This is a genomic window from Saccharothrix sp. AJ9571 (assembly GCF_021725495.1).
GTDB classification, from domain to species: domain Bacteria; phylum Actinomycetota; class Actinomycetes; order Mycobacteriales; family Pseudonocardiaceae; genus Amycolatopsis; species Amycolatopsis magusensis.
Window position 1 is genome coordinate 283356 of sequence record NZ_CP091382.1, and the last position, 115343, is coordinate 398698.

Sequence of the window (115343 nt, forward strand, 5' to 3'; positions counted from 1 at the left end):
GCGGCGGTCGGGGCCGCGCCCGTGTCGATCAGGGCGGTGAGCACCAGGCGCGAGAGCGAGCGCACGGCTCGTTCGGCAGAGCGTGTCCGCGCGGCGACGTCGACGCTGTCGGCGGTGGCCAGCACCACCACCGTGCCCGGCGGCAACGGTGCCGCGCACGCCGTGGCCGGCCCCTGACGTGCCCGTGCGCTCGCCTCGACACCGGCCGGTGCGGCGGTGGCCGGTGGCCGGTCCTCGGCCAGGCAGGCGTCCTCGCCCTCCGGGCGTGCCCCGCGGTCGTCGTGGGCGAGGCCGCTGCGGCCAGGACCGCCGGGTGGATGGACGAGGTCGATCGTGGTCATGCATCCTGCTCGTGTCGTGTCGTGTCGTGTCGTGTCGTGTCGTGCCGGACCGGAGCGCGGTGGTCGCGCTGCCGGGCCGAGGCGAATCGGTCGATCAGTGCAAAGCTCCCTGCCGTGGCCGTGCGGGTGCCCCGGGCGAGGAGCGAGCCGGTTTACGGGTGCGGCTGTCGAGAATCCGCGGTGGCCGCACGCGTGGCTGAGGGGTCGCCGATTGTCGTGGCGATCCAGTCCCGGTACCGCGTCACGTCGGTGCAGACACCTGGCTGTCCATTGGCCTCGGGACGGCGAATGTGCCCGCCGCGGCTGACCAGGCCGACCAGGCGCGCCTCACCATCGAGCGGGATGACGGGGCCGCCGGTGAAACCGATACCGAAAGCTGTGCCCTTCGGACCTCCGGCGATACACAGCTCGCGCCCCCTCGGCCTGCAGGCGACTGCCATCCGCTGGGAGATGATGACGGTGTCGACGCCGACGAAGCTCGGCGCATACGGGCCGTATGCGCCGAAAACCCGCACCGGTGTTCCCTCGGCGACGTCGCCCTTCCCCATCGCGAGCGGGGTCACGTCGAGGGGACCGTCCAGTTCCAGGATGGCGATGTCGTTGATGTCGCCGAGACTGCCCATGTCGAACTCCGGGTGCTGATGGACCGCCTTCACCGTCACCGTGTGACCGGAGTCCGCCAGCCTGCCTCCAGCGCGGACGAAGTACTTCTTGGCGTCCTCGGGCGGGTCACCGGGCAGGTTCGTGTCGTGGAAGACGTGGCCCGCGGTCAGGACATGCCGGTCACTGATCAGCGTTCCGACCGCTGTCGCGTGATCAGGTCGGCCGTGGTCCTCAGCCCGATAGTTCACCGACACCACCCACGGTGGTGTGTCCACGTCCGCCACGAGCGGCTGGACCGGTAGCTGCGCCAGTCGCTTGCGGTAATCCCGCGTCGCCACTCTCGTGTAAAGGGCTTTGACAATTTTCTGCATAATGGGCAAGACGGTCTCCTTCGTTGGGCGGTGCTTGCTGTTCGATATCGCGGCGGCCACGAAAACTCTCGAGGTGGCGCGAAAAAGTGGGGTACCGCTACCGCGCGGGCGGATAGCGATGCGTGCTGCGTAGCGGGTGATCAGGGTGCGGCCGCCGGGTGCAGGTGCACCGGCAGGGTGGTGGGAGCGTTGGAGAACAGCGACGGGACTGGGGTCAGGCGACGGAGATCGGTGGCCGGGGCCAGGTCCAGGAAGCGGGTGAACAGTGCCTGCAGCGTGACTTCCGCTTCGAGCCGTGCCAGTTGTGCGCCCAGGCAGTGGTGTGTGCCGGCGCCGAAGGCCAGGTGTGGTTTCGGGGGCTTGCGGTCGATGATGAACTGGTCGGCGTCGGGACCGAAGACGTCGGGGTCGCGGTTGACCAGGCTGTAGGGGGCGAGGATCGCTTCACCAGCCGGGATGGTGACGCCGCCGAGCATCATGTTTGTCAGCGGGTAGCGGGCCAGGAAGTTGCCGATCGGTGAATCCCAGCGCAGCGTCTCTTTCACCACCTGGGCCCAGATCTCGTCGTCGCCGGCCTGGGCGATTTGCCGCTGCTCGGGGTGGGTGAGCAGCGCGCGGACGGCGTTGGTGATCAGGCTCAGGGTGGTTTCATGCCCGGCGGTGAGCAGCAGCCACAGCGTGCCCTGCAGTTCCTCCTCGCTCATCGCCTCGGGTTTCGCGCTCTGGTGTGCGATCAACGTCGAGGTGAGATCGTCGCCCGGTGTCGTGCGGCGCAACGTGACCAGCTCGGCCAGCAGCTCGTCCCGCTTACGCTGGGTCGCAGCGGTCTCCGCGGGGGTCGTGTTGGTGCGGAAGGTGCTGTCGACCAGGCGGCGCAGGTCGGCGTACCAGTGCTCGGGGACACCGAGCAGGTCGCAGATGATGCGCATGGGCACCGGGTAGGCCAGGTGCTGGCGCAGGTCGACCCCTGTGTCCGGGTGGGCGTGGGCGGGCAGCTCGTCGAGCAGTTCCTCCACGAGCGCGGTGATTCGCGGTTTCCAGGTCGCGATGTGGCGGCCGCTGAAGACCGTTTCCAGCGGCGCACGCAGCCGCTTGTGGTCCAGGCCGTCGCTGGTGACCATGTTGTTCACCTTCACCATGCCGCTCAGCGGCCAGTCCGCAGGAACACGTCCCTCACGGATGGCGTTCCAGTTCCGCCAGTCCTTGCTGACCCGCGGGCTTCTGACCAGTTTGGCCAGATGGGAGTACCTGGTCACCGCCCAGGCGCGGATGCCGCCGGGCAGCAGCACTTGCACCACGGGGCCGGCTTCGCGCAGGCGGGCGGCTTCGCCGTGATGGTCCTGCCCGGTGGGGTCAAGCTCGATGCATGGGACAGCGGGATGGGCCGTGGGTGAGGGCGGGGAAGGCATCGTGGGTCTCCTCCTGCGAGTGGGGGGTGGAATCGACGGTGAACCGCACGGGCAGCGCGGCGGGTCCGCGGGTCCAGGGTGAGGGATGCAGCGGGATGTGCGCGGCCGGTACAGCCAGGTGCAGGCCGGGCAGGCGCCGCAGCGCGGTCTCCACAGCGGTGCGGGCGACGCGGTGGGCCAGGCGGCGCGCGGGGCAGGCGTGCGGTCCGGCGCTGAACGCGAGGTGGGAGTGGTTGTCCCAGTCGAGCCAGGTGTGGCCGGTGCGGAGCCGCGGGTCCGCGTTGGCGGCGGCCAGGCCCAGGATCACCGCGTCTCCGCGCTGGATACGCCGCCCGCCCAGGAGGGCATGGTCGCGGGCGTAGCGGGCGGGCATGTTGGCCATCGGCGGGTCACGCCAGAGCACCTCGGCCAGCGCTTGGTCGATACCGAGCCTCCCGCCTCGCCATTGGGTGGCGAAGCGGACGTCGGTGAGCACCAACCACAGTGCCCGCGCGATCCACACCTGCACGGTTTCCCAGCCCGCGGAGAGCATCAGCACCATCGACTGCTGGATCTCCGCGTCGCCACGCAGGTCCTGATGCTGGACCAGCACGGTGGTCATATCGGGCGCCGGTGCGGCCCGGTGGCCGCTGATCACGCCGGTCAGGATGTGCTCGAGGTCCTCGTTGCCCGCCTGGGAGTCCGCGCCGGAGCCGAACAGCGCGAGCAGGCAGCGCTGCAGCCGTTCCCGCAGTGTCGTGTCGAGCCCGAACAGCGCCGCGATGGTCAGCATCGGCACCTGCGCGGCGTAGCCGGCGATCAGGTCCGCGCGGCCGGTCGCCAGCACGGGAGCGAGCAGCCGGTCACAGATGTCGCGCACCACCGCGTCCACGCCGTACTCATCCACCTGGGCCAGCGCGTCGACCAGGGGGCAGCGCAGCCGTCGATGTTCGGCCCCGTCGAGGAAATACGCGTTCGGGCGCGGGAACATCATCGGCGCCAGCCCGGAATCCGGCCGTACCCGGCCCTCGGCGAACAGGCGCCAGTGCCGCGGATTTCGTGAGTACAGCTGCTCGTTGGTCACCAGCTCGAGGACCAGTTCATAGTCCAGGGCCAGCCACGCCGGCACCCCGGGTTCGAGCAGCACCGGCACCACCGGCCCGCCCCAGCGCTCGCGCAACCGCGCGTAGGCGGCTTGCGGGTCCGCGCAGCCGGTGGTCTCGCCGAGCATGCTCAACCGGGCCAGGTCCTCCAGACCGGCGACGCCGATCTCCGTCTCGGTCCGGGAGGTGGAGCTCGGGCGGGGGTGGGGGTAGGTCATGGTGTGTCTCCGGCGAGGTGTCGGTGCTCCAGGGCGATGGCGTGGCGGGCCAGGGTGATCAGCGCGGCCAGCGACGACGTGCGGTCACGAGCGTCGAACTCCACCACCGGGGTGTTAGGCGGAACCGCCAGCGCGTCGGTGATCTGCTCCTCGCTGTACTGCGGGGACCCGGGAAACCGGTTGACCGCGACGGCGAACGGCATGGCCGCCGGGTGGGTCTGCAGGTGATCGAGCACCGGGAACGTCTCGGCGAACCGGCGCACATCGATGAGCACCAGCACACCCAGCGCGCCGTAGGCCAGATCCAGCAGGCTCTGCCAGAACCAGGGTTGTCCCGGCGCGCCGAACAGATACAGCACCAGCGATGGGTCCACGGTGATGCGCCCGAAGTCCATCGCGACCGTGGTCGTGGTCTTGGTGGCCACCCCATTCAGCGCGTCCACTCCCACGCTGGCCGCGGTCATCGGGGCCTCGGTGTTCAGCGGGGTGATCTCGCTGACCACGCCGACCAGGGTGGTCTTGCCGACCGCGAGCGGGCCCGCGATCAGGATCTTCGCCGACCGCATCGCCGGTGGGCCCGGCGCGGGCGAGCGGGTGAGGTCAGAGTCGTTGGAGTCCATCAAGCACTCTCTGCATCGTGTCCAGGTCAGGGCGGTCCGCTCGCGGTGGAGGCTCTGCGGTGATCCAGTCGTGGGTGATCGCCTGAGCGGCCAGCGCCGCGGCCACGGTCAGCGGAACCTCGACGTAGGAGGCCACCTCGGCCAGCGACAGCCACGGTCGGCACAAGGCCACCAGCCGCCGCTGCTCCGGCGGCACGTGCGCACCCAGCTCGGTCTCGGGCACGCGGGCCCGCAGCAGGGTCTCCGGCCGCAGCCGGTGACGGCCGGCGTCGGTGGTCCCGCCGGTCAGGACGTACCAGGGCACCGCACGCGGCGGGCGATCACGACGCTCCACGATCAGTCAGCACGGTCGGGAACCGCCAGGTGCCGCTCGCCGATGATGCGGACCTGCCTGTCCATCGCCCGCCCGAGCAACTGCAGATCAGCGTCGACGTCGGTGACCACCGCCAGCAGCGACCCCTCCGCCGCCGCGCGGATCAGCACCGTCCGATCGGGGAAGCGATACGCGGTCTGCTCCACGGCACCGGCACTGCCGGTCAGCTCCCCCAGGTTCCGGCCCAGGGCGTAGGTCCCCACGCACGCTGCGGCGAACTTCTCCGCGTCATCACGCTCGACCACGCCGCGCGACGTGGTCAGCAGCCCGTCCTGGCTCGCCACCACCAGGAAACGGACTTTCGGCAGCATCACCTCGGCGAAATCCCAGGCGAACTCGGTTCCTGTGCCCATCTACTGCTCCCCCCTCGACTCATCAGCGGCGGTACCCGGCTCGGATGCCCCGGGGCTCGGGTCCGTGCGACCGAGCGCGTCAGCGAAGAAATCGACCCCCGACGCGGTGGCGGAGCTGGCTGCGGCCTCCGCTCGCGGGGACGTGAAACGGTTTTCGAACTGGCGCGGCACTCGACGGGGCAGCTCCGGCTTCTGCGGCAGGGCCTCATCGGCAGTGCCGCTGCGACGCGCCGGCGCCGCGGCGCACGCGGGCGGTGACTGCGCCAGATGAGCGGCGGGAATCTCCACGCTCGCCCGCACCCCGCGCGTGACCGGCTGCAGCAGGACCCGATAGTGATGCCGCTGTACGAACGCTCCCACGACCGCCAGCCCCAGATGCGGAGCATTGCCCAGCTCGGCCAGCGTCGGGATCCCCACACCCGACACCAGAGCCCGGGCGCGCGCGAGGTCCTCCTCGTGCAGCCCCGTGCCCCGATCTTCGATCAAGACCACCCAGCTCGCCCCCACACGGTCAAACTCCACCCGCACCGGTTCCCGCGGCGGCGACGCCTGCACGGCGTTGGCCAGCAACTCGGCCACCAGATGAATCAGCGCTTCCACGTGCAGCTCCACCTGCACCTCGGGATAGCTGGCGATCCGCACACGCTCGAACGCCGCAATACGTCCCGTGGCCGCGCGCACCACATCACCCAACGCGACCGGCTTCGACCACTCCTGGCCAGGCCACTCACCGCACACCACCGTCAGCGACTGCGCCCGCCGCGCCTGCTGAGCCACCACGTGCGACAAGCGCTCGCACGCCTCCAACTGCGCATCGGCATCCCCGAACCCAGCCTCGACCAGACTCTCGATCTCCGCCTGCATGCCATGTGCGGTGCTCTGCCAACGCTGAGCCAAATCCACAATCGCAGCACGACTCGCCGCAACTGCACGGCCAGCCTCGTCAACCGGGCACGCGGCCGCCGGATGCAACACGGGTGGGCTCACGACGTGCGTGGTTTGCCGGCCACCGGGCCCATCGACAACCGCTTTCCGCAGCGCGGAAAGCCAGGACCTCGCTACCTCAGAGCGAGCGCGAACAACTCGAAACCAAATGAATAGCAACGCTGACGAACCACCAGCGACGCTCAACCATGGCCACAGACTGTGACCGTTGGAGTTGTCAGACGAGGACGGCATTGTCACTTTCGGGTCAGGGACGCCACCGTCTGGGACGGCGCCCGCGCTTCACTTTCCTTCGTGGTACCTGCGGAAGTAGCCACCGAATGCTGGGCTCAGTAGCCGACGGCCAGGCCTATCCAACGGATCTACGCCACCGGGCACCAGTGCCGCGATGAGGCGTTATGTGGCGTTATGTGGCGTCGCGCCACATGACCAGTACAGTGATCGCTGCGCTCGGCCCCACGTAACTCCTGAACGAGTTGCCGCAGTCGGACGGTCAGTGTGATCAGCCGCGCCACTGCTTGCCCAAGAAGTCAGGCCAGCGCCAACGGTGCGCCTCACAACCCGCGAGTACAGTGTCGATCAAGAAACCAGAGAGGTAGACGCGATGGCGGAGCCACCCAGTCCTCTGGCCGAAGCGCGGTTGGCAACCGGCCACACACAAGTAAGTCTTGCCCGCGCAGTGGGGGTCGAACGTACAACCGTCATTCGATGGGAGAAGGGCACGCAGTTCCCTGCAGCTTGGCATCTGCAAGGCCTTGCAGGGGCTCTGAGAATTTCTGTCGACAAGCTGCGCAACCTGCTCGACGCAACCGAGGAAAGTGCAAGGACACCCACCGGCTCCGCAGTGGTCACCGCCCCGACGTCGGTGGTTCTCGAGGTCGCCAGGCAAGGAACGGGAACCAGTGATGTGCGTGCGCACGAACCCGCTCCTGTTGACGTAATACATGCTGCCATCCCCCGTCTGCGTCGTGCGCTTGACCGACTCTCCCTGCCAGACGACGGACCTCCCCGCGATCTCGCCGAATTGAGCGGCGAAGTCACCCGCGCCAATGACAACCGGCTGCAGTCCCGCTACGGCAATCTTGCGCGCGGACTACCCGATCTCATCACCGACCTCGCACGTGCCGGCCACGATGGCGACGCAGGACGCCGCCGCCATGTTGCTGCGTTATTCACCCTCGCACTACGCGCTGCGGATGGGCTGGCCTTCAAATTCGGCTACCTAGATCTATCCGCGCGACTAATCGACCTTATGCGCTCCGCTGCCCGGCTTGCTGAAGACCCGTTGCTCCTGGCCGTCGTGGCATACGTGCATACCGAAACGTTCTTCGCGACTGGGGATCTCGACACTGCGGCCCGAGCCCTCGAACACGCAGCTGATCAGGTACCCGCTCTCGGCACGACGTCGTCCTTGGCTGCGCTCGGCGCTCTGCACATGCGCGCCGCAGTTGTCGCCGGTCGGGCAAATAAGCCCGATCGTGCTGCTGACCATCTACGTGAAGCGCGCCGCGCAGCGACCGCAGTCCCGGAGGGTGTCTACCAAGGCACAGCGTTCGGCCCGGCATCGTTGCGAATCCACGAACTTGCCGTCGCCGTGGAACTCCGAGATCCCTTGGGTATCGAGCGGGCATCCGACTGGCATCCGCCTGACCAATTGCCCGCCGAACGTCGATCTCACTACTACATCGACCTAGCCCGCGCTCATCTTACGCTCGGCCGCCACGAACATGCCTACCAATCTCTGCAAGCCGCCCGCATCGCTGCGCCCGAACACGCCCGAAATCACCCCCAAGTTCGTGACTCTCTCTCAGCGCTTCTGCGTACCCATCCGAGTCCCGAAGCCGGTCTGCTGGACCTCGCTGCTTGGGCTCGAGCCTGCTAAGGCATCCTTGTCCGTGTCGCACCGTCGCGGTAGGTCATGCTAGTCCGCCAGATATGGAGGGTAGGCATTCTGTTGCATCGCGGCACAGACAGCTATAACGACGGTTACCGAACGCCTTCTGAAGTGGTTCTCAAGCTGAGAGTCGGCACACTCTGTTGCCTCGGCGATGGGACGCCTCGCCGAGGCCAGTGGCGATGTAAGGAGTGCTGCTTAGGTAACGAGCAAGTCGGGCAAGTCACCCAAAGAATCGATAATCCAGTCCGCGTCACGGCGCACTAGTGGGTCCGCCGCCCACAAGTGGCCCCACGGACCGCGCCGAATAAGCGCAGTCTTAAACCCCGCTGCCTTGGCCGCCACCACGTCGTTGTCCCGATGATCGCCGACGTACACCGTCTGTTCTGGGCCGTCGGGAACCATGTCGGCTACCCGCTCAAAGAACTCGAGCGACGGCTTGGCAACTCCCCATTCGTCAGACGTTGCAAGCCCATCCACGGGGAGCTGCAGCTGTCGTAGCAGCGTAGCGGCACGAGCCGTCTGGTTGCCGGCCACGCCGACCCACAAGCCGCGCTGGCGCAAGGCGGCCAGACCAGCTCGAACATCTGGGTACAAGTCCCGCTCTTCAATCTGCTCGCCCCGCCCAGCCTCTTCGCGTAGCCGACGCTCGCGAGCGAGGTCGAAGCCGGGCCTGAAGTACTGGAACGTCTCGGCGTTGTCCCGTCCGGCGGCTGTGACGGCCCCTAGGACTGTGGAGAAGGTGTGACGAGTTACGCCGATCCAGTCTGCCCACGCGCCCCACTCTCGTGAGTCGTCCAGCAAGGTCTCACCCACGTCGAACACTACTGCGCTCACCATGCACTAGTCCTACGTCATGGACCGAGGCGGCTCTACTCGGGGGTTGTCTGCGTTACGCATCGCTCGCTAGTGACGGCAAGGCAGGAGCGACGTACTGCCGAAAGCGAGTACCTGCCTAGCTGTTCGGTACCTGGCTGGTACCTCCCTGCGACGCCCACGCACCGTGACTCGGATCGATCGGCTTGCGGCCCGCAATATTCCATCGACTGCGCGATTCAATGCAAGCGGATGATCACGTTCCACTGACAATCGCGGCACGGGCAGACGCCACACCGATGCAACATCCCGCCACACCCCGACACATTTCTTCTCTGGTGCGACTCCGCATGTTGACGATCTAATCGAAGGGCACTAAACAGCGGCCCCGACGGGGTAGGCCATTGGTCAGTAGTCGCGCGGTAGACAGATGGGTGCGTCAGCGCTTTTCCATCATTGCCACCCACGGCCAAGGCCAACTCGTCGATGCCAAATTGGTTGGCCGGGTCTTCGCCCGGCCGCTACGTACATGCTGGGTCCCTGCGTGACCTGGCGGAATTGAGGATAAATGGGGAGACGATGGATCGTGGCTGCGGCCGCGACCATGGTCGCGGTATCCGCAGCTGCGCCTGCAGCGGCGGTCGTGGGTGGTGTGCCGGCCCAGGGCGACTATTCGGCAGCGGGCTCGTTGCAGCTGCTGACGCCGGACGGGCCGAAACATGGCTGCGGCGTCATGCTGATTGACGACGAGTGGGCCGTGACGGGAGCGCACTGCGTGACTGCGCAGCCCCCGTCGACCGCGGAGAATCCCGCGAGGTCAGCACAGTGGTGGGGAGCGCCGGCGAGTTCGCTGGCGGACCCCGAGGATCCGTCGAACTACCAGGTGCGCATCGGGTCGCTACACCGAGAGCACGACGGTGAGGTTCGCGGCGTGCGCGCGTTCGTGGTGCCCGAAGGATGGAACTGGGGTATTCCCGACCCCCGCCCCGAATACAAGGGCATGGTCTGGGATGCCGCGCTGGTGCAGCTCGACAAGCCGATCACCACCCTGAAGCCGATCGATATCCGGCTCCCGCATGCCGGAGTGGCGCATGAGGTCATCGGCTGGGGGATGACGGATCCGGACCCGGAGAACTGGATCTCGCCGGCGGAATGGCTGCATACCGCGCCGATGGCGACGGTGGCGGCCGCGGCCTGCGCGGGCGCCGGTATCGGCGCAGGCGAGGTGTGCCTGGACGGCGGGCCTGGCATCGGGCCGTGCGCCGGTGATTCGGGCAGCGGTTCCTTGCAAAAGGTGCACGGGCGTCACGTGCTGGGTGGCTCGGTGTCCCGCGGCATGGTCTGCGGCGGCCCCAATGTGTTCACCCACCTCGCCCACCCGGTGCTCCAGGCCTGGATCAGGACGTCCATCTCCGAGAACAAGGTCCTGCCCGGGAGCAAGTTCATGGCGAGTCCGGTGACGCAAGCCTGGGCGCGCCAGGTCGTCATGGGCAGCCGCAAGCAGGCTCCGGCTGCGGCCACCGCGCTGCCGAGCGCAACCGGCTAACCCACGAGCTGCGGTGGCGGGCCATCCTCCCCTTCCCCCCAGGGACAAAGGGCCCGCCACCGCACCCACCAGCTGTGCCAACACCTGAAAGACCAACCCACGATGAGATCAAACTCCCTCTCCGCAGTTCTTCCCAGCGGTCCGCTGCGGGGGCAAGCCGGGACGCTGCGGCCGCTCCGGGCGGCTCGTACGTCGTGGCGCAACGGCCGAGCGCGTGTGCGTGCAGCGGTCCGCTGGTCGGCGCACCTTGGCTGTCCCGCAGACCACTCCCTGCCAAAGTCGGCGACCGCTCCGCTTGCGGCACGCTCGCCGATCGAGCCAGAGCCGTTAGGCAGGCTCAGACTGGTCCGGGAGGGCCGCCGGTGAGGCCCTTGCAGGTCACCGGAATCGGGCTGCTGTGTGTGGCGCCGGTGGCTGCCCTCGCCGGCCTGATCGACCTCGGCGGTGAATCGGCAGCCGTGGGCAGGCCCGCGAGCCGGCCGCTTGAGGAGTTGTTCAGGGATCCGTGCAGCACGCTGAGCGAGGGTGAGCGCACCGGGCTCGGCGTGGGGGTGGGACAGCCCGAGACGGGCGTTGCTGCATCAGAGTGCCTGTGGCGGGCGGTTTCCGGCGAAGGTCCCTTGCTGACCGTCTCCCTCGGTCAGGGCGGCCGCGCCGACATTGACCGCGCGGCCGCGGCGCAGAGCGCACCGGGCACGGTTCCTGAGCCGGTTCCGCTGCGGCCATATCGGGCCCTGCAGGCCCAGTCGTCCTCGGGCGACTGCGTGGTGCACGTGGAACTGCAACCCGAGGTTTGGGCGGGGAGCAGCCGGGTCACGGGCGCAGTGGCGCCGGATACCTGTGCGCTGGCGGCCCAACTTGCGGCCACGGTGCTCACACGCGTTGTACCGCCGGGCTGAACAGCGCCCGCACCGCAAATCCGTGCCCAACAATCCAGCACTCATCGACGCACTGACCACGGAGGACGTCCAATGAGGAACCGAGGCTTCACTATCGTGGCCGCCCGGGTTCTCCGGCGCGGGGCCACCGCAACGCCTCGCCCTTCGCTGGCGAAGACCGCTCCACGGTGGGCGGGCGTCGTGGCCGGGCTTGCCGCGTTGCTGGCAATGACCGGGGCCTGTGCCGGGACGGACTCCTCGTCGCCGGATGCCACCGGCTCGGCCGCGTCCTCCACGCTGGTGAGCGCCGAACCAGACCCGGGCGCCGGCACGATGGTGACCCGCAAACCGTGGGAGATCAGTGCGTTCATCGCCGAACCGTGCCGCAGTCTGCCTCCAGCGCAGAAGATAGCTATCGTCGCGTCCACCGGCGAAACGCTCAGCGAAACCGAAATCTCCAGGTGCATCTGGGCTTTCGGCGCTGACCAGAACGCGAAGCTCAACAGCGCACTGTCCCACGGCACTGTGGGGAACATCGACATCCTGGCCCAGCAGGACCCGGCACCGGAGTGGGACACCGGACGACCCGATGAGCGGAACATCGGCACGCTGCGAGCGCTGTTTCCGGACTTGAAAAGCAACGCAAGCTCACCAAACTGCAATGCCCACGTCCAACTCACCCCGAACGTGGCCGTTTCTGTTGCTGTAACTGACTTTCGTGCCTCGAACAGCTGTCAGATGGTGGACACCCTCGCCGCGGCGGTCATCGCCTACATCAATCCTCCCCGCTGACTGGTTCGCCGCCGCCTGCCTCGACAGACGCACGGAGGCAGGAGCCGCCGGTTGCGCTGTATCGACGTGTTTTACCGCGCGGTCGGCCGTTCGCTCAATGTGCCACGCCGATGAGAAAGGTTTATCCGGATGAGATTTCGCCGTGCGACGCGGGCCGTGTCCGCAGTCGCCTTGGTGGCCATCGTAGTTGTTCCGGCGCTCGCCGGGTGCGAGAGCCAGACGCCCGCGATGGGCTGGACACAGAGCACTGACCAGACCCGGACTTTGCTCGATCGGGCTCCGGTCGCGACCGAGGAGGACATCGCCGGGTCGCCCACCGCGCAGCGGATTCGTGCGCAGGGCCTCATTGCGGGGGTGTCGGACAAGACGCCGCTGTTGTCCGAGCGCAATACCATCAGCAATGACTTCCAGGGTTATGACGCCACGCTGGCGAAGGTGCTCGCGAAGTACATCACCGGTGACCCCACCGCGATCAGGTTCCATCCGATCGAGTCGGCCACCCGGGAACCGCTGATCGGTAACCGCACCGTCGACGTCGTCATCCAGACCTACAGCATCACCCCGAAACGCGCGGAGAAGGTCTCCTTCGCCGGGCCCTACTTGACCTCCGGTCAGGGCTACGCCGTGCGCAAAGGCACCACTCTCACCTTCGCCGACCCGGCGAACCCGGTGGAACTCAACGGCAAGAAAGTCATCGTCACCGGCAAAACGACCGGCGCGGCCATGGTGCGGGAGAAGGTCCCCGGCGCGGAGATACTGGAGTTCCCGGACGTCTCCGCCAGTATTCAGGCCCTGGAAGCCGGACGCGGCGTGGTGCACGTCAATGACAAGGCACTGCTGGCGTCGCAGGCATCCCTGCGGTCCGAGTCCATCGAAGTGCTGAAGGACTACCGCGTCGGCGACGATCACTACGGTATCGGTTTCGGCCTGTGCGACCTCGCCTTCCAGAAGTTCGTCAACAACTTCCTGCGCAAACTGGACGAGTCCGGTATCTCGCGCGAGGTGTGGGAGGCGACTCTCGGCACGGTGCTCGGTGACCCTCCGCCCTTCCCCGAGCTCGAAACGGTCGAGGGTGCGCGGCCCCAGGACGTGCCGCCGTGCCCGGCCGGAACCCCGAACCCGTAACTGGCCGATGCTCGACTACCTCGACAACGTCGCCGCGGCGCTGCTGGACACCCTGGCACTGACAGCCGTGGCGTTCAGCGGCGCCGCGGTGCTCGGCGTCATGCTGGCAGGCTGCCGGATCTCCCCTGTGCCCGCACTGCGCCACGGTGCCGCCGCGCTGATCGGCCTGGCCCGCGGGGTGCCCCTGCTGTGCTGGCTGATGGCCATCACGTTCGGGCTGCCCGCGCTCGGGCTCACCCTGCCGCTGTGGCACGGGGCTGTGCTGGTCCTGGCGGGCTACACCGCCGCCTACTACGCCGGCGCCCTGCACAGCGGTGTGCTCGCCGTGAGCGGTGGTGAGGCCGAGGCCGCGCGCGCTCTCGGCCTCACCACCAGGCAGGTGCTGGCCTGCCTGATCGTGCCCCAAGCGCTGCGGCTGACCTTGCCGGTGCTGGGCAACATCACCGTCGGCCTGCTGCTCAACACCGCGCTGGCCGGCGCGGTGGGCGTCACCGAGCTGACCACCGTCGCCGAGGCCGCCGCCTTCGAGACCGCGGACCCGGTCAGCGCGTTCTGCACCGTCGGCGCCGTCTACGCCGCGCTCGCCGCCACGATCACCTGGCTGACGCGCCGCGCGCACAAACGGTTCGCGTTCGACCCCGGCCCGGCCACCCGGGGGGCCCTGTTCGATGCGCCGGGCCGTGACGCGCGCCGTCGCCACCGGTTCGTCACCGCGGCAGTGCTCTCGGGGACCGTGGCGCTCGGCGCTCACGCCATGGTCGGCATGCACGCCTCCGGCGAACTCGACCCGGCCGCGTGGGCGCCGTTCACCTACTGGCCGGTGTGGCGTTTCCTGCTCGAGGGCGTCACCGGCACCGCGGTGGCGGCGGTACTGGCGCTGGCGCTCAGCCTGCCGCTCGGCCTGCTGCTCGCGCTCGTCCTCGCCCGCGATACGCGGCCAGCCCGCTGGGCGCGCTGGCCCGCCCGCGCCTACGTCGAGATCGTCCCGCTGGTCCCCAGCCTGCTGTGGCTCTACGCCGCGATGCTGATCTTGCCTGCCTTCGAGGTGCGCTTCTCACCGCTCGGGCAGCTCTTGGTCGCGCTCACCCTGCCCGGCACCGCGGCGGTCGCCCTGATCCTGCTCGACGCGCTCAACGCACTCCCACGCGGCCAAGCCGAGGCCGCCGCCAGCCTCGGACTGCGCACGCACACCGTGATCCGCTCGGTGCTGCTGCCCCAAGCCGTGACTGTGGCGGTCCCCTCGTTGATCGGGCAAGCCACCCGCACGGTCAAAGACACCGCGCTCGGGGTGCTCGTGGGCTTCGCGGAACTGCTCGGCCACGCCCAAGTCATCTCCGGCACCGCACTGATCGTCCTGCAGCCCTACCTCGTCGCCGGCGCGCTCTACCTCGTGCTCACCCTCGCCCTGGGCGCCCTCACGCACGCGCGCCGCACCCGCCGACGCTCCCGCGCCACACCACCTTCCCGCGACGCGCTCGTGCCCGTCACCTGACCACCCTTTCCCGGCCCGCCGGGGTACCCCCCGCTGAAGGAACCGCCGCATGACCGCACTACTCGCCGCCCCCGCCGACCGCGACTGCGACCGGTATCGCACCCAGCTGCGCGACCGCCTGGCCCGCGACGGCATCCACCCCGCCGTCCTGGACGCCATCACCGCCGAACCCCGCGGCCCCTACACCCCCTACTGGCTCACCGCCCGTCCCCACGTGATGCGCAGCCCGGACATCGACCGCGGGCGGTGGCTGGCAGGGCAGTACTCCCGCGACCCGATCCTCGTGGCCCCGCCACGCTACGGTTCTCCCGCCCTGGCGATGCTGTCGCCGCACATCATCGCCGCGATGCTCGACCTGCTCGAAGTCCACAAAGGACATTCTGTTCTCGAGGTCGACACCGGATCCGGATACCCCACGGCGTTGCTGACCCGCCTCGCCGGAGCGGGCATGGTCCGGTCCCTCGCGCCGGATCCCGGCTGGGCCGCGCACACGCGAACCGTGCTCGGCACCCGCGCCGACATCCGCGAGTGCCACGACCTCGCCCTGACCAACATCACCCCGGACGCCCGGTTCGACCGGATCATCGCCTGGCGCGAACCCGACCACATCCCCCGCGGCTGGCTGCGCCACCTCGCGCCCGGCGGGCGCCTGGTCACCGTCTACGGCGGCGCCATCACCGTGCTCACCGTGAACCACGACGGCCTCGGCACCGCTGCATTCCACGGCCCCGCCACCGTCGCCGCCCTGCACACCGACCCAGGCACACCGGGCGGCTGGGACACCGCTGCCGGACCACCGCCGCTCGACCCGGGCCAGCCCGGACTCCGGCTGCTGGTGCACTCCCGCATCCCCGGACTGCGATGGTCCTCCACCGACGACGGCCTGCGAACCCGGATGGTGCTGCACGACCGCGACACCGGCTCCCGAGCAACCATCTGCTGGCACGGCAAAACCCCGTCCGCCAAGCAGACCGGACCCGAACCACTCTGGGACCGGCTGCTGCACCTGGCCCACGAATGGTCCCACCTGGGCAAACCTACCCCGCCGCACTGGCGCGCCCACCTCGACGGCCACCACCTCGTCCTCAATCTGCAGTAGAGGCGCGACCCCGCATGAACCGTGACGCCCACCGTGAGCCGCGCCCCGGCCCGGGCTGAGCACGAAACCGCCCAACCCCCAGGAGATCACCTCGTGAACCACCCCCATCGCGGCCCGCGACCTCACACGCTTGGTCGAACAGCCCACCACATCCCTACTCACGTGCTCGGAACTCACCATGGCTTATGACACCGCCGCCGTCCTCGAACTCGGACAGCCGGACGCTGCCCGCATCCACAGCCAGCTGAAGCGGTACCCGGACGGGAAGACCTTCGCCTTCGCCCTCGATCGCGACTGGGTCAATGAGCAGCAGGACTGGTATCCCGACCTCCGCGAGGTGGTCCAGCGGTCGGTCGCCTTCGACATCTCGGTCGTGGGCGCTTCCTGTGACGCTGGATTCCTCCAGTTCCTGCTGCCAGTCGGTAGCCGACTTGCCCTCACCCAGCGCACCGACGACGGCGCCTTCGAGGAGCAAGTCGCCCGGACCGCCGACCTCGCCGCGGCCTATCGTGAGATCGGCGCACCGACCTGGAGCCGCACTCGCTCCGAATTCCTCGAGAGCGCCCGCGTCGTGCCCGGTCCGGTCAGCACGTGGTGTGGCGTCGCCTACCACCCCGACGACACACGTGCGTTCCCGGCCTTTTCCGGGGGCACAGCATGAACGACCGCGCCACGGCCAGGAAGATGTCACCACACCAGTGCCCGGCAGACCGGTCCGCCGGCGATCCCGTCCTCCGCGCGTCGGAGCACCCGCCGGAGCGCTGGCCGAAGGCGTCCATCCAGGCGCTCTGCGGCACCGTCGCGATCCTGCTCGGCTCGCTGACGGCCGTCATCCTCGCCGAGCGCATCGCCACGGTCCCCCGCCTCCCGGTCACCTCGACCGGCATCGTGCTGGAAGCGTTGTACCAGCAGGGAAACGACACCGCCCGGGGCGCCGGCATCGCGGTGGGGCCCGCAGCCCTCGTCAGCGCTGTCAGCCTGCTGCTACGGAGAACGCCCTCGTGACGAATCGCCCCGGAGCCACCAGCCGCACTCGAAACGGGACTCTGCCACTCGGCATCCTGATGCTCGCCGTCACGGTCGCTGCGTGCGGAACGCCGATCCCGGCGCTCGATCCCGCCCCGGCCGCACCTCCGGCCCAGCCGGTTTCCGCGGTGCCCAAGGTCGCGCGGCCGCTGGACGCGTCGAAGTACGTCGCCGACCCGTGCGCGAGCCTGACCGCGGCGCAGCAGGAGGCGTTCAACGTGACGTCCAGCCGGGTGAACAGCGACGGCAGGGGCTCCGGCTGCATCTGGAAGCTGGGCGACGGTTCGACCAGTACCGGCGTGTCCTATCTGACCAGCGTGGACACCGGTCTGGGAAATCTCTACGCGCTGAACGACATCGGCTGGTGGGACCGCGGCTACTTCGAACCTACCGAGGTCGGCGGTTATCCGGCCGTCTTCGTGGACCTCACCGACCTGCGGGCGCAGGGCGACTGCGGCGTCGCCGTGGCGCTCAGCGACCGCCTCTTCTTCGATGTCTCGATGCGCACGGCCAAAGGCAACGACGTGTGTGTCGGGGCGGGGAACGTGGCTGAGGCGATCTTGCACACCATCACAGAGAGGGCTTGACCGCGATGAACGCGCAGAAGCAGCACGAGAACTCCACCAGGGCGCGGGTGGCGATCGGCGGCACCGCGGTGGTGCTCATGGTCCTGGCGGGCGCCGTCACCGCCTGTGGGGCGCCGGTCCTCGACCGCGCGGCACCCACGCCGATCCCGGCACTGGACTCCGCTCCGGCTGAGGCCCCGGCCCAGCCGGTCTCCGCGGCGCCGAAGGTGCAGCAGCCGCTGGATGTGTCGAAGTACCTCGCCGACCCGTGCTCGAGTTTGACCGCGACGCAGCAGGCGGAGTTCAACGTGAGCTCCAGCCGGATCAACGACCACGACTTCGGCGTCGGCTGCATCTGGAACGTCGGCTCCGGCCGGACCAACTCCGGGGTCAGTTACCTGATCAATGTGCCGAACGGCCTGGGCAACGTCTACGGGCTGAACGACGTCGGCTGGTGGGACCACGGTTACTTCGAACCGACCGAGGTCGACGGCTATCCCGCGGTGTACGCCGCGATGGTGGACTTCCGGGCCAAGGGCGACTGCAAGCTGCTGGTGGCGGTCAGTGACCAAATGTTCTTCGAGTCGTCGATGGTGACCCCGGCGACGAACAACGCTTGTGCCGGGGCGAAAAACGTGGCCGAGGCGATCCTGCAGACCATCAAAGAGGGGGCCTGACTGCCATGAACGGCACCAGGCCGCCGAGTCCTTATCGTCGGTCCACATCGGCTCCCAGCCTGCCTTGCAGTACTGCTCGACGGCCGCGACCTCGTCCTCGAGCGGCGGTAACTGGGCCACCCGCGTGAACCGTAACGCCCACCGTGAGCCGCGTCCCCGGCCTGAGCACGACACCGCCCCAATCCCCAGGAGACCACGCCTCGTGCACGACACCGTCACGGCCCGCGACCTCAAGCGCCCGGTCGAACAGCCCACCACCGCCCGCATTCACGACCTCCTCGGCGGAGGCCGGGCCAGCTTCGCCATCGATCGCCGCTGGACCGCCACACACTTCAGGGCCCACCCGACGCTGCGGCAGATGGCGTGGCGATCACGGCACTACGCCGCCACCGTCGTGCAGCGCGCAGCCGAGGCGGGCATCACCCAGTTCCTCGACCTGGGCGCCGGCTTCCGCCGCAGCACTCCGCTCGACGACATCGCCCGCCATGCCACACCCCAAGCTCGCGTCGTCGCCGTCGACCACGACGTCCACGTGACCCTGACGTGGGAGAACGACTTCATCTCGGGCCGGCTTCCCGACGCCGGCCTGCACTATCTCCGCAGCGACCTGCGCGAGGTCGACGACCTGCTCCACACCATCCAGACCCACGGATGGCTCAACCCGGCCGAACCGGTGTGCATCCTGTGCATCGACGTCCTGCACCACCACGACGCCGGCACCGTCGCCACCACCCTCGCCGACTACCACCACCACATGCCGGCAGGAAGTTGGCTGGCGCTCACCCACCTCACCACCGACAAGGCCACCGGTGAGCACCGCACCGCGATCACCGACCTCGCCGCGGCCTACACCCAACTCGGGGAACACACCGAAGCCCGCACTCTCCCCTGGCTCGACGCCGCCCTAAGCCCCTGGACCATCCGCGAACGACACGCACTCACCGCTCTACCACCCGGCCCAGATCGTCACCGCGAACCCCCACCCGACCCACACGCCGGAGCGGTCTCATGGTGCGTGCTCGCCGAGAAAACCCAGCAGCACACGCTCACCCAACGCACCAGCGACGGCGCCTCACCTGACCACGCTGATCGACTCGCCGGTCTGCCCGCGGCCGACCAGCAGCTCAGCGCACCACTCCGGCCGCGCACTCACTCACATACCGCGGACCCGCTCGGTCCCTGGACGCTGCAGCACCCTGGAGCGATCCGCCTGCGTCTCTGGCCTCTCTCGACCCGCACCCCGACATCGCCCGACGGACTCGCCGCGCAGAGCTGGGGCGCGACCGCGCAGGAGCGGTCCTCGTGAGCGAACCCAGAGCAGGCAGCATCGGGCGCACCCTCACCGCCCAGTTCGGCAACGGACACGGCACCACCGCTGGCCGACGGGCAATCACGCGCCTTCACCACCTCGCCATGCCATCACATCCTCGCCTGCCCGGCCCACGCCACGACGTCGGCACGCGTCCCACCCGGATACCGCGCGCACTGCTGACGACGGCGCTCATCCTCGCCGCGGTGTGCCTGGCCGGCTGCGACGCCGTGAAGTCCGCCGCAACCCCGTGGGTACCGCGACACACCGCCGCGCAGCCCGCTGCCACGGCGCTACCACCGATCACGCGCACGCCGCGACCGCCGGACCGTGACCCATCCGCTGTGGACGCCGCCATCGCGGGCCTGGACGCCTGCGCGTTGCTGGAACCCCACCTGCGCGCCTACCCCAAGACTCGTACCGTGCCCGAGGGCGAGCACACCTGCGCTCTCGAGCGGGCCGACTGGACCCCTCTCCAGAACGCAGCCGACGGGGCACGGTTCACCCTCCTCGTTGGGCATTCCTGGGACACACTCAGGCGCTTCGGGATGGAGCCCGTCGTGATCAACGGGGCGCGCGCATACCAACAACAGCAGAACGACGACAAAACGCAAGAATGCGAAGTCTGGATTCCCCTGAGCTTCACCCGCGGCATCAAGGTCCAATACACGCTTGGCCAGACCGGCCCGGGCGTCTGCCCCGTGATGCACGAGACACTGGCCGGCGTAGTAGACGTCGTGCGCTCATCACCACACGGTGCACTGCTCTTTCGTCCCGATGAGAACGACAGCGGCTTGGTCGGCGACTGCGTGCATTTTCCCACCGCGGACATGAAGCTCCCCTGCGAGCCCTATCAACCGGTGGATATTCCCACCGAACCCGATGCGCTTCTCACTACCGGAGATGTCCGCATCCAGTGCGCGGTCGCCAACGAAGCCATACAGCGGCGCTTCGGCGAACACCTCAAGCCCATCATCTGGGGCGAGCACTGCATCTACGTGGAGCCGACGCTCCAACGGCAAATCATCGTCAACCTCATCCCCGATGAGGCTCCCAGTGCATACAGCGACTTGGCCGATCCGGATACCGGATCCAAGACAGTTGACATAGGCGGCCGGCCCGCCACAACCTTTTACACCGGCGAGGGCGAATCCTATGAAATCTACTGGTCTCCGCGCGGCGACCTCGCAGTGTTCGGGGCTGTCCACCTCCAGCTCCAGGTGAGGCCACCGCGCGGCTTCTTCACATTTCCTGGTCCCACCGTCACCGACGAACAAGTATCCGCATGTGTCGATGCCATGTCCGACATCGTGACCGACCATTTCCCGCCTGAGTGACGCGCTAACAATCCCAAGAGAGCACATATGGCAACCGTTCGAGAACGGCTGGTGGGTGCAGGGGGCCCCATTCTCGCGCTCGCGAGTTCCCCCGCTGCGACACCGTGGCGATCCCCTGGCCAGCCCCCAAGCCGCCCCGACATCGCCGACCGGTCTCCTCGCCGCCGCAGTAGCGGGCAGCGCGGGAGTGGGAGCGGGTCCGCGGTTGACGACAAGCGCGCTCGCATGCCGGTCACCCGCCGCGCTCCGTCTCCGAGCGAGGCACCACCTGGTGCTACAAGAACGAGGAAAGCCGTGTTAACGAAAAACCCTGTGGCCCTGACCGGGGCCCACGGCCAGCGTCGTCAGACGCCGGGCAGCCAGGTGGCCGAAGCTGAACTCAGCGCGGATGTAGCGCAGGCCGTCCTTGCCGCACCGTCCGTTTCCATTGCCGAAGTCGCCGAGTACCTCGCCGATGATCCGGCGGCGCACGGCGGCCACCTGTGGTGGCTCGACGAGCTGTTCCCAGTGGAGCGGCTGGCGCTGGAGCAGGATAGCGACGGTTTGGCACCGTCGCTGCTGACGATCGCCTGCACACTGCACTACCTGGACGTCCACGGTGGCCAGTCCGTGCTCGAACTCGCCGGAACGGCAGGGGTCACCACGGCGCTACTCGAGCAACTGACCGGCTTCGGCACCGTGCTCACCGTGGGAGGTGACCCGGCTCGGCACCGCGAGGCTCCCACCACACCGGCGGGGGCCGATGACCGCAGGGCCGTGCCCAACTTCGCCCTCGATCACTACAACGAACCGGCGGTGCACCGGATCGTGTGCTGGCGCGAACCCGAGCGCATTCCCCGAGGCTGGGTCGACCACCTTGAGCCCGGCGGCCGGATCGTCACGGTCTACGGCGGCGTGATCACCGTGCTGACCGCCGACAACGGCCACGGTCACGCCACCTTCCATCGTTCCGCGACCGTCACCCTCCCGCCCGCCCACACCGCAGAGGGCGGCGCCGTCTGGCGTGCAGTCACCCACGCGCCGCTCGAAAAACCAGGCCTGCGGCTGACACAGCGCTGCCTGGTGCCCACCGATGCGACGGCGACGTGGGCGCAGATCCAGGACGCCACCCGCGTGTGGCACAAGCGCGGCAAGCCCACGCCTGAAGACCTGGCCGCCCGGTTCGACCCCGTCGACCTGCTGCTGCGCCTCTACCACGAGGACCGCGAGCTCACCGGCCTGCTGGCGACCAGGGGGCATCGGTGACCACATCACCGCCGCCACAAGGAAACCCGATGCCCAGCACCTCACCGTCCACGGCGCCCGGCCATGGCGATCGTCAAGCCGCGCTGGACGCCCACGCCGCGCCACCCGGAACTGACGTCGTCGCGCGGCCGCCGGAATCGACCAGGAACCACCAGCAGGAGGGCGACATGTCGAGCACGCCAGAGACCACCGACTTGGTGGTGGTGCTGAAGAACTTCAAGCGCGGGGGCCTGCGCGAGGACGGGCGTCACGACTTCACGCCCCTGCTCCACGCGCTCAAACGCTTCCCGGCCGCGCCGGCGGTCATCGGCATGCCCGAGTGCACCCGCTACGACCGCTGGTGGGGCCGCCCACGCCGCCAACTCCAGCGTGAGCTCAACCGGTTGTGGCCCGGTAGTCGCTACCGCGGCTACATCATCACCGAGCGTCCGGGCTCACGGAACTGGCCCGGGGTGTTCATCGACTGCAGCCAGATCACACCCATCCGATGGCACCGCTACGGAACGCTCGCCACTCGGGAATGCCTCTGGGGAGTGCTCGAAGGGTCGTTCGCCGGGCATCACCTGCTGATCAAGCCGCTGCATTTTGGTACAAGTAAGGGCTTCGCCACACTCGACCGCGAGGTGCGCGTTCTCAACGAACTCGCCGACGGCAGGAAGCAAGTGCTGGCCTTGGGCGACTGCAACGCCATCACCGACCAGGACACACCACCCCCTAACTACGTCCAGCGGCTCAAAAAAGCCGGGCTCAGACACAAGATCCTGTACAAATGCGCCAGGGAACCCGACGGCCAGCTCCACCTCATGACAGGACCGCTGAGTGACCTCGAAGACGTCGCCGGGTGGCGCAATGCGGGAACCCAAGCCGAAAACTTCACTCCCACCGTCAACTCCCGCACCGACGGCGGCCTAGGCCTGCGCATCGACCACATCCTGACCAGCCCCGGCTTCACCGGCGACCTGGTCCCCGACACGTACCGGGTGCACATCGACGATCCCGAACCGGACCCGGCGCAGGACGACCACCGGATGCTCTCGTGCACCTACAGGTTCGTCGGCGGGGCGCCCCCACCACGCCCCACGCTGCGCACGCGGATACGCCAGCTGCTTGATCCCGGCGCACCACCCCCGTCGCGCGGTACCGCGCCCAGCCCAGACGACCACGGGCACGGCCGCCATCCCGCCCCCGGGACGTCTGCGGGGCGCCTGCTGGCCACGCACGCCCCGCGGGTAGCCGAACGACTGCGGCGCCACCCCTGGCCAGCCGCCGGTGCCGCCGTGCTGGCCCTGATCCTGCTGATCGTGCGCCGGAGGCGCACATGAAACACGGTGTCGACCCGCTGCTCAGGGCGTGATCAGCGTGGTTGGCGGGCCACTGCATACAACCCATTCCCTCTGAAGGAATCTGAGGTCCAGTCTCCGAAGCCGCTGAACGGTGGGCGGCCACTGCGGCCAAGAGCGCTTCGGCAGCTGCAGTCCCCTTCCCCGCCCTTGCCGCCCATCACCACCCATCAGGCCAGCGAATCGGTCCGACAGCCACCGAGTCCACTCGGAACTGACGCGGTCCGTGGCCGCCGACGACGACCAGACATCGACAGCAGGAAGGCAACATGTCAGACGCTTCCGAAGATCGGGCCAGCGGTGATTCGCCTACACCATCGGAAGGCCGCCCCTGGTCCTGGGGTGGCTTCGCCGCTATTTCGGTGCTATACCTCATTGTCAGTGGCGGCACGATGCTTGTCGCACGCGTGCGTCTCGATGCTGGCAGTACGCATCGCACACCAAAACTCTCCGGCGCGCAGGAGTGGCTGGTCCTGCTAGCGCCGCTGGGGGCGGCGATCGGCGCCATCCTGGCCGGTCTCGCGGTGCGGTGGTGGCAACGCCGCAAGACCAGCAATCTGGTGGACGCGGTCAGCTGGACCACAGTGTTCTTCGTTCTTCTGTTTCTTCTCAGCTGCGCTGCCCAGGATCAAGTGATCAACCCCGGCGCCGATCCCCTGCCCGCTCCGGTGAAGCCGACGATGTCGCAGGCGCCGCGATGAGCATGACGGCTCGTTCGAGGCTGGGTGCCCTGGCCATGGTCACCGCAGCGGTGTGCGGTTGTACATCCCCTGAACGACAACCTCCCACCGCACAGCCAGTACCCGCCACAGCCAGGACCACTGTGGACACCGGGTTCAGTGAGGTGGTGCTCGCGCCGTGCGAGGTCGTGCCACCCTCCATCAGAGCGCCCGGCGCTATCGCCACCAGCGGCCACCTCCCCCGGTGCGCTGCTGAACAAAACGTGGCAACCGAGCTGTGCGCTATGGACTCCGGGTGAGTCTCGTTCCTGAGCCCTGGTGCTGTACCGCGATTACGCCCCGACGCGGGAACTGCAGGCACTGCAGCCGACCGCTCACGCGATCCACCTCGCCGACCTCGGCATGGTCCAGTTCCCGGTGCCCACCGACGATCCCGCCACGGGCACCACCTGCGTGATCGTGGCCGACCTCGGGCCCGGTCACGGCGTCGGTGTCGTGGCCCAAGATGGGGCGCCGTCGCGCGTCGCAGACACGTGCGCCACCGCCCAGAACTACCTCCTCGCAGTGGTCCAGCATCTGCGCGCCTTGAGCCCATGACCGCGCCGACCACGCGCACCGCCGTGCGGCGCGCTCCCGCCTTGCCCACAACCCCGAGGACGTCATGCCAACCACCACACCACCATCCCTAGTGGACGACCATTGCGGACGAGAGCGGCGTGCGCTGCGCGCAGCCCTGGCCGAACGAGACATCGCCCAAGCCGTGCTGGACGCCGTCGGCGCCGAACCCCGCGACTTCTACACCGGCGCCTACAACATCCCCACGCGCACGAAACCCCTTCGCCGCGACCCCGAAGACCACCCCGCGCAGTGGCTGCGGGATCTCTACCATCCGGACACCGCCCTGGAACTCATCCACTGCCGGCGCACGACGGCGCCGGTCGCCGCGCCTTCGCTGACGACGATGGCGACCGTGCTCACCCTGGCAAACATTCACCCCGGGCAGGCAGTGCTGGAGATCGGGACCGGCTCCGGCTACACCGCGGCCCTCATCCGGCGCCTCACCGAAACCGGCCCGGTGCGCTCCCTCGAACCACATCCCGACTGGCACGCACAGGCGGCTGCCGCACTCGCCGGCCGCGCTGAGACCGTGCACACCACCGACCTCACGCTCAGCCACTACGACGGGCCGTGCGTGGACCGGATCATCGCCTGGCGCGAGCCGGACCACATCCCGGTCGGCTGGCTCGACCGGCTCAGCCCCGACGGGCGGATCGTCACCGTCTACGGCGGGGCCATCACGGTGCTGACGGTCGACGAGCACGGTCACGGGCGGGCCACGTTCCACCAGCCCGCTTCCGTGACCGCGCTGAACGCCCACCCGGGGCTGCACCCCCGCCCCACCTGGGATGAGCTGGCCATGCTGCCCGAGCGGGTCCGCCCCGATCACCCCGGACGGCGCCTGATGCTGCGCTGCCTGCTGCCAGGCGTGCAGTGGAGACTCGACCGCGCTCCCCGGCGGGGTACGCACGTCACCCTCAACGACGCGGCGACACAGTCACAGGCGATCATCTGCTGCAGCGACCCGGACGGACAACACGAGCAGAGCGGACCCCTCAAGCTCTGGTTCCGTATGCAGCGCATCACCGAGTACTGGCAGATCAGCGGTCGTCCGGAGCCCGCCGCCTTCACCGCGACGTTCGACCCCGCCCGGCCCACCATGACCCTGACCCTGCGCCGCGACGGCCAACCCGTGGCCCTGCCCGAGCCCGCCACCCACATCGACCAGCGACGGAGTCCGAGGACATGACCAGCAAGACTACGACCGCCCCTTGGCTCGTACGTGCACTACGCGCGGGTGTGGCTCTGCCGACGGCGGTTCTCCTGCTGCTCTCCGGTTGCGGCTGGGGCGGCTTCCCGGTGACGGAGGACGCGGAGCTGGCGCGGCGCTTGGAACAGGTGATCGCGGAGCGCCGCACGGTGCCGTTGGTCGAAATCACTGGTGCGGGCTGGGATCGCGTTTTCATATTCCCCGGGGAGCAGACCCGCAGGTATGTCGAGAAGCGCGTCGGCGAGCCGTTGGACATGTACGAGATCGACGGCGGCGAGCACGGCGGCATCGTGGTGTTCAAGCGCGGGATCGAGGTGGTGCGCGCCGTACGGTTCAAGTCGTTTCCGTTCGCTGCGGATGGCGCGGAGTACGGCCCGACAGTGGTGGTCGGGCCGCCGCCGTGCGGGATCGGCGGGTTCCTCGAGTTGACCGAGAGGTAAGTGGCCCTGCCAACTCGCAGCCATAGAACGTCGGCGCGAACAGCCAGGCGCTGCATGGCACCCTCACCGCTCCCGAGCTTCGCGATCTGCCGCTCACCGGCGCCGCCGACCAGTTCGCGGACAACACCGGGCTGCTGAACGATCGCGCCGCGACTCGCGCCGTGACAACGGCACTGACCGATCCAACGTCCACGCCGGACACTTTCGGCTCAGCGCCTCCGCCACCTCCGGAACGACCTCGGTGATGTCGCACAGTTGCACGTGGCCGGCGTGCCTGCTCACGAAGTCCCGCAGGGTGATGGCCGCGGTTCCGTAGCGGTGCGCGAACCGCCGCTGCAGGTGCGGCGAGGACCGGGCCAGCAACTCGCCGACGGGACTGGCGCTGGTGCGCAGGAAGTACGCCGGTTCCTCGCCCACGGCCCACAGTTCCGGGCGACGGCGCGGTTGTTCATCGCCAGGTGCACCAGATCGCCGACCAGGCCCTGTTCTCGCATCATGTCGCCCCCCAGGCCCAGCCAGAGACCACTACGACCGGCGCCGCGCCCGCGGTGACCGCCACGCCGCCCTACGGAACCTGTTCGACCGCATGCCCGGCCAGCTCCACCACTGCCTGCACACCGGCCAAACCTACGACCCGATCAAGGCATTCGGCGAACTCACGAACCACGCCGAACCCGTCGCGGTTCGACTGTCCTGTTCGGAGCTATATCGCGGTGTTCGGGCCCACCTGGTGGACCACGGAAGTGACGCTCCGCCCCGGCCGATACCAGGAGGAGCCGGGGGTCCTCAGCCCTGGACGGTCGGGCGGATGGTGATGTCGCCGATCTCGACGTCGTCGGGCTGTTCCACGGCGAAGGCGATGGCCCGGGCGACGGCTTCCGGCGGGATGGCGAACTCCGCCATGTTCTCGCGGATGCCCTGGCGCACCACGGGATCATCGATGGAGTCGGCGAGTTCGGTGCTGACGTAGCCGGGCGAGATCGAGGTCGTGCGCAGCATGCCGTCGGTCGACTCCTGCCGCAGGCCTTCCAGGATGGTGCGCACGGCGTTCTTGGTCCCGGCGTAAACCGCCATGATGGGCGTGATCTTCAGCCCGGCCGTGGACACCGTCGTCACGAGGTGGCCGCGGCCCTGGCGGCGGAACACCGGCAGGGCAGCCGCGATGCCGTGGAGCACGCCGCGCACGTTGACGTCGATCATCGCCGACCAGCCGTCGACGTCCAGATCCGCCACCGGCCCGATCTTGCTGATGCCGGCGTTGCTCACCAGCACGTCGAGCCGACCGAACTCGGTCACAGCCCGGTCGACGAGCCGCTCCAGATCCTTGCGATGGGTGACGTCGATGGCGCATGCGATGGCGCGACCTCCCTGGTCGCGGATGTCCTTCGCGAGTTCGTCGAGACGGTCCTTCCGGCGCGCACCGAGGACGACGGCGGCGCCGCGTTCGGCCATGAGCCGCGCGGTCGCCTCCCCGATGCCGCTGCTGGCTCCGGTGACGGCGATGACCTTGCCGGTGATGGCTGACATTCGTGGCCTCTTTCCGATTAGTGTGGACACGTGTCCGCTTATCGACGCTAGCGGACACGTGTCCGGTTGTCCACGTCGTACTGCGGAGGGCAGATGAACACACCACGGTTGCGGGCAGACGCCGCCGAGAACCGCGCGCGGATCGTCGAGGTCGCGCGGGCTGTCATCGCGAGTTCGGACGAGCTGAAGCTCAACACGATCGCCAAGCAGGCCGGGGTCGGCCAGGGCACCCTCTACCGCCACTTCCCGACGCGGGAGGACCTGCTCGCCGAGGTCTACCGTCACGACGTCGAGGAGCTCGTCGCGGCCGCGCCGGTCCTGCTCGCCCAGCACGACCCGGTCACCGCACTGGCCCGCTGGTTCGATCGCGTGGCCGACTACGCGCGGGTCAAGCGCGGCGTGTTCGCCGCTGTCGAGGTGGGGATGTGGCAGGACCTCTCCGCCCGCAGCCTCGGTCCGATCGGCGACGCGATAACCGCGCTGCTGGACGCAGGCAAGGCCGCCCGGGCCATTCGGCCCGACGTCGACGCCCGCGACGTCATCCTGCTCATCGGCTATCTGACCCGGCTCGACCAGCAGGAATGGGACACCCGTGCCCGGCACCTCCTGCACGTCGTCCTCGACGGCCTGCGCTCCCGCGACTGACAAGCCACTGACGCTCATACGGCTCGGCCCGCACGTCCCCACCGCGAGCCAGCAGGGATGTCGAGCCCTGACTGATCACCAGTTGCACCGACCTGCGTCGCCCGCACCGGCGACCGCAAACTCAAACGCGCGGTCGTCCTCGCCGCCTTCGCCGCACTGCACGACCCCGCCGGCCGCACCTACTAGGACCGCACCAGCCCACGCCGCGACAGCCGCTTGACAAACCCATAGGGACACCCCCCGACAGACCGCGACCTTGACCTGCGCGACCCGCATGTTGGTCTCCAGGTCGAAGGTCCTGGCCGGGTCGTTCCCCGGCCCGAGCGACGGGCGCTGGACCACCCGCTCCCCCTCTTCCAGCACGGCGGGCAGGGCTAGTGCGATGACAGTGGCGTGGATGACGTCGCTGACCCGGCCGACGTCACGCCGCACGATCAAGGCGCTCCGCAGCAGTTCCTCGGTCAACCCAGCGTCGTGCGCGACCTCGCGAGCGCGGTGGGCGTCAGCGCTGACGAGCGCGTGCTCCAGCGCGCCGATCCCGTCGGTCAACGGCGAGCGGCGCAGGAACGCCACCAGCCTCGCGAACGCCGTCCCCGCTTTGTCGGCACCGACCCACGGCGTCCGGGTCCCGCGCCGGGCGGCCGCCGGAGGCCGGAAGGCGGGAGAACTCGTCGGCCTGATGGAACGGCAACGCACGAGCAGCGGCACGAGAGCGCGTTCGCGTCGCGGCCTGGCCGCCAATCAGCAATTTCGGGTTGTGTGGATCTGATTGAGCCGTCCTCTGGCATCGACGCTCGTCGGCGGCGAGGTGTCGTTTTTGCGGCGGCGACAATGTTGGCTCACGGCGTCGGATATGTCTGGGTGGTGTGCATGGTCACGGTCATGACGTAGTGATGGCGGGTCAGCTGATCAGTGATCAGGGCATGCTGGTTCGGCCCGCTGGTGTGGGTGAAAAGGTCCGACGACGGCTCGGGGCGCTCCAGTACCGGCTGTCCCGCTTCGGTCCAGGACTCGCTGAGCACCATGCGGGTGGTGTCAGTCACCTGTCGGAGTAGCCGATGCCAGGAAGGTTGCTCGCGTCGTAGACCCGGTTCGGGCCCTCCGGGCGACCCCGGAACTGGCGGTAGTAATCGATGGGCGGTGCGATTTCGTTTACCTCTCCGAACCACTCGTGCGCCCTGACGATCTCGTCGAAGGCCCGGATCCGGTCGGACAGCTCGCCGTCGAAGCCTGCCTGCCGCACCCAGCTCGAAGCACAGCTCACGGTGTTCGGATCGGCCTGATCGAAGGACGAAGCACGGTCGACCTGGCAGGTTATGAGGGTCCTCACCGGGCCCCATTCCGCCCAGGAGGTGGCTTTTTCCAGTTCGGCGAATCGATCCGCGACCCAGCGATCGTGCAGATCACGGTCAGCCATGGCGCCGGCGCTCGTCGCCGCGGCCTGGTAGTCCTCCCGCGACGGGCCGCCACACGCTGCCAACGCCAGCACGAGCAGCACCACCACGCACACTCGTTTCCCCCACATGCCATGATTATCGCGGCATGTGACGCGTCGGGCAATCACCATCGCTGTCGTCGCGCTGATCGGCAACACCAACGCCCGCCACCCCGAAGCCCTCGCCGCCCAACGTCGTGAACGCGCACGCGTCCGCAGCGAGAAGGGCATCCGCTGGGGCGGGCAACGCCTCACCCCAGCCGCCTGATCAACCCGGCGAACCTATCTGGACAGAGCACTAGACAGCTCCGCCGCGGTGCGAGTTCAGGCGAGCCATGGGCGACCAGGCGACTTCGGGTTAGCCGCCATTCCTGCGCACGCGGGTCGCCTGTGCGCCGCCATTGACCATCGCGGTTCAAGGTGGTCGCAGTCGCCAGTGGCGACGAGCTGATCACAAACGGCCACACACACCGTGCTCGACCAAGTGATCGGCGGCACAAAATATGCGCAACCCTGGGGTCGTGAACAACTCGAATACCCGCGAGAATACGATGGTGGCGTTGCGGAAACGTTTAGCATTGCGATACGGTTGCCCAACCGCTCCGTCGTAAAACAGAAAGAACTTGAGATGGCTCAGAAAGTCCTCGTCGAGATGATCGACGACATCAGCGGCGAGACCGCGACCCAGACCGTACCCTTCGGTTTGGACGGTGTGGAGTACACGATCGACCTGTCCGACGCCAACGCCGAGATTCTGCGTGACGAACTCGCCCGGTACGTCGCCGCCGGCCGCCGCACCGGCGGCCGCAAGGTCCGGGTAGCCACCGGCGAATCGGTCCCCTCGGCGACCAGCAGTGCCGACCGTGAACGCGCCCGAGCGATCCGGGACTGGGCACGGGAAAACGGTTACGCGGTGTCGGACCGTGGCCGCATCTCGGCCGAGATCACGAACGCGTACGACGAGGCTCAGACTCCTAAGCCGGCCAAAACCACGCCTGCGCGCAGCCGTGGCGGCCGCAAGAAAGTGGCGGCGGCCAAGAAGTAACACCGTCGTATGAAGGCCGGGCATGGCAGTTTCCTCTCGTGCCCGGCCTTCGCTATGCCCCGCTCGTGATCGATTGCCCCTGGCAACCGTCTCGTCGACTCCGTGGACGCTGCCAGCACTCCTGCCGTGCCGAGTGCGGTGATAGTGGGCCTGGTGGCGTAACAGCGGCATGAGCCACAACGACTGCGTTCATAAGGCGAACGCTGACAATGAGGGTGGCCATGACCGAGCACGATCCCATTGATCAGTTGCTGGCGATGGCAAGCCGAGATCGACGCAGAGCCCTGGCCGGTACTGGTCACCAGCGAGCAAGCCCTCACGATCGTGACTCGAGCTCGACGTCGCCCGCTGCGCATTCGTTGCCGGTGTGGCCACCGCGGCCGCAGCGTGGTCACCAGGTGGCTTCGGCCGGCCACTCGGGCTCAGCACGGCCAGGGTGCCTGTCTGCGGCAAGAACCTGCGTAAGCCGGAGACAACGGCGACACGACAAGCCTCGGTGGCGGTCCTGAGGTCGGCTCCGGTAGCGGATGTCCTCGCGGCAGTGCTGGATGGTCGCGCGGAACAACTTGCCACTGTGCCGTCCAGCACCCCGCCCCGACCAGTGGTTTCTTATGTGTGGCGATGTTCTGCGGGTCACTCCGCAAAGTCTCATACGAGTGACCGGCGGGGCCACGGCTCAGCTGGAAGCTGAGCCGGTACGGTGAGGTGGATTCCGTTGTCCTCGCGCGAGCGGGGGTGTGCACAGCCCGGCGCCGGGAATCTTTCGCCGGGCAGCTCGTGCACGTCCTCACGACCCGCGCTGGAGGCTGCGAACCATGACCGACCACCACGACACATCCACCGTGCCCTACGCCGTAGGGAAGTGCTGATGTTCTACTGCGGCATTGACTGGTCGGAAACGCTCAATGACGTGGCCGTGGTCGACCAATCGGGCCGGATCGTCGCGCGTGCCCGCGTTCCCGAGTCACCCCAAGGCGTACGCGAGGTGCTCACCCTGCTCTCCGGGCTGAGCACCAGCTCGCGGCACCGCCGGAAGAACGTGCCCGTGGCCATCGAGGCCACCCACGGGCTGATGGTCGAAGCGCTGCGCCGAGCCGGGCAACCGGTGTACGGGCTCAACCCGGCGGTCGTGGCCCGCTACCGCGGCCGGCTCAACCCCACCCGGAAGAAAAGCGATAAGGCCGACGCCGCGCTGCTGGCGCACATCCTGCGGACCGACGGTCACCACCACCGCACCGTGCCCGACTGCACCGACCAGGCCGCCGCAATACGCATGCTCACCCGCGCCCAGCAGGCCGCCGCGCGCAGCCGGCACCGACAGCACCTGCAACTACGTGCCCTGCTGCGCCAGTCCTATCCCGCGATGGCACAGGCCTGGCAGGGCTACCCTGGTGGCCTGCTCCGGCGCGAAGCACTCGCCGTGCTCGCCCGCGTCGCCACCCCTGCCGAAGCCACCACCCTGACCGTCGCGCGCTGGCGCGGCCTTCTCGAGCACGCCGGGCGAACCCGCTGCCTCGACCAGGAGGCCGCCCGGCTGCACGCCCTGGTCCGCGAACCCTGGCTTCGTCAAGGCCGGGCCACCGAAGCCGCCCTGGGCCTGCAGGTTCGTGCCACTGTCGCCGCGCTGCAGCAGCTCTCCCAGACCGTGACCGCATTGACCGAGGCAGCCACCACCGCCTTCGCTGCTCATCCCCACGCCCCGCTCTACCTGTCCTCCCGGGCGTGGGTCCGCTGACCGGCGCCCGGCTGCTAAGCGAGATCGGCGATGACCTCGCCCGGTTCGACACCGCGCGCGTTCTCTCCCGGGTCTGAAACTGTTGATCAGGGGTGTCGGCGTACGCATGAATGTGCCCAGTCGCATACAGGTGTACGTGCCCCCAGCCAGACGCACCGACCGCCGTCTGCCGAGCGGGTCGAACACACGCATATCAAGCATGAGCGGATGTTGCGACGACCGGGACACGATCGGGATACAAAACGTTCGCGTGCCACAGTGATCAGCCCTTGTAACGGATGAGAGGGGACTACGCGACTACACCGTTATCACCATCGACTGCCACGGAGTTGACGCTTGACGACCATCCTGTTCGTGCACGGCACTGGAGTGCGCGGCGCGTCCTACGAAAAATCATTCAAGCACGTCGTCGCGGGCATCGCGAGAATACGCCCGTCATGGCGGGTCGCACGATGCTACTGGGGGGACGAGCTCGGCGCGAAGCTGCTCGCCGGGGGCGCGAGCATCCCTACCGGCGCGTCTAGGGGCGGCCCTGACGACGATCCGGAGGTCGCGCTGTGGTGGGCGTTGGAGCGCGATCCACTGTTCGAGCTGCGCACTCTTGCCGCCGCTGGCGCGGGTGAAGTGCCCGACCTGCCGCCGTCTGCCGAGCCGCCGGGGGAATGGCTAGCCGAAGTCGCGCGAACTCTGCCAACCGGCCCGCTCGCAGAGCTGCTGGCCGAGGCGGGGTTGGCCGATGCGTTTCCGGGCGTGGTAGCGGAAGTGCTCGCGGACGAGACCTGCGCGGATCTCCTGCTGCGCGAACACGAGTTCGGGGACGCACTGCCGGAACTGCTGTCCCGCGCATTCGTCGCTTACGCATTGGCAGACGAGATGGTGGACGGCGATACCCGGGACGATCTGGTCCGCGCGACGGTGGATGCGTTGGGCGCGTCCGGCCGGAGTGTGCTGGGGACAGCGGGCAAAACAACCGCAAACCTGCTGATGCGAATCGGCGGATCCTGGTACGTGGACCGGCGCCGGACGGCCTGGTCGGAGGCGGCTGCGCCGCTGGCTGGCGACGTGCTGATATACCTGACGCGCGGCGAGCGGCTGCGGAATTTCATCGCCAAGCGCGTCGCCGAGTTGGACGGGCCTGTGATCCTCCTCGCGCACAGCCTCGGTGGTATCGCTGCGCTGGAGCTTCTGGCCACCCGCTCGCTGCCACAGGTCCAGCAGCTCGTGACGGTGGGTTCACAGGTGGCCCTGCTCCACGAACTCGATGCGCTGCCGACGCTGCCGTTCGGTGACACTCTGCCCGCGAGCGTGCCGCAGTGGGTCAACGTCTACGACCGGCGCGATCTACTGGCCTACCAGTGTGCCGAGTTGTTCTGCGGTCGAGTGGAAGACCGGGCGGTGGACAACCGGACGCCGTTCCCCACCGCTCACAGCGCATACTTCTTCAGCAAGAACAGGCGGTTTTATGGCTTGCTGGACGAGGTGTTGCGGTGACATTGCGGCCCGAGCAGACGCTCGCCGTCGTCGTCGCGATCGAGGAGTACGACGCGGGTGAGGGGTGGCGGTTGGATGGACCGGTGCCCGACGCGTGCGCCTTCGCCGACTGGCTGGTCTCACGGGGCGTTCCGCCCGCCAACATCACGTTGCTGGCCTCCCCGCTTGACCGAAATCAGTACTTGGTAGACCAGTTGAAGGCCGATGGCGTGCAGGTCGCCGATGCGCGGGCGGAGAACATTCGAGAGAGGTTGGTCACCCGGCTGCCCACGGAGACCAGCGAGCTATTGGTCATCCACTGGGGCGGGCACGGCGTAGTGGACGACGGCGGTGATCGGCGATTACTCTATGCCGACTCGCGGGCCCATGACCGGCGCAACCTCAACTTTAGCCGGCTGGTTAGAGCGCTGCGGACATTGACCTACCGCAGCCATCCGGTCCAGCAGTTGGTGGTCGACTCCTGCCTGACCTTCGCCCACTCGATGGGCTGGAAGACCGGCCTGCCTGACGAACTCTTCCCGCCGGCCGCTCCCGCTCAACGCGACCAGCGCGCGTTGTTCGCGGCTAGCGACGGTGAGCGCGCTCTAAACTCTGATGCCCGCAAGACTGGATTCTTCTCCGAGGCCGTCTTGGAGAGCCTGCGCAGGCAGGCTGACGACGAGTGGCCACCCGATCTCGACCTCGTGTGGGAGGACACGGACGCTGTGTTCGACCACTTGCGGGAGCAGCGTAAGACTCGTCAGACGCCCAGCCACATCTGGTACAAAGCTGGTAGCGACGAGCAGGAGAGGCTGGTTTTCACCACCGACGTGCGCGCCCGACAAGTGTCGGCGGTCGCACTCGGCCTGCCGTTGTTGACCTCCAAGGAGTTCGCGGATCTGCGCAAGATCCTTCGCGCTGCTGCACCAGCGGGTAACCTGCGCGCTCTCTATCGCGAGGCGGCGCGTTCGGTGGATCTGCCGCCCCCGGCCAACCCCGATGATGTGAGATCTGTGGTGGACACTCTACGCAAGCCGGTTAGTGCTTGGCCGCTGTTCGAGTTCTTGGTCCGTCTTGCGGTCGGCACCCAGGACCCAGTGACGCGGGAGAGATTGTGGACGTGGATCCGCGAAGTCGGGCCGCGCTACCCCGTGGATATGGACGAGTTGCACGCGCTGGACGGGCAACTCCGCCGGACGTTCCTGCTGGTGCGGTTGCAACCGGATCTCATCGACCTGGGCCACCAGGTTACGGTCTGGCGCTACATCGGTAACGACGGGCGACAGCTGACTACCTCGTCCGAGCCGTGGAACTTCGAGCAGATCGCCGAGATGCTGACCGGCCAGTTCGTCGACCATGCCCACGACCCGCCTCCGGTGGTCGAGTTCCTGGTGCCGACCGGGCTGGTGGACGAGGCGTTCGAACGGTTACCGGTTCGGTTGGATTCAAGTGAAATCGAACTCGGCGTGGTCTGCCCGGTAGTAGTGCGGCTGGCGGAGCGGCTCGACGACCCGGACTGGCGTGCTGCGCACGCCGTGGCGTGGCGGGGCGTTGCCGAGCATCACTCCTACAATCGGTCCGCGATCTATTGGGTCGATCATGTCCCGAGCGACCTCTCGCGGCTGGGCGGCCATGCATGTGTCGCGCTGGCATACCCGTGCCAGGGGGCGCGCGAGCCTGAGGTGATGCACGAACTGTTCGCCGCCGGGACGCCCATCGCTTTGTGGCACCGCCCCGGCCGTGCGACCGGTCGGGGTTACCTTGATTCCGTGCTCGACGGCCAGGCGATCGCTGAACTACCGGACGTCGTGCACGCACAGCGCGACCACGCCCGCAGCGCCAGTGCGCCGCCCGACCATCCCGGCCACGACCTTGTGCTGCTGTGGGACGACCCGACCCGCGTGCCCGATGACCAGAATTGGCAGCTCCCCGCTGTCGTGGAAGGAGCGGTTCCATGACCGTATGGCCGATCTACCGCGGCGTCGGCGCGCCGCACGACGCAATAGTCGACCTGCCACCACCGCCGAACTGGCGCGCGTTCGACGGCGGCCCGCTTGTGCCGCTACCTGCTGACACGACGGACACGACCGCAGTCCGCAGGCTGGGTGCGCCCGAGTACCGTCGCAGCCCATCCGAACTGGAGTTGCAACTGGTCAACGCGGCGCTGTTCCTCCGCCGGCCATTGCTGATCACTGGGCGGCCGGGCACCGGCAAGTCGACGCTGGCCTACCTGGTCGCGCAGGAACTCAAGCTCGGCCCGGTGCTGCGTTGGCCGGTCACCAGCCGAACGACGCTGCGTGACGGACTCTACCGCTATGACCCGATCGGCCGGCTGCGTGAGGAGAACCTGCGCAAGCTGCGCGGGACGGAAATCGTCGATGACAACAACACCGACATCGGCCGGCACGTGCGGCTCGGCCCGCTGGGCACCGCGCTGCTGCCCTACGAGCGACCGCGCGTGCTGCTGATCGACGAGATCGACAAGAGCGACATCGACCTGCCGAACGACCTACTCAACGTATTCGAGGAGGGCGAGTACGAGATCGACGAGCTGTCCCGGCTACCCGAGGAGGACGAGATCGTGCCGGTGCTGACCGCCGACGGCGGTGCTCCGGTGGACGTCAAGAGCGGGCGTGTGCGCTGCCGGGCGTTCCCGTTCGTGGTGCTGACAAGCAACGGCGAGCGTGACTTCCCTACTGCATTTCTCCGCCGCTGCCTGCGTTTAGACCTCCAGCCGCCCGACGCCGACCAAATCGCCGATATCATCGCCGCCCAGCTGGGCCCAGACGCCGCGAGGGCCGCACAGCGCCACATCACCGCGTTCCTGGCCAAGCGTGAGCGCGCGGAAGTCACCACTGACCAGCTACTTAACGCCGTCTACGTAGCGATGTCCGGCGGTGCCGCCCGCTCGTTGGACGACGTGGTATCCGTACTGCTCAAACCGTTGAGTAGCACGTGATGATTGGAGACCTGCTCGGCGTGCTTGCCGCCGCTGGATTATCGCCCACACCGGACGAGGTACGCGACGCACTCTGGCTGTGCCAACACATAGACGCGGCCGTGCGCCGCGCGCCACCGGTCGTGGACGCCCCGTCAGCTCGCGCGACGGCAGACGGCCTACCGGATGTGCCCGAACGATCAACCGAGGACTTCACCTCGCCGGAACCCGACCTGCCGGATGCGCCTGAACCCGCCAACGACGTCACCTCGCCGGCACCCGACCTGCCGGATGAACCTGAACGACACGCCAACGACGTCACTTCGCCGGAGACCGCGCCTGGTGCCGCCTCTGGGGAGATGTACGCGGCAGCCGCCGACACCGCTGCCGCCCACCGGCTGCGCGGCTTGGCCCTGCGCAGCCCGGCGGTGCCGGCACTGCGCGACCAACTCGACTTGGCGCGCGCCCTGCGATCCTTCGGCCGCCGGGTGCCGGGCCGACGGCCCTCCATCCTAGACGAGGACGCGACCATCGCCCGAATCGCCGACGAAGGACTGTGGCTGCCCGTGCTCCGGCCCGCGCCCGAACGATGGCTGGGGTTGACCTTGGTCATGGACGTAGCTCCGTCCATGGCCGTGTGGCAGCAGACGCTTGCTGAGTTTCGCGCCTTGACTGAGTGGCTGGGTGTATTCCGCGACGTCCGGGTGCACACGTTCGACAGTTCTGTCCACGGTGAGCTACCGGACACGTTGGCGGACACGGAAGTGGGCCGCAGCACGATCGTCGTCGTCACCGACGCCATCGGGGCAGGGTGGTACTCGGGCAGGGTCGACCCGTTACTGCGCACATGGGGACGACGAGCCCCGACGGCGGTAGTCACCGTCCTACCGCAGCGCATGTGGCCGGGGATCGCGGTCCGGACTGCGGCCGACGAGGTGCGTGTGCCAGAACCGGGCGCACGCAACGCTTCCTGGCTCGTGCGAGGCGAGGCTAGTGTGCCGATTCCGGTGTTCGAGCTGTCGGCACGCTGGCTAGCGCTGTGGACCGGGACCGTCACCGGTGCCCCTGGTCTGCACCGTGTGGCGCTGCTGGGCCCGCCGACCGGCGGGCGGGCCGTGGTCGCGCCCACAGCATCGCGAAATCCAAGAGATCTCGTGCGCAGGTTCCGATCCGTGGCGTCGCCGACCGCGTTCAGATTGGCATCCTATTTGTCGGCAGCGTGGCTGACGTTGCCCGTCATGCGGTTGGTGCAGCGAGTAATGCTGCCGGAATCCAGCACCGCACATCTATCGGAGGTGTTCCTGAGCGGATTGCTACGCCAGCGGGAATCTAACGCCGATCCGGAGCACGTGGAGTACGACTTCGAATCGGGCGTTCGCGACGAACTGAACGGCTACCTACTCCGTGACGACGCGCTTACTGTGCTATCCGAAACTAGCCGGTTTGTGTCCGAACGCCTCGGCCAGCCGTTTGACTTCGCGGCGATGCTCGCCGACCCGGAGGGCGTGGAGTTGCCTGCCGTGCACGGCGACTCGGGCCAGCCGATGGCGTACGTCGCCGCCTCGGTGTTGGCCCGCTTGGGCGGTCGCTACCGCGTATTAGCCGAGCGGCTGACCACAGAGCCCGTCCGGGCGCTGGGGGCGGTCGACGGCGCTCGGCCACGCCCGCTGGAAACCCGCCACGGCCCCGGCGAACTGCGGACCAGCCCGGTGGGCGACATATATCGGCGCTACGACGATTCGACAGCAGCCGACTTGGGAAAACGCGCTATCGAATTTCTACGTCGTTACGAGCGTACCAAACAGCTGGGTATACTGGATGAAGCCATCGGTCTCTTTCGTGCCGTCGCCGCCGAACCACTAGCTGACCACTTCCACTACTTTGATTGCCTGTCTAGCCTCGGCAACGCCCTACAGGCTCGATTCGAGCAGACGGGGGATCTGGCCAACCTGGATGAGGCGGTTGAGGTCGGGCGTCGCGCGGTGCGGGTTATTCCCTACGGCCGCCCCCGTTACTTTGATTGCCTGTCTAGCCTCGGCAACGCCCTACAGGCTCGATTCGAGCAGACGGGGGATCTGGCCAACCTGGATGAGGCGGTTGACATCGGGCGTCGCGCGGTGCGGGTTATTCCCTACGGCCACCCCCGTTACTTTGATTGCCTGTCTAGCCTCGGCAACGCCCTACAGGCTCGATTCGAGCAGACGGGGGATCTGGCCAACCTGGATGAGGCGGTTGACATCGGGCGTCACGCGGTACGGGACATTCCCTACGGCCACCCCCGTTACTTTGATTGCCTGTCTAGCCTCGGCAACGCCCTACAGGCTCGATTCGAGCAGACGGGGGATCTGGCCAACCTGGATGAGGCGGTTGACATCGGGCGTCACGCGGTACGGGACATTCCCTACCACCACCCCCGCCACGGCGAATGCCTGTTTAACCTCGGCAACGCCCTACAGGCTCGATTCGAGCGGACCAGAGAAGCGGAGGTGGTTGAGGAGTGTCGGCGACGCTATGCGGACGCCTCGGCGGTGAAGTCCAGCCCGGCGGACGTGCGGGTCATGGCCGCGCATGGTGCGGCTGACATGGACCTAGTCGTTGGTGACGCCGTGCATGCTTTGGCGATGGCCGAACGCGCTGTGCACCTGCTTCCTCTGCTGGCGCCGCGGCGCCAGCAGCGTTCCGACCGTCGACACCGCCGCACACGTCTTGCAAGCCTCGCGTCGACGGTCGCCGCCGCAGCCGTAGCGGCCGGATACCCTGACCGTGCTGTGGAATTGCTCGAACAGACCCGCAGTTTGCTGTTCACCGATCCCTTCGACATCCGCAGCGAACTGACCGCGCTCCGCCAACACGCACCCTCGCTGGCCGACAAGTTAACCGATGTCCGCGACGTCCTCGACACCCTCGACCACTCTAACTCGACCAGACGACCGAAATCCCGGTATCGCGAGCAACTCCTCGCCGAGTGGACGCAGTTGCTAGCAAAGATTCGCGCGATCCCTGCCTTCGCCGATTTCCTACGCCCTCTGCGCATTCATCAACTACAGCAAGCCGCCCGCGATGGCCCAATCGTCTACCTTGTCACCCACGCACACGCCAGCCACGCCCTGATTCTTAACGACAAAGCCGTGCGCGCCGTCCACCTACCGGACCTCACCCCGGACAACGCCGTCGAACACGTCGCCCACATAGGTGCTGCCCACGCCACAAACCGTCCCGGCAGCAGCAAGCAGCACCGCATCACCGCGCGAGAGCGCCTTCGTCACAGCCTGGCCTGGATCTGGGACACCATTACCGAACCCGTCCTGAGCTACCTCGGCCACACCTCCACTCCTAGAGACGACGAGGCAAGGCCACGCATCTGGTGGTGTCCTGTCGGCCTCATCACCTACCTACCCCTGCACGCCGCGGGCCGGCACCCGACCATCTCGGAGGAGATCACCGCGCCTGTCAGCGGCGCCGACACGGTACTCGACCGTGTCATTTCGTCCTACACGCTCACCACTCGCGCCTTGCGTCACACTCACGCCTCAACCACCACCCCGCGCTCCCCACGCATGCTGATCATCACCGTTCCCGGCGCCCCGGGCACCAACGCACTTCCCGGCGTCACCACCGAGGTCGACCATCTCCACAAGCTTGTTCCCGACATTCACGTCCTGCCTGCACCCGGTGACTCCACCCGCGATACCGTCATGACCGCCCTACCACGACACGACATCGCCCACTTCGCCTGCCACCAAACCCACCCCCTCACCGCCAACCACATCACAGCCCTGCACCTCACCGGCGCACAATTGGCCTATCTCTCCTCCTGCAGCACCACCGACACCAACTCCCGACACACCGACGAGGCAACCCACCTCACCGCAGCATTCCAACTTGCCGGATACCGCGCCGTAATCGGCACCCTCTGGCCCGTCAACGACCACGCCGCCGCCAATATCGCCACCGCCTTCTATCGGTACCTCACCCATGGTGGCACCACGCCCCCTGATACCAACATCACTGCTCAAGCCCTTAACCACGCCATTCGCAACCAGCGCAACCACAGACCCCACCTCCCCGAAGACTGGGTTGCCTACGTCCACATCGGTCACTGACACCCACGACCATCGGGTCTATCCCGTGATCGGTGTTTCCGGCGTTGGTGTTCAGTAGGTTTCGGCGGCCGGCCAGCGGTCACCGAAGGTGATGGCGAAGGCGTTGAGCACTGGCTTCCAGCGCATCGTCCATCGGGCGCGGCCTGTCCCGGTCGGGTCCAGGCTGCGGGTTACAAGGTACAGGCACTTCATCGCGGCCTGCTCGGTCGGGAAATGTCCCCGCGCGCGGATCGCCCGCCGGTAGCGGGCATTGAGTGATTCGATCGCGTTCGTGGAACAGATCATGCGCCGGATCTCGACATCGTAATCGAGGAACGGAACGAACTCGTCCCAGGCGTTACGCCAGAGCCGGATCATCGCCGCGTATTTCCTTCCCCAGGTTTCGTCGAGGTCGTTCAGCGCGGCGAGCGCGGCGGCGGGATTAGGTGCGGTGTAGATGGGTTTGATCTCTCGTTTGACCGCGTCCCAGTCTTTGCGGGACACCAGCCGGAACGTGTTTCGGATCAGGTGAACAATGCAGGTTTGCACGACAGCCTGGGGCCACACATTCGCCACCACCTCGGGCAGGCCCTTCAGCCCGTCGCAGACGAGGAAGAACACGTCACCGATGCCACGGTTCTTCAGGTCGACCAGTACACTCATCCAGAACTTCGCGCCCTCACCACCACTGCCCCAGCACGTCCTTGCGCCCGTCCACCGTGACCCCGATGGCCGCGTAGACCGGACGGTTGGCGACCTGGCCGTCACGAACCTTGACGTGGATTGCGTCGATGAACACCGCCGCATACACCGCATCAAGGGGCCGATGAGCCCACTCGTTCATCTCCGCCACGACCTTGTCGGTAATCCGCGACACCGTCTCCTTCGACACCGAGGCACCATAGATCTCCGCGAAATGCGCCGAAATATCCCCCGTGGTCATTCCTTTCGCATACAACGACAGCACAATCTCATCCACATCCGTGTGCCGCCGCTGCCGCTTCTTCACAATCCGTGGCTCGAACGTACTCTCCCGATCTCGGGGAACATCAATCTCGGCCTCGCCCGCAGCATCGGAAATCACCGTCTTCGACCGCGCCCCATTCCGCACGTTCGTCGAGGCCCGGTCCGCCTCGGCGCGATTCTTCTCGTGCCCGAGGTGCTCGGTCATCTCCTCGTTGAGCGCGGTCTCCAGCACGTTCCTGGTGAACAGCTTCAGCAAGCCGTCCGGACCGGTCAGCGCCAGCCCCCGGGCCTTCGCCTCGGCCACCATCGCCGCCGAAGCAGCCTGCTCCGGCGACAGCTCCCGCGCCGCTCTACCCTCACGCTTACGTGGACTCACAACCTCAGATGTCATCACTCACAGTGCCCATCCCGCCAGACCTGCGCCCGGCGTGTCGGGCCGGAACACCGATCTTGGAACAGTCCCGGAACACGCGTTCGATTATGCGCTGGGTGATCCTTGGTGACCGATCTCAGCGGGTTTCTACTCTGCCTCGGTGCTGCGCGCGGCCGCGGGTCGGCGACGCAGGTGGCCGGGTTCGCCGCGGAAAGACGCGAATTGTCCGGCCCGGCGAGGGGCGGGAGGGTCTGCTGGCGGGGCATGGGGGCGCGTAGATACGCGCAGATCACGTCGACCACGGTCTGTGCTGGACAATCCGACGCGCACGTGCGCGGTCCTGGACGGGGCGCCGCGATGATGCCCGACCATCCCGGCCGGAAGTCCATACAGGTCGCCGGTGCTCGTAGGCCGGGATCGGCCGGGCTTCGGGCGCGCGCCCGCCACACCGACCGCGTCCGTGCCCCGTCGGTGTGCTACCCCGAATGCAGGAGGTGGCATGTTTTCGCCAACCCCGCCATCACCAAACCACACCGGTGATCCACAGGAGCGAGACTCGCTCCACTCCGGGCCTGCCGGAATCGGCGCCCTCGTCATCGAACCGAGTGCCTGCGCGGTCCTCCCCGCCGGAGATGGGATGGCGTGCAGGCTCGCCGACCACACTGCCACAGCAGAACGGAACTTCGAGTTCGCTGGCTTGACCTTCCACACTGGATCCGGGCGGCTCAATTTCCCCGCCTGGACGTTGTTGCGCTGGCTCATCATCGATGTCGGTACCGAAACCCATCCGGCGTCATCCCGGGACATTGGAGCCGCGAGGCGAATCTCCGACCATCCGGCCGAGTTGCCCGCCTTGCGAGGCAAGTGCCTATTAACCGGTGCCTGGGACTCTCATGACCAGCCGAGCAGGTTGCCGGTCGAGTTCCTCGCCTGGTGCGCACAGCGAGTACGCGCGTCCAAGCACGCCGGCTCCGCCTTGGAGCAACTTCTGAGCGCCTGCGAGGCCATCTCCGCTCCGCGACAGAACGAAGGAGCCCACGATGCGTGAAACGTACTTCTCGGTCAGTGCCGGTGAAGTTCTGCTGCAGATCTGCGATGAGCAACCACGATTCCCCGGGATCTACTGGACCGCCGACACCCACGGCGTCGACTACATCGCGTTTCGCGCTGAGGTCGCCATTCATATTGCGCGGCTACTGACCCACCGCCACCGGCGCGGTAAGTCCCGCATCGCGGCCGCGGTGATGGGCGACGAGATCTTGTTCGACCTCGATCTCGGGCGCCTGGAGCATAATGAGGCGAACATGCTGGGATATCTCGATTTCACCGTGTTGGCCGCACTGCTCAAGCCGTGCCCACCGCCGGTAGCGCCTCCCCTGCCGACACTTTCTCCGCCCACCCCTGTGCTCGCCGCAGTGGAAGAGATCCTCGGCATGTGGTCACCAGAGTTCAGCATCACCGCCGCCATCTACGCGCGAGCACTGCTTGACGGCGTGCTGGCCCCGCTCGACGACCCCTGCGACTGGCCCCTCGTGCCCATCGCGGTCGGTGCGAACCCGGACCGTCCTTACCGGGTGGGACCAGTCGTGCATGAACTGGGTAACGAGGCGTGGGAGATCGGCGTCTCTGGAGTGCACTCTCTCGCGCTGGGCTGCCTTCACGACATCGACAGTGATATCCGGGTGGGGCCCAAGAGTCCACAATGGCTCTCGGTCGATCTGCAGGCGGACGTGTTCGCACGGCATGGCGTTTCGCTCCACCAGCTAGGCAGAGCCTTCGGTGGCGACGTGTACGCCGTCGCCGCAGTGATCAGCTCACCGTCCACGCCCGGCGAGCCCGGAATCGACCCACGATGACTCGCTCAGTCCCGAGCGTCTGATCCGTTCCAGTCGAGGTGCGCGGGCCACGTCAGCCTGCGCACCTCGCTTCCTACTTCGGGAAGTGCCATGCATCGCGTGATCCAATGGTCCGGCGGCATCGGCTCGTGGGCCGCCACTGAACTCGTTCTCAGCCAGCACCCGGATGACCAGCTCACGCTCCTGTTCGCGGACGTCTTGGTCGAGGACACCGATTTGTACCGGTTCAATGCCGACGCGTCCCTGCGGCTGGGTGTTCCGATCACCCGGGTCTGTGATGGCCGGACTCCGATGGAGCTGTTCTGGCAGAAACGTTTTCTCGGCAACTCCCGGATCGCGCTGTGCTCGCAGGCACTCAAACAGGCCCCGTGCCGACGCTGGCTTTCCGAGCACACCGATCCCGCCGACACAGTGCTGTACGTTGGCCTGGAGTCGGCCGAGGTCAAGCGTGTTCCGGCTATTGTGGCGGGCTGGAGACCATGGCGGGTCGAATTCCCGCTGATGGAATACCGCCCCCTGTCTAAAGCGAATCTTTTGGCCTGGTGCCGGAACAAGGGACTCATACCTCCTCGCCTGTACGCGCACGGCTTCTCGCACAACAACTTTATCTGGACTAACACAGGCAGGCTGCCTCGAGCTCGTCTACTGCGATCGAGTTCGAGACTACACGCTGTAGCGACGCAGATGTACATGCCTGCTGGAGACAGAAAACACTATCTGTGAATTTCCATACCTTCCCGGCAACATCTGCCGACGGCAGCAGAGAGCCGAGTGTCCAGTTCGCCGAGAAACTCAGCGCCGGCGCCACCGCCCTGCGCGTGGGACCCGGCATGGATTCCGCCACCGACCTCGGGCCCCTGGTCTCGGCCGAACACCTCACCAGCGTCTCCGACTACGTCACCGGCGCCCTCGCCCAAGGCGCCGAAGCCCGGCTCGGCGGCAGCAAAGCCACCGGCGACGGTCTCGACGACGGCAACTTCTTCCAGCCCACCGTGCTGACCAACCTCCACGACGACATGACCATCGTCAAAGAAGAAGTATTCGGCCCGGTGATCCCCTTGCTGACCTACTCCGACCCCGACGAACTCACCACACGAGCCAACGCCACCGACTACGGCCTCGCCGCCAGCGTCTGGACCAACGACCTCACCACCGCCCACACCCTCGCCGCCCAGATCAACGCCTCCAACGTCTTCATCAACCACCCGCCCGTACTCGACCCCGCCGCCCCCTGGGGCGGCTTCAAATCCAGCGGCTACGGCCAGGAAATGGGCCGCCACGCCCTCGACTCCTACACCCAGCTCAAAAGCGTCTGGGTCAACCTGGCGACGTAAATCCCCGACAGTCCTCCGCCTGCCCCGGCACACCAGCCACTCCAGGCGCACCGGGGCAGGCGGTGACACGAGAACCGATTGCGCACACCCCCCGACCTGCCAGAGCGCATCCGCTCAGCGGCATAAGGGGACACCAGCGGCGCTGGCTCACGGGGCGTCGCCCGAAGGGTGGCTGTTTCGAGCGAGGATGCTGGGTACGTTCATCCGTACACGACTGAGCAGACAACGCAGTACGCCGACACGCCCCCTGCGGATCCGGGTCCGCCCGGTCCTGCACGGCCAACTCGGCCGGCTGCTGGGTGCCTTCGCGCTGTTCGAGATCGGTAACCTCGCCGCCACCATGCTCATCCTGCGCGCCACCGACCTGCTCACCCCGGCCCACGGCTCCAGACCTCCACACAGATCGCGCTCGGGCTCTACACCGCCTACAACATCGCCGCGACCGTCATGTCCTTCCCCGCAGGGAGAGTCTCCGACCGCCTCGGGCAGCGCGGTCCGCTGCTCGTGGTCGCCGCCGGAGTCGGCAAGTTTCTAGAGTCCTACGGGCTGTTCGCTCTCACCGGTCCAGCCATCGCGCTTCTCGCAGTCGCGTTCATCGCCGCCGGAATCGGCATCGGCTGCGCAGAACCGCCGAACCCGCCGCTGTCGCCGCCCTCGCACCCGAACACCTCTGCGACTCGGCATTCGGGCTGCTGGCTACCGTCCAAGCTGGCGGCAACGTCATCGCCAGCACGATCGCCGGACTGCTCTACACCATCGCCTCACCCGAGGTCGCCTTCGGCTATGTCGCCGCCTGCATGGCACTCGCCCTCGCCGCACTGGCCTGGGCTGCCAAACTACCCCGTCCGCTTCTGCGCAACCCGATTGCTGAGCAAGCTCCTGCGCCAGCAATCAGGACACTCAAGCGAAGTATGATCTACAGCACACAATCGTTGCGGGAAAAGAGACACGTGACCATCCAGTCCCGACTCGACGGCCAAGAATTCCACGCCGTCCGACCGGGACACGGACACACCTAGACACGGCAACTGCGGACAGAATTTGCCCCTTCGCTGGCTCGAAGGCGTCGCTGCCGGAGTTGATGCACCGGATGCGCCAGTATCCGGACAGCGCGGTGGAGGCGCTACTGACCGAGTACCGGGCCCTGTTTTTCAACCCGCGCAGCAAACTCTTCGGCGCACACAGCCTGCACGAGCGGCTGATCGAGCACGGTGTCCTGGAGGCGCTCGATCGGTTCGAGCGATATCTCGACCGTGCACAGTGGACTGTGTACGATGTCCGGCGATTGTTCTTCCCCCGCGAAGGAGACCCCGCCCGCAAAGGACCGGGCTGGCGCTCCACTCGCGCGCTGTTCACCGGCACCCCGGCACAGGCCCACCAGTGGATGCGGATCCACGCAGACACCGAAGTCGACGACGGCGGCCGGATGTGGTTGCGCCGCCAAGACCCCGCTGTGCCCTACCCGAAGGTGGAGCACTTCATCGGCACCTGCCTGGCCGGCACCGCCGACAAAGAGCGCCGCTCTTCGCCGCCCGATGGGCCGCGATCACCGGTGAAGCGCTCTTCGCCCTCACCTAAGCCATAGCCACACCGACCACAGAAGGAATCCACCATGCGCACCGGCCATTCCACCTCGTTTTCCGGCTCCTACAACGGGGACGGCTTCGCCGCCGACTACGCCGAAGATCACCGGAGCGCGGCGTGGGCTATCACCGACGATGTGACCGACTCGCACGTCTCCCACTGCATCGCCTCCGTCACCGCCCGGGTCGCGGCCGACACCGCCCGGGACAACGGAGTCCTCGCCGCAGTGGCCGCCGCCGCTGAGGAGAACGCCGCTCACCAGGCCGGAAACGCGTGCCTGCTGGTCGCGCGCGTGGACACCGACGAATTTGGCTGGGAGCTGGCCTGGGTTGGGCACTGCGCGGCCTACGAGGTCATCGACGGCGCCGTGGTCCGGCTCACCGCCGATCACGCCCTGCCGGTCTCCCAGTGCGATCCCGCGGAATTGGCCAGGACCTTCAGTCCGCAGATGCTGCCGCGACTGCGTCTGGTGCCCACCGCCAGCCTGCTCTCCCACGACCGGCCCTCGGCGCTGCGCACCCCCGGGCCGCGCGGGCGACTGATCTTGGTCACCGACGGCGTCCACACCGCCCTGTCCCAGGTCGAATTCAGCGACATCGTGCTCGCTCACCGAGATGCTGCGCGCAAATCCTCGTGGACGCCGCGGCCGGCGCACGAGAGGTTCCCGACAGCGGCACCGCCGTGGCCATCGATCCCCACCAGCTCTGACAGCCAGCACGCAAACGTCCGCCGACGCCGCCCCCTGCACGGGCCACGGGCGCAGCGTGCCACCCCGGGGTGGGGCGCCCTATCGCGTGCACCCGAGGTTCACGCGCGGCGCCCCACCCCGAGGTGGCGATGTCGACCGCAGCCCGCGCAGCCGCGCGGGCCACGGGGAGATCGGAGGTCCGCAGTGGTGTATCGGGTATTGGTGACCGGGTCGCGGGGCTGGTCCGACCGCAGGGTCATCCGGGACGCGCTGGCGTCGATGTGGCATCCCGACGCGGTCCTGGTGTCCGGCGCGTGCCCCGACGGGGCCGACGCGCTGTGCGAGGCGTGCTGGTCGCACTGGAGCGGCCGGGTCGAGCGGCACCCCGCGCAGTGGCGCCGATTCGGCCGGCGCGCCGGGTGCCTGCGCAACACCGAGATGGTGGCCGCCGGTGCCGACGTGTGCCTGGCATTCATTCTCGATCAGTCCCGGGGCGCCAGTCATACCGCCCAACTCGCCCGCCGTGCCGGGATTCCCACCCGGATTTTCCGGGCCACCCCGCCCGGCTACGTCATTGCCCTGTCTCGTCACCGCCCGGGTGCCCTGCGCCGCGTTGCGTAGTCAGCACTGCCCGCCCACGAGTGATCGCCAGATTCCACTACCGCACAGGAGAACGCTGTGTCGTCAACACCAGATATTCGCCTGGCTCGAGCTTTTTTGCTACGGGCCGCTGAGCCTCCCGCGCCCGCGACCATCGACCTGGTTGCCGAAGAGGGGCCGGTCGAGGCAGCCCGCCTCATCCGCGACGGCCGTGCCACGGACGCCGTCGCTGACGAGTGCCGCACGTCCATGCCGTGGTCCTGCGCCGAACGGGATCTCACCCTCGCAGCCGAGACCGGCATGCGCTTGGTGATCCCCGAGGACGAGGAATGGCCCTGCGAGCCCGGCTCCTCGCCCGCGCTGCTGCACCAGCCCGCCCACGATCCGGAGGTGTCACCGCTGGGGTTGTGGGTGCGCGGGCAGCAGCCGCTGCGCGATCTGCTTCGGCGCTCGATCACGATCACCGGGTCGCGGGCCTCCACCGGGTATGGCAACCACGTGGCCGTCGACCTGAGCTACCAGTTGGCCTCGCGCCAGGTCACCGTGGTCAGTGGCGCCTCCTACGGCATCGACGGCGACGCCCACCGCGGCGCTCTCGCAGCGCACGCGGCAACGGTCGCCGTGCTGGCCTGCGGCGTCGACATCGACGATCCCTCCGGGCACCGGACGTTGCTGGGCTCGATCGCCGAGAGCGGCCTGGTCGTCAGCGAGTATCCGCCCGGCACACCGGCCTCCCGGGCACGATTCCTGGCACGCAATCGTCTGCTCGCCACGCTCCCGACCGCAGGGGTGATCATTGTCGAGGCCGGGCACCGCGGCGGTGCCCGGCACGTCGCCGGGCTCGCCACGCGCACCGGGCGACGGGTGTTCGCTGTGCCCGGCCCGATCACGTCAGCCACCTCGGCGGGGACCCACCAGCTGATCCGCGACGGCGCAACCCTGATCACCGGGCCCGATGACGTCCTGTCCGAAATAGACACACCCGCGAAACTCGGCTCGGCCCCCCGCTGAGAACACCGCTGCAGCAGCACATCCCAGATCCGCACCCCAATTGTTCGGCACAGCGCTCCGAAGCCGGTGAGGGCAGTCACATACGCGTGTTGAGCTGCGCCGCGGCCCGGCCCGTGACTAACCTCGCCAGCACCGGCAACCCTCGGAGCTGGTCCAGAAAGGCAGGCAACCATGGCACAGCATGTGCGTGTGGAAGTGCTCGACGACATCGACGGCAGCGTGGCCGCCGATACCGTCAAGTTCGGGCTGGATGGCGTCGACTACGAGATCGATCTGTCCGACGACAACGCTGCGAACTTGCGCGACGAACTCGAGCGCTACGTCGCGGCCGCGCGCCGCAACGGTGGCCGCAAGGTCCGCGCGGGTCTCGGTGAACGCCGCGCCGCGCGGCCCGGCACCAGCCAGTTCGCTACGGCGCCGATCGACCGGAAACGGAACAAGCGCATCCGCGCCTGGGCCGAAAAGAACGGCTACACAGTCTCCGGGCGTGGTCGCCTGTCCAATGAGGTCGTCGAGGCCTACGAGACGGCGCAGCAGGCACCCGAGCCGGAACCGGCTCCCGAGCCCGCACCGAAGCGCAAGCGCGCCACCCAGAAGAAGACCACCTGACCACGCGCGATGAACGCGCTCGCTGACCGCGGCTTTCCGCCTGAGCGGGCCCGTTCTCGCACCGCTGGTCTGCCTGCGCGGTGATTCACCCGTAACTGAAGCGAGGGGGATCACCGCGCAGGAGGCCAGATCGAACCGCACCACATTTCCTCGATGCCGACGGGCTTTCGCCTGACGTCGAGGCAGCCACCGCGCACGGCACTGCGGATGCGCCTTCCTCTCCCGCTCGCCGGATCGTCGCGATCAGCGGCGGCGCTGCCGCCACCCGGTGTACGGTGGAAGTGACGCACCACACGACATCGCCCTCCCCCATGCATCACCTGCATGTGGACGGAGGTCACGATGACTCTTCTGCGGCAAAACCGCGAACTCAAACGGCTCGGCATCTGGAACTGGTCCCTGCCGGCATTCGCCGGGAAATTGCCGGATGGCCGCAACTACAACACCTGCCCCTCAGCGGGCGTGTGCGCTCAAGCGTGCTACGCCCGCAACGGCACCTACCTGTTTCCCAACGTCAGGGCGCGCCATCAAGAGAACCTGCGCTTCGTGCTCGACGATCTCCCCGGCTGGAAACAAGCGATGCTCGACGAGCTGGCGCACAAGAAGTTCCTCGCCGCCTGGATTCGTGTCCACGACAGCGGGGACTTTTTCTCACGCGAGTATCTGTCGGCCTGGCTTGAGGTCATGCGCGCCCGCCAGCGCACGAATTTCTACGCCTACACCAAAGAAGTCGCGGCATTTCGCGATCTCGTCGAACCGAACCCGCCGAACAATTTCTGGTGGGTCTACTCCTACGGCGGCACGCAGGACCACACCCTCAACCCGGGACAGGACCGGGTCGCCGACGTGTTCCCCGACGAGGAATCCATCGCCGCGGCCGGGTGGCATTCCCAGGAGGAGTCCGATCTGCTCGCGGTGCGCGGCCCAGCCCCGGTCGGGATTCCGGCGAACAACATCGCCTGGGCCAAGGCCCGAGCAGCCGGGCGGCGATGGAGCCAGTGGCAGGCCGGGACCGACGCCGCCCGCGCCGCGAAAAAGGCCCGAGCCGCGAACGCCGCGGCCAGCGGCGTCGGCGAGGACGGCCGGGCGGAGGCGGCCCGCCGCGCACGGTAGCCCACCCCGGCGCACGGCGGAGATACCCGCAGCGCCCGGTGCCGGTCGAGGCGCCGCCGAGCGGCGGGGCGGGCTGGAGCCCCGCGCGCGCCGCCTCGCGCCGGTCCGCCGCGTACGGGCTCGGCGACCAGCCCGGCAGGCAGCGACGGACACTCGTTGAAGGAGCAGCACATGCACTCGCCCAGCCTCCACGACCACTTGCGCAGCATCACCCGCTCGCTCGGTACGCCCTGGCGGATGGCGCCCCCGGCGCGCACTGGCGACGTCGCCAGCCTCGTCGGCTACGAAGGTGGCTGGATCGCCGTCACCGTGCACACCCGCCCGTCCGGGGAACGGCTGGTGTTTCAGGCTCATCTGGCCGACAACCTGACCGAGCACCGCCCGCACGGCCTCGTCCTGCCCCGCGCCACCGTGGCCCGCTCCCGGCCTGCGTGCGAAGCCGGGCGTGACCTGCGCCGCCGCCTGGACCTCCAGGTCCGCGATGCCGTCGACGCCGCCCGCGAACACCGGGCCGCCCACCATCGCCGCCCCGACGGCTCCGACAGCATCGTCCGCGCCGTGGCCGACGCGCTGGGCCGCTCGCCCAAACGTGGCGCGCACAGCCGTAGCGTCAGCCTGGGCACGTTCAACACTCCGCTCTACGCCACCGCGCAGGTCGTCCAGCCGCTGTGGCACCCGGGCGAGCACATCGTGCGCTGGAGCATCGACACCAGCCCCGAGAACGCGCTCGCCCTGGCCGAATGGCTCCGCCAGCGGGCCTCCGCCCCGGCACTCTCCCGCCCCGTCTCCGCCGCCGGCTGACACCCGACGCGCGGTGCGCCACCGTCTGGTCCGGCACCGCTACCGGCCGGCGACCTGCGCAGTTGATCAGGCCCGGCGAGCCCGCAGGGCAGCGCCGGCCCGATACAAATCGGGCCGGAGCGCATGCCGGCCCTGCGGGCTCGCCGCCGCCCGATGTGCCACCCCCAGATCGTCAGCCTTGCGGCGGTGGCCGCTCCCTTGCGCTCGGGGACCGCCGATCGGATGTGAAAGGGGCACACGGTGGCGCAAACACTGGTCGTGCACTGCAAGCGCGCTCGTTACGACATCTACATCGGACGACCCTCGAAGTGGGGCAACCCGTTCCTCATCGGCCGTGACGGCAGCCGCGACGAGGTCATCGACCGCTACGAGACCTGGATCCTCGCCCAGCCGGCACTACTCGCCGCGCTGGGCGAGTTGCGCGGCAAGGTCCTCGGGTGCTGGTGCACGCCGCGGCGCTGCCACGGCCACGTCCTGGCCCGCCTGGCGACACGCACCGACCTGCTACAGCCGTGGACCTCGGTCGTTCTGTCCGGCCCGCTGGGCGACCTGCCGCCGTTCTGACCACCACCCTGCTGCGCTTCCTCCCGCTGCTGCTCACATCGATCTCGGCCCGTCTGCGCCGACGGAAGTCGTTCCCGGGAACGGTTACGACAGTCCTGTTGCCGCAACGGGCTGGTGCTGATAGCTGGCGGGAACATCGATCCCAGCAGGGCACGAGGCAACACGCCGCCACCGTCGGCCGTGCGGGCCATCGAGAGCGCAGCACCCCCGGTCCCGGGGCGCCTGAACCCGGCGTGTGGCCGCATCCGGCGCGGGTGAACCGGCGCCGCGGCGTCGCACGCCCGCGCACGTTCCTTACTGCCGGTTCACACCGGCCGGACGAGCTCGCCGGGCTTCACGCCACGGGCCCGCGGGCGCTCGGAACGTCGTGTCCCGCACACCGACGACCACCTGGAGGGCGGTGGTAACGCTGACACAGCACTAACAGTAACTGTCCACATGCAACGAATTGCGCCGGCCGGACAAGCCTGCTGACTCTTCTCAACTCGGTGTCTTGTCCGGGGCTTCCCTGCCTGGCCGGGGCACCGTCCCCGAGGGCCGGTCGCGCAGTGCGCGCCGAACACCCAACACCGCGCTATCGGCTCTCCCTACGTCCATGCGCCCCGCTGGTTTCCGCCAGGAGGGGCGCTTTTCACGTCTTGAGCGCGAAAGGCCATCATCATGACCACACCTGTCGACGACATCATCCTCTGCGGCGACTGCGGCAGCGCGACCCCGGCGCCGTTCCACCTAAGCCCCACGCTGGCCAGCTGCGACGACTGCGTGCGCACCCTGCACCGGTGCAGCGGATGCGGACAGATCTCCGACGTCACCTCGGTCACCGACGACGACCGCCGGATCTGCGAGTACTGCGAGCGCGCCGGCCGCTACCGCACCTGCGCTCAGTGCGACATCCTGATCACCGACGGATTCCTGTGCCGGAATCACGCTCTCGAGGAAGCGAACTCCTTCACCTGCACCCATTGTTCGGCGTCGTGCCGCTGCGGCTCCACGAACCGCTCCATGCCACCGACGGCCGCCAGCTGTGCCCACCCTGCTCCGAGTTCTTCAACCTCTGCGACTACTGCGACCTCTACGACAACGGCCTGCGCAGCACCGAAGCCGACCGCGACATGTGCCACGAATGCGCACACCGGCTCGACTACTACGAATGCCGGACCTGCTGCACTCTCATCGACGTCGGAAACTACTGCGACGACCACGACATCATCGACGAAGACGACTTCGAGGACCTGCACGGCTACTCGTACAAGCCGAATCCGGTCTTCCACGGCATCGGCCCCCGCTACCTCGGCTTCGAGCTGGAAATCAACGTCCCGCGCGGGTACCTGTCCGACCGCATCGACGACACCGTCGACGCCCTCGATGGCCTCGGCTACCTCAAAGAAGATGGGTCCATCGGCTACGGGTTCGAGCTCGTCACCCACCCGATGGCCTACCGCTGGGCCCTGGACTCCTTCCCCTGGCATCTGCTCGATCAGCTCGACCGCGCCGGCTGTAGCGGCGACGGCAACGGACTCCACGTCCACGTCAGCCGCGCCGCCTTCGCGGGGCCGTGTCACGTGTTCCGGTGGATGAAGTTCGTCTACCGCAACGCCCCCGACGTCCAGACCCTCGCCCGCCGCACCAGCGACTACGCCGCATTCCGCAAATCCGAACGCGACAACATCAAGAATTCGTGCAAGAACAAGTACTTCGGGCCGCGCAGCTGCGCGATCAACACCCAGCCCGAGCAGACCCTCGAGCTGCGGGTCTTCGCCTCCAGCCTCGACGTCCAGCACGTGCAGGCCGCACTCGCCTTCGCCGACGCCTCCGTCGCCTACACCCGCGACCTCACCATCCCCGACATCACCACCCGCGGCGGGTGGACCTGGGCCGCCTTCACCCAGTGGCTGCTGTCCCGCCCGCAGTACGCACCGCTCACCGCCGAACTGGAGGACCTGGCATGTGCATGCTGACCTACCTTCCCGCCGGGATCCAGCCCGACACCACCGCCCTGGCCAACGGCGCCATGCACAACAACGACGGTCACGGCTACGCCATCGTCGAAGGCGACCGCATCATTACCGGCCGCGGCATGGACGCCGCCGCCGTCATCGACGAGTTCGCCGCCCTCCGCGGCCTGCACCCCGACCAGCCCGCGCTGTTCCACAGCCGCTTCGCCACCCACGGCCCAGTCACCGAGGACAACATCCACCCGTTCCCGATCGGCGGAGACCCCCGCACCGTCCTGGCCCACAACGGAATTCTGCCGGAGGAGGCGCGCCCGTCCCGATGGGATCCGCGGTCGGACACCCGCATCGCCGCCGACGACATCCTCTCCGCGAAACGGTTCCTCGCCATCGATCGCCCGGCCACCCGGCGACGCATCGAGTCCTGGCTGGGTACCTTCAACAAGCTGGTCATCCTGACCGTCAGCCCGCGCTACCCCGATCACGGCTACCTGTTCAACGAGCGCGCCGGCCACTGGGACAACCAGATCTGGTACTCCAACCGCGACTACCTCGACCTGCACCCCGGCCAGACCGTGTGGTGGGGACTGGACGAAGGCTGTCTCTACTGCGGCGTGGCCGACGCTCTCGACGTCGACACGGGACTGTGCCTGGCGTGCGGAGCGTGTCCCTTCTGCGCCGCCGACAACCAGTCCTGCCCATCGTGGTGTTTCCGGTTGCTCGCCGACGTCTCCTGTCTCCGCTGCGGCGAGGACCTCGACGACTGCCCCTGCGTCGTCGCACCAGCACTCAACGGCTGACCGCCTCGTTCGACTACTGGCTGGGCGCGGCGACCGCCGTCGCGCCCAGCCGGAAGGGACCGCCATGTCCTCCCGTCCCGACACCGCCGAGTCGGCACCACCGATTCCTGCCGCCCTGGCCGACCTGCCTGTCGTTGGCGGTCTCGTCGTCCCCTGGGTGACGCCCCGTACGGCCGATGGCCGGTTTCTGCTCGGCGCGGTCGACGCCGCCAGGACCCACACGGCCATCCATCGGCGGCTCTGCGGCGTCTGCGGCCGCGGGCTCGCCGATCGCTTGGTCCTGCTTGTGCGCGAGTCCGACCTCGCCCGCTGCGCCAGCACCGAACCTGGGCTGCATCCCGTTATCTCGACAATCTTTGGGCCTCTGGAGGGTCACCAGTTCGTCCGGGCGATCATGGTCGCTCTTCGAGCATGGGAGCCCTTCTTGCGAGCTGAGCGCATCATCGACGAGACCGGTAGCAGCGTGCCGACGAGCGTGCGGATCTGGAGCTTCCGAACCGGTTCCTCCGGCATCTGCGCAACCAGTCGATGTCGCCAAACACCGTCGTGGCCTACGCCAGGGACCTGACCCACTTCTTCCGGTTTCTCACTGATGGGCAGGTGGACGTTCTCGACGTCGGGCCTGCGGTGATCGCTGACTTCCTGGATTACCTGGTGCGCCTTCCCGTTCGAGCAGCGGGCAAGCAGCAGACGCTCGCTGTGGTGACCAGTGACAGCAACGGGCCAGGCCGACGTCGCGCGGCAACCTCGATCAACCGAACTCTCGCTGCGGTATCCAGCTTTTTCGAGTTCGTCATCACCATCGAGGTGTACGAAGCGGACAACCCGGTTCGCAAGGTCGACGACTACGCACTGAGCCGTGTACCCGAACGTCACCAGCCATTCATGGGCAAGGCCAGTCGCCAGCGCCCGGTCCGCCGTGCAATGCGGGTTAAGACCGTCCGGGCGCTCCCACGTCCTTTGGCAGACGCGAACGTCGAAGTGTTGTTGGCTGCGTTGCGGACAAAACGGGATCGTGCGTGTTGCCTGCTGATGCTCGACGGTGGGCTACGCCCTGGCGAGGTCCTGGGAATCCGTGTGCCGGAGGATGTGCAGTACGGGCAACGGCGCGTCCATGTGCGCCACCGTGATGATCATCCCAAAGGGGCACGGCAGAAGTCGCGGTCAGATCGTGTTGTCGACCTGCATGACCCTCGAACGCTCGCTGCGGTCAGCGACTACGTGATGAACGAACGACCACGCGAGAGTGGATCGCCCTACCTGTTCTTGCTGGGCGGCAAGGGTAACCGACGCGACGAGCCCTTGGGCTACCAGGCGCTGTGGCGCGTCTTCAGCCGCTGCTGTGATCGACTCGGCATCCGCACCCCGTGGACCACACCGCATGCGCTGCGCCATACCCACGCCACTCAGATGTGGGAGGGAGGAATGCGCGAGCTGACTCTGCAGAAGCGGCTGGGTCATGTCTCACCGGAGTCCACCCGGCTCTACACGAGGATCAGCGACACCGAGGTGCTGGCTGACTATGTCGCCGCGACGCAGCAGATCCGGGGAGATACGCGATGACCGCGACCGAGACCTCGGCGTCTTCGGTGTGGTTACGGCATTTCACTGACACGGAGTACGACATGCTGCTGGAGCTGGCGCCGATTGGCGGTCAGAGCAAGACGGATAAGCGACGGGGGCGACGTGACTTTCTGAAGCGGTGGCCGGATCTGGCCGCCTGGTGCGAAGCTCCGCTGGTCGAGCGACTGATCCATCCACCTGCCGGACCGAGCGCCTATGCCGAGAGCCTGTTGGCCGGGCAGCGATTCTACCTGTGCGCCTTGGCCATGACCGGACGCTTGCCGGTCGACTATCCGTGGTTGCTGGTCCATCCCATAAGCAACCTCGTCCACACCAGCGGCCTGGCGCTCGGCCTGGGACCACACTGGCTGGACGTCCCGCTGCAAGAGGCCCAACGCATTGGCTACGACATGGCGACTGCCCGCCGATCGCTGCGTCACGCTTGCGTGCGCGTCGCGCTGGCCAAAGGCGATGCCCGGTGGGAGGCCATCACCGCGGCCGACCTGCGCCGCCAGCGCGACGAGATCATCGCCATTTCCCGTCGCACCGACGTTGCCGCGCTGCGGCCCGAGTTCACCGCCGGAACCGACGTCGCGGTCTGGTACAGGTCAATGCGGACCAACCCGCACGTCGCGCACGTCGTCCTGCACAGCCTGGGTGTCATCCCCGAGCCAGCCCGGATCATCTCGCTGTCCACGCAGCGCCATGCGCTGCCCGCTGCCTCCACCCAGATGGAGCAGACCATCACCCGCTACATCGAACGCGTGTCGCCTAACCGGACCCGGCACCGCAACAACCTCCGCGGTCGTCTGCGCACCCTGACCACCTGGCTCGCCGACCGGCATCCCGAGGTCACCAGCTTCGCGCAGCTCACCCGCGACCAAGTGGAGGAGTTCATCACCTGGGTGAACACCGAGTACCGGCACTACCGCACCGGCGCGCCCGTGAGCGTGGAAACCCGGCGCCAGACCATCTCGGTCCTCAATGTCTTCCTGCGTCAGAACCTGGCCTGGGGCTGGGACAACGTGCCCGACCGACCCCTGCTCAGCCACCTCGATCTACCCAGGAGCATTGAGCGGGTTCCCCGCTACCTGCCAGCCGGTCAACTCGCCGCGGTCGAGGACGCGATACGGGCGCTGCCCGACCCCTACCAACGTGCGGCCAACCTCATCGCCCGCTGGGTCGGCCCACGGCGCAGCGAGATCCGCCGCCTGGAACTCGACTGCCTGGACACCTACCCCGATGGACACCCCCGGCTGCGCATTCCCGCAGGCAAGACCTACGCCGAACGCAGCGTCCCGCTCCATCCCGAAGCCGCCGACGCTCTCCATGAGTGTGTCGAAGCCACCCACCACCGCCAGCAGCGCCATCTCGTCGACGAGGTCACCGGCAAGCCGACCCGCTACGTCTTCCAGATCCGGGGACGACTCATGTCGGAATACAGGCTGTTCGACACCGCCCTGCAGGCCGCCTGCGAGCATGCCGGTCTCGTCGACGAGACCGGCGCCAAGCTGGTCACCTCGCACCGATTCCGGCACACCGTCGGCACACAGCTCGCCGAGGAAGGCGCCCGCCTGCAGACGATCATGTCCGTCCTTGGCCACCGCAGCAGCACGATGAGCCTCGTCTACGCGCGCATCACTGACACCACCGTGCTCCAGGACTACAAGAATGCGCTCCAACCCGGCGCCCGCATCGCTGGCCGCGCTGCCCAGGCCCTGCTCAACAACGAGTTACCCCAGCAGTCGCTGGACTGGCTCGCCAGCAATTACTACAAGACCGCACTCGAACTCGGACACTGCCTGCGACTCCCCGAAGAAGGCCCCTGTGAGTGCGACCTCTTTCTGACCTGCTCAAAGTTCCTCACCACCGTCGAGTACACCCCGCGGCTCAAGGAACGGCTCCGCCTGGAACGCACGCTCGGCGAGGACGCCCTCCGACGCGGATGGCCCCGCGAAGCCGAACGACACGGCATTGTAGCCCGCCGCCTATGCGAACTACTCGACGAACTAGACCAAGAAGCTGATGTATGAGGCACTCGACCCGCCAGCAGCTGTCGAGGTCAGCGTAGGTCTTGGTTGTGCAACGTTGGGCTTGGCCTGTCCGAACGGCCAAAATGTCAGGCCCTGCTGACAAGATGCTGCCCGTTCACTCCACTCGCGATCACAAGGACACCAGCCACGCATGCGACCACGCGCACGGATCCGTCGACGACACCTTTTGCTCACCGCTGCGCTGGAAGGCCGCACGCTGCGCCCCCTCCGCAACCTCACCCGCCCCAGTCTGGGGGACCAGGTGACAGCCGGGGCCAGCGACCGATTCCTATGGGAATGCCTGATCTGCCGATACGAGTGGGAAGCCAAAGCAGGCAAGGTTGCCGCAGAAGGCAGCGGATGTCCACGCTGCGCCGGCCGCGTCCATGAGTCGCTGGCATCAGTCATTGTCTCCACCGCATTGGAATTCGTCAAAAATATCACACATCCAGGCCGACCGATCGATCAGATTAGCTGCCGCTCCTTGGATGTATGCCTATGGCGATGCCGATCCTGCGGAAACCAATGGAGGACACGTGTTTCACGGGCCATAGACGATGGATGCTCTTCGTGCGTACGTCGATCAAGCCCACCCGAGGAACCAGTGGCGGCATTGCGTTCGGATCTGATTCCTGAATTCCTTGCCAACCTCACCTCGGGACGCGATCTCCATCACCTTACACGAGGGTCTCACGACCGATGTCAATGGAAGTGTTCCGCCTGCGGTCATCGCTGGGTTGCTACGGTAGCGACGCGAGCAACTGCCGGTTCCGGCTGCCAAAAGTGCGCCCGCGTAAATAACGGACACAAACTCATGACACCGCTCAGCGTTGCATTTCCCAAACTTGCGCTTGAATTTCATCGAAATCTATCCCGGCCCGACCGTTCATCAGACACCACGCCCTCAGCGGGAATCGATCGAGTTGAGTGGAGATGCACGTTCGGACACCTGTGGAATACCACCGTTCGTCAGCGAAGCAAGCAAAAAACAGGATGCCCAACCTGTGGCGCCATGACACGAAGAAGTCGTTTCGAACTGGAAGTCGGCCATCTGCTTACGGCGGCGACCGACCTCACCGTTATTTATGACCTTCCGGTGAAATGCCAGGTAAATGGAAGATCCCAAACCTACCGCGTCGATATATACCTACCAGAAGTTGATATTCTGATTGATCTCGACCCCTTCTCTTGGCATAGCTCAGCCGCGAATATCTTGCGAGATCAGCGCAAGGCCGACCGGCTAACCAGTCGACACTACATCCGTGTGCGACCTCACCTCCTTCCCCCGTTGCAAGCGTCAACGGTAACTGTGAACGACCGAGGGACCAGTCCAACCCTCTGGCTGCAAGGCCTGTGCAACTACCTCATGCAGCACGAAGTTTCCGTACGTCGGTTGAGCGACAATCAAGTCAAGAAATGTTTGGCCACCGCGGCTCGCGAGTGGATAGACTTGATGGGCGCACCCCCTTCTCCGTCACTCGCTTCAGCGCATCCCAACATTGCCCGAGAGTTCTTCGATAACTGCGATCGACCCGGGATTACGCCGGAGTTGATGCATCCAGGGAGCAACGACCGGTGCGAGTGGAAATGTTCAACCTGTGGCCACGGTTGGACCACTACCGTGAACAGTCGTACCGCCGACTCCACCCGCTGCCCCGTCTGCGCTCGCATTACCGCTGGGCGACGACGGGCGCTCGCGATCGCTGGAACCTCGCTCGCCGATCTTCGACCGGACGTGGCGCAGTGCTTTCTGGAGAACCTAAGCAATCCCGGAGCAGGTCCATACCAGATCTATGTCAGCAGCGGCGACCGATGTCTGTGGTCATGCCCAGGTTGCGCCAATACTCGCGTCTGCCGTGTTGCCGATGCGGTCAGGGGGATCGCCTGCGCCAAGTGCGGATACGAAAGAATCGGTGTTGCACGTATTCGCACTTCCTCAGCACAAGGTCGCGTTCTGTCAATAAGCCACCCCGATCTTGCCGCGCAGGTCGATGCCGAAAGAACCGGACGTACACCGGAACAGATCCCGACTGCAGGGCGAGCGGCTATCTGGTGGATGTGCCCGGTCGGTGATGATCATCGCTGGAATGCTCCGCCCTACAGCAGAACTAATCCGTCACGCCCTACGGGGTGCCCGTTCTGTTCCGGTCGCCGACCCTCGTCAACGACCCGGCTTGACGTCACTCATCCCGAGCTTGCCGCTCAACTAGATCTGACCAAAACAACGATCCCTCCCGGGCAACTTACCGCTGGAAGCAACAAAATTGTGCCCTGGGTCTGCCCGGCGGCACCCGATCACCGTTGGACAGGATCACCTGCATCACGAGTAAGCAAAGGTCGAGTCGCACGCTGTCCTTTCTGTGCCGGCAAGAGACTCTCGGTGTCTAATAGATTGGACACTAAGGCACCGAAGGTTGCTTCGTACTTGGACACCAATAGAACAGGAAGGACTGCAGATCAACTTTATTTCCGGTCTCGACTTAAAGCAGTCTGGATCTGCATCTCAAACCCAGAGCACTTCTACACATTACCGGTCCGCGAACGTATTCTCACCACAGGGCGGTGTCCGCAGTGCCGGAAATAACCAAGATCGAAATCACAACTGACAAGTCTATGACACGGTATAGCCCAGTGCAGGCAAGACTCTAGGTCACGCACTGGTCACCGCGTACGGCCGTCAGCGACAAGGCGTCGAGATAAATCCGCATTGCGCTGCCTACACCACCGCGGCCTGCCCGATGGTCGCCGGGCGCCGCAGCCACTACCGCGCCAGCGCCCACAAGATCGACGCGGACGCCGTCCACGGCGCGGACATCGACCAACGCCTCGGCTCCCCCGCCGAGGCATGGCATGCCGTCTGGCTGACCCGCTACGACGTCGTCACCCTCCACCGTCACCCCACAGCCTGTTACTTGCTCACTCCGCCGCTGCGGATCCGCCCGGTCAGCGCGCCGCCGCGTGACCGCTCCTGACGATCTGCCCAATCCTGAAAGGACACTCCCGTGCCCTCTGGTGAAGCGCTGGTGTTCATCGTCAGCAAACACACCACCCCGCCCCGCCGACGCGTCCTGTGGCGCGTCAGTATCGCCGACGCCAGGAAGATCTGCAGCGACCCCCGCACCGCTGGCGCCCACTACATGCTCTGCTTCACCACCGAGAATATCGACCCCGCCGCGTTCGTGTACGTGCCCGACAACGGCCGCCACGCCGATGTCCTTCACGACCACGACATCCGCGTCATCCGCGATCACACCACGCGCCAGCCGGCCAGGAAACGCCAGGTTCACCGGAACCCGAAAACCGAGGCCTCCGCTGGCACCTCGCCGCCCTCGGGCAGTGAGGTGCCGTGACAGGGGCATTGCCGCGCAAGGAGTCCGGGTGCCGGTCGGGCCGTCGCACTCTAGCGGAGCCTGGCGCCGCCGCAAGCCCGCGACTGTGCAGGCCGGCGGCGGATTCGCGGTAGGGCGGGCTTGTGCGGCGTCGCGGGCGGCTCCGCTCTGTCGAGTGCGTCCCGACCGGGACACCCGCACTTTCCTGCTGTGTCAGTACGTGGCAGGCCGAGTGCGGGGTTCGGGGCTGGCCGCCGCTGGTGCGGCGGCCAGCCGCTCCCGTGTGAAGGAGTCACTGTGACCAGCACTATGGATTTTCCCGCTCAGCGCGACGACGAACGGCTCACTGACACCGCCGCGGCACCGGGCGAGGCTGTCGAGGCGCCGCAGGACGCCGACGAGCCCACCGAGCTGCCCGACACCGGCAGCGCCGACGAGACGCTGACCGAGCAGGAGTTGCAGGCGCGGCGGGCGGAGCGGGAAGCCGAGTACGACCGAATCCTGCACCTGGACCCGGACGACGTCGTGATCGATGAGAACGTACGCACCGAGAATATCGACACCGATCCGGACACGGTCCGCGACATGCGCAACCGCGGCGTGGACACCGCCGTGCGCGGCTACCGGGCCGACGACGGCACCGTGATGATCACCTGCGGTCAGCGTCGTGTCCTGCACGCCCGCAAGGCGGGGTGCACCGTGCCGGTGTGGATGCAGGCGCCGCCGTCCGAGGATGAGCGCAAGGCGACCATCGAGCGCGTCGTACGGCAGATCAACGAGAACGATCTGCGTGTGCCGCTCACACGCGGGGACAAGTACCGCGGGGTCAAGCAGCTCGCGGCGTTCGACCTCACCCCGACTGGCATCGCCCGCAAGCTCGGCCGGGGCAAGGGCGGCAAGGAGCACATCGAGAACGTGCTCAAGGTCGGTGAGTCGGAGCTTGCGGCGAGGGCGGCCGACCGGTTCTCCCTCACGCTGGACCAGGCCGCGGTGATCGCCGACTTCGAGGGCTACGGCGACCACGCCACCGCCAAGGAGCTGATCCGGATCGCGAAGGTCGAGCCGAACAACTTCGCCGTCTACGCCGAGCACAAGCGCCGCGAGCACGCCGAGTCCGAGCAGGTGCGGCAGCTGACCGAACAGCTCACCGCGGAGCTGACCGAGGCGGGCCTGGTCATCCTCGACGACACGATCTCAGACTTGTCCGGGCCGGCGCGGTCGCTGGATCGGCTGCGTCCCTCACCAGAGAGCGAGCCGCACACTCCGCTCACCGCGGACGAGCACGCCTCGTGCTCCGGTCGCGCGGCCTGGATCGAGCAGGACCACGACGAGGACGGCAAGCCCACTGTGACGGCCGTCTACGGGTGCAGCGACTTCATCGAGCACGGCCACGCCCTCGCGCACGCCGCCCCCGGGCGCGCCGATTTCAGCACCGACGCCACCTCCGCCGATGGCACCGACAACGCCGCCGCCGAGGCCGAGGAGGACGCTGCCGAGGACGCCGCGGCCAAGCACACGGCCGCGCTCGAGGCCCACATGGCGCAAGAGCGCGAGCGCCTGGCCGCGTCGATCCGGCGCAAGTGGGTGATCGATAACAACAAGCTCTGGGACGCCTCGACCACGCCCCGCCGGGAGTGGCTGGCGGGCTTCGCCCAGCGCAAAAAAGCGCCCACCGGAGCGGCGCAGTTTCTGGCGGTGCAGAAGGCCCAGGGCACGCACGAGCTGCGCAGGGCGATGGAGCGCAACCACCCGCTGGCGCACAAGCTGCTCAAGCTGCCCGAGCCCGGGATGGGTCAGCCCAACCAGCTGCCCGGCCGGATCAGCGCCGCCAGTGCCGCACAGGCGACGCTGTTCGACGTGTTCCTGACGCTGTGCGCGATCGAGGACTCCCTCAGCCGTAACGCGTGGCGCACCCCGTACGGGGTCGAGCGGGACTACATGGCAACGATCATCGGCTGGGGCTACCGCGCCTCCGATGTCGAGCGCAAGGTGATCAACCCCGAGCGCGAGCAGGACGTCGTCGCCGCCAAGCTCGGCGCCGCGGGCGCCGGGACCCCGGACCGGGACGACACGCGCACCAGCGACTCCGAGAACGACCCCGACGCCGACGGCCCCGGGATCGACGACGACAGCGGCGAGGTCGACGAGGAGGACCCTGCCGACCTCGGCACCGAGGACGTCCAGTCCGCCGAGGCCGACACCGAGCACGCCCCGGATGCCCACGGGGGTGGCATCGACGACGCGGAGTTCTCCGCGTCCGAAGGCGGCGACGCCGACCCCTCCGGGAACTCCACAGAGGGAGCTGAGCTGCTCAGCGCCACGGCGTAGCCGCTGGCGACTCCTGTCCGGCGGGGTGCTCGCACGTCAGCGGCGAGCACCCCGCCGGTTCGTCCTGTGCTCACCCACCAGCTTCCCGGCCCGTTCTGGGCCGGGTGGAATGGAGATCGGATGCACCCGCATCTTCCCCCCGCTGCGCAGCAGTTCCACCGCACCACCACGTTTGCGGCGTCGCACCACCCCGTGTGGCCGCATGTCCAGCTCCCGCCCGGTCCGGACTGGGCGCACGCGGTGTGCCGGTGCGGCTGGGCCGAGTGCGCCGAGTCCCGCCACGACGCCCGCGTTCTCGCCCGACACCACCGCCGGTTCGCCCCCCGTCACATGATGTTCCACCCTGGCTGGGCGTGCCGGATCGGCGAGCGCGATCACCAGGCCGACGCCACCGGTGTGCACGTGTCGATCACCGGCCAGCACCACGGCTGGGCCCTCGCCGACGGCATCGGCGACCACGTCAACGCCGCTCACGCCGCCGCACACGCCGCGGCGAAAGCCTCCTACGTCGCCGCCGAACACGGCGCTGTTGCCGGGTTGCTCGCCGCTGCCGAGACCTTGCCCGGCGGCGCCGAGGACACCGTCATGGTCGTCGTCACGCCCCTGCCCAGCCACGAAGGTGGTGGCTGGGACATAGCGTGGGTGGGCAGCTGCCGCGCCTACGAATACCGCGCCGACACCGAGGTGCTCACCCAGCTCACCGAGGACCACACCCGCGGTCAGGAACTGCGCACCGCACTGGCACACAGTTCGTCCTTCAGCCCGGGCGAACTCGAGAAGCTCGCCGCCGCCAACGACCGCATCGTCACCAGTTCGGTAGCCACCGCGACCCCGAGCACCCTCGGGCACACCACCACCCGCGGACGCCGCCACCGCCTGCTCCTCACCAGCGACGGTATCCACAACACGGTCCCCCACCGCTCCCTCGCCCGCGCCGCCGCCACCTTCACCGACCCGGCCACGCGCGCGCGCAAGCTCACGCTCGCCGCCCGCTATTTCGGCGGCACCGACAACGCCACCGCCCTGGTCATCGATCCCACCTCCGACAGCGAGGCGAGGGCATGAACACCTCGCCGCACCTGCCGGTCCTCCCGCCCACCACCTCGTCGGCGTTGCTCGACGCCGCGTTGGAGGCCGCCGACCGCGGGTGGGCGGTGTTCCCGCTCGCGCCTCGCACGAAGCGGCCGGCGATCGCGCGCTGGGAACGCCAGGCCACCCGCGACCCGGCACGGATCCGCCGGTGGTGGCGCCGTCACCCCGAGGACAACATCGGCGTGGCGTGCGGTCCATCGAGGTTGCTGGTGCTCGATCTCGACGCAGCGCATGGCCGCGTCCCCCCGCGCTGGGCTGCCCGGGGAGTCAGCCACGGCCGCGACGTCATCGCCCTGCTCGCCGCCCGCGCCCACCAGCCTGACCCGGTCGACACCCTCATCGTCGCGACACCGCGCGACGGCGAGCACCGGTTCTTCCGGCTCCGGCCGGGCACGGAGGTGCGCAGCACGGTCGGCGAACGCGGACGCGGACTCGGCTGGCACGCCGACACCCGCGGGCCGGGCTCGCTCATCGCCGCGCCGGGCTCCGTCGGGCTCGTACACGGCCAGCCGGTGCCCTACCGCATCGTCCGCGACGCCCCGATCGCGATCCTGCCGGACTGGCTGATCACCAGACTCACCCCTCCACCACCGCCACCGCGCCCGGCCCCCGGCCCGGAGCTGCCCGCCACCAGCCGGCGGGTCACCGCCTACGTCCGCGCCGCGCTCGACGCGGAGACCCTCAAAGTCGCGGTGGCCGAGGAAGGCCAGCGGCACATCACCCTGTACGCGGCCGCCGCCGCGCTCGGTGAACTGCTGGCTAACGACTGGATCAGCCACTCCGCCATCACCTCCCACCTCACCGAAGCCGCCCGCCACCACGTCGGCGTCGCCGAGTTCACCTGGCAGGAACTGACCACCACCATCCGCGACGGCATCGCCGCCGGGCGCCGCACCCGCCGCATCCTCCCCGACCGTCCACAGGAGGCCCACCGTGCCCGCTGACCCCGTCACCGCCGCCGCCCGGACCTGGCTGTGGCAGCGCAAACCGCTCAGCACCGACCTCGAAAAGGTCCTCATTCCTTTGCATGAGCCGCTGCCCGTAGACCTCCAGATCTCCTTGCAGCGCCGCTACCACGCCGGCGACCGCGTCCACTTCACCTACGACAGTGGCCCCCACGACGCCTCCGAGCGCACCGGCACCGTGGTGCAGGACCAGGGACAGTGGCTCGCCATCGACGGCGACCCCGCGGGTGGCTACACCATCCACAAAGTCCATGTACACCCCGAACACCCCGCCGCCACCGAGACCTCCCCCGGCATCGACGCCGCGAAACTGGACCTGCCGCACCACCGACCGGGTGTGTACTACGACCGGCACACCGCCACCGCTCGGTGGAGCGTCGGCGCCCCACACACCAGTGGATGGCAACGGCAAGCGCGCCTGCGCATCGCATTCCAGCCCGACACCGGGTTCGTCGCGACCCTTTGCAGCGTCGAAGAACTGTTCCGCGACGGCGTCCGCCATGAACGTCTCCTCCCGCCCGACTCGCTCGTCGTGCACCACCACCGCACCACCCGGCTCAGCCACCGTGCCGTCGAGGAATGCCTCCGTACCGCGATCGACATCGTGGTCCATGCCGCACAGCGACTCGAACCCGTGGTGTGCACCCACTTCGTCTCCGAGCACACCGCCGCCACCACGGCCTGACTTCAACCGAGGTACCGTGATGACGGACGTGTATCTGGGTGTCCATCGTGGACGCTGGCTCGAACAACTCCGCGTGCCGATGTGCGTGTCGCTGAACATCCTGCACACCTACGCCAGCGACTGGGAACGCCACCCGAAGGCATTCACGCCCTGGGTACTCGACAGTGGCGCGTACAACGAGATCTCCCGCTTCGGCCGGTGGCGCGTTGACCCCGATCTGTTCGGATCGCGCGTGACCCGCGTCCTGCATAACGTCGGCACACCTCCGATTTTCTGCTCACCGCAGGACATGCCTTGCGAACCCTGGTCTCTCAAGGCCTCCAGGCTGACCGTTGGGATGCACCAGTACTACACCACCGAGAACCTGCTGTACCTGCGTGACAATTTCCCATTCATACCCTGGATTCCTGTCCTACAAGGCTGGGAGCTGGCGCACTACATCGAACACGTTGTTCAGTACCGCAAAGCCGGAATCGATCTGACACGGGAGCCGCTGGTCGGGGTTGGCAGCCTGTGCCGACGCCAGCGCGGTGATACCGCGACAGTCGTCCGAATCATCCGCCAGCTTCGCGACATCGGTATCTCCATCCATGGGTTCGGCGTCTCGTTGGACGTCCTCGCGCGCCGCCCGACGGATATGTCCAGTATGGACTCGATGGCATGGTCGCGCACAGGGAGATGGAGTAACCGACCTCTGCCTGGGTGCACTCACTCCGGGCCGTGTAACAACTGTCGAGACGCGGCCTTCCGCTGGTATCGCAGGGCTGTGGAACTGACCGGTGAGCCCGCTCTGAGGCGGTAGTCCAGCACTCGGGCGGTGTGCGCGTGCCCCGCGCGGCACCCTAGCGCACCGCGAGCCCGGCCATCCGCCGTAGCGCCACGTCACTTCCACGATCCATGGCCGGGCTTGCGGCGCGCTCGTCAGGTGCGCACGGCACGCACCTCTCCGCCCGACTACGGGAGCGACTGCGTGTCTATCCGTCTCCGATGTTGATATCGAAAGGATTCGCCGTCATGACCAGTGTTGATGATCGTGAGACGACCACGCTCCGGTACTCCGAAGTGGAGCGGGCGCGGCAGGAATACGAGGACTTTCGGACCCGGGTACGCGACCGCGCCATCCGAGGTTACCGAGAGGCCGAGATGGACCTGGACAGGCTCAACTGCGCCTTGGAACGGCTGGGGCTGACGCCGTACGTCACCCGCTACAGCCAAACCCGCGTCATCCTCACCTTCGATGTCCGTACGCCGCACGATGACGCCGACGAGGCGTTCCCCTACGTCGATCGGCTCAGGGTCAACCACGCCTCCGTGCAGGAGACGATCGCCCAGATGCTCAGCGACGCGGTCGGGACCGATGCCGCGCTCATCGACACCGTCAGCGTCGGCGTGGGATGGCCGCGTATCCATGACGAGGAGGCCGAGCGTGGCTAAGTCCGCTGCGGAGCTGCGTACGCTGGCGCACAACGGTCTTCGTGCCGTCCACGGCGCCGGGCCGCGACTCGCGGCCCAGAAACGTGCCGCCGCCCGATCCTTGCTGGATCAGGCACGTCGCCGTGACCTTTTTGAGCACGCACAGCAGGTTGGTAACGCCAACGTCACGCTTAGCACGTTCCGCGACTATCTCCGTCGGCAGCGGTGCGAACAGTGAATCGACGCAGCGCCCGCACAGCTACCGTCACCGAAAGGATTCGTGTCATGCCCGACGCCGACACCGCTTCGTCAGAACTGCCCCTTGGCCTCACCGTGACCGAGATCCGCGACCGCCATCACGCATTCTCCTATCGAGTTCGCGAGGAGATACTTCGACAGCGACGCCTCGGATGGTGCACGCCCGGAACCAACCAGGTCCTCGAAGACCTTGGCCTCGACCCGATACCCACCGAGTACAGCCAAACCCTGCGCTTGACGGTAGAAGTCAAGGTCGACAACCTCGACGACATCGACAAGCTCGACGACGTTGTCAACGCCGCCCTGACGGTCAACTCCGGCGACAGCGACGTCAGCATCACCGACTGGTTTGTCCACTCCCGAGACACCGCACGCGGGATCACACCCGCGTAGCCCCACCGGTCCCTTCTCCCAGCGCCGGGTCGCTCTCCACTGGCGGCCCGGCGCTCGCTATCGCGCGACCGCTCGAACACGCATCCGGACAAGTCCTTTCCCTCGCCAAGGAGGTCACCGTGTCCATTCCAGCCACGACCGACGACCCCGCTTTCGAGCTGGCCTGCCATCTCGTGGAGACCCAGCTCAACGGACGGCGCCTGCCCGACGCGCCCGGCAGCGTCACCGGCCCTCTTCAGCAGCTGCGCCAGCGCAAAGCGCGGCTCATCCGTGCGGTCAACCAGTCACCGCACGTGCGGTTCCTCACCGAGGCTTTCCGTGTCGTCGACGCCGCCTTCCCGCACCTCACCGCGGCCGGCGCGTGCACCGAGGCCGCCGTCACCGCCGCGTGCGGCCCCCTCTACGGCGACCTCGACCACTACCGCACCTCCACCCAGCGCGCCCTGCGGTCCAAGGCCCGAAGCATCCTCACCCGCGCCATCACCGTCGCGAACCAGGCGGTATGACCATGTCCCCTTACCGCTGGCTCACGCCTCACGACTGGAATCGGTCCTACCTGCTGCCCGACACCGTCGACAGCAACATCCCCCGCCGCGGCGGCCTCGGCGAACCCGGCGCCTGGAACGTCGCCCGCGGATTGCTCGTCGAACTCTGCCGTGCCCTCGCCGCCACGCCGATCTCCCTGCGCTATCAGGAATTGGAAACCCGCCGTAGTCGCGCGCCGATCGGCATCCGTGTCACCGCCGCGGCTCTGCGCGATCACCGTCGCGTCACTGCAATCTACCGACGCGAGAACGCGCCCTACAGCACCCGCGGTGACTACTGGCTGCTCACCGTCAACGGCCTCCTCGACCCCGACGGGGAAGGCGTCCACCCGCCATCGCTGCCCCGGATCGCCACCATCGCCCGCCGCACCCTCGACCGCGAACTCCCCGCCTGATCACCGCCCGCGCCCGCCTCCGTCCCTGGAAGGGGTCCACAATGGCTATCCCGAACTCCGGTGTGAGCACGCTGATCGCCTCCGTGCCCGCCCTGCTGCTCCTGACCCCTTCGGACTCGGTAATCGTCCTCGCCCTGACAGACAGCGGCGATCACCTGAGCCTTCGAGGGCCTGTCATCCGCTACGACATCCCGCCAGCCCACCACTTCTCCCGCGAGAGCGCCGAGACGATCGCGAGGGTCTTCGCTGACTCGCCCGTGGACCAGCTTCTCGTCGTCATCACCACCCCGGACGGCACCGATCAGCAGTCCCCGCGCGACCTCCCCCTGCGGACACAAGTCTCCGAGCTGGCCATGCTGCTGCAAGCACAGGGAATCGACTCCATGCTGGCTGTGTGGACACCGGAGTTCACTGAGGGCGCTCCGTGGCGCGCGTACACGGCCGACGGTGCCTCCGGTGTGCTGCCCGACCCGGCCACCACGGCCGCGGCCGCAGCCGTCACCGTCGCCGGTGAAACCATCGCCGCAGACCGTGACCAGCTCGCTGCGCGCTTCACCCCTGCCAAGTCCGCCGAGCGCGACCGCCTCGCCCCGCTGATCCAGTCGGCCTCGCGCCGGGCCCTCGCCGATCGACTCACCCCCGTCCGAGCCACCGAGCGACTGACGCGCGCCACCTCCGCCGCTCGTGCCGCAGCCCAAGGTCAGCTGCCCGTCGGTGACGACGACCACGCCGACCTCATCGCCACCTTCGCCGTACCCGAATTCCGCGATCTGCTGCTCATCGCCGACTCGGACCAAGACCACCTCGGCCTGGAGGACCTGGCGATGCACCTGTGGCCGCTCGCGCCCGAGCCGCACGCCAGCCACCTCGCCCTCGTGGTGGCCGCGCACACCTACCAGCGCGGCAACGGCATCTGGGCACGTACCGCTGCCGACGCCGTGACCGAGCCTCTGCAACTGCGCTGGATCCTCACCAAGTTCCTCGATGCGGGCGTGCCCCCGCGCAAGTTCGCCGACCTCGCCCGCCAGGCGGGCGCACAGACAAGCGCCCAACTCGGCATCCGTCCCCATCCGGTCACCCGACGCCCTCCGCAGCGAGTCAGGACACAACGCCCCGGCACTGACCGTGGCTGAACTTCTCGCTCGAGATCTGCCCGAAGGGAGCTGCACCGCTCATGTCGTCGCATACCGCCACACCTGGCGAGCACTACATCGCGCTCGCCGACCCCACCGGCCAACTGCCCCCCAGCCGCGCTCTGCCCGCCCGCATCGACCACGCCCGTCACACCGGTCACGGCGGCCAGCGCTGGATCCGGCCGCGGCTGCGCCCCGACGTCGTCGCCGAAGCCCTCGCCCTGCCGCGCCCCACCCTCTCCCAAGACCTGCTTCCTGCGCCGCCGGACACTCCCGCCGCCGTATCCGGGCCCGTCATCGCCCGCCTGCCCGCCGGACTCACCGCCGCCGGTGCTGCGCGCTTGGACGTACGCCGTATCGAGCCCGACGCCGACGGGCTCTACCCGCTCTCCGGCCACCCCGCCTGGACCTGGGAGCTCACCGTGCCCGATGCCGACGCCGACGACGTCCTCACGCGCGGTCGCGAACTGCTCACCCCGGACGCCCTCCGGCCACAGCGCGGGGAAAGGGCCATCACGTTCGCCGCTCTGCCCACCAGCCACAGCAACCCGTCGTTTCCCGCCCGCCTGGCCGATTCCGCGGGGCGCGCGATCCTGCCCCAGTTCCGCCGCTCCATCGCCGACGCGCTCGCCGTGTGGCTCAACCAGCAGCACCTCGCCCAGCGCGGCACCATCCGCGCGTACTGGGAACGCGATGAGCTGGTCCTGCTCGACGACAGCTACAGCAGGCAGGACGGCTACCTCCCCGACCGCGTCTCACCCGATCCCCGCGGCCTCTACCGCATCGGCTGGCACGACTGGCTGTGGTCTGCCGCCCAGAGCTGAGCAGACCGGCGGGACGGTCCCGACCGGAGTGCCGAGGCCCACCCACGGTGTTCTCAGGCTCGCCGATGTGTGGACCGCTCGAAGCAAAGCACACCCCGCCCCGGGGCTCACCGGCCCTCAAGCCCGGCCACGATCCGCCCGGGTGAACCGGCCCGTCACCACTGCCGGTGCGCGCTGCCCCTGTAGCGGCCGGTCCACACCGGACCGATGAGGCGGGCCAGGACCACGCCCCGGACGGGGCGCGCTCGGGCTACGCCGTTCCACACCCCAACCGAGCCCAGGAGGACACCATGGCCGGAGACACCGTCATCACCTTCATCGGCAACACCACCGCCGACCCGGAGGGCCACTTCTTCCCCAGCGGCGCCTTCGTCGCCAACTTCACCGTGGCGAACACCCCGCGGACCTTCGACAAGAACACCGGTGAGTGGAAGGACGGCGACGCGACCTTCCTGCGCTGCAACGCCTGGGGCCAGCGCGGCGAGCACGTCGTCGACAGCATCAGCCGCGGCGACCGGGTCATCGTGCAGGGACGGCTCAAGCAGCGCAGCTTCACCGACAAGGAAGGCGAGAAGCGCACCGTCTTCGAACTCGACATCGACGCGATCGGCCCGGAGCTGAGCTACGCCACCGCCGAGATCACCAAGGCGCCGAAGAAGACCAAGCGCACCCAGCCCGCCAAGGTCGATGAGGCGCCTCCCGCAACCGAACCGCCCGCCGAGTTCGACGACCCGTGGGGCACGGCGCCGGAACCGCAGCTTGCCGGCGCGGGCAGCGGTGGCAGCGGTTTCGACTTCTAGGTCTCCCTGCTGGTGTCCGGCCGGTACTTCCCCGCCGACCGGGCACCTCCCCTGAAGGGGCGGTGGGCCAGCTGCAGCCGCTGGCCCACCGCCCCTTCCCTTGTTGCTGCCCGAGCGCTCAGCTCCCCGGAGGGTTCTATGGCTGAGGCTGATCTCGTCCACCCCCACCTGCTCGCCTATGACCAGGAGCTCGGCGGCGTCGACGACCGCACCACCGACGCGCTCGCACGAGTCCTCGTCACCCCCTACCACTCCAGCGCCGACGACAACGGCTACACCTACCTCGCCCCGGGCCCGATCCCCACCAATCCCCGCCACCTCTGGGCCCCTACAGCACCGGCCGACCCCGACACCGCGCCGCACGAGCGGCGCCCACTGGACTACCTCACTGGCTACCTGCTGCGACGCGCCGGACGCGGCCCAGTCCCCCGTTGGCCCACCCTCTGGCTCCACCTCAGCCCTGGGAGGATCATGCCCGGCTACACACTGACCGCCGTCATGACCCGGGCCGGGATCCGGTATGGCTAGTCGCCCGTCCGGTCCGTCGATACACAACCGGCCGAGGAGACCGCCGGACGGAAAATCACCCTTTAGCGTTGCCTTCGTCCTTTACGCTCGAACGATGACCCGCTACGGCATCACGTTCCCCGGCCTCTGCCTGGCCAGCGGCGCTGGCGTGTACCTGGGCGCGGTGCCTATCGGCTACCTCGCCCTGGCGTTTACCGCCGTCATCGAGCCCGTAATGCTCGGCGCGTTGCCCGGTGCGCTGATCATCGGATCGCTGATCGGGCTCATCGTCTCCTACAGCACGCGGCGTCGCATCCGGCCGCGTCTGTCTCGCCGCCACCAGCGATTCATCCTTGCTGGAGCCGCCACGATGCCCGGCGCACTCTTCGTCGGCCAGTTCCCCCACGTCACCACCGGCCAGACCACCACGCACTGGGCCTTCGGCTTCATCCTCGGCTGCGGCGTCGCGGGCATGGTCCTCTACTACCGCTGGCGCAAGCGCCTGGCGATGCAGCGCTACACCCCCCGCGCTGCCGGGCAGCAGCAAGCAGCCACCACCTGAACCCCGACACACGGTGGGGGCGGCACCCTGGATGCCGCCCCCACCGTGTGTCGGGTTCGTCTACTCCTGGCTCGGCGACGCCGACCAAGCTTCGTCGGTCTTCACGACCTGATTCGCAGATTCGCCGTGCACAGGCCCTGCCCTGTCCGTTGCGCTGTCCGGCACAGCCGCGGCTGACTTCTCGTCACCAGTTTGCCGCGTCTCCGGCTCGAACAGCGCACTCGCCTTCGTCGAGTCCGACGCCGCCGTGCCGCCGCGCGCTCCTGCCGCCTCGTCGTCGGCGACTTCGCGCGCCAGCGCGCTCACCGCCTTCGCCGGGATACCGAGCATCCCCGCGGCGTCAGTGACGCTCACGTCAGCCGCGCGGATCTGCCGCACCGACACACCCATCACCCGGCGCAACTCCGCAATCTCCATCTCCGCGTCAACGCGCAACTGCTCAACCAGCCGCTCATGCTCGGCCACCTTCGCCGCTCGCTGCCGTTCCAGCGCCGCCAGCTTGCGCTCCAGCTGCGCCGTCAACGCCGCCAGCCGGTCGTCGCGCCTGCGCTCCACGCCCTCAATCGCCGTGGCCGCCTCCGCGAACGGTGTCAACGCTTCATCCACGCGCTGCTCGTTCTCCCGCTCCCGCTCCAACTGCTCCGCCCGCCGACGCCGCGCGGCCTCCAGCCGCTCCAGCGCCGCCGTCGACCGGCGCCGCCTCCGCCGCGGTGCGCTGCCTGACTTCCCGGTCACGCCAAACCTCCCCGTGGGGAGGGCTACGGTCTGCCCCAGACTACGTGCCACCCGCCGCTCACGCTGCGACTCGCGGATAGTACCGAGCCGGCGAGCGTCGGGGTAAGGGCGCGGAACCGCCGCAACAGCCCGCAAGGGGCTGCCCCTGCCAAGCAGGGAACTGGCGAAAGTCGCGGCGGTCCGCTGACGCCTCGCTCGCCGGGACCGTTGACCCCACGAGGCGCTGCCTCCAGGATAGCCGCGCCCTGCTGCACCCCATGCTCGGCCAGTGCTTCCCCAGCTCACAGCGCTCGGTCTCCTTCATCGAGTTGTTGGTGGGCACGTTGTCGATTCGCCTCACGTCCGCGGGTGGTGGGTGGCCCCGAAATTGTGCGGTCGCTGCCCCAAATACAAGGATCTTCGACCGCTTCGCGGCGCCTACGGCGTCCTTGCATTCGGGTCCCCTCGCTCCCTAGGGCCAGCCATAAGGGCAGGCCGGGGGCCTGCCCCAGGTGCTTCGGGGCCACCCACCACCCACTCAGCACCTGGTCACCCTCCCCAAGCAGACCAGCACTCACCACCCGCGCGCACAACCACCCAGCAGCCCCACAGGAACCACCAATTCCAAGACGACACAATTTCAGGATTCGCGCCAATTCAGATGGTGCAAATGACCTTAAATTGGCGTAAATAATACCCGCAAGGTGCTTGTGACCTGCAGAAACAGCTACTAACCTTGACGTTGCAAGGCGTTCGGGAGGCGAAACCCGGACACATCGCAAATACCGTTAAGGATCAATCATGGTTTCGACCATTCACGAAAAGCACCGTAAGCGCGTGGCAAAGGTTGTCCAGGCATTGCAGGCGCAGCCGCCGCGCGTCCGCTCGACACTGACCGAGTTACGCCGCGTGTTCGAGAGCAGCGGCGAACAGCCGCCCGCGATCCTGGCCGCGTGCGCGACCCTGCTTACCACCGAACAGGCGATCACGCCCGATGTGCTCAATGCCGTGCGTACCGCATCGGCCGAGTGGGACAGCTTCGGCGAGCTAGAGCGCGAACTCTACAGCCGCTGCGTCTACGTCACCGAATCCCGCCGCGCGATCACCGCGTCCGAGCCCAACGAGGTCACCGTCTTGCTGCGCGAGGCACCGCCGCGCATCGCCGACGCGCTCAACCGTCTTCGGTGGCTCAACGCCGCCACCAGCGGCGAGCACCGCGACACCTACGCCGCGTGCGCCGCCCTCCTGAAGAACCCGAGCGCCGATCACCCCACAGTGGTGCACGCCATTCAAACCGGCTACCAGCTCTGGCCGGAACTCGACCAGGGCCACCGCACGCTGTTGACCGCGTGCATCTACGCCAGCAAAGAGCGCGCAACCCATGCGCGCGCCCGAGCGGAGCGGCGCGCCCAGCAGCGCCAGGCCCAGGCCGCCGAGACTCGGCGTTGCGGCAACTGTGACGGCAACCTGTCCGACACACCCGAACTCGCCTACTGCTCGGACGCGTGCCGCCGCGAAGCCGAAGCGGCACGGCGGCCCGAGCCGAGTGACCCCGCTCCCGCACCAGCCGCGCCGGAAGCGCCCGCACGCGAGACGGCCGAGCGGCGCGCCCGAACTCCCTACGTCAACACCGAGGCCGACGAGGAATATGACCAGGACTACCGGCGGATCATCGCCGCGATCCCCAGTGCGGGAACGGTCCGTAAGGACGAGCGGGCAGCGGACGCCTACGAAGGCGAACGCGAACGGCACCGCGACACCGACGACACCCGAGACCTGGACTCCGAGCTGACCGGCTACGCCCTGTCCGATGAGGACTACGAGCGTGCCGCGCTGCGCCACATCGCCCCGGGCGCGCTGTGCACCGCGTGCAACCTGGAGCGCACGCCGACCGAGCAGCGCAGCCCCAGCGCCGATCACCGGTGCGAGATCTGCCAGGAACGCAACGCGCCGCCGCTACGTGACGCCGAGCCCGCGCGCGAACTCGCCGCCGTCGCCTAACGCCCTCTCGCACGGCGGGGCGCCCCGCGCCGGGGTGCCCCGCCCCAATTCCCGACAGGAGCAGCCAAGATGAGCAGCTTGGACGAACTGATCACCGAGATTGACCAGCACCTCACCGCCGCCGAGGCGATCCCGACCGACGCGCCCGCACAGGTCGCCGCCTACCTGCGCGAGTTGCTGACCCGACACACCCAGTGGGCCACCAGCACGCAGGGCTCCGTGTCCGAGGTGGTCCCCGCCGACGCCATCCGTCGCGAGCTGGACCAGCTCACCACGCACTAGCCCAGCACCACCCCAGGGCGGGCCGCCGGTCACCGACCGGCGGCCCGCTTTGTCATGCCCGCCCCCCGAACGCGGGCCGCGCGCGCACGCGACCGGCCGCCGCGCGCCGTGCGGCGAACCCCGCGAGACTGCCCCGCCACACCTACCCGCCCACTCCCTACCCGCACGCCACCCCCCACCACACCACCACCCAGCCGCGCCCCACCACGCCCACTACGCCACCGCCCCCGCCTCACCGCTACCGCGACCTACCCCGCACACAGCACGTCTTGCAGACGTTCTGAACCGGGTGGGCGATTTCGATTTTTGGGCGTACGGTGTGAAGTAGTGATGGGCTTACGCAAGCTGAGCCCTGGTGGTCATGAGTACCTCACGAACACGGTCGCGTGCGCCGATCGCGACCGACGGCTCGAGCCTGGCGAGCTGTTGAGTGATTACTACCTCTCCCGTGGTTACCCGGCAGGCCAATGGTTTGGCGCCGGAGCAGAAGCATTAGGGCTCTCCGGCGAAGTTACTCCTGCGCAGATGAATGCGCTGTTCGGAGAGGGCCGGCACCCGCACGCCGACGCGATCGAAGCCGAGATGATCGCCGACGGCGCCACCGCGGAACAAGCCCTGCGCGCCACCAGATTAGGTCGGCGATTCCCGCAGTACTCCGCTTTGGATCACCTGCGCTCGCAGGTGTCGCAGGCGTACAAGGATCACAACCGCCTGCACGGGCGTCCGGTCGGCGCGCCGATCTCCGCGGCCACACGCGCCGAGCTGCGCCGCGGTGTTCAGCTGCAGGCCTACCGCAAAGCCCACGACGGCGACGGCCCCGCCAGCGACACGGAACTGAAACAGTGGCTGGCAGAACAGAAACGCAACCTCAAGTCCGCGGTGTCCGGGTTCGAGGCCGTGTTCGCACCGGACAAGACCGTCTCTATCGCGTGGGCGATGGCGTCACCAGCCGAGCGGAAGCGCATTGTCGGCATGGCCCGCCAAGCAGCCCTCGACACCGTGTCCTATATGGAACGCAACATCGCGTACACCCGCCGTGGGAACATGGGTGAGGCTCAGGTCGACGTGAACGGGATCGTCGCCGCCCTCTTCGAGCACTGGGATTCCCGCGCGTCCGACCCACACTTGCATTTTCACGTGCTGATTTCGTCGAAGGTGCAGCGCAGCGACGACGGCGAATGGACCGCCCTCGACGGCCGCACCGTCCTGGCCGCGACAGTGACCGCCTCGGAGTACTTCGACAACCGCTTGCGTGACCTCTTCCGCGAACAGGGCGCGTCCTGGGTGCAGCGGGGCGCTGAGGGCGTGGACATGAAGCGGCCGGTTTGGCAGCTTGAAGGTGTTCCGGTCGATCTGGTGAAGCTGTTCTCCCAGCGTCATCGCCAGTTCGAAGCCGCCCGGGCCAAGCGCATCGTCGAGTTCAAGGCCCAGCACGGGAAGGAGCCGACGCCGAAGGACATCTTCGCCATCGACCGTGCCGCCCAGTACGACAGCCGCCCCGGCAAAAAGCCACCCAAGACACTTCCGGAACATCTGCGGGCGTGGCGCGAGCAGGCGTTGACCCTCGTGCCCGCCACAGTCCTGGACACGCTCGCCGACCACGTGTTCCTCACCGGGCGCACCGAGCCGGATGCGTTCGACATCTCCAAACTCGCCCAGGCGACGCGGGATGTGGTGTCAGACAACTACAGCCACTTCTCCTGGTGGAACCTCGCAGCCGAAGCCCACCGCCAGACCGCGCACCTGAAGGTGCCCGTGGACAAGCGGGAACAGCTAGTCGACGACGTCGTCGATACCATTCTCGCCCAGCCCGACACTCTCACCCTCGTCGGGCCGACTGCGGTCGACGAGCCCGCCTCATTGCGCCGGCGGGACGGCGAATCAGTATTCGTCGAGCACCGCTCCACCCGCTACACCACCACCGCCACCCTCGCCGCCGAAGGTGACCTGGTCGCCTGGGCACGCCGCGGCGGCGGCCACCGACTGCGAGTCGACACCGTCGAGAAGGCCCTTAACGGCCGGGGATTGAACGCCGGGCAGACGGAGATGGTGCGCCAGTTTGCCCGCTCCGGCCGACGCCTACAGCTCGCATTGGCCCCGGCCGGAGCGGGGAAGACCTCGGCGATGAAGGTTCTGGCGACCGCGTGGCGACGCACCGGGCACCGCGTGTACGCCTTCGGCCCGTCTGCCCGGGCGGCCCAAGAGCTCGGAGCGTCGATCGGCGCAAAGCCGCACACGCTGCACCAGCTCACCACTGCGCGGTGGTTCGGCTTCGCCCATCGCGCGTTTCCGATGGAGGCCGGGGACCTAGTGATCGTCGACGAGGCGGCGATGGCCGGCACCCACACGCTGCACAAGGTTGTCAAGTACACGCTGACCAATGGCGCCGACGTGCGGCTGATCGGGGACGACGCGCAGTTGGCTGCCGTCGAGGCCGGTGGTGCGATCAGGCTGATCGCCCACGACGTCGGCGCCGTGCGGTTTCAGGAAATCGTGCGGTTCCGCGGCGAAGATCGAGATGAGCAGGCCGCGGCATCGTTGCAGATCCGGGCCTGGAACCCAAAGGGGCTCGAGTACTACTTTGACAGCGGCCGGGTCTCCGACGGGTCGCTGGAGACGATGCGCCACGCCGCACGCTCGCACTGGCAGGCCGACCTCGACGCCGGCGTTCAATCGCTGCTGATCGTGCCAACCAACGAGGACACTGTCGCGCTCAACATCGACGCCCGCGAACGGCGCCTCAGCCAAGGCGCTGTCGACCGCGGGCGGGATGTGGAGCTGCATGACGCCACCACAGCGAGCGCCGGGGACTGGGTCGTCACCCGCCACAACCAACGTCTGCTGTCGCTGTTCGGCGGAAAGGACTTCGTCAAGAACGGCGATGTCTGGACCGTCACCGCTGTCCACGCCAGCGGCAAGATCACCGTCCAGCACCGCGGTCACAAGGCCGCCATCACACTGCCGGCCGGGTACGTCCAAGCACACGTCGAACTCGCCTACGCCGCCACCATCAACCGCGTTCAGGGCATGACCAGCACCGGCAACGCCCACCTGCTGGTGCCACCGACGATGACCCGTGAGCAGTTCTACCCCGGCATCACCCGCGCCATGCTCCGCAACTTCATCTACGTCATCACCCACCACCACGTCATCGACCAGCACCAGGAAACCCCGGAACCGGTGTCCCCGGAATCGGTGCTCACCGGGGTGCTGCACCACTCGGGTGCCGAGGTCTCGGCCACCGAAACCGTGCGCGAGGCGCTGGACGAAGCGGTGTCGATGGGCACGCTGGTACTGCGCTACAACTACACCGCCACCTACCGCGATGACGACCGCTACCGCGCGATCCTCGCCCACCGCGCTCCCGCCACCGTGGACCTGGACAGCGAACCCGCGCTCATCCAGACCCTGCGCAACGCCTACGACGCCGGCTGGCAACCCGACGCACTCCTCCGCGCCGCGCTCGGCCGCAGCTCCCTGGCCAAGGCCGACGACCCCGGCGCGGTCCTGCAAGAGCGCATCGCCCGCCACTTGGAACACCGCACTCCGCCCCCACCGACCGCGCCGCCACAGCCGAGCGATGTCACTCGCTGGCGCGGGATCGTCGACGCAATCGCCCCGCACTCCGCGGTCGAAGACCCCGGATGGGCCCCGGTGTGGCAGCGCGCGGCCGGAGCGCTGGCGACCGGGTTCGACGTCGACGCCGCCCTGACCGTGGTCGCACACCAGCTCGCCGCACGGCCCGCGCTGCCTGACCCTATGCCCGACGAGCGCTACGCCGACGCCGCCCTGGCCACCGAACTCGACCACCGAATCGACCGCGGCGAAGCCCACGAGCCGGCTGTGCCGTGGCTCGCGCGCCCGGACTTCGCCGCCGCACGCCACCACCCCGGACACACCCAGTACCTGCGCGACATGAACACCGCGATCACCAACCGCGTCGAACATTTGCGCGCCGCGGCCATCCGTACCCCACCGGCCTGGGCGGCCGGGCTCGGCGAGCGCCCGGGCAACCCGATCGCGGCCGAGGAATGGGACGACCTCGTCGGCCTGGCCGCCGCCTACCGCGAGACCTACCGCATCACCAACGACAACCCGGCCGCACCGCTCGGCGGCAAGCCCGACAGCCACGGCGCCAAAGCACGCGCTTGGCACACCCTCACCAAACGCTGGGCCGCCGCCTCCACCGGGACCAAGCCAGCGCCCGACCGCCCAAGTCCCGACCAGGCCGAAGGGACCGAGTCCGCCGACCTCGACCTTCCCGAGGTCTTCACCGAGTTCACCCAGGACGCCGAGGACCGTCTGGTGGCCGAGCCGCTGGACGTGCTCGTCCGCCGGTACGAGCTGCTCGCCCGCGACGGTGACGAGGACCGATACCTCGACATCCTCGCCCGCCACGTCCCAGGCGCGATCAACGCCGGAGCCGAACCTGTCGCCCTCGCCGCACTGGCGCGCGCCCAGGACCAGGGCTGGCAAGCCGGCAGACTGGTCCGCAAGCTCGCCGACGACACCGGGTTCAGCTGGGCCGACGACCCCGCCGCCGTGCTGGCCAAGCGCGTCGCCGAGCACAGCAGCCAGCACGCCCCACCGGCTCGCATCGCTCAGCCCAGCGCAACCCAGGTCGACCGGTGGAGCAGCATCGTCGCTCGCCACCTGCCTGACGCAGCCCTCGACAGCCCGCAATGGGGTCTCGTCTGGGGACACGCAGCCGGCGGCGAAGCCCTCGGCCTCGACGCCGACACCGCGCTCGCCGACGCCGTCACCCACCTCGCCGACACCACCACCGGAGCCGGAGACCGCGACTACCGCCGCACCGGAGAAGCTCTCGTCGCTGCCCTCACCCACCGCCACCGCGCCGGCGAAGGCCACCACCGGGCGCTCCCCTGGCAAGCCCAACCAGACTTCGGACGCCCCGGCGAACACCGCGGCGCCCTGGAACGACTCGACGCGCTCAATGCCGAGATCCACAGCCGCGCCGGCGAGCTCCACGACCAAGTGCTCCGCGAGCAGCCACGGTGGGCCACCCGGATCGGGACCCGCCCGGACAACGCCGACCTCGCGCAGCACTGGGACCAGACGATCACCCTCGCCGCGGCGTACCGTGAGACCTACGCGATCACCAGCACCGATCCTGCCTCCCCACTCGGTGCGCAACCCACAGGCCACGGCCCTAAAGCCGACGCCTGGCAGCACGTCACCAACCAATGGAGGCAGCTCATGACCAACCCAGACCGCGAAGACCTCGAATCCGACGCCATGCTCACCCTCGAATCACGCCGCGACACCCGCGACGCCCTCGATGCCCAGTTCACCAGCGGCGTCGCCGCCCACGCCGACCGACTCCGCCAAGACAACGAAGCCCAGCACGCCGCCCGACACGGCGAAGCAGACGACGAACTCGACGACGTCCACCATGGCCACAGCGACGACTTTCATACCGGACTTGGGTACTGACACCTACTGCACTCCGCTTGGCGGACGACTGTCACACTGGCGCGGTCTCGGCCCAATAGGCGGCCCGGGCGGGACACGAACCCAGCCCCCGTTCAACATAAAACTGTGCGACCTCAAAACTCGCAGGTCACCAGGCAGGCCCCCGACCGTCACCAAGGCAGATCGCTCGGCCCAGGCGGCGGAAGTGGCCCCTGGCGGGAGACCCAGGCCGCAAGGCCAACGCGGATCTCAGGGGCGCCGATTCTGACTCCCGCAGGGGTAGAGGAAACGACGCTCTATGAGCTCGCAGGCGTCGAGAGTTCGGGCGTGGTCACTCCTCTGGCGACACGACGGTTGCCTCCGCACCGCTTCCCGGTGACGTCGCCTCGTGGGACTCGGCACAGGAGTCGCCGGTGTCGTTGTCGTGTTCGAGGGTGAAGCGGTCGAGCAGTGGGGCCGCGCCCGCCGGCTTGTGTCCGTCGGTGAGGCAGTGTGGATGGACCCATTCGGTGGCGAGGCGTTCGGCGAAGCCGACGCGCCAGCGGTCGTGCCAGTATTGGGCGTCGCGCGCAGTGGCCTTTTCCCAATGTGGGTAGCACGCCAGGTGTAGGTGAGGGTGGCGAGTTCGGCGATGAGAGCGGGATGTTCGAGCCAGCAGCCCGGTATGGCAACGGCGCGGGTGCCAGGCTTGCCGACGTAGACAGCATTGTAATATTGAACGAAGTAGCCAACAGTGACCAGCGGCGACTGGTTAGGTGTGTCACTGTTGTCTTCGGCTGCCGGAGGTGGCTCAAACATCAGCCAGCGCGCGAGACGCGGTTGGTCGCCGTCCTCTTCAGCGAGAGAGGCGATTCTTTCCTTTAGTTGCTCAATTTCCGCGTGTTGTTCCTGGGCAAGGCGCCACAGTTTGACAATCATCTCGTCGAGTTCGCGCCGCGTCCAGCCTTCGGTCCCGACGCTGTCCTCCTGCTCCGGTACCGCTATCTCTTCCTCGCTCACGGGGCCTGTTCCCTCGATGCGTCACCCCGATTTGAACTTCCTTCCTGACGCGCCGCCGCCACGCCGCGCCGACGAAGCGTCCGGCGACCATATGCCCACGACAGAGCAAATGCCACACCGTAGATTTTGCCAAGGATGTAGCCCGGCATGATGCTCAGGCTTCCGAAGGCGATGCTGATAAAGACCGCGGACTCCGCGGGGAGCATGCCCACTTTCGCCACGACGATCCACTCGCGGTAGGGCTGGAGATATCGGGACGAGAGGTAGTCGACAGCCTCGGTCATCGCGAAGCTGAGTGAGAGTGCACCAACGATTCGGACCTCGGCGACCAAGAGCGACACGGCGTTGGCGAGCATCAGAGTCACCAACGCTGAGGCGCGTCCTGCTCGTCGGAGAATGGATGCGCGGAGGATGATCGCCGGTCCGATGGCGTATACGGCAGCGGGGCTGAGCAGGCCGAAACCGACTGCTATCGGCCCGAGGTACCCGGTCAGCCCGTTGGCGATAACGATCAGGGCCCCGTATCCGGTCAGTTGTGCCCACGGGAACCGCGCAGCGGCGGTAGCGGACCGCCGGATACGCGTTCGCGCCAGGGATGTGTCCAGGTGCATGTTCGGCTCCTCAGGGCTTGAAGCTAGTGGGGGGGTGTAGGTATCCGTGCGCGTCCACTGGCGGACGTCCCCTGCGGACCGTGTCGGCGTCGCTTTGCAACTGGGGCCAGTCCGGGCGTCGAGAGACGTCCACGGTGCGGCCTTGGATGGGCAGCAGGTTGCTGTGCAGGATTAGAACGCGGCCGTGGGCCAGGCTCCGGATTTCGCCTGGGCGGTAAGTTGGTGTGGTTTCGAGGCTTGTCGAGGTGCGGCCAGCGGCGAGCATGCCGTCGCTATGTTGTTGCCAGGTGCGGCGGCGATGGTCGCTGGCGATGGTGGACAGCCATTCCAAAGTGGCGTCGTCTTTAATGCCGCCGAAAGCTGTCAAGGTGACGGTGTTGTCAATTAGTTGTCGCCGTCCGGCTTCGCCGAACAGTTCGTCCAGCTGGGATCGGGATTGTGCTGCCCAGTGGATGAGCACTCCTCGGCCGGCGGATTCGGAGATGATGCTGGGAAGCCGTGGCACGGGCGTGGCTCCGAACAATTCGTCGAGCACGGCGCTGGTCGGTGGCTCGATGCGCCGACGTGGCTGTTCGAGCGCGAGGTCCTGCGCGGTGGTCAGGATGTCCTCGGCGAGGGCGGTCAGGACCGGTCGTGCGTGGGGTGCTTGGTGCTCACCGGCGATCAGGAACAGCGATCCACCCGCTTGGAGGAACTGCCGTGGCTCGAAGGAGTCCGATTCCGGCGGCGTGCACATGGCGCGGATGCTCGGGTTCATGAAGGGTTCGAGTGCGCGGCGTACGCTCATCCATACGGCGTCTGAGGTTTCGGCGACCATGCCGATCTCCGCGCGCAGGTTGTAGGACAGTTCTGGGTGATCGCGTTGCAGTATGTCGGCTGGCTCTGGGTCGGGTGGTTTGGTGATGGCCCAGGCCACGAGTTGGCTGACGTTTCGTCCTTTTTTGGCTGCGGCGAGGAGGTAGGTCTGCAGCACGATCGTCGCCCTGCCGCGGAATACTTTGTCGTTGCCTCCGATGTCTTGAAGGCCCAGGGCGGAGGCCTCGATGAGGGTGTCCGCCCTGCGCAGCGCGACGGCTGGGTCGATACATCCTCTGATTGGGGACCAGCGCACGGTTGCAGGCCAGGCGATGGTGCCGGTGGCGTCGCACAGAAGGACTGGTCCGGCACTTGGACGGCGGGCGCGAGCAAGCAGTCCCCATTCGGCCAGGTCTGGTTTGGTGGTGGAGGCCAGCAGAGCGCCTGGTGCGGCAAGGACTTTGTGGATGAGGTCTTGACGAGATTTTCCTGACCGGGTGGGCGCGATGACCCCGGTGGGTGTTTCGAGGTTGGTGACGAGCGTCTGCTTGTGCGGTCCGCGATGGAGGGGAACTGATATCTCGTCGGCCGAGGCTGCTCGACGCTGTTGCGCGGGAAGGTCACCTCGGGTCCATTCAGCGGCGCGGCGCGCGGCAGAGAGGGACAGGTGACGGCGAAGGTCGTGGCGGGTGGCGTGTCCGGGTGCGGTAGGTCCGTAGAGGCGCCAGGTCGGTACGGCCAGCAGGCTGACGAGGCCGCCCACGGCTCCGGCGAGCGCGACTGCGGCGGCCCAGTACTGGACCGTGCGGTGCCGGACTCCACTCGCCCAGGGTTCCTCGAGCGCGAGAGCTGGGTCGCCTGCGTAGTATGCGATCTTCGCGGCGATGGGGATCCACTGGGGAACATCGTGCCAAGCCCACTGGTCCTCGTGCAGCCCGGTGGTGATCGACGCCGCTACGGCCATTGCCCCTGCGAGGGCGAGGACGGCACCGAGCACGGCCACGATCAGCGCCATGAGGACTACATCACGGTCCAGTCCCGGTGAGTTGGTGTGGTGTTGTCGTCGTACCACTTGTCCCTCCTAATGTTGGGGAGGGCGTCGTGGGTTCTGCGATGCGGCGGATGGCGACGACGTCGCCGGTCCAGTCGTCGAGCGGTTGAAGGATTACGCCGGTGTGGGAGTCGAACGCATTGACGATCAGGCCATGCCCGGCGTACATGCCGACATGGCGGGGTACTTGCTTGGTTCCCAGGCTGCCGGGGATGAATACGAGGTCGCCGGGCTGTAGTTGGGCCAGTGACGGAACGGCTCGGCCAGCGTGGACTTGGCTGATCGTTCCGGCGGGGATACCGATTCCGGCCGCAGCCCATGCGGCGAGCATGAGCCCGGAGCAGTCGTAGCTAGTGGGGCCTTTGGCGCCCCAGACGTAAGGCTTGCCAAGCTGTCCGAGCGCGAACGACACTGCTGCGGCTTGCCGGGGGTCGGCGGGAAGTTGGTAACCGTCGGGAATCTTGGCGGGGTCGATGTCGGTGCGCGGCACTCCAGCGCCGCCTTGATCCGGGCATCCAGTACTGGCCGCGGCGACAGGCCCACTTGTGTCGCTCGGTGTCGGAGGCACCGGGTTGTCCGGGCCGGTCCAGAACTTGTCCACGATCTGCTCGGCGTGTGGTTCCTGCGGGGCGTAGCGGTCCGGGAAGCCGCTGCGTTGTACCGCCTGCTGCGCGGCGCCCGGTGCCATGGTGGCCCAGCCAGGTACCGCGAGGAGAGCATCGAGGAATTTTCCGGTTGAGTACACCGGGTCGAGGATTTGAGCGGGAGTACCCCAGCCTTGTGAGGGGCGCTGCTGGAAGATGCCGAGTGAATCGCGATCGCCGTAGTCGAGGTTGCGCAGCCCAGACTCGACGATTCCTGTGGAGATTGCTAGCACGGCCGCGCGTCGTGGCAGGCTGCGGGCGATGACCTGGTTGACGATGAGTTGGGAGATGTCCATTTGGTCGGCGGTGGTGACCGTGCCGTTGATGTCTTGACTTCCGCCGCCTGGGCCCCCGTCACCGTCGCAGCCGCCGCCAGCCACAATGGACACAGATGTCGAGATCATGGCGATCGCAACGGGGGACACTGAGATGATCGTAGCCGCGGCGACGGCGGTGGCTGTAAGTGCAACGGTGGTGCTCGCAGGCCTGTCCATCTGCTCTCACCGTGTGCGCGGCTTGCGCCGCAGCTGAGCGTTGGTGTCGAAGATGCGTCGTTCGGTGCGGGACTGAACGGTTTGTATTTTCAGCCCTGCTCGGCTTTCGATTTTCCAGAGAGCCCGACCCTTGCGCTCATTTGCCCATCCCCTGGTTACCTGATGCTCTTTTTCGGTGAGGGCAAGAGCTTCTGCGAGTTCGTCGGCGACTCTGGTGGATTGGCCGAGCAAGATCCGGGTCGAGCACAGTGCCAGGAGGTCACGAGCGATCGCTACTTCTTGTGATCCATCATGGCCGACTGCCAGGAAGTCGCCTGGTTTGTGGCCGACGAGGACCTGGATTAATTGTTCGGCGCGGGACAACCTCAGTTCGCCGTCGACGGTTTGGGCGGCACGTAGGCCAAGGCGGAGCTGCCGCCAGATCTCGTCGCGGACGACGATACGAAGATCCCCGTCTTCCTGGAGGTCGGTCATCATCGCCGACCAGCTCCCCAGGCAGGTCAGTCCGACCGCGACCGCGCGGTCGCCACGAGTACGCCAGAGCCGGGAGAGGTCCATGCTCTGGATGGGCGCGTCCCAATCAAGTTCGATGTTGGTCTGAGCGTCGAACAGACCTGCCAGCGGGCCATGGATCAGGTTGGCCAAGGCATCGGTCAGCGGTCGCAAATGGTCCAGGAACTGCCGGCGGTCGGCGAATCGCTGCTGCTCCCATAGCCAACGCGGTGGTTCGGCCAGTTCGCGCTGTACATCCGGGATCGTGATCGGGCGTAGCTGTGTATTGCCGTCGGCGACACCGAGCAGGTGTCGCAGCACCGCGGACAACACCGCTTCATCGGTCACAGTGGGCGGGTATCCCTGTGCCTCGCTCAGAGCTACCAGCAGTCGTGTCCAGCGCGCCAGCACACCATCAAGTTCCTCGCGTTGCCGCATAGCCGACCACGTAAGCCAGCGCGCCGCGAGGGGACCGAGGTCAAGAGCGTTCAGGCGTGCCTGGCTCCCGCTTCCGAGGACGATAGGTGTGACGCCGAGTGCCTCGAGCAGTGGTGTGTATTCCCCTTTGACGTCACCGCTGATGAGGGTTCTGACACCGAATTCCATCATGCGCAGGATGAATGCCACAACCGTGCTGCTTTTGCCTCGACCTGGTTCGCCGAAGAGCACGATGTTCGGGTTGGAACTGATGCCGCGAAGCACGTACTCCACGGGGTGGAAGTAGAAGGCCCCTCCGGAAAGCACGTCATAGCCCATCCGTGCTCCGACCGCGGGCAACGGCGACGCCGCGAGTAAGGGGAAGAGGCCACCGACCTCGTGCGTGCTGGCCTGATACACCGTGAGCGGTGCAGGCACTGCAGACCATCCTCGGCCCACTCGAGCGTGACCACGCCGGGGCGCGACCTTGCGATGAAACCGTTCTCGTGGCCGGGGGCTCCGCTCCGAAGACGTAGGCACGGCCGGCTGCCTGACCGCGGAGTCATCGAGCAGGTCCACCAGTGACCGCTCCGGGATCTCAGGCTGTCGGCTCATGCTCGACCACCTCGAAGGCGTGGAAGGGCGATTCCCAAGGGGAGCGTTGCAGCGACGAACGCCGTGTCCTGCGCTAGCTCCAAGCGCAAAAGCCGGAACCGATCGGCGACATCGGTCTCGACGCGCGCGGCGACATCCTCGATGTTCCATTCCGCGGGTACCGTTACCGCGCTGACCACGGCCACGCGGACGAGGCTGTGCCCGGCGGCCACCGCTCGTTCCTGGGCCCGGGCGCCGCTGGACTCCCGTGCTTCCATCGCGTTGCGGTTGAAGCCCCGGCTGGCTTTCCAATCCCGGACAACGCCAGTACGAAACCTGTTTCCCCGCACCGCTGTTCGAGCCTTCCGGTGGGACATGATCTCGTAGTGGATCGCGAGGCTGCGTCGCTCACCGGGCTCGCGCACCGCTAGCAACCCTGCTAGGGAGCCGAAAGTCGTACCAATCTCAGGCATGAGCACGGAGTACGCAACCGATGCGAACCCGTCGTGCAGGTAGAAACGTCTCTGCGGAGCGGGTGCATGCACTGGTCCTGCCGCCGCCCAGGGCAACGCCGCCGCGCCTCTACGGTGCCGCTGAGCCTCCAGAGTCGACGCGGCCGCCGGATTGAATCCGGTGCGCACGGCGACTGCCAGCTCCGAGCCGGACAGCCAGGTCACACGGTGCGCTCCCAGTGATCTGAGGCCATCGTCAAGGCCGTCCAGGACGCGGTAGAGCACTGCGGCTCGTCCGTCGACACCGCCACCTGCCGCCGCCGCGGGCTTGCGTAGCGCGTCCTCGGTGCCGGAAACCGTTACATAGGTTTCGTGGCGCACGCTCGCCGCTCCGATGGTGCGGTCGAGTTCCGCGGCGACACGCTGCGCAAGGTCTGGTGCGTCGCCGCTGCGGTGACGCTGTCGCCATGCGGCGTACTCCTGCCCGTCATCGGGGACGGTGCGCACCAGCAGCGACAGCCGGTCGACCACGCCCCGATGGCCAAGGGAGAGCAGCAGGTTACCCAGCCGGGTCGCTAGCGCCTCGCATTGGGTATCAGACAACATGCCGACCCCGGTGTGAGCCAGGCGTGCGGTGGCGCCCCACCGCCCCTCCGCGGTGTCGTGGATCAAACACACACGTCCCTGGTCCCGAAGGGGCGGCCCGTCAGGCAGGTGCAGCCGCTGCAGCACGCCGGGAAGGTCGGGCTTCCCGGGGTCGGCGCTGGCATCGGAGGTTGCCTGCGCCTGCCAGCGCGACCATCCAAACGTCGCACCGACCTGGAACAGCGCGAGGTGCCACAGCCATAGAATCCCAGGACGTCCACGCACCGGAAGAACGATGAGGGCTGCGATGACCGAGTGTGCCCCTGCGAGGGTGAGAGCCGTGGTCACAGCTCCTGACGAGAGCGCAAGCAGCACGGGCAGGGCCAGTGCGACGCAGCAGCCAGCCTGTAGTGGTGTGAGGCCGAGGATCCAGCCGGCACGCTCTCGCCGGGTCAGTCCTCGGTAGATCCGTACGTTCAGGCTCATGCGCCTCCCATCGCCGCTCGCTCCGCAGTTCCGTCGTCGTCATCGTCGTCATCTACCTCGGCATCGGCAGTCGATGAGGCCGCGTCCGGAGTCACGTCGGCGCCGTGCTCGTTGTCCAGCGGAGTCGGCATGGAGGCCTCGCCGCGCGAATCGTCGACTCCCTCGGGGGACGCCCCGGTGTCGTCAGTGTCGTCGCCTTCGGGCACGCCGTTAGCCTGGGACTCGTCGCTGTCCGAGGAAGTTTGCCCCTTGGCCTCGCTTCCATCGTCGGGATGGCGGTCTTCGGGGATGCTGTCGCCGGTGTCCGCACTGTCGAAGCGATCGGTGTTGGCTCGCTCTGAGGTATTGTCGTCGTCCTCGTCGTCACCGCTTTTCGCCTTCTTGTGACGGTTCCACGCCGACTCCGCGGCCTGCCCGGTCGGGCTTTCCGATCCATAGCTACCGAATCCGGTCTCCTGGCTCAGTGCCTCCCGAAAGGCTGCGCCGGCATCTGTGTTGGGGTCGATGAACGCGAACAGGCGAAAGAGGACGAATGGCACCCATACAGAGGTCCAGAGCACCGCTACTCCGGCGAATAGGCCAGAGAGCCCTTCCGCTTCGGCTGTCGCGCTGACTCCTAGGCCGACAGTCGTGGCTATCGCCGGTTTCATGGCTATCAGGGCATGTGCCCATCGGACCATGCGCCAGAACATTCTCGACGTCACGTTGGCGAGTAGCCCTGCCGCGGTCACGGGTAGCGTGGCGATTAGGACGTACATCGCCGCCTCACGGAAGATCATTTCGGTTGCGAACCCAAGGCCCGCCGGGATGACCCCGGCCACTGCCGCGATTCCCAGCACCGTCCCCTTGACCCCGTCACTACCCGCATCGAGTAGTCCCGACGCGTTGAGTGCGTCAGTGAAGTTCGAGGTCTGTAGCGAGGAGTTGAGGGTTGCGGTGGTGAGGCTGTCGGCTGCTGTGAGTGACGCGGTGACCAGCCCCACGCTGACGGCGAGTGCGGCGGCGTATTGGAACGGGCCGGTCATCAGTCGCACGAAGCCGCGTCCACCACGCAGCGCCGTGCTCAGGATTTGCCAGAAGAACAGTGAGATCGCCAACACGCCGGAGATCCACAGCATCAGCGGCCATAGCGCTCCGACTGGCCCGTCCGTGGTGGACACGGTGAAGATCGAGAATTTGTCCACGAGCAGGAAGGCCTCGCGCAGGATTGCGAGTCCGGCCTCCCATACGATGCGCATCGCGAGTTCGAATCCTGTTTCGATCAGCTTCAGCATCCCGTCGCCCGCCGTGGCGCCGAGCGCTTCGAAGGGCGCCAGAGGCCCCGGCTGGATCGGCGGCGGCAGCGGGTTCACCGGATCACCGCCTGGTATCCCGCGCGCACGCAATCGGCGCTTCCTGGCCAGGTGTTGCTTGCGTACGCCGGCACAGGGCCTGGGCTAATCCTCCAGACTTCTCCGGTGCGGCGCAGTGCTTGGCAATCACCGACACCGAGGACGATCGTGCGTCCCTGGTAGGCGAACGCCATCTGCCCCAGGACGCAGGCGACGACGTACCGGCCTTGGTCCACCGTGCCCTTGATCAATCCGTGGGTCACCTCGTAGGTGACGGACAGGCCGGGCGGGTTCGCCTCGTTCGCGAGTCCTGCGCTTTCGCGGAATTTCGCGAGCAGCGTGTAGATGCCGGTGGTCTCTACGCCTGGCCCGCCCGGCGCGCTCAGCGTGCTGTAGGAACGCTGGTACTGCGCCGGGTCTCCCCCACGAGTGCCGTTTTCGTTGAGGATGACCAATTGCGCCAACGCGCCTTCGGGTGTCGGAGGTAGCCCTTCGGCGGGCAGCGAGTCGATTTGGCCGGCCGCGGCCGCGGGAAGTCGCAGAGGCAGCCCCGTCGCTTCGGTGCTCAGCGTGGTTGGTTCGGCCGCATCGATTGGGAACCAGGGCATGGGGCGGTCGGCAAGCTCCCGTTGCGCAGTTACGTCCCAGCCAGGCTCCGGGGCTGCCGAAGGGCGCGTTGGTGGCGATTGCGCTGGGGCTGGTGGTGCCGGCTGTTCTCTTACAGCGACGATGACGACGGCGGCGAGCACAGCCACGGCCGCTGCGACGGCGAGAGTTCGCCGGACTCGCCTACGGGTTCGGATTTGCTTCGTGGTTTCTGCGTGGTCGAACATCATGGCGCCGCCGCCAGTCCCTCGATCAATGTGAAACCGATTCCGTAGAGGATGGCGCCACCGACCGCGCACAGCATCATGACTACGCCGATCTTCCCTGCACGGTGGTGGTCAACCCAGCGACCACCGGCCCAGACCGCGAGCCCGATGAAGAAGCCGAGGATGAGGGCGAGCCCGGCGCCCCACTTCGCATAGTTGGCCAGATTGAGGATCTTCTCCGATCCAGGTGGTGCCACTGGTGTCGGGTTAGGAATCTGGGCGATCAGGTCCGCGACCAGTAGGGCGTTCATCGACGCCATCCCTCCCTTGCGCCCGGCGTGGACCGGGCAGTCGGGGGGAGGACTTTTCGGACAGGAGACCAAGTTCACGCAACAGCGGCTCGATGGCGCGCCGCGCTGCTGCTGGTGTGACAGCTGGCGTGATGCCGTGAACTTTCAGGGTTGGGTCGTGCGGCATGAATGACGCGTTGTCCACCATGGTGCGGAGCAGTCGCCCGCCGGCGTGGGCGATGACTCGCGGCCACCGGCGTGCACCGACGACGATCATGTGCTCTGGTCGTGTTACGAGTCCCGAGTGGATCCACGGCTCCAGGCGCGACATGAGCTGCTCGGCATGCAGGATAGAAGGCAGGGTCGGGCGGGCCACCACGATCGGTATGGGTGCCGGATTCGTTGGTCGCAACCACTGCCCCGCGCCTACTACTGGTCGTGCGCCGACACGCCAGGGGTCGTGGCCGACGTCAGCGACGGTGACATCAAGACGGCGGCCGGTCGGCGGCCAGTACTCGGGTGGTGGAACCATACTCGGCGTGATCACGGGCAGTGTGCTGTCCAGGCGTGCCAGCACGGCCTGTGCCCTCCAGGAGTAGCGGATGCGCACTGAGGGGAAGGGCTTGTCTGTGGGAGGCCCCTCGGTTCTCGCGGCTCGTGACAGGCCTGAGCGCACGGGGTCAGCAGTATCGACTAGCAATACCGACTTTCCCTCGATCTGCAGCGCGTCGCTGATCACGGCGGCGGTAACTGATGCGCCGGTACCCGACGTGGCCGCCAGGATTGGCACAACACGCCCAAATCGCGAGGCATCCGCCTCGTGGCCGTCGACAGCGAGCGACTCTCCTTGGGCCTCGTGTGCCGCGGCGATGGTGGTCTGAGCAACCAGGGCGGCTTCCGGATAGCCTTCGGTGTCCACTGGTGGCGTTGTAGTCCTCTGCGCAGCAGTCAGTGCCGCAGCATCCAGCGCACCGTGCAGATCGCAGTCCTGCAATCCTGCATTTTGACGCACAAGGACTGGAGCAATCGAGTGCATTAGCCCGACGATGGGGTGCTGGTCCGGCGACGATGCAGATCGTGACAAGCTTTTATCTCCCTCCTGCTACCTGGCAGGGCAGTGCCGTGGAAGCGAACTTGGGTGACCACGGGAGGAGGTGTGGCCACCCAAGACGCTCCGCCCGGCAGCCAAGGGCTCGTGCACCCGATTCACCCATGAGCGGAGGGGGTTGTCGCTCGCGGTGGCGGCTTGACCGCTGTCGGTTGGCTACGAGCACCGGCGCTGATCGGCTGCCGGTACATCCACGGAGAGCACTTGAGCGGGGAGACTCGCTAGCGGCACTGGATCCACATGCCACCGATGCTCACAACTGTTGACAACTGCTGCGTCCAGCATAGCCACGCTCACTCTGATGTCAATAGTTGTGAGCGCGGCGAGTCGCAAGGTACCTTAGGCGAGTTCGGCTCGCTGCCGATCAAGGGAGGAACCGTGTCACCAGGCTCGTCAGCAGACATGCCGCAGTCGCCACTGCCAACTCGCACCCTCGCCGATCAGCAAGTCCTTGGAAAAGAGCTCGTCAAGCTAACGACGCTTGCCAACCGCATCACGCTTCTTCTCGAGGCCCACTCGGTAGCCTACCAGCGCCCGGATGGCTCGTTTGAGACCGATCCCGATGTAATAGCGCTTTCCGAGGACCTGACTGCCCGGCAGCTGAAAGTACCCACCATCGCGTCGTGGATCGCTGAGCGCTCGGGCACCAACTTCAAACGCGCCAATCTCTACTATCTCCGCAGCGGCGAGCGAGTCGACCCAAGCCGTCCCGTGCTGCGTGCGCTCGCGGCTTTCTGGAGATTGGATGAGCGTCTGCTCGATGTGTCGGTCCCAGCTGACTGGCTCGACGACGACGCGCTCAACCGTGACGGGAAGAAAATTTTGGCCGTGATGGCACAGGTCGGGGTCACCGACATCAAGGCCCGGGACGTCCAGAATTTGACAGATGGAGTCTCGGCCGCGAGCCAGCGGCAACTCTTGCAGGTTCTGCAGAGCATCGCTGAGGAGCAAGCGGCCTCCCGTCGACGGAGCGGGGGCAAGAAGACCTAGCCGCGCTGGGTTGGCGACAGTCAGCTTTCGCATGGGCCTTCGTGGCACAGGCGAATCGTGGGAAACACAAGCGCCCGCCCTGGGCCGTGTGTGACGACGTCTACTCTGGAGAAGAGGAACCGTCCAGCGCGGCTCGTGCCAGCTCCGCAACCGCGGGGTCGTTCTGGAAGAACCATGCAAGGGCGGCCAGACGGTCGAACTCAGCGTCCTCGTCCACCTGCAAGGTAGCCCGACCGGCACTGGGAGCAGCATCCCGTTCCGGCTGTTCGAACTGGTAGCCGGCAGCGAATGCCGCCATCGCTGCGCGCAGTTCCACAGCTTCGACGAACGCCGCGTCGTACCCCCGTTCATCCGCTTCTTCGCGGGCATGTTCGGTGAGGCCCGAAGGGACGTATGGTCGGAGGGTTCGTTGGGCCTCGCGGATTCCCAGAGCGAATCCGCGAACCCTGGTCGCCGCGGCGACATGAGCAAGCGGACCGTGAAGCCCGGCTTTCCCGAGTAGCGTCCAGAGTTCGCAGAGTGCCTGTTCACGTCGTTCTCGACGTCTACGGTGACAGAGGTCCAAAGTGCTACGGACCGCGGCGGCTGCCGCGGACCCTGCCGAGAAGGTGATGACCGAGGCTGCGCTGAGGTGCAGCGTGACGGACATGTAGCGCGGTTCTGTTACTCCGCCGACCAGCACGAGACCCAGTTTCCACAACACCGGCACCACGCCGACGGCCATGCCCGCGACGGCCAGGCCCAGTGCCAGCCGTAACGCTCGATCAGCACGGCGGATTTCGGCTGCGGTCCGCTCGATGAAGGCACACAGACCCGCAGCGACCGCCCCATGAAAGACCGTGTTGTAGAGGCGAGCGGCCGGCCGATCGTCCGCAGTGGTAGCAAAACCGGGTTCACTCGTGCCCTCCAGGAGATAGAGCAGGGTCATCGTGACCAGACACGCCAGCCCGCCGGCTACGACGGTGCGCACGCGTACGCCGGTAACGCCGCTCGCTCGGAGAAAACCGGCGAGTCCGAGGATGCTGAGCACCGTCGCGGCGCTGGCCACGTAGAACGACACGTTCCGGGCCTCGAAGACCCGGTCTGCCCAGCGCGCGGCGGCCGGGGCACTGGCGAAGCTTGCACAGCCCATGCACACCAGAGCAATCACGAGGTAGTCGCGAGCGCGCTCACCATGCCCAAGGCGCCGGTTCACCAGTGCCTTGCGGGCGGCTTCGGCGAGCGCAAGCGTTCCGGCGGTTACGGTCAGGCCGCTGAAGTAGTCAGGCACAGTGCCGCTGCAGGTGACGGCGCGACCCGAAGGCGGCGATGATGCCGCGCTTGGCGCATGCGCGTTGCGGGCGGACTCTCGCGGCTAGTCGCTCAGCGAGCAGGTGGGCGAACCGCTCGGCAGCAACCTCGTCCGACTCCTTACAACATCCGTACGTTCCGCTGTCGAGGTGTCCCAGAAGCCAGTGTCCGAGTTCGTGCAGGAGAACATGGCGCTCGTACAGCGGGGATTCCGAGCGCGCGAGCACGATGTAGTCCGCGTCCGCCGCGCGGATCAACAGGCCTCCCGGACTGTCGGAGTTCAGGGTCGCGCGCATGAGCACCAGGTCACGGCCGTGGCGCTCGCCGATCTCGCGCACATACGCGGCAGCGTCAGAGGTCCATTCGGGGAGGGTGCTGAAGATGCTGTCGTAGCGAACTCTGTCGTCGGTCAGGTCTTGCACGGTGTCCCCTCCGGTCTTCGCGCTGCAGCACTTCCGCCGTCCCCGCCGACGAGGCCGCACCACTCCACATTGCCGTTAGAATCAGTTACGATCTCTTCCTGGCAGCCTAGAAGACCCACGCTCAAAGTCAACTGATTCTAATGCTTGCTGCGGCAAGCGCAGGTGAGGCGATGTGACCCCCTCCAGCGACGAGTCCCCCGAATCGACCGACGCCATGATCGGCCGCCGCTTGCGGACGCTGGTGGACCGCTTCCGGAACCCCAGCAAGCTAGATAAAACGGGGGCACCCAAGCCGTGGACGAACCAGGAGATCGGCGACGCAACAGGTTGCACCTCCGCCTACGTGAGCATGTTGAAGCATGGCAAGGCTCCAGGAGTCAGCGTCAAAGTCACACACGCGATCTCCGAGTTCTTCGGGCTGCCCGGAGGGGCCCTATCGTCCAGCGACGAACTGTACTTCCAAGATTGCCTCGCGGTCGTGGAGCAGGCACGGGCGGCGGCGATCCCCTATTCCGCGAGCGACCTCGAGGAACAGCTCGCCTTGCTCCGGCAGCTGCGCGCCTCAGGCCACGATCCCTCATCGGTTCGCCTTCTGCTCCGGGAGGGCGCCGCTCTCGGCGAGGACCTAGTGCCGCTGATGCGTCAGTTCCTCCAGCATGAACTGACCCGCCGAGACCGTTCGACAGACGACACCACGTTGCGGTTCGAGGCGTGACCGGCACGAACGAACTCCGGCACTAGCGGCTCGAGGGGGCACGATGAACGGTGCACGCCGCTTGGCGGCGGCAGCTCTGCTGATGCTGGTCGTGAGCGGCTGCGGAGGACCATCGGGGACGACTGACACCGTCTCCGCGCCGGCCTCCGGGTTCGAGCCAGTCACCATCACGGACTGCAGTGGCCGGGAGACCCGGTTCACCGAACCGCCGCGGCGGGTGGTGGCCATGTCCAATCCCGCGATCGAGATGCTGGCCTGGCTCGGACTGACCGATCGCCTGGTCGGCGTGGGGTCGGCGCCGAAGGCAGGGGCGCTTCCGGCCGAGTTCGAGGCAAGAGTGCAGGCGGTGCCGGCACTCACCGGCGAGTACGTCCCCGGGACTCAACATCGTGTTCCGCGTGAGCAGTTGCTCGCTGCGGCCCCCGATTACGTTCTCGGGGCGTTCACCTCTAACTTTTCCCCGGGGCAGCCCGGCACACAGGACGACCTGGCCGCTAGCGGTATCAAGTCCTACCTGATGGTGAGCAACGCCTGCCCCGCTGCAACGGGCCCCCGTGACGGATTCGAGCTGATCTACCGCGACCTGCGCAACCTCGGCGAGACCTTCGGCGCCAGGGACCGCGCTGACCAGCTGATCGCGTCCATGCAGAAAACCATGACCGCCGCCACACGCTCAGTGGGCAAGCCGCAGGTCAGCGTGTTTCCTTATGAGGTCGACGAAGCGACGAGCAGCCCGGTCGCGCCCGGCCGGGGCCAAGCTGTGTCGGCCGTGATTGCCGCGGCGGGCGGCCGGACTATTTTCGGCGATCTGGACGCTCCGTACTCGCGCGTGAGCTGGGAACAGATCGCGGCCAGAGACCCCGAAGTCATCCTGCTCATCATCTACGACCGTGGATCGCCGGTGTCCAACGACGAGGCGTTCGCTCGGGCCGAACACACCGCTCGCGCCAATCCCGCCTTGGCGCAGACTCGCGCCGGCCGCGATGGGCGGTTCGCCCGAGCCTTATACGAGCAAGCCTCGACCGGCAGCGTCCGCAATGCGCACGCCGTAACACAGCTCGTCCCCCAGCTACATCCCGGAGCAGGCATATGACCGCTCCTTCCTTCCCATCCAGCCGAACAACGGCGCGGCCGGTCCTAGTGGTCACAAGTCTGGTCCTGCTCGGTGCAGCTGCGGCCGTGGCCGGAGTGGCATTCGGGTCAGTCCCCGTCCATCCGCGCGTCGTGCTGGAGATAGTGGCGTATCGCCTCACCGGCATCGGCGATCCATCTGGGTGGACCGCCATCCAGGACTCGATCGTGTGGGACCTGCGTCTCCCCCGAGTCCTGCTCGCCGCTACAGCCGGGGCAGGCCTGACGATCGTGGGAATGTCCGCCCAGGTCATGGTCAACAATCCGCTAGCCGACCCATTCCTGCTCGGTATCTCTTCTGGCGCCGCACTCGGCACCGTCGCCGCCCTGACCAGTGGGCTCACATTGTGGGGTCTTTCCTCCTATACCGCCGGCGTGCTCGGTGCCGCTGTCGCGTTCGCGGCGGTGTGGCTTCTGGCTCGATCGGCATCGATGAACCCGAAAGATCTGCTCATGGTCGGCGTTCTGGTCAGCAGCATCCTGCTCGGACTGACCAACTGGCTTATCGTGCAGGCCACCGACCCTGCCGCCCGCGGAGCGTTGCACTGGATCTTCGGGGACCTCTCAGCATCGGCGCGGTGGCCCGAACTGGCAGTTCCTGCCACCGCGGTGGCCGCAGTAGGTCTGTGGATTGGGGCGCACGGTCGCACGCTCAATTGCCTCGCAACGGGAGCGGAAACTGCGGCCAGTCTCGGAATTTCTCCGTCCCGCGCCCGCGCCCAACTTTTCGTCGCCAGCTCGATCCTGACCGGAATCATCGTCGCGGCCTGCGGCGCCATCCACTTCGTCGGCCTGGTCGTGCCGCACATCGCACGCCGATTCGCCGGCACCGACCACCGCCGCCTCACCCCGATCGCCGCACTGACCGGGGCGGTGTTTCTCGTGCTCGCCGACTTGCTCGCGCGCACCGTCAGCGCACCGGCGGAGGTTCCCGTGGGAATCATCACGACCGTCGTGGGATCCATCGTCGCGCTCTTCATTTTCCGGCGCCACCGACGCGGCGGGTTCGGTTCATGAGCCTGGAACTGCACGCCCTCACTGTCGTCCTCTCCGGGAAGACCGTCATCGACGACGTGGCCATCACCGTCCAACCGGGCCAGGTCACGGGCGTGGTCGGGCCGAACGGCAGTGGCAAATCGACGCTGCTGCGGACGATCTACCAGTACCTGAGCCCGCAACGCGGAGTAATCAGACACGATGACGTCAACCTCGCCACGCTGCGACCGACCGAGCGGGCACAACGGATCGCGGCTGTACCGCAGCACACCGACTCCGGCCTCGAAGGAACGGTCCGCGACGTCGTTGCCTTAGGACGCACGCCCTACAAACGCCCCTTCTCCCCAGATACCGACCGGGACCGACAGATCGTGGCGGACAGCCTGCGGCAGACGGACATGTACGACTACGCCGAGAGGCTCTACGCCACCCTCTCCGGCGGTGAGCAACAGCGAACGCTCCTGGCTCGCGCGCTCGCCCAACAAACTCCCGCGCTGGTGCTCGACGAACCGACGAACCACCTCGACGCCCGTCACCAGCTCCACATTCTGGAGCTGGTACGCGACTTGGGCCGCACAACCCTGCTGGCCCTGCACGACTTGAGCCTGGCGGCACGGTACTGCGATCAGATCGTGGTGATGAACCGCGGCCGGGTCGTGGCCAGTGGTAGGCCCGTCGAGGTGCTCACTCCCGGGCTGCTTGCCACGGTCTTCGGTGTGTCCGGCGAGCTGATCGATCATCCCCGTACCGGCGACGCCTATCTGCTGCTCGCCCCCTTGCACTGACCCCACTGCCGTAACCGCGCTGCGCCACCAGGCTGATTCTGCTGCCCGGTGATCTTCGGCATCATGAGAGTCGCCACTGGCCGGCATGGTCAACAGGAGGGTTCCACGGTGTATCGGCGCGCGCGCAGCCTTGTCATGTTCTGGAGGGGGTCTTCTCTTGTTGCCCGAAACTACCTTGCGGGTGTGCTGGGCAAGCCAGTCCACGACTGGACGATCAGCGTGGAAGAGCTCAACTTGCTCCGGCGCCTCGATCACTGGCGCACCGCTGCACAAGTCGCCACCGATGCTCCCGAATGGACACCCACGAGTATCGCGGCGGCACTCGGCGTGTTTCACGAGCGCGGGCTGCTGCTCACCCCCGCAGAAGCCGCAGTCGAAGATGGACTCGATCAGCACTGGACCGGGTGGTCACCCGAAGCACCGGTCTTCCTCTTCGGCACCCAGGATGCCGACTACCCCGTGGGCGAGGACCATGGAAGAGTCTCTGCTTCCGTGGTCGGTCAGAGCGGACCACCTCCGCCCATCGTCAAGCACTACCCGGGCCCCTACCTGACCCTTCCCGACACACCCCCGCTCACCGCAGCGATTGGGGCGGTACTCCACCAGCGGCGTACACACCGGACATTCACCCCTGAAGCGATCCCGTTCACCGATTTCGCCGCGGTGATCAACACCACGTTCGCGGCCACACACTTCGTTTCCACGCCTGACTACGGCACGCTCATGCTACGGACGAGTCCCTGCGGTGGGGCCCGCTGTGAACTCGAAGCCTACGTCGGGGTTCACGACGTCGAAGGCGTGGCTTGCGGTCTATACCACTACAACCCGCGCTATCGGCGCCTGGCCTTCGTGGCCGAGTACACACGGGAAGTCGCGACGCACCTCGCCTATGACCAGGATATGGCCGGTGGCGGGGCCTTCGTCGTCTACCTCACGGCCAACATGCGGCGCTCTTCATACAAATACCGTCACCCGCGCCAGCTGCGCGTCGTCTTCCTCAACGCTGGCCATTTGGGCCAGACGTTCGCCCTGGCCGCCACCGCCGCCGGCCTCGGGCCCTGGCAGAGCGCGGCCGTCCGCGACAGCCAGGTTCAAACCCTGCTGGGCCTGGACCCGATCGGCGAACCTCTCATCTACATGATGGGTGCTGGCCAGCCTGCAACGCCGCTGGATGGCGTACCGGCCGAGTACCCCCTCGTTGAGCCGCCCGACCTCTAGCCCCTGGTCCATTCTGCGGTAGCCCACTACCACGGTGCCACGTATCGTGACTGTGTCATCACCTTCCGGAGCTATAGTCGGCCCGCTGCGATGTGGTGACCCAGTTCAGGGAGGAGCACGATGAAACTCGCACGCAAGTGGCGAACGTGGACAACACGTCTGCGCCGCCCCGCGGCACAACCGTTCCCGCTGACCAGTAAGGCCGTACCAGACCGCCGTCGTCTGCTGACCAATCACTTCGCCTGACCGCGCCATTAGCACCCCCTCTGAAGTCGAGGAGTGACCGAGGTCCGGCGTTCGGCCACAACCGTCGCCGTGGTGGTGCTCGTTGTTTCTCCGGTGTCGCGGAGAGCTAATAAGCCGCTTGACTGATCGTCAGCACGGCGTTGTGCTCATAGTCGGTCAGCCGAGTCCCGATGGCATGGATGGACACCGCAACCCACTCTCCATTTGCTCGCTGAAGCCGCGCGGATACGGGTCCCACCGGTTCCGCGCGGCGGAAGCCATGCCGCGGATCGCCGTGGTCAGCGGCCGCGGTTCGGGCAAGCGCCAGGAGCGCCCGCAGATCCTCGGGATGAACTAGGTCATGCAAAGAGCGGTCAGCCGGCTTGTACAGCCCGAGATCCGCGTATAGGCCAGGCGCCGTCCAGATGTGGTGGGCACGAGCGTCCACCTGTGCTAGTGCTGTGTCCATGAACGTTGGCCGGGTTGGCGACACACCGGTCAACGTTCGCGGCTGCTGATCGTCCGCGCCCCAGTCTGGGCGGATGGCAGATTCAGTACGAGCGCGTCGGCTGACCGATCAGGAGGGTCAGCGTCTGCAGAAGATCGTCCGCAGAGGCACCGGATCATCGATCCGGTTGCGGCGGGCGATGGTGATCATGGCCTCGGCCAGCGGAAACACCGTCCCCGCCATCGCCCGCCTGGTCCAAGGCGACGAGGACGCAATCCGCGGGGTGATCCACCGGTTCAACGAGATGGGCCTGGCTTGCCTGGACCCTCAGTGGGCGGGTGGCCGTCCCCGCCTGATCAGCCCTGAGGACGAAGCCTTCATCATCGCGACGGCCACCACGCGACCCGAAGCACTCGAGCAGCCCTTCACCCGCTGGAGCCTGCGCAAACTCTGCGCCTACCTGACCCGCAACCACGGAAACCGACGGGTCACGATAGGCCGCGAACGGTTGCGGCAGTTCCTGCGCAAGCACGACATCACTTTCCAGCGGACCAAGACCTGGAAGGAGACCAACGACCCCGACCGGGACACCAAACTGGCCCGCATCGAGCACGTGAGCAGCCACTTCACCGACCGGGTGTTCGCGTTCGACGAGTTCGGGCCACTGACCATCCGACCGCACCCCGGCGCCGGCTGGACGAAGAAGAACCATCCCGGCAGGCTGCCTGCCAACTATCACAAACTCTGCGGTGTCCGACAGTTCCACGGCTGCTACTCGCTGGGAGACGACACCCTCTGGGGCGTCGTCCGAGCACGAAAATCCGCGGCGAACACCCTGGCCGCACTGAAGTCCATCCGCGCCGCACGCCCGGACGGCGCACCGATCTACATCATCCTGGACAACCTCTCCGCCCACAAAGGCAACGCGATCAGAGCGTGGGCCCACCGCAGCAACGTCGAACTGTGCTTCACCCCCACCTACAGCTCCTGGGCCAACCCGATCGAAGCACACTTCGGGCCGTTGAAGATGTTCGCAGTCGCCGGATCGAACCACCCGAATCACACCGTCGCCACCCGCGCCCTGCACGCCTACCTGCGATGGCGCAACGCCAACGCACGCCACCCCGACGTCCTCGCCTCCCAACGCCGTGAACGAGCCCGTATCCGCAGCGAACGCCGTCACCGGTGGGGACAACGCGCCACACACGCCGCCTGACCAACCCCGCCAACCTATGTGGTCACAGCACTAGGTAGACACCAGTCGCCGGCAACACCGACAGATATGCCCCGATAACGTCGGACTCCCCCGAGCGCACTGCGAGATCCAACGCACGCTCGCCATCCTCGGGAGCGCTGATCAGCCCCCGGGTAACGCGGGTGCCGCCGTCCTCGATGTCCAGCCAGCACGCTTGCCTGAGCACGAGGATCTCGGAGGTCGACCGATTGTGCGTCGGATAGACCATCGTCCGGAGCCGATCGGAATCATCGATGAGCGACAACTCGTAGCACGCCCGCATCGACATCTTCGAAGCCAACCCCAGCATTTCATCGAAGAAAGTCGCGGCGTGCCACCAATTGCCGCCAGGGTACGGGCCAGCCTGTCCCTGCGGCAGCGCCATGCCCATCAGCTCGAACATCGAGTCAGACCAGCACACGACCGCAGCATCAGGCCGATGCGCGGGAACACGCCACTCCCACGAACCGACTACCGGCCGTTCATAAGCCACCTCACGAGCTGCCCCGCTGGCCGAGTCTCGGACCGCACCAGACTCGTCCACCTGCCGGTACCGGCCGGCTGTACCTGCGATCCGTGAACCATTGGGCGAAAGGACGGGATGCACCTCCACCTCCCAGAGCACGCCCACCACACGCGCGCGCCTTCGCAAGACGCCGCTACGCCCCCTCTGTACGTGCACCATCTCGTGCATTGCGGGGATCAGCAGCTTCCGCATGACCTCGTTCATGTCGCGGCCAGGCACGTTTCCCTGGTAGTGGCGAGCGCCACCCTGGATCATTCGCGGCCGCGCGTAGGCATCGCTGACGAACCACACGCCCGCCCGGGCACGAATGTTCGCCAGATCACCGGAACTCGAAGCTCCACCACCTGGGCGCACAAGCCCGTTTGCTGACCGCCTCACGTCATGCCTCCCCGCACCGTGATCATCCCACAAAGAACGATTTCTCCAGGCGTTAACGGGAACTATGTGTGCCGCCCAGACGACTCAGGGACTCCCAACCTGCAGCGAGTGCACCAGCCGGGGCAGAGCATGCTCTGATCGGGTGAACCTTGATCAAGAGGGACAGCGTCCGACACCTACCGATTAGTATCTGTGCCACTGCCGCAGGCAGAGTGCGCGTTCCCTGCAGTCGAGGGCGTGGCCGTGAGCCGGATCAGCTTCCGGCCCGTTTGACGTCTGCTGGGCGAGCCCATGGTGTGACCCACTATGGCGTGCCCGTATGACGGTCAGCTCGCTCAGGAGTTCCAGACGTGCGGATTGACGCGCTGCTCGCCAGCCCACACCCTGCTGCCAAGGTTACTGAACGACGCTCCCGCTCGGCCCCCCATGCTTCGGCCAGGGCGATCGCGGACCGGATTGAGTTATGCCGCCGGATGCTCGTTGAGCTCGACCTTCCGACCCCCTTCCCACTGCGGGAGCTACTTGGCACCGCCGCCCGCCGCAATGGCAAAACTCTTGAGGTCAAGGCCAGGCGCATGCCTCCAGGCATGCCGACGGCGTTCCTTGTCGATCTCGACTCCACCATCATCATCTTCTGCGACAACGGACCCTCTCCCTTGCTTCAGCACATCAGTATCGCGCATGAAGTCGCGCACATACTGTTCCAACATGAACTACCTCGATGCCAGCCGCTGGTCAGAGGGACGGCATCCGAATCTGAGCTCGCGAATTCACTCCTTCCCACCCCTCCCACGGCAGCCGATCTTGAGCGCGAATTCGGCGGGCTCGACGAGTTCGGCGAACAGGAAGCAGTCGCCGAGACTTTCGCTCGCCTGGCTGTTCCCATGATGAGTTTCCCTGGCTCGGCAGCCATGCGCATGAACACAGCGCACCTCAGTCCCGCTCAGGTACACCTGAGCAACATATTCGATCGCCGACCCAAGACCAACTGCTACATCCGTGTCTGACGGAATCGCCTGCATCGTCGCCCTGATCTGCTGTGGCGCCACCATCCAGGCCTGGCTTTGGCGAAAGGAGACCGACACCGCGACTTCGACCTTGCAAATGAGCGCACTGTTCACCTTGGGCGCTGCGGCATTCCTTCACACGCCGACGGCGGTAGCGCTCATAGTCCGTCACCTAGGGGCTAGCGCCCTCTCCATCCCCGCAGCCACATTGATCGTGGCACTGTTCCTGCTCGCCGAGCTAATCCTGGGTACCGTGCAGACAATCGAGCGCCCCCGTCGCAGAACAGTGCGTTATCTCTGTTTTGGCATCGCTCTTGCCTCCACCATCGCCACGACTGCCGTGGCCACGAAAATCACAAGCTCTATCGCCGCCACCACCGCACTTCCCGGCATTTTGTGCCTGATCTACGTCGTGGCGAACACTGCGGCACTCACTCGTGCGATGGCACCTCAATTCAGCGATACTCGACTACGACCGCTCATGCGATGGGGAATTCGATGCACCGCTGCCGGCGTCCTCACGCTGGCCCCAGCAGTCAGCGCCTGGCATCTGGTCGTGTTCCTCCACCCTGATGACATTCGGCATCCAAATCTGGCCGCCGCGAGCATCGCGGTAGCCCTGGCCATATGCGCAACCACGGCTGGTTTCGTCGTCTCTTCATGGTCGGCCTTCGTCTTCGAGCTAACGGCCACCCTCCTCGCATGGCACTACACGCCCCAACTCCGTCAACTCTCCGCATTCCTCTCAACAGGTGACCCCAGTCAGCTCCACCGTCATCAACGACGGCTCAGTACGCGGCGCCGGGCAACCTGGATCGATCTGGCCAACGCGGTACTCGATGCTCGCGGACACCAGTTCAATCTACGCCGGCACGCCCGGCCGGGGGTGTATCGAGAACTTCGCGAACGGCTAGCACGACGTCAACTTCCTCGGCCGCGGGCACACGCAGAGGCCGAGAGCGCCGAGCTGCTCTCCGCCCTTCGCAACCGCGAGAAGGGCCGAACGCCGAATCCCGGCCTGGCTGATACGCACCACCTCGACCTAGAGCCGCCGAGTCTCGTCGCCGAAGCACGACGACTCGGCGCAGTGCGACGGGTCCTTCTTCGTCGCACGAGGAAACCGAGCCGCAACCGCCTGTGAACCTCACGTCACGATCCCCTAGACGCTCACAGTTGTTGACATTCGTCCGTGAATCTATATCGTGTGAGTCATGCTCACAGTTGTGAGCATGACAGTCGCCTTCGGTCCACCGGACGAACTGTGCTACTGCGCGCTATAACGCTGCCCGGCCACCCAGGGCGGACCAATATCACCACTCTGCTACTTGGAGCTCGGAGGGCACGTGTCACCCCCACCAATACACGTCCGACAAGCCACGCTCCCGCGGCCGGATCAGCGGCCGTCCGGTCGCCATCGGCGAGAAAGAAAGACACGGAAGGCGAACCCCGAAACCAGGCATCACCGTCCAACCCTCGTCGCGCTGAGTGCCGCAGGCGCCGTTACGGCGTCCCTTCTACTGATCTGGACGGACCTGCGTCCCGAAGATGACACATCTCATGCGAGGCCCGGGCGACCGCCCGTGCAATTGCTCCGCAGTAACCAGCCGGAGGACAGCGAAACTCCCGTGGACCCACGACCACCAGGGCCACTCACCACACTGCCTCGCGCGACTACCGGGAAGACCTTGAGCACGGTAATTCCCGATGAGTGGCCTGACTCCATGCCCTCTGGCCGACTCGTCGGCGCTTCGGCGACCATTGCGCTCTACGAATACCCCGGCGGCCACGCCATCGCGGCGCTTCCCGCTCGCACTGGTGACGCGGACACCTGGGTACCGATTATCTCGGAACAGCCAGGATGGGCTCGGGTCCTACTGCCCGTGCACCCGCAGGGTACCTCGGCGTGGGTTTTTCTGGAGGACTCGGCCGTCCGGACTGGGTTCTCTCCGTATCAAGTGATACTCGAGCGGGCAACGAACACTCTTTACCTCTACCTCGGGAACTCGCTGCTGGAGGCATGGAAGGTATCCCTAGGAATCACCGTTGCGGATGCGCCAGAGGGCCGAACCTACGTGACCGGCCTCGACACCTCCGCCGGGGACTCCGAACAGTCCGTCCAACTTGGCATGCCGCTACAGCCGCCTTCCGAGGACGCCACCTCCTACCTGACCATTCGATCAGCAGAAGGTGGCAACGTCGACAACCCTGCATCTATAGCTGCGCCAGCCGACGCAATTGTCATCCTCACTCGCGAACTGTTGCTGGGTACTCCGGTTCTTATCCGCTGACGGTAAGGGACACGATGACACTGCCACCTGACCGCGCCTCAATCAGCGTCTGCGCCGCACTCGCCAGCCTCTGCGTTGCGAGCCTCGCCGTAGGACTGATCACCACTCTAACGACTACTGACTCCACCGGCACCGCTCCACGATCGACGCGGCCCGCCTGCACTGCTGAACCTCGCCTTCGGACCGACATCAACCTGGCTACGTCACCTACCTGCATGTCGGCCACCTCAACCCAGGGCAGCGTGGCCGCAGACACGGCCACTCTCCCAACCAACACGCACTCATCTCTCTGCCCGACGTGATTACGACATGACTACCAGCATCCAGACCGTGGCCCGTTCCCGACATCATTGCAGGAACGGGTCACGTGCACCCCCCGACCGCATTCCGGCACGATCCCGCAAGCGACAAAGCCCTCCCGTGTCTATAATCAGGAGGGACTCATGGCCACCAATCGCCGGCCAGTCATTCGACGCATGAAAGAAATGCGCGCCGTGAAGGGCCGCCACGATCAAGCCGTCGCACCAGTCTTGTCCACCCGCAACGCTGACGTCGACGACATTAGCGCCGGCTACGTACACATGCCAGCAGCACACCACAGCAAGGCGCATCTCCATCGGACGACCGAGATCGTCATCTTCGTTCTGTCTGGCCATGCGTGCACGTTATGGGGCAAGAACTTGACACCGCTGATCCACGGTGTTGGGGACCTGGTCTATATCCCCCCACGGGTCCCGCACGCCGCGGTCAACCTCAGCGCAGACAAGCCCGTGCTCGCGCTCGAAATCCGCACCGACCCTACCTTTACCCAGGACGTCGTCCTACTCCCCGGCCTTGATCCAGCGGTCGAGGAACAACTGGACACTCTCCGGCGCAACCATCTCGAACGACTGCCTACCCTGCCTCCACCACCCTGGTAAAAAATCACGGCGATGAGCCTGAACAGCCACAAGTAACCGCAAGCTCAAATTTTGTGCTCACAACTGTTGACATATCGGGCTTGAACAGCGACCCTGGGGTTGCGGGTAACACAACCGATCCAATCGAGATTGCGTTATCCCGTCGGCCCGGAGGGCGGTTGTCGGGGAGGGCGCCGCCTTCCGGGTCGCCTATCAGTTTTCGCGCCACAAGGGCATCCCGATCAAAATCGCGCGCCTCGCAAACGCTCACCTCCCCTCCCCTCCCCTGCAGCGGAACAGCTTTCGCAGTACTGACGATACCGGGAGAACACCATCCGCATCACAGAGTTCGCGGTCCAGACACCACTCGATATCTCGATGACGCCGGCGCTCTCATTCGACCAGGCTCTGCGACATCGATCCATTCTTCCTGCGCTCTATGACCCCGCCGCCCACGCCGCGAAGAAAGCCCTTCAGAGAACCCGTCACCGGGGGATCTTCGCTGACATCGGCCTGCACCTCCATACACCCAGCTCCGCGGCCGCGCTTCACCGAACACACTGGGCCCGCCCAGGCCAAGTCCACGCTCAGCTCCGCGGTACGGTCCATGCCCTCGACAATCACGTGACCTGCGGAGCCAGCACGTCTCTACTCGGCAGCATTCACCTCGCCCAACAGGTGCTAGCGAGTCGACGCCCGGCCCACGCCGTCTTGCTTACCGCCGACATCGGAGCCCCAGGCGGAGTGCATGACGACATTACGTACCAAGGTGGCGCCGCCTTGATCACATCACAGCACGCAGGCTTCGCAACCGTGATGGGTGCCGCCACGTGCCGGATCGCCACATCCACCTCACTGCCGTGCCATTCAGATCCGGGAATCCCATGCCGATTCTCAAACGGTTCTTCCTTGGAGCAGGCCAATCGCTTGCCCGGAGCCGCATACGAGGCGCTCAACCATGCGCTGGGAATCGCAAGGCTGAGCATCGGGGAGCTCTATCAGTTAGTTGTTCTCGACCCCTCGACGGAGAGTTCAATCCGAGCCGGTGACCGGCTTCGAGAAGCCCCGTCATCTTGCCACTCAAATCCTACGCTCAGCTTCGCGAATTCACTCGTGGACACTTTCACTGAGTTTCGTGCGGCGCCAAACTCCATGGTCGCCGTTGTTGGACACGGAATCGGCCCGACTTGGACAGCGGTGATCTTACGAACAGACCCCCGGAGAGACCACGTCTCCCGGTCATTCGAAGGGCCAGAAGAAGGGAGTCTGCTATCGATTCAATCGTCCACTCGTACCCGATGAAGTAGGGATCTCGAACGAAGAAGGGAATCAACTATGAGCAGGGGCACGAAACGCACGGTTATCGCAGCGACGACACTCGCCGCCAGCGCGGTCACCGCACTCCTCCTGGGCGCCAACGCCGCAACCGCCGAGACACCGAGTACCAACGATGCATTCGCCGCACCGGCGCAGGAAGACGGCACCCGGATCAACTCGATGCTGCCCGCCGGCACGAGGATCACAGCCTTCACTCCGGACGACCGCAGCTGGTAAACCCCTCGGCGGCAACTAGCGTGACAGCATTGTGCGGTGTGCCTACTGACTTGAGGTAGGCGCACCGCACAATGCTCTCCGAGGACCCTTCACACGGCGCTCGCCTACTCACGAAATCCGTCAGCCCGACGGAACACGTATCGTCGAAGATATTGGGTATCTGAATGACGACGAATTTTCATTGCACCTCGTCGTTGCGCGCTTCATCCGAAACCGCTACGACGCGAGCATCCCGAAGCATTTCGAACCGCCCGAGTTCGCTGCGCGCTCTCGACGACCGACTCTTCGGGCCGCCTTTCATCCTGATTGACCAAAGCAATCATGGCCGCCCGGCTCGGCAACTTACGCTCGGAGCTCTCGGGTCCTCCCCCGTAGTCGCTGGCCAATTGCCACCCGACTTCGTCGGCTACGACGTCGATCCACGAGACACGGGCGCTGAACCTGAAGCTGGCGTAGCCGCAGCCGAGAACCTCATAGCCTGGTTTGACCGACTCGGGCTTCCTTGGCTCCTTCGCGAGTCAGGCCGCCCAGGTCATCGCCACGTTATTGCCAAACTGCCACCATTCCTACGGCGTGAAGCGTCCGCCGCGGCATCCTCCATTCGACGTCTGCACCAGGTCGGCATCACCATGCGTACCTGCCTACGGTTGTTGACGTCGCCCCACCGGCATGGGCTCGCTTCAACAGTCGTCGACACGAACTTCAGCGTCGTCGACCTCCCCTCTCCGGCGCCCGCACATCCCCTTCGGACACATAGCCCCTCGCCCCGGTCACGGCGCGCCCGAAGGTTCAGCCGGGCGAGCCGATCCGAAAGGGAATTCGGCGAAACATTACGATGCATACGGCGAGGGTGGTCGCGGGCCGACACATGGACTCACGCGAGCCGCCCTAATACCAAGGCAAGCGAGATGGGGCCCCTTGGTTGGCAACGCTGGATGTGGGCGCCGGCGGTTACCGTCGTAGACCGCGAACGCGGAATAACCGAGGCGGAAGCCTGGGTGAATTTCACTACCGCATCACCACACCAGGCCCGATCACTCGGCCATAGAGAATGGTTTGAGAGGTACTGGCAACCTGGCACCACTCTGACCGGGGACCGGGCGCCCAGGTCGGCCTGCGAGCACAGCGACGCCGAGGCGCTTCGTAAGGCGTTCGACCAGATCGCGAGCGAGCGAACCAGTCATTTCGACCGAATCCCCAGGAATGTTCGCTTCTCCACCTTGCGTGCGGCTCTACACGCGGTCGCCGCGTCGACAATACGAGGGAGCGAGGGCCTGCCGATTCGTCGCTGGTCACGGCTCGCCCGCCTCGACCCCAAGACTGTCCTGCGCGCCCGCGACGCCGCTGTCACGTTAGGCCTCATCGTCCGCACTCACCAATATATTGGCGGGACAGAAGACAGTGACGCGTGGGCCCCGAGCTCGCTTGTGTACCAGCGTCTCAGTGAGCTGAGGAATTCCAACACCTGGGGGTACACCCCCACCGCTATTCAGCGCGGTAAGGCCAGCATCAACAGACTGCGGCGCGTGCACCGTCAAGAGCGACGCGCATGGCGCGACAGATGCCTTCTCAGGAGCGTTCAATGGAGGGCGACATGCTCGTCAACAACAGCCGGGATCCAGACGATCAAATCGGTGCTCTTCCAGCGTGCGTGGTGGTCGCAGTTGACCCAATCCGAGAGGTGCCGAAGGCGCGCACTCTGCAAAGAGGCTTTCCGTCGTCTCGCCCCAGCGATGGCGCAAACGTCGAGGGAGTGGTTACACGAGCGCAGGCAGATCGTTGAGTCCGCAGTGCGGATCGCGTGCAAACAAGGACGGCCAGGCGACTGGCACACAGTTTCTTCGGCTTCTAAGAGGCTTCATACCGGCCACCCGCCGACCGCGAGACGCCTAGCGCCGCAGAGGCCTCCGCAGTTGACACGTATCGGCGATACAGGCACTCTGGGATATCGAGAACCTAGCAGGCTTACCCTCGATGCACGACGCTGGTCTTCGGGTGTACAGGCTGCTTATTGCCCTCCCTCAGCACGCGTGAAACGAACTGGTGTCTCGCTCGCGGCAGCGAAACATCGAGTACGCCAAGACAGGGAGGGAAGGCTTGTGCAACAATCCCGTGATCAGCAAGTGAAGCCACCGCGATTCCTGCGCGTAGGTCAAGCAGCCAAATTGCTAGGCATCTCCACCATGACGATCTATCGCGCGATCGACGCCGATGAGTTCCCCGCCATCCGCATTCGCGGACGCATCGTTGTCCCGGCATCCGCCATCGACGCTATGGAGGCAGCGGCCACTGAAACCATGTCGCTGGTAGATGCCGCCGATTTCACTGGCGACTCTCCACTTGACCGCAGAATGCCTACTTGAGAAGTTACGACCTTCGAAGTGTGCGGCGATGGTGGGAGCGGCCTGGTCGAGGGCGGCGGTGGTCTGCTCGCGAGTGGCCAGGCTGCGCACCATGGCATAACACGACCGCGACGGAACGCCCGTCGGCGTGCTCAGCAGCTGCGCCACGTTGCCTTCGGTGCGATGTAGGCAATCTGACCGCGGAAGACAGTATTCAAAATACCGTTATTCAAGGGCAGTTTGGTTGGTGGTCGTGGCTTCGAGGTTTAAGCGGATCATCGTGGTTACGGGATGGTGGTCGCCAAGAAACCGCTCGGCGTCGGCGCGGGTTGCTTGGTAGAGCGGGATGGCCCGGGTGAGATCGCCAGCCGACTTGTAGGCGTAAGCGAGGTTGCTTCGGGAGGTCAGGGTGTAGGGGTGGTCGGGACCCAGGATTCGTTCGCGGTCGGCGAGGGTAGCTTCGTAGAGCGGGATAGCGCGAGTGAGATCGCCAGCCGACTCATAGCCGCCGGCAAGGTTATTGCGGGAGGTCAGGGTGTGGGGGTGGTCGGGACCCAGGACCCGCTCGCGGTCGGCGAGGGTAGCTTCGTAGAGCGGGATAGCGCGAGTGAGATCGCCAGCCGACTCGTAGGCGTAAGCGAGGTTATTTCGGGAGATCAGGGTGTCGGGATGGTCGTCACCCAGGACCCGCTCGGCGTCGGCGAGAGTGGCTTCGTAGAGCGGGATAGCGCGAGTGAGATCGCCAGCCGACTCGTAGGCGTAAGCGAGGTTATTTCGGGAAGTCAGGGTGTCGGGATGGTCGTCACCCAGGACCCGCTCGGCGTCGGCGAGAGTGGCTTCGAAGAGCGGGATAGCGCCGGTGAGATCGCCAGCCGAGCTATAGGCATAGGCGAGGTTGCCGCGGGAGATCAGGGTGTCGGGATGGTCGTCACCCAGGACCCGCTCGCGGTCGGCGAGAGTGGCTTCGAAGAGCGGGATAGCGCCGGTGAGATCGCCAGCCGAGTTATAGGCGTAAGCGAGGTTATTGCGGGAGGTCAGGGTGTGGGGGTGGTCGGGACCCAGGATTCGTTCGCGGTCGGCGAGGGTAGCTTCGTAGAGCGGGATAGCGCGAGTGAGATCGCCAGCCGACTCATAGCCGCCGGCAAGGTCGTTGCGGGAGGTCAGGGTGTGGGGGTGGTCGTCGCCCAGGACCCGCTCGCGGTCGGCGAGAGTGGCTTCGTAGAGCGGGATAGCGCGAGTGAGATCGCCAGCCGACTCGTAGGCGTAAGCGAGGTTATTTCGGGAGATCAGGGTGTCGGGATGGTCGTCACCCAGGACCCGCTCGGCGTCGGCGAGAGTGGCTTCGTAGAGCGGGATAGCGCGAGTGAGATCGCCAGCCGACTTGTAGGCATAGGCGAGGTTGCCGCGGGAGATCAGGGTGTGGGGGTGGTCGTCGCCCAGGACCCGCTCGCGGTCGGCGAGAGTGCCTTCAAAGAGCGGGATAGCGCGAGTGAGATCGCCAGCCGAGCTATAGGCATAGGCGAGATTGCCGCAGGAAGTGAGGGTGCTGGGGTGGTCGGGACCCAGGATTCGTTCGCGGTCGGCGAGGGTAGCTTCGTAGAGCGGGATAGCGCGAGTGAGATCGCCAGCCGACTTGTAGGCATAGGCGAGGTTGCCGCGGGAAGTCAGGGTGCGGGGGTGGTCGTCGCCCAGGACCCGCTCGGCGTCGGCGAGAGTGCCTTCAAAGAGCGGGATAGCGCGAGTGAGATCGCCAGCCGAGCTATAGGCATGGGCGAGATTGCTGCGGGAGGTCAGGGTGTCGGGGTGGTCGGGACCCAGGACCCGCTCGCGGTCGGCGAGGGTCGCTTCGTAGAGCGGGATGGCCCGGGTGAGATCGCCAGCCGACTCATAGCCGCCGGCAAGGTCGTTGCGGGAAGTCAGGGTGCGGGGGTGGTCGTCGCCCAGGACCCGCTCGCGGTCGGCGAGGGTAGCTTCGTAGAGCGGGATAGCGCGAGTGAGATCGCCAGCCGACTCGTAGGCGTTGGCGAGATTGTTGCTTGCAGTCAGGGTGTCGGGGTGGTCGGGGCCGTTGAGGCGTTGGTGGCCTTGGGCGGCGCGGGTGAGCAGTGTGACCGCTGTGGTGAGGTCGCCCTGTTCCTCGAGATAGCGGCCGAGGCGTCCGGCGAGATCGCAACGCACTCTGTCGTCGGTGGTGTCGTCGGTGTGGTTGAGCAGTGCTTGGGCGTGGGGCAGGGTCATGGTGGACGTTGGCCAGCGGGCAGGGAGAAGAGGATCTGCTTCAGCGAGGGCGTTGGTGAGCGCGGCCGTGGCGGCGTCGCGGGCGTGGTCGATGTCGGCGGGCTGGCGGTGGGGGTCGTCGGGGTCGGGGGTCCGGGTGACGGCTTGGACGACGCGGTGGACGCTGAGGGTGTCGGTGGTGAGGGTGACCATGCTGTAGGCGGCGAGTCTGCCCAAGGCTTGGAGAAGGTCGGGTTCGGCTGCGCCGGTGGTGAGGAGGTGGCGGGGGATGTGGTCGGGGGCGTACCAGGCGAGTTGGCGCAGCAGATGCCCGGCGAGTGGGGTACTGGTGAGTTGGTCGAGGGTGAGGTGCCAGACGCGGGCCATGGTGCGCTGGGCGTCGCCGGCTTCGGCGGTGGCGGTGAACATCTGCGCCGGATAGCACTGCAGCAGTTCGAGGTAGGCGTGTGGGGTGGTGCGAGTCTGGGCGAGGTAGGCCCCGGCCTGTTCGATAGCCAGGGGTAGCCACCCCAGCTCGTCACAGAGCTGTTCGGCCCCGGTCAGCTCAGCGTCGGCCCAGTCGGCTCGCACGAGGCGGGTCAGCAGTTCGACCGCCTGGTCCGGGGGCAGGACGTCGAGCCGGATCGTCTTGATGCCGCGCCAGCCGCCACTGTGGCGTGAGGTGAGCAGGATGGTGCCGGTGCGGACGCGTTCCAGTAGGGGTGCTGC

General features: G+C 67.0%; 104 protein-coding genes and 1 pseudogene (2 of these 105 cut by a window edge). 76 read left to right on the forward strand and 29 right to left on the reverse strand.

Translation table 11 applies throughout. The features are described from left to right. From L3Q67_RS01415 to L3Q67_RS01450, 8 genes are all read right to left on the reverse strand, one after another. Positions 1–341, reverse strand: partial view of a hypothetical protein gene (locus L3Q67_RS01415; RefSeq protein ID WP_499187776.1) — the start only. The gene continues 1003 nt to the left of window position 1, outside the view; only the first 341 of its 1344 coding nucleotides appear in the window; it begins with the start codon at positions 339–341; the stop codon falls past the left edge of the window. Positions 342–493: 152 nt separating this feature from the next. Further along, a complete protein-coding gene (locus tag L3Q67_RS01420; RefSeq protein WP_499191409.1) occupies positions 494–1315 on the reverse strand; it encodes a S1 family peptidase in 822 nt (273 codons plus the stop codon). 140 nt (positions 1316–1455) lie between these two features. Then, the gene (locus tag L3Q67_RS01425; RefSeq protein ID WP_499187777.1) at positions 1456–2613 is read right to left on the reverse strand and encodes a cytochrome P450 family protein; all 1158 of its coding nucleotides are present in this window, start codon (positions 2611–2613) and stop codon (positions 1456–1458) included. Positions 2614–2668: 55 nt separating this feature from the next. Further along, positions 2669–4024: a cytochrome P450 family protein gene (locus L3Q67_RS01430; RefSeq protein WP_499187778.1), complete on the reverse strand. Its 1356-nt coding sequence runs from the start codon at positions 4022–4024 to the stop codon at positions 2669–2671. Further along, positions 4021–4644, reverse strand: coding sequence for a GTP-binding protein (locus L3Q67_RS01435; protein WP_499187779.1), 624 nt, complete (start codon positions 4642–4644; stop codon positions 4021–4023). Before L3Q67_RS01435 ends, L3Q67_RS01430 begins: the two co-directional genes overlap by 4 nt. Continuing rightward, complete coding sequence (locus L3Q67_RS01440; protein WP_499187780.1) at positions 4625–4978, reverse strand: helix-turn-helix domain-containing protein; 354 nt, start codon at positions 4976–4978, stop codon at positions 4625–4627. The genes L3Q67_RS01435 and L3Q67_RS01440 overlap by 20 nt, the downstream gene beginning before the upstream one ends. A 2-nt stretch (positions 4979–4980) precedes the next feature. Continuing rightward, positions 4981–5370 (reverse strand): roadblock/LC7 domain-containing protein, encoded by a 390-nt coding sequence (locus tag L3Q67_RS01445; protein WP_499187781.1) that lies wholly within the window; start codon positions 5368–5370, stop codon positions 4981–4983. Then, a complete protein-coding gene (locus tag L3Q67_RS01450; protein ID WP_499187782.1) occupies positions 5371–6234 on the reverse strand; it encodes a histidine kinase in 864 nt (287 codons plus the stop codon). It abuts the gene before it with no gap. A gap of 685 nt (positions 6235–6919) precedes the next feature. On the opposite strand from L3Q67_RS01450, the gene L3Q67_RS01455 reads away from it, so the two are divergent. Then, the gene (locus L3Q67_RS01455) at positions 6920–8197 is read left to right on the forward strand and encodes a helix-turn-helix domain-containing protein (protein WP_499187783.1); all 1278 of its coding nucleotides are present in this window, start codon (positions 6920–6922) and stop codon (positions 8195–8197) included. Positions 8198–8407: 210 nt separating this feature from the next. On the opposite strand, the gene L3Q67_RS01460 is transcribed toward L3Q67_RS01455, so the two are convergent. Then, positions 8408–9049: an HAD family hydrolase gene (locus tag L3Q67_RS01460; protein ID WP_499187784.1), complete on the reverse strand. Its 642-nt coding sequence runs from the start codon at positions 9047–9049 to the stop codon at positions 8408–8410. Positions 9050–9611: 562 nt separating this feature from the next. Between L3Q67_RS01460 and L3Q67_RS01465 the strand changes: the two genes are divergently transcribed. The 18 genes from L3Q67_RS01465 (at position 9612) to L3Q67_RS01550 (ending at position 26405) form a co-directional block, all read left to right on the forward strand. Further along, complete coding sequence (locus L3Q67_RS01465) at positions 9612–10571, forward strand: S1 family serine peptidase (protein ID WP_499187785.1); 960 nt, start codon at positions 9612–9614, stop codon at positions 10569–10571. 371 nt (positions 10572–10942) lie between these two features. Continuing rightward, on the forward strand, positions 10943–11470 hold the full coding sequence (locus tag L3Q67_RS01470) for a DUF3558 domain-containing protein (RefSeq protein ID WP_499187786.1): 528 nt from the start codon (positions 10943–10945) through the stop codon (positions 11468–11470). Between the two features lie 180 nt (positions 11471–11650). Then, positions 11651–12241 (forward strand): DUF3558 domain-containing protein, encoded by a 591-nt coding sequence (locus tag L3Q67_RS01475; RefSeq protein ID WP_499187787.1) that lies wholly within the window; start codon positions 11651–11653, stop codon positions 12239–12241. A 156-nt stretch (positions 12242–12397) separates the two neighbouring features. Next, positions 12398–13366 (forward strand): type 2 periplasmic-binding domain-containing protein, encoded by a 969-nt coding sequence (locus L3Q67_RS01480; RefSeq protein ID WP_499187788.1) that lies wholly within the window; start codon positions 12398–12400, stop codon positions 13364–13366. Positions 13367–13373: 7 nt separating this feature from the next. Continuing rightward, entirely contained in the window at positions 13374–14858 is a 1485-nt protein-coding gene (locus L3Q67_RS01485) for an ABC transporter permease family protein (RefSeq protein WP_499187789.1), read from the forward strand. Positions 14859–14907: 49 nt separating this feature from the next. After that, positions 14908–15957 carry a protein-L-isoaspartate O-methyltransferase family protein gene (locus L3Q67_RS01490; protein WP_499187790.1) on the forward strand — a complete coding sequence of 350 codons (1050 nt, stop codon included), beginning with the start codon at positions 14908–14910 and terminating at the stop codon, positions 15955–15957. 178 nt (positions 15958–16135) lie between these two features. Beyond that, positions 16136–16618, forward strand: coding sequence for a hypothetical protein (locus L3Q67_RS01495; RefSeq protein ID WP_499187791.1), 483 nt, complete (start codon positions 16136–16138; stop codon positions 16616–16618). Further along, positions 16615–16962 (forward strand): hypothetical protein, encoded by a 348-nt coding sequence (locus L3Q67_RS01500; RefSeq protein WP_499187792.1) that lies wholly within the window; start codon positions 16615–16617, stop codon positions 16960–16962. The genes L3Q67_RS01495 and L3Q67_RS01500 overlap by 4 nt, the downstream gene beginning before the upstream one ends. Before the next feature lie 59 nt (positions 16963–17021). Continuing rightward, positions 17022–17570, forward strand: a complete 549-nt coding sequence (locus L3Q67_RS01505; RefSeq protein WP_499187793.1) for a DUF3558 domain-containing protein — start codon at positions 17022–17024, stop codon at positions 17568–17570. A 5-nt stretch (positions 17571–17575) separates the two neighbouring features. After that, positions 17576–18226, forward strand: coding sequence for a DUF3558 domain-containing protein (locus L3Q67_RS01510; protein WP_499191410.1), 651 nt, complete (start codon positions 17576–17578; stop codon positions 18224–18226). Positions 18227–18428: 202 nt separating this feature from the next. Further along, positions 18429–19532, forward strand: a complete 1104-nt coding sequence (locus tag L3Q67_RS01515) for a class I SAM-dependent methyltransferase (RefSeq protein WP_499187794.1) — start codon at positions 18429–18431, stop codon at positions 19530–19532. After that, entirely contained in the window at positions 19529–20872 is a 1344-nt protein-coding gene (locus L3Q67_RS01520) for a hypothetical protein (protein ID WP_499187795.1), read from the forward strand. The genes L3Q67_RS01515 and L3Q67_RS01520 overlap by 4 nt, the downstream gene beginning before the upstream one ends. A gap of 312 nt (positions 20873–21184) precedes the next feature. Further along, positions 21185–22117 (forward strand): hypothetical protein, encoded by a 933-nt coding sequence (locus L3Q67_RS01525; protein WP_499187796.1) that lies wholly within the window; start codon positions 21185–21187, stop codon positions 22115–22117. Positions 22118–22146: 29 nt separating this feature from the next. Next, on the forward strand, positions 22147–23439 hold the full coding sequence (locus L3Q67_RS01530; protein ID WP_499187797.1) for a hypothetical protein: 1293 nt from the start codon (positions 22147–22149) through the stop codon (positions 23437–23439). 287 nt (positions 23440–23726) lie between these two features. Continuing rightward, on the forward strand, positions 23727–24158 hold the full coding sequence (locus tag L3Q67_RS01535) for a hypothetical protein (protein ID WP_499187798.1): 432 nt from the start codon (positions 23727–23729) through the stop codon (positions 24156–24158). A gap of 297 nt (positions 24159–24455) precedes the next feature. Next, a complete protein-coding gene (locus L3Q67_RS01540) occupies positions 24456–24734 on the forward strand; it encodes a hypothetical protein (protein ID WP_499187799.1) in 279 nt (92 codons plus the stop codon). A gap of 64 nt (positions 24735–24798) precedes the next feature. Then, positions 24799–25944, forward strand: coding sequence for a hypothetical protein (locus L3Q67_RS01545; RefSeq protein WP_499187800.1), 1146 nt, complete (start codon positions 24799–24801; stop codon positions 25942–25944). Then, complete coding sequence (locus tag L3Q67_RS01550; protein WP_499187801.1) at positions 25941–26405, forward strand: hypothetical protein; 465 nt, start codon at positions 25941–25943, stop codon at positions 26403–26405. Before L3Q67_RS01545 ends, L3Q67_RS01550 begins: the two co-directional genes overlap by 4 nt. Positions 26406–27191: 786 nt before the next feature. Here L3Q67_RS01550 and L3Q67_RS01555 read toward each other — a convergent pair. Continuing rightward, positions 27192–27932 (reverse strand): SDR family oxidoreductase, encoded by a 741-nt coding sequence (locus tag L3Q67_RS01555; protein ID WP_499187802.1) that lies wholly within the window; start codon positions 27930–27932, stop codon positions 27192–27194. A 93-nt stretch (positions 27933–28025) separates the two neighbouring features. On the opposite strand from L3Q67_RS01555, the gene L3Q67_RS01560 reads away from it, so the two are divergent. Then, positions 28026–28577: a TetR/AcrR family transcriptional regulator gene (locus L3Q67_RS01560; protein WP_499187803.1), complete on the forward strand. Its 552-nt coding sequence runs from the start codon at positions 28026–28028 to the stop codon at positions 28575–28577. Positions 28578–28652: 75 nt separating this feature from the next. On the opposite strand, the gene L3Q67_RS01565 is transcribed toward L3Q67_RS01560, so the two are convergent. From L3Q67_RS01565 to L3Q67_RS01575, 3 genes are all read right to left on the reverse strand, one after another. Beyond that, a complete protein-coding gene (locus tag L3Q67_RS01565; RefSeq protein ID WP_499187804.1) occupies positions 28653–29150 on the reverse strand; it encodes a hypothetical protein in 498 nt (165 codons plus the stop codon). Between the two features lie 266 nt (positions 29151–29416). Beyond that, positions 29417–29620: a hypothetical protein gene (locus L3Q67_RS01570; protein WP_499187805.1), complete on the reverse strand. Its 204-nt coding sequence runs from the start codon at positions 29618–29620 to the stop codon at positions 29417–29419. After that, positions 29617–30081 (reverse strand): hypothetical protein, encoded by a 465-nt coding sequence (locus L3Q67_RS01575; protein WP_499187806.1) that lies wholly within the window; start codon positions 30079–30081, stop codon positions 29617–29619. The genes L3Q67_RS01570 and L3Q67_RS01575 overlap by 4 nt, the downstream gene beginning before the upstream one ends. Before the next feature lie 40 nt (positions 30082–30121). On the opposite strand from L3Q67_RS01575, the gene L3Q67_RS01580 reads away from it, so the two are divergent. The 8 genes from L3Q67_RS01580 (at position 30122) to L3Q67_RS01615 (ending at position 41303) form a co-directional block, all read left to right on the forward strand. Beyond that, the gene (locus tag L3Q67_RS01580) at positions 30122–30280 is read left to right on the forward strand and encodes a hypothetical protein (RefSeq protein WP_499187807.1); all 159 of its coding nucleotides are present in this window, start codon (positions 30122–30124) and stop codon (positions 30278–30280) included. A gap of 360 nt (positions 30281–30640) precedes the next feature. Beyond that, complete coding sequence (locus L3Q67_RS01585; RefSeq protein WP_499191411.1) at positions 30641–31057, forward strand: histone-like nucleoid-structuring protein Lsr2; 417 nt, start codon at positions 30641–30643, stop codon at positions 31055–31057. An 868-nt stretch (positions 31058–31925) separates the two neighbouring features. After that, positions 31926–32792 carry an IS110 family transposase gene (locus tag L3Q67_RS01590; protein WP_499187808.1) on the forward strand — a complete coding sequence of 289 codons (867 nt, stop codon included), beginning with the start codon at positions 31926–31928 and terminating at the stop codon, positions 32790–32792. Continuing rightward, positions 32780–32869 (forward strand): hypothetical protein, encoded by a 90-nt coding sequence (locus L3Q67_RS01595; protein ID WP_499187809.1) that lies wholly within the window; start codon positions 32780–32782, stop codon positions 32867–32869. The genes L3Q67_RS01590 and L3Q67_RS01595 overlap by 13 nt, the downstream gene beginning before the upstream one ends. 259 nt (positions 32870–33128) lie before the next feature. Next, on the forward strand, positions 33129–34283 hold the full coding sequence (locus L3Q67_RS01600) for a lipase family protein (protein WP_499187810.1): 1155 nt from the start codon (positions 33129–33131) through the stop codon (positions 34281–34283). Further along, complete coding sequence (locus L3Q67_RS01605; RefSeq protein WP_499187811.1) at positions 34280–36220, forward strand: VMAP-C domain-containing protein; 1941 nt, start codon at positions 34280–34282, stop codon at positions 36218–36220. The genes L3Q67_RS01600 and L3Q67_RS01605 overlap by 4 nt, the downstream gene beginning before the upstream one ends. Then, positions 36217–37221, forward strand: a complete 1005-nt coding sequence (locus tag L3Q67_RS01610; protein WP_499187812.1) for an AAA family ATPase — start codon at positions 36217–36219, stop codon at positions 37219–37221. The genes L3Q67_RS01605 and L3Q67_RS01610 overlap by 4 nt, the downstream gene beginning before the upstream one ends. Next, entirely contained in the window at positions 37221–41303 is a 4083-nt protein-coding gene (locus L3Q67_RS01615) for a CHAT domain-containing protein (protein ID WP_499187813.1), read from the forward strand. Before L3Q67_RS01610 ends, L3Q67_RS01615 begins: the two co-directional genes overlap by 1 nt. A 51-nt stretch (positions 41304–41354) precedes the next feature. On the opposite strand, the pseudogene L3Q67_RS01620 reads toward L3Q67_RS01615, so the two are convergent. Further along, positions 41355–42555: pseudogene (locus L3Q67_RS01620) on the reverse strand (IS256 family transposase). A 1106-nt stretch (positions 42556–43661) separates the two neighbouring features. On the opposite strand from L3Q67_RS01620, the gene L3Q67_RS01625 reads away from it, so the two are divergent. The 31 genes from L3Q67_RS01625 to L3Q67_RS01775 all read left to right on the forward strand — a co-directional run bounded on the left by L3Q67_RS01625 (position 43662) and on the right by L3Q67_RS01775 (position 74358). Beyond that, the gene (locus L3Q67_RS01625; RefSeq protein ID WP_499187814.1) at positions 43662–44477 is read left to right on the forward strand and encodes a hypothetical protein; all 816 of its coding nucleotides are present in this window, start codon (positions 43662–43664) and stop codon (positions 44475–44477) included. A gap of 90 nt (positions 44478–44567) precedes the next feature. After that, positions 44568–45200 carry a hypothetical protein gene (locus L3Q67_RS01630; RefSeq protein WP_499187815.1) on the forward strand — a complete coding sequence of 211 codons (633 nt, stop codon included), beginning with the start codon at positions 44568–44570 and terminating at the stop codon, positions 45198–45200. 107 nt (positions 45201–45307) lie between these two features. Then, positions 45308–45811: an aldehyde dehydrogenase family protein gene (locus L3Q67_RS01635; RefSeq protein WP_499187816.1), complete on the forward strand. Its 504-nt coding sequence runs from the start codon at positions 45308–45310 to the stop codon at positions 45809–45811. A 1081-nt stretch (positions 45812–46892) separates the two neighbouring features. Next, positions 46893–47396 (forward strand): hypothetical protein, encoded by a 504-nt coding sequence (locus L3Q67_RS01640; protein ID WP_499187817.1) that lies wholly within the window; start codon positions 46893–46895, stop codon positions 47394–47396. Positions 47397–47423: 27 nt separating this feature from the next. After that, positions 47424–48704: an SLOG family protein gene (locus L3Q67_RS01645; protein ID WP_499187818.1), complete on the forward strand. Its 1281-nt coding sequence runs from the start codon at positions 47424–47426 to the stop codon at positions 48702–48704. 96 nt (positions 48705–48800) lie between these two features. Next, on the forward strand, positions 48801–49694 hold the full coding sequence (locus L3Q67_RS01650) for a DNA-processing protein DprA (RefSeq protein ID WP_499187819.1): 894 nt from the start codon (positions 48801–48803) through the stop codon (positions 49692–49694). A 171-nt stretch (positions 49695–49865) separates the two neighbouring features. Beyond that, positions 49866–50303, forward strand: coding sequence for a histone-like nucleoid-structuring protein Lsr2 (locus tag L3Q67_RS01655; protein WP_499187820.1), 438 nt, complete (start codon positions 49866–49868; stop codon positions 50301–50303). A 342-nt stretch (positions 50304–50645) separates the two neighbouring features. Next, complete coding sequence (locus L3Q67_RS01660) at positions 50646–51416, forward strand: GP88 family protein (RefSeq protein WP_499187821.1); 771 nt, start codon at positions 50646–50648, stop codon at positions 51414–51416. A gap of 171 nt (positions 51417–51587) precedes the next feature. After that, positions 51588–52217: a hypothetical protein gene (locus L3Q67_RS01665; RefSeq protein WP_499187822.1), complete on the forward strand. Its 630-nt coding sequence runs from the start codon at positions 51588–51590 to the stop codon at positions 52215–52217. Between the two features lie 240 nt (positions 52218–52457). Further along, positions 52458–52781 (forward strand): DUF4326 domain-containing protein, encoded by a 324-nt coding sequence (locus L3Q67_RS01670; RefSeq protein ID WP_499187823.1) that lies wholly within the window; start codon positions 52458–52460, stop codon positions 52779–52781. Between the two features lie 974 nt (positions 52782–53755). Next, on the forward strand, positions 53756–54739 hold the full coding sequence (locus tag L3Q67_RS01675) for a hypothetical protein (protein ID WP_499187824.1): 984 nt from the start codon (positions 53756–53758) through the stop codon (positions 54737–54739). After that, positions 54733–55533, forward strand: coding sequence for a class II glutamine amidotransferase domain-containing protein (locus tag L3Q67_RS01680; protein ID WP_499187825.1), 801 nt, complete (start codon positions 54733–54735; stop codon positions 55531–55533). The genes L3Q67_RS01675 and L3Q67_RS01680 overlap by 7 nt, the downstream gene beginning before the upstream one ends. Before the next feature lie 528 nt (positions 55534–56061). Next, positions 56062–57096 (forward strand): tyrosine-type recombinase/integrase, encoded by a 1035-nt coding sequence (locus L3Q67_RS01685; protein ID WP_499187826.1) that lies wholly within the window; start codon positions 56062–56064, stop codon positions 57094–57096. After that, positions 57093–59129: a tyrosine-type recombinase/integrase gene (locus L3Q67_RS01690; RefSeq protein WP_499187827.1), complete on the forward strand. Its 2037-nt coding sequence runs from the start codon at positions 57093–57095 to the stop codon at positions 59127–59129. Before L3Q67_RS01685 ends, L3Q67_RS01690 begins: the two co-directional genes overlap by 4 nt. A gap of 151 nt (positions 59130–59280) precedes the next feature. Then, positions 59281–61713: a zinc-ribbon domain-containing protein gene (locus L3Q67_RS01695; protein ID WP_499187828.1), complete on the forward strand. Its 2433-nt coding sequence runs from the start codon at positions 59281–59283 to the stop codon at positions 61711–61713. Positions 61714–61867: 154 nt separating this feature from the next. Beyond that, positions 61868–62101 (forward strand): hypothetical protein, encoded by a 234-nt coding sequence (locus L3Q67_RS01700; RefSeq protein WP_499187829.1) that lies wholly within the window; start codon positions 61868–61870, stop codon positions 62099–62101. A 30-nt stretch (positions 62102–62131) separates the two neighbouring features. Next, complete coding sequence (locus tag L3Q67_RS01705) at positions 62132–62479, forward strand: hypothetical protein (protein WP_499187830.1); 348 nt, start codon at positions 62132–62134, stop codon at positions 62477–62479. A 276-nt stretch (positions 62480–62755) separates the two neighbouring features. Continuing rightward, complete coding sequence (locus L3Q67_RS01710) at positions 62756–64786, forward strand: ParB N-terminal domain-containing protein (RefSeq protein ID WP_499187831.1); 2031 nt, start codon at positions 62756–62758, stop codon at positions 64784–64786. A 120-nt stretch (positions 64787–64906) separates the two neighbouring features. After that, positions 64907–65851 carry a PP2C family protein-serine/threonine phosphatase gene (locus tag L3Q67_RS01715; RefSeq protein WP_499187832.1) on the forward strand — a complete coding sequence of 315 codons (945 nt, stop codon included), beginning with the start codon at positions 64907–64909 and terminating at the stop codon, positions 65849–65851. Further along, positions 65848–66822 (forward strand): bifunctional DNA primase/polymerase, encoded by a 975-nt coding sequence (locus L3Q67_RS01720; RefSeq protein ID WP_499187833.1) that lies wholly within the window; start codon positions 65848–65850, stop codon positions 66820–66822. Before L3Q67_RS01715 ends, L3Q67_RS01720 begins: the two co-directional genes overlap by 4 nt. Further along, positions 66812–67528, forward strand: a complete 717-nt coding sequence (locus tag L3Q67_RS01725; RefSeq protein WP_499187834.1) for a hypothetical protein — start codon at positions 66812–66814, stop codon at positions 67526–67528. Before L3Q67_RS01720 ends, L3Q67_RS01725 begins: the two co-directional genes overlap by 11 nt. A gap of 19 nt (positions 67529–67547) precedes the next feature. Further along, on the forward strand, positions 67548–68330 hold the full coding sequence (locus L3Q67_RS01730; RefSeq protein ID WP_499187835.1) for a deazapurine DNA modification protein DpdA family protein: 783 nt from the start codon (positions 67548–67550) through the stop codon (positions 68328–68330). Between the two features lie 212 nt (positions 68331–68542). Next, positions 68543–68962, forward strand: a complete 420-nt coding sequence (locus L3Q67_RS01735) for a hypothetical protein (protein WP_499187836.1) — start codon at positions 68543–68545, stop codon at positions 68960–68962. 264 nt (positions 68963–69226) lie between these two features. Further along, a complete protein-coding gene (locus tag L3Q67_RS01740) occupies positions 69227–69592 on the forward strand; it encodes a hypothetical protein (protein WP_499187837.1) in 366 nt (121 codons plus the stop codon). A gap of 119 nt (positions 69593–69711) precedes the next feature. After that, complete coding sequence (locus L3Q67_RS01745) at positions 69712–70098, forward strand: hypothetical protein (RefSeq protein ID WP_499187838.1); 387 nt, start codon at positions 69712–69714, stop codon at positions 70096–70098. Beyond that, positions 70095–70532 carry a hypothetical protein gene (locus tag L3Q67_RS01750; RefSeq protein ID WP_499187839.1) on the forward strand — a complete coding sequence of 146 codons (438 nt, stop codon included), beginning with the start codon at positions 70095–70097 and terminating at the stop codon, positions 70530–70532. The genes L3Q67_RS01745 and L3Q67_RS01750 overlap by 4 nt, the downstream gene beginning before the upstream one ends. Positions 70533–70573: 41 nt before the next feature. After that, positions 70574–71665, forward strand: coding sequence for a DUF4192 domain-containing protein (locus L3Q67_RS01755; protein ID WP_499187840.1), 1092 nt, complete (start codon positions 70574–70576; stop codon positions 71663–71665). A gap of 41 nt (positions 71666–71706) precedes the next feature. Then, positions 71707–72489, forward strand: a complete 783-nt coding sequence (locus L3Q67_RS01760) for a hypothetical protein (protein WP_499187841.1) — start codon at positions 71707–71709, stop codon at positions 72487–72489. A 290-nt stretch (positions 72490–72779) separates the two neighbouring features. After that, the gene (locus L3Q67_RS01765; RefSeq protein ID WP_499187842.1) at positions 72780–73289 is read left to right on the forward strand and encodes a single-stranded DNA-binding protein; all 510 of its coding nucleotides are present in this window, start codon (positions 72780–72782) and stop codon (positions 73287–73289) included. 138 nt (positions 73290–73427) lie between these two features. After that, the gene (locus L3Q67_RS01770) at positions 73428–73817 is read left to right on the forward strand and encodes a hypothetical protein (protein ID WP_499187843.1); all 390 of its coding nucleotides are present in this window, start codon (positions 73428–73430) and stop codon (positions 73815–73817) included. 94 nt (positions 73818–73911) lie between these two features. Beyond that, a complete protein-coding gene (locus L3Q67_RS01775) occupies positions 73912–74358 on the forward strand; it encodes a hypothetical protein (RefSeq protein WP_499187844.1) in 447 nt (148 codons plus the stop codon). 60 nt (positions 74359–74418) lie between these two features. On the opposite strand, the gene L3Q67_RS01780 is transcribed toward L3Q67_RS01775, so the two are convergent. After that, a complete protein-coding gene (locus L3Q67_RS01780; protein WP_499187845.1) occupies positions 74419–75093 on the reverse strand; it encodes a hypothetical protein in 675 nt (224 codons plus the stop codon). Between the two features lie 780 nt (positions 75094–75873). On the opposite strand from L3Q67_RS01780, the gene L3Q67_RS01785 reads away from it, so the two are divergent. From L3Q67_RS01785 to mobF, 3 genes are all read left to right on the forward strand, one after another. After that, a complete protein-coding gene (locus L3Q67_RS01785) occupies positions 75874–77073 on the forward strand; it encodes a hypothetical protein (RefSeq protein WP_499187846.1) in 1200 nt (399 codons plus the stop codon). Between the two features lie 69 nt (positions 77074–77142). Continuing rightward, positions 77143–77355 carry a hypothetical protein gene (locus tag L3Q67_RS01790; RefSeq protein ID WP_499187847.1) on the forward strand — a complete coding sequence of 71 codons (213 nt, stop codon included), beginning with the start codon at positions 77143–77145 and terminating at the stop codon, positions 77353–77355. Between the two features lie 330 nt (positions 77356–77685). Next, positions 77686–82809 carry a conjugative relaxase TrwC/TraI family protein gene (gene mobF / locus L3Q67_RS01795; protein ID WP_499187848.1) on the forward strand — a complete coding sequence of 1708 codons (5124 nt, stop codon included), beginning with the start codon at positions 77686–77688 and terminating at the stop codon, positions 82807–82809. Positions 82810–83783: 974 nt separating this feature from the next. On the opposite strand, the gene L3Q67_RS01800 is transcribed toward mobF, so the two are convergent. The 9 genes from L3Q67_RS01800 to L3Q67_RS01840 all read right to left on the reverse strand — a co-directional run bounded on the left by L3Q67_RS01800 (position 83784) and on the right by L3Q67_RS01840 (position 93760). Continuing rightward, positions 83784–84398, reverse strand: a complete 615-nt coding sequence (locus L3Q67_RS01800) for a hypothetical protein (RefSeq protein WP_499187849.1) — start codon at positions 84396–84398, stop codon at positions 83784–83786. A gap of 10 nt (positions 84399–84408) precedes the next feature. Continuing rightward, complete coding sequence (locus L3Q67_RS01805) at positions 84409–86208, reverse strand: type IV secretory system conjugative DNA transfer family protein (protein ID WP_499187850.1); 1800 nt, start codon at positions 86206–86208, stop codon at positions 84409–84411. Positions 86209–86218: 10 nt separating this feature from the next. Next, a complete protein-coding gene (locus tag L3Q67_RS01810) occupies positions 86219–87313 on the reverse strand; it encodes a C40 family peptidase (protein WP_499187851.1) in 1095 nt (364 codons plus the stop codon). A 75-nt stretch (positions 87314–87388) separates the two neighbouring features. Then, positions 87389–88729, reverse strand: coding sequence for a putative type IV secretion/conjugal transfer ATPase (locus tag L3Q67_RS01815; RefSeq protein WP_499187852.1), 1341 nt, complete (start codon positions 88727–88729; stop codon positions 87389–87391). A 173-nt stretch (positions 88730–88902) separates the two neighbouring features. Next, the gene (locus L3Q67_RS01820) at positions 88903–90408 is read right to left on the reverse strand and encodes an SCO6880 family protein (protein ID WP_499187853.1); all 1506 of its coding nucleotides are present in this window, start codon (positions 90406–90408) and stop codon (positions 88903–88905) included. Then, a complete protein-coding gene (locus L3Q67_RS01825; protein ID WP_499187854.1) occupies positions 90405–91760 on the reverse strand; it encodes a TrbL/VirB6 family protein in 1356 nt (451 codons plus the stop codon). The genes L3Q67_RS01820 and L3Q67_RS01825 overlap by 4 nt, the downstream gene beginning before the upstream one ends. Further along, positions 91757–92347, reverse strand: a complete 591-nt coding sequence (locus L3Q67_RS01830; RefSeq protein ID WP_499187855.1) for a hypothetical protein — start codon at positions 92345–92347, stop codon at positions 91757–91759. Before L3Q67_RS01830 ends, L3Q67_RS01825 begins: the two co-directional genes overlap by 4 nt. 224 nt (positions 92348–92571) lie before the next feature. Continuing rightward, positions 92572–92862, reverse strand: coding sequence for a hypothetical protein (locus L3Q67_RS01835; protein ID WP_499187856.1), 291 nt, complete (start codon positions 92860–92862; stop codon positions 92572–92574). Continuing rightward, entirely contained in the window at positions 92819–93760 is a 942-nt protein-coding gene (locus L3Q67_RS01840) for a P-loop NTPase family protein (protein ID WP_499187857.1), read from the reverse strand. The genes L3Q67_RS01835 and L3Q67_RS01840 overlap by 44 nt, the downstream gene beginning before the upstream one ends. 429 nt (positions 93761–94189) lie before the next feature. Here L3Q67_RS01840 and L3Q67_RS01845 point away from each other — a divergent pair, with 429 nt between their 5' ends. Beyond that, positions 94190–94939 (forward strand): hypothetical protein, encoded by a 750-nt coding sequence (locus tag L3Q67_RS01845; RefSeq protein WP_499187858.1) that lies wholly within the window; start codon positions 94190–94192, stop codon positions 94937–94939. Positions 94940–95039: 100 nt separating this feature from the next. Here the strand turns inward: L3Q67_RS01845 and L3Q67_RS01850 are convergent, their stop codons facing one another. Together L3Q67_RS01850 and L3Q67_RS01855 are read right to left on the reverse strand one after the other, a co-directional pair. Then, complete coding sequence (locus L3Q67_RS01850; RefSeq protein WP_499187859.1) at positions 95040–96209, reverse strand: DUF6545 domain-containing protein; 1170 nt, start codon at positions 96207–96209, stop codon at positions 95040–95042. Continuing rightward, positions 96202–96651 carry a hypothetical protein gene (locus L3Q67_RS01855; protein WP_499187860.1) on the reverse strand — a complete coding sequence of 150 codons (450 nt, stop codon included), beginning with the start codon at positions 96649–96651 and terminating at the stop codon, positions 96202–96204. Before L3Q67_RS01855 ends, L3Q67_RS01850 begins: the two co-directional genes overlap by 8 nt. Before the next feature lie 172 nt (positions 96652–96823). Here L3Q67_RS01855 and L3Q67_RS01860 point away from each other — a divergent pair, with 172 nt between their 5' ends. The 7 genes from L3Q67_RS01860 to L3Q67_RS01890 all read left to right on the forward strand — a co-directional run bounded on the left by L3Q67_RS01860 (position 96824) and on the right by L3Q67_RS01890 (position 103385). Further along, complete coding sequence (locus tag L3Q67_RS01860; RefSeq protein WP_499187861.1) at positions 96824–97366, forward strand: hypothetical protein; 543 nt, start codon at positions 96824–96826, stop codon at positions 97364–97366. Between the two features lie 43 nt (positions 97367–97409). Beyond that, positions 97410–98459, forward strand: a complete 1050-nt coding sequence (locus L3Q67_RS01865; RefSeq protein WP_499187862.1) for a TroA family protein — start codon at positions 97410–97412, stop codon at positions 98457–98459. Positions 98460–98590: 131 nt separating this feature from the next. After that, positions 98591–99514, forward strand: a complete 924-nt coding sequence (locus tag L3Q67_RS01870; protein ID WP_499187863.1) for a FecCD family ABC transporter permease — start codon at positions 98591–98593, stop codon at positions 99512–99514. Then, complete coding sequence (locus L3Q67_RS01875) at positions 99511–100278, forward strand: ABC transporter ATP-binding protein (RefSeq protein WP_499187864.1); 768 nt, start codon at positions 99511–99513, stop codon at positions 100276–100278. The genes L3Q67_RS01870 and L3Q67_RS01875 overlap by 4 nt, the downstream gene beginning before the upstream one ends. Positions 100279–100326: 48 nt before the next feature. Next, on the forward strand, positions 100327–101496 hold the full coding sequence (locus L3Q67_RS01880; protein WP_499187865.1) for a SagB/ThcOx family dehydrogenase: 1170 nt from the start codon (positions 100327–100329) through the stop codon (positions 101494–101496). Positions 101497–101917: 421 nt separating this feature from the next. Next, positions 101918–102079 carry a hypothetical protein gene (locus tag L3Q67_RS01885; protein WP_499187866.1) on the forward strand — a complete coding sequence of 54 codons (162 nt, stop codon included), beginning with the start codon at positions 101918–101920 and terminating at the stop codon, positions 102077–102079. Between the two features lie 184 nt (positions 102080–102263). Next, positions 102264–103385 (forward strand): IS630 family transposase, encoded by a 1122-nt coding sequence (locus L3Q67_RS01890; protein ID WP_499184062.1) that lies wholly within the window; start codon positions 102264–102266, stop codon positions 103383–103385. A 22-nt stretch (positions 103386–103407) separates the two neighbouring features. Here L3Q67_RS01890 and L3Q67_RS01895 read toward each other — a convergent pair whose 3' ends face one another. Then, complete coding sequence (locus L3Q67_RS01895) at positions 103408–103806, reverse strand: hypothetical protein (protein WP_499187867.1); 399 nt, start codon at positions 103804–103806, stop codon at positions 103408–103410. Positions 103807–104657: 851 nt separating this feature from the next. On the opposite strand from L3Q67_RS01895, the gene L3Q67_RS01900 reads away from it, so the two are divergent. The 4 genes from L3Q67_RS01900 (at position 104658) to L3Q67_RS01915 (ending at position 108522) form a co-directional block, all read left to right on the forward strand. Next, on the forward strand, positions 104658–105314 hold the full coding sequence (locus tag L3Q67_RS01900; RefSeq protein ID WP_499187868.1) for a hypothetical protein: 657 nt from the start codon (positions 104658–104660) through the stop codon (positions 105312–105314). Beyond that, positions 105307–106455, forward strand: coding sequence for a DUF6545 domain-containing protein (locus L3Q67_RS01905; RefSeq protein ID WP_499187869.1), 1149 nt, complete (start codon positions 105307–105309; stop codon positions 106453–106455). The genes L3Q67_RS01900 and L3Q67_RS01905 overlap by 8 nt, the downstream gene beginning before the upstream one ends. Before the next feature lie 544 nt (positions 106456–106999). Continuing rightward, entirely contained in the window at positions 107000–107602 is a 603-nt protein-coding gene (locus tag L3Q67_RS01910; RefSeq protein ID WP_499187870.1) for a hypothetical protein, read from the forward strand. A 443-nt stretch (positions 107603–108045) separates the two neighbouring features. Further along, the gene (locus tag L3Q67_RS01915) at positions 108046–108522 is read left to right on the forward strand and encodes a cupin domain-containing protein (protein ID WP_499187871.1); all 477 of its coding nucleotides are present in this window, start codon (positions 108046–108048) and stop codon (positions 108520–108522) included. A 372-nt stretch (positions 108523–108894) separates the two neighbouring features. On the opposite strand, the gene L3Q67_RS01920 is transcribed toward L3Q67_RS01915, so the two are convergent. After that, entirely contained in the window at positions 108895–109026 is a 132-nt protein-coding gene (locus L3Q67_RS01920) for a hypothetical protein (RefSeq protein ID WP_499187872.1), read from the reverse strand. A gap of 810 nt (positions 109027–109836) precedes the next feature. Here L3Q67_RS01920 and L3Q67_RS01925 point away from each other — a divergent pair. Both L3Q67_RS01925 and L3Q67_RS01930 read left to right on the forward strand, forming a co-directional pair. After that, complete coding sequence (locus L3Q67_RS01925; protein WP_499187873.1) at positions 109837–110055, forward strand: hypothetical protein; 219 nt, start codon at positions 109837–109839, stop codon at positions 110053–110055. Positions 110056–112238: 2183 nt separating this feature from the next. Further along, positions 112239–112418, forward strand: a complete 180-nt coding sequence (locus L3Q67_RS01930) for a hypothetical protein (RefSeq protein WP_499187874.1) — start codon at positions 112239–112241, stop codon at positions 112416–112418. A gap of 204 nt (positions 112419–112622) precedes the next feature. Here the strand turns inward: L3Q67_RS01930 and fxsT are convergent, their stop codons facing one another. Further along, positions 112623–115343, reverse strand: partial view of a tetratricopeptide repeat-containing protein gene (fxsT, locus tag L3Q67_RS01935; RefSeq protein ID WP_499187875.1) — the 3' portion only. The gene runs 828 nt beyond the window's last position; 2721 of the gene's 3549 nt are visible here — the last part of the coding sequence; its start codon lies beyond the right edge, outside the window — the gene reads right to left on this strand; the stop codon is at positions 112623–112625.

Coding starts and splice junctions, on each gene's coding strand:
- L3Q67_RS01530 (WP_499187797.1), top strand. CDS start 22,147: ATGCCCAGCACCTCACCGTCCACGGCGCCCGGCCATGGCGATCGTCAA.
- L3Q67_RS01800 (WP_499187849.1), bottom strand. CDS start 84,398: ATGCACCTGGACACATCCCTGGCGCGAACGCGTATCCGGCGGTCCGCT.
- L3Q67_RS01720 (WP_499187833.1), top strand. CDS start 65,848: ATGAACACCTCGCCGCACCTGCCGGTCCTCCCGCCCACCACCTCGTCG.
- L3Q67_RS01865 (WP_499187862.1), top strand. CDS start 97,410: ATGAACGGTGCACGCCGCTTGGCGGCGGCAGCTCTGCTGATGCTGGTC.
- L3Q67_RS01750 (WP_499187839.1), top strand. CDS start 70,095: ATGACCATGTCCCCTTACCGCTGGCTCACGCCTCACGACTGGAATCGG.
- L3Q67_RS01585 (WP_499191411.1), top strand. CDS start 30,641: ATGGCTCAGAAAGTCCTCGTCGAGATGATCGACGACATCAGCGGCGAG.
- L3Q67_RS01690 (WP_499187827.1), top strand. CDS start 57,093: ATGACCGCGACCGAGACCTCGGCGTCTTCGGTGTGGTTACGGCATTTC.
- L3Q67_RS01590 (WP_499187808.1), top strand. CDS start 31,926: ATGTTCTACTGCGGCATTGACTGGTCGGAAACGCTCAATGACGTGGCC.
- L3Q67_RS01730 (WP_499187835.1), top strand. CDS start 67,548: ATGACGGACGTGTATCTGGGTGTCCATCGTGGACGCTGGCTCGAACAA.
- L3Q67_RS01485 (WP_499187789.1), top strand. CDS start 13,374: ATGCTCGACTACCTCGACAACGTCGCCGCGGCGCTGCTGGACACCCTG.
- L3Q67_RS01545 (WP_499187800.1), top strand. CDS start 24,799: ATGCCAACCACCACACCACCATCCCTAGTGGACGACCATTGCGGACGA.
- L3Q67_RS01455 (WP_499187783.1), top strand. CDS start 6,920: ATGGCGGAGCCACCCAGTCCTCTGGCCGAAGCGCGGTTGGCAACCGGC.
- L3Q67_RS01920 (WP_499187872.1), bottom strand. CDS start 109,026: ATGGAGGTGCAGGCCGATGTCAGCGAAGATCCCCCGGTGACGGGTTCT.
- L3Q67_RS01535 (WP_499187798.1), top strand. CDS start 23,727: ATGTCAGACGCTTCCGAAGATCGGGCCAGCGGTGATTCGCCTACACCA.
- L3Q67_RS01420 (WP_499191409.1), bottom strand. CDS start 1,315: ATGCAGAAAATTGTCAAAGCCCTTTACACGAGAGTGGCGACGCGGGAT.
- L3Q67_RS01635 (WP_499187816.1), top strand. CDS start 45,308: ATGGATTCCGCCACCGACCTCGGGCCCCTGGTCTCGGCCGAACACCTC.
- L3Q67_RS01655 (WP_499187820.1), top strand. CDS start 49,866: ATGGCACAGCATGTGCGTGTGGAAGTGCTCGACGACATCGACGGCAGC.
- L3Q67_RS01660 (WP_499187821.1), top strand. CDS start 50,646: ATGACTCTTCTGCGGCAAAACCGCGAACTCAAACGGCTCGGCATCTGG.
- L3Q67_RS01435 (WP_499187779.1), bottom strand. CDS start 4,644: ATGGACTCCAACGACTCTGACCTCACCCGCTCGCCCGCGCCGGGCCCA.
- L3Q67_RS01760 (WP_499187841.1), top strand. CDS start 71,707: ATGTCGTCGCATACCGCCACACCTGGCGAGCACTACATCGCGCTCGCC.
- L3Q67_RS01460 (WP_499187784.1), bottom strand. CDS start 9,049: ATGGTGAGCGCAGTAGTGTTCGACGTGGGTGAGACCTTGCTGGACGAC.
- L3Q67_RS01495 (WP_499187791.1), top strand. CDS start 16,136: ATGGCTTATGACACCGCCGCCGTCCTCGAACTCGGACAGCCGGACGCT.
- L3Q67_RS01510 (WP_499191410.1), top strand. CDS start 17,576: ATGAACGCGCAGAAGCAGCACGAGAACTCCACCAGGGCGCGGGTGGCG.
- L3Q67_RS01630 (WP_499187815.1), top strand. CDS start 44,568: ATGCATCGCGTGATCCAATGGTCCGGCGGCATCGGCTCGTGGGCCGCC.
- L3Q67_RS01700 (WP_499187829.1), top strand. CDS start 61,868: ATGGTCGCCGGGCGCCGCAGCCACTACCGCGCCAGCGCCCACAAGATC.
- L3Q67_RS01790 (WP_499187847.1), top strand. CDS start 77,143: ATGAGCAGCTTGGACGAACTGATCACCGAGATTGACCAGCACCTCACC.
- L3Q67_RS01915 (WP_499187871.1), top strand. CDS start 108,046: ATGGCCACCAATCGCCGGCCAGTCATTCGACGCATGAAAGAAATGCGC.
- L3Q67_RS01775 (WP_499187844.1), top strand. CDS start 73,912: ATGACCCGCTACGGCATCACGTTCCCCGGCCTCTGCCTGGCCAGCGGC.
- L3Q67_RS01685 (WP_499187826.1), top strand. CDS start 56,062: ATGTCGCCAAACACCGTCGTGGCCTACGCCAGGGACCTGACCCACTTC.
- L3Q67_RS01925 (WP_499187873.1), top strand. CDS start 109,837: ATGAGCAGGGGCACGAAACGCACGGTTATCGCAGCGACGACACTCGCC.
- L3Q67_RS01680 (WP_499187825.1), top strand. CDS start 54,733: ATGCTGACCTACCTTCCCGCCGGGATCCAGCCCGACACCACCGCCCTG.
- L3Q67_RS01445 (WP_499187781.1), bottom strand. CDS start 5,370: ATGGGCACAGGAACCGAGTTCGCCTGGGATTTCGCCGAGGTGATGCTG.
- L3Q67_RS01830 (WP_499187855.1), bottom strand. CDS start 92,347: ATGCCCTGGTTCCCAATCGATGCGGCCGAACCAACCACGCTGAGCACC.
- L3Q67_RS01560 (WP_499187803.1), top strand. CDS start 28,026: ATGAACACACCACGGTTGCGGGCAGACGCCGCCGAGAACCGCGCGCGG.
- L3Q67_RS01765 (WP_499187842.1), top strand. CDS start 72,780: ATGGCCGGAGACACCGTCATCACCTTCATCGGCAACACCACCGCCGAC.
- L3Q67_RS01645 (WP_499187818.1), top strand. CDS start 47,424: ATGCGCACCGGCCATTCCACCTCGTTTTCCGGCTCCTACAACGGGGAC.
- L3Q67_RS01875 (WP_499187864.1), top strand. CDS start 99,511: ATGAGCCTGGAACTGCACGCCCTCACTGTCGTCCTCTCCGGGAAGACC.
- L3Q67_RS01835 (WP_499187856.1), bottom strand. CDS start 92,862: ATGAACGCCCTACTGGTCGCGGACCTGATCGCCCAGATTCCTAACCCG.
- mobF (WP_499187848.1), top strand. CDS start 77,686: ATGGGCTTACGCAAGCTGAGCCCTGGTGGTCATGAGTACCTCACGAAC.
- L3Q67_RS01820 (WP_499187853.1), bottom strand. CDS start 90,408: ATGAGCCTGAACGTACGGATCTACCGAGGACTGACCCGGCGAGAGCGT.
- L3Q67_RS01450 (WP_499187782.1), bottom strand. CDS start 6,234: ATGCAGGCGGAGATCGAGAGTCTGGTCGAGGCTGGGTTCGGGGATGCC.
- L3Q67_RS01785 (WP_499187846.1), top strand. CDS start 75,874: ATGGTTTCGACCATTCACGAAAAGCACCGTAAGCGCGTGGCAAAGGTT.
- L3Q67_RS01930 (WP_499187874.1), top strand. CDS start 112,239: ATGACGATCTATCGCGCGATCGACGCCGATGAGTTCCCCGCCATCCGC.
- L3Q67_RS01895 (WP_499187867.1), bottom strand. CDS start 103,806: ATGTTCGAGCTGATGGGCATGGCGCTGCCGCAGGGACAGGCTGGCCCG.
- L3Q67_RS01845 (WP_499187858.1), top strand. CDS start 94,190: ATGCCACCGATGCTCACAACTGTTGACAACTGCTGCGTCCAGCATAGC.
- L3Q67_RS01695 (WP_499187828.1), top strand. CDS start 59,281: ATGCGACCACGCGCACGGATCCGTCGACGACACCTTTTGCTCACCGCT.
- L3Q67_RS01885 (WP_499187866.1), top strand. CDS start 101,918: ATGGATGGACACCGCAACCCACTCTCCATTTGCTCGCTGAAGCCGCGC.
- L3Q67_RS01715 (WP_499187832.1), top strand. CDS start 64,907: ATGCACCCGCATCTTCCCCCCGCTGCGCAGCAGTTCCACCGCACCACC.
- L3Q67_RS01890 (WP_499184062.1), top strand. CDS start 102,264: ATGGCAGATTCAGTACGAGCGCGTCGGCTGACCGATCAGGAGGGTCAG.
- L3Q67_RS01550 (WP_499187801.1), top strand. CDS start 25,941: ATGACCAGCAAGACTACGACCGCCCCTTGGCTCGTACGTGCACTACGC.
- L3Q67_RS01555 (WP_499187802.1), bottom strand. CDS start 27,932: ATGTCAGCCATCACCGGCAAGGTCATCGCCGTCACCGGAGCCAGCAGC.
- L3Q67_RS01665 (WP_499187822.1), top strand. CDS start 51,588: ATGCACTCGCCCAGCCTCCACGACCACTTGCGCAGCATCACCCGCTCG.
- L3Q67_RS01770 (WP_499187843.1), top strand. CDS start 73,428: ATGGCTGAGGCTGATCTCGTCCACCCCCACCTGCTCGCCTATGACCAG.
- L3Q67_RS01490 (WP_499187790.1), top strand. CDS start 14,908: ATGACCGCACTACTCGCCGCCCCCGCCGACCGCGACTGCGACCGGTAT.
- L3Q67_RS01740 (WP_499187837.1), top strand. CDS start 69,227: ATGCCCGACGCCGACACCGCTTCGTCAGAACTGCCCCTTGGCCTCACC.
- L3Q67_RS01615 (WP_499187813.1), top strand. CDS start 37,221: ATGATTGGAGACCTGCTCGGCGTGCTTGCCGCCGCTGGATTATCGCCC.
- L3Q67_RS01430 (WP_499187778.1), bottom strand. CDS start 4,024: ATGACCTACCCCCACCCCCGCCCGAGCTCCACCTCCCGGACCGAGACG.
- L3Q67_RS01500 (WP_499187792.1), top strand. CDS start 16,615: ATGAACGACCGCGCCACGGCCAGGAAGATGTCACCACACCAGTGCCCG.
- L3Q67_RS01610 (WP_499187812.1), top strand. CDS start 36,217: ATGACCGTATGGCCGATCTACCGCGGCGTCGGCGCGCCGCACGACGCA.
- L3Q67_RS01625 (WP_499187814.1), top strand. CDS start 43,662: ATGCGTGAAACGTACTTCTCGGTCAGTGCCGGTGAAGTTCTGCTGCAG.
- L3Q67_RS01505 (WP_499187793.1), top strand. CDS start 17,022: ATGCTCGCCGTCACGGTCGCTGCGTGCGGAACGCCGATCCCGGCGCTC.
- L3Q67_RS01735 (WP_499187836.1), top strand. CDS start 68,543: ATGACCAGTGTTGATGATCGTGAGACGACCACGCTCCGGTACTCCGAA.
- L3Q67_RS01805 (WP_499187850.1), bottom strand. CDS start 86,208: ATGGCGCTGATCGTGGCCGTGCTCGGTGCCGTCCTCGCCCTCGCAGGG.
- L3Q67_RS01755 (WP_499187840.1), top strand. CDS start 70,574: ATGGCTATCCCGAACTCCGGTGTGAGCACGCTGATCGCCTCCGTGCCC.
- L3Q67_RS01640 (WP_499187817.1), top strand. CDS start 46,893: ATGCACCGGATGCGCCAGTATCCGGACAGCGCGGTGGAGGCGCTACTG.